The 115,343-nt window shown below is 34.0% G+C and carries 93 protein-coding genes (2 of these 93 cut by a window edge); 50 read left to right on the top strand and 43 right to left on the bottom strand.

What is annotated here, in order from left to right; all coding sequences use genetic code 11:
- From ASE40_RS02815 to ASE40_RS02800, 4 genes are all read left to right on the top strand, one after another.
- Positions 1–202: the 3' portion of a LytR/AlgR family response regulator transcription factor gene (locus ASE40_RS02815; protein WP_057115280.1), read on the top strand. 617 nt of this gene lie to the left of the window's left edge; only the last 202 of its 819 coding nucleotides appear in the window; its start codon lies off the left edge, out of view; it ends in the stop codon at positions 200–202.
- Positions 203–377: 175 nt separating this feature from the next.
- A complete protein-coding gene (locus ASE40_RS02810; protein WP_057115279.1) occupies positions 378–629 on the top strand; it encodes a hypothetical protein in 252 nt (83 codons plus the stop codon).
- 94 nt (positions 630–723) lie between these two features.
- On the top strand, positions 724–2,781 hold the full coding sequence (locus ASE40_RS02805; protein WP_057115278.1) for a tetratricopeptide repeat-containing sensor histidine kinase: 2,058 nt from the start codon (positions 724–726) through the stop codon (positions 2,779–2,781).
- Positions 2,771–3,469 carry a response regulator gene (locus ASE40_RS02800; RefSeq protein WP_057115277.1) on the top strand — a complete coding sequence of 233 codons (699 nt, stop codon included), beginning with the start codon at positions 2,771–2,773 and terminating at the stop codon, positions 3,467–3,469. The genes ASE40_RS02805 and ASE40_RS02800 overlap by 11 nt, the downstream gene beginning before the upstream one ends.
- Positions 3,470–3,561: 92 nt before the next feature.
- Here the strand turns inward: ASE40_RS02800 and thiL are convergent, their stop codons facing one another.
- Both thiL and ASE40_RS02790 read right to left on the bottom strand, forming a co-directional pair.
- Positions 3,562–4,608, bottom strand: a complete 1,047-nt coding sequence (gene thiL / locus ASE40_RS02795; protein ID WP_057115276.1) for a thiamine-phosphate kinase — start codon at positions 4,606–4,608, stop codon at positions 3,562–3,564.
- Positions 4,609–4,697: 89 nt separating this feature from the next.
- Positions 4,698–8,750, bottom strand: coding sequence for a T9SS type B sorting domain-containing protein (locus ASE40_RS02790; protein ID WP_082586733.1), 4,053 nt, complete (start codon positions 8,748–8,750; stop codon positions 4,698–4,700).
- A gap of 279 nt (positions 8,751–9,029) precedes the next feature.
- On the opposite strand from ASE40_RS02790, the gene ASE40_RS02785 reads away from it, so the two are divergent.
- Positions 9,030–9,509 carry a DinB family protein gene (locus ASE40_RS02785; RefSeq protein WP_057115274.1) on the top strand — a complete coding sequence of 160 codons (480 nt, stop codon included), beginning with the start codon at positions 9,030–9,032 and terminating at the stop codon, positions 9,507–9,509.
- Between the two features lie 48 nt (positions 9,510–9,557).
- Here ASE40_RS02785 and ASE40_RS02780 read toward each other — a convergent pair whose 3' ends face one another.
- The 5 genes from ASE40_RS02780 to ASE40_RS02760 all read right to left on the bottom strand — a co-directional run bounded on the left by ASE40_RS02780 (position 9,558) and on the right by ASE40_RS02760 (position 14,945).
- Entirely contained in the window at positions 9,558–10,517 is a 960-nt protein-coding gene (locus tag ASE40_RS02780; RefSeq protein ID WP_057115972.1) for a helix-turn-helix transcriptional regulator, read from the bottom strand.
- A 118-nt stretch (positions 10,518–10,635) separates the two neighbouring features.
- Positions 10,636–11,253 (bottom strand): outer membrane beta-barrel protein, encoded by a 618-nt coding sequence (locus ASE40_RS02775; RefSeq protein WP_057115273.1) that lies wholly within the window; start codon positions 11,251–11,253, stop codon positions 10,636–10,638.
- A gap of 262 nt (positions 11,254–11,515) precedes the next feature.
- Entirely contained in the window at positions 11,516–13,312 is a 1,797-nt protein-coding gene (gene lepA, locus ASE40_RS02770; protein WP_057115272.1) for a translation elongation factor 4, read from the bottom strand.
- A gap of 161 nt (positions 13,313–13,473) precedes the next feature.
- Complete coding sequence (locus ASE40_RS02765; protein WP_057115271.1) at positions 13,474–14,175, bottom strand: NUDIX hydrolase; 702 nt, start codon at positions 14,173–14,175, stop codon at positions 13,474–13,476.
- Positions 14,176–14,228: 53 nt separating this feature from the next.
- A complete protein-coding gene (locus tag ASE40_RS02760) occupies positions 14,229–14,945 on the bottom strand; it encodes an NUDIX hydrolase (RefSeq protein WP_057115270.1) in 717 nt (238 codons plus the stop codon).
- 577 nt (positions 14,946–15,522) lie between these two features.
- Between ASE40_RS02760 and ASE40_RS02755 the strand changes: the two genes are divergently transcribed.
- The 11 genes from ASE40_RS02755 to ASE40_RS02705 all read left to right on the top strand — a co-directional run bounded on the left by ASE40_RS02755 (position 15,523) and on the right by ASE40_RS02705 (position 38,843).
- Entirely contained in the window at positions 15,523–18,609 is a 3,087-nt protein-coding gene (locus ASE40_RS02755; RefSeq protein ID WP_057115269.1) for a SusC/RagA family TonB-linked outer membrane protein, read from the top strand.
- 12 nt (positions 18,610–18,621) lie between these two features.
- Positions 18,622–20,202 (top strand): RagB/SusD family nutrient uptake outer membrane protein, encoded by a 1,581-nt coding sequence (locus tag ASE40_RS02750; protein ID WP_057115268.1) that lies wholly within the window; start codon positions 18,622–18,624, stop codon positions 20,200–20,202.
- 17 nt (positions 20,203–20,219) lie between these two features.
- Entirely contained in the window at positions 20,220–21,074 is an 855-nt protein-coding gene (locus ASE40_RS02745; protein WP_057115971.1) for a hypothetical protein, read from the top strand.
- Positions 21,075–21,211: 137 nt separating this feature from the next.
- Positions 21,212–23,710, top strand: coding sequence for a glycoside hydrolase family 2 TIM barrel-domain containing protein (locus tag ASE40_RS02740; RefSeq protein ID WP_057115267.1), 2,499 nt, complete (start codon positions 21,212–21,214; stop codon positions 23,708–23,710).
- Positions 23,711–23,840: 130 nt separating this feature from the next.
- The gene (locus ASE40_RS02735) at positions 23,841–26,240 is read left to right on the top strand and encodes an alpha-xylosidase (protein WP_057115266.1); all 2,400 of its coding nucleotides are present in this window, start codon (positions 23,841–23,843) and stop codon (positions 26,238–26,240) included.
- A gap of 201 nt (positions 26,241–26,441) precedes the next feature.
- Positions 26,442–28,448 (top strand): glycoside hydrolase family 97 protein, encoded by a 2,007-nt coding sequence (locus ASE40_RS02730; protein WP_057115265.1) that lies wholly within the window; start codon positions 26,442–26,444, stop codon positions 28,446–28,448.
- Between the two features lie 141 nt (positions 28,449–28,589).
- Complete coding sequence (locus ASE40_RS02725; RefSeq protein ID WP_057115264.1) at positions 28,590–30,146, top strand: GH39 family glycosyl hydrolase; 1,557 nt, start codon at positions 28,590–28,592, stop codon at positions 30,144–30,146.
- A 91-nt stretch (positions 30,147–30,237) separates the two neighbouring features.
- A complete protein-coding gene (locus ASE40_RS02720; protein WP_057115263.1) occupies positions 30,238–32,475 on the top strand; it encodes a glycoside hydrolase family 3 C-terminal domain-containing protein in 2,238 nt (745 codons plus the stop codon).
- An 87-nt stretch (positions 32,476–32,562) separates the two neighbouring features.
- Positions 32,563–34,056: a cellulase family glycosylhydrolase gene (locus ASE40_RS02715; protein WP_198530099.1), complete on the top strand. Its 1,494-nt coding sequence runs from the start codon at positions 32,563–32,565 to the stop codon at positions 34,054–34,056.
- Between the two features lie 111 nt (positions 34,057–34,167).
- A complete protein-coding gene (locus ASE40_RS02710) occupies positions 34,168–36,114 on the top strand; it encodes a sialate O-acetylesterase (protein WP_057115262.1) in 1,947 nt (648 codons plus the stop codon).
- A gap of 332 nt (positions 36,115–36,446) precedes the next feature.
- Positions 36,447–38,843, top strand: coding sequence for a glycosyl hydrolase family 95 catalytic domain-containing protein (locus ASE40_RS02705; protein WP_057115261.1), 2,397 nt, complete (start codon positions 36,447–36,449; stop codon positions 38,841–38,843).
- A gap of 379 nt (positions 38,844–39,222) precedes the next feature.
- Here the strand turns inward: ASE40_RS02705 and ASE40_RS02700 are convergent, their stop codons facing one another.
- Complete coding sequence (locus ASE40_RS02700; RefSeq protein ID WP_057115260.1) at positions 39,223–39,774, bottom strand: CvpA family protein; 552 nt, start codon at positions 39,772–39,774, stop codon at positions 39,223–39,225.
- A 243-nt stretch (positions 39,775–40,017) separates the two neighbouring features.
- Between ASE40_RS02700 and ASE40_RS02695 the strand changes: the two genes are divergently transcribed.
- From ASE40_RS02695 to ASE40_RS02680, 4 genes are all read left to right on the top strand, one after another.
- Positions 40,018–40,374 (top strand): hypothetical protein, encoded by a 357-nt coding sequence (locus tag ASE40_RS02695; protein WP_057115259.1) that lies wholly within the window; start codon positions 40,018–40,020, stop codon positions 40,372–40,374.
- Between the two features lie 173 nt (positions 40,375–40,547).
- The gene (locus ASE40_RS02690) at positions 40,548–40,997 is read left to right on the top strand and encodes a hypothetical protein (protein WP_241774311.1); all 450 of its coding nucleotides are present in this window, start codon (positions 40,548–40,550) and stop codon (positions 40,995–40,997) included.
- Between the two features lie 83 nt (positions 40,998–41,080).
- Entirely contained in the window at positions 41,081–42,100 is a 1,020-nt protein-coding gene (locus ASE40_RS02685) for a phenylalanine--tRNA ligase subunit alpha (protein ID WP_057115257.1), read from the top strand.
- Positions 42,101–42,223: 123 nt separating this feature from the next.
- Positions 42,224–42,631, top strand: a complete 408-nt coding sequence (locus tag ASE40_RS02680) for a hypothetical protein (protein ID WP_057115256.1) — start codon at positions 42,224–42,226, stop codon at positions 42,629–42,631.
- Between the two features lie 152 nt (positions 42,632–42,783).
- Here ASE40_RS02680 and ASE40_RS02675 read toward each other — a convergent pair whose 3' ends face one another.
- The 3 genes from ASE40_RS02675 to ASE40_RS02665 form a co-directional block, all read right to left on the bottom strand.
- The gene (locus ASE40_RS02675; RefSeq protein ID WP_057115255.1) at positions 42,784–43,779 is read right to left on the bottom strand and encodes an NAD(P)H-dependent glycerol-3-phosphate dehydrogenase; all 996 of its coding nucleotides are present in this window, start codon (positions 43,777–43,779) and stop codon (positions 42,784–42,786) included.
- A 508-nt stretch (positions 43,780–44,287) separates the two neighbouring features.
- On the bottom strand, positions 44,288–45,445 hold the full coding sequence (locus ASE40_RS02670) for an iron-containing alcohol dehydrogenase (RefSeq protein WP_057115254.1): 1,158 nt from the start codon (positions 45,443–45,445) through the stop codon (positions 44,288–44,290).
- Positions 45,446–45,615: 170 nt separating this feature from the next.
- A complete protein-coding gene (locus ASE40_RS02665; RefSeq protein WP_057115253.1) occupies positions 45,616–46,377 on the bottom strand; it encodes a type 1 glutamine amidotransferase domain-containing protein in 762 nt (253 codons plus the stop codon).
- Between the two features lie 85 nt (positions 46,378–46,462).
- Here ASE40_RS02665 and ASE40_RS02660 point away from each other — a divergent pair, with 85 nt between their 5' ends.
- From ASE40_RS02660 to ASE40_RS02610, 11 genes are all read left to right on the top strand, one after another.
- Positions 46,463–47,368: a LysR family transcriptional regulator gene (locus ASE40_RS02660; protein ID WP_057115252.1), complete on the top strand. Its 906-nt coding sequence runs from the start codon at positions 46,463–46,465 to the stop codon at positions 47,366–47,368.
- A gap of 77 nt (positions 47,369–47,445) precedes the next feature.
- The gene (locus tag ASE40_RS02655) at positions 47,446–47,802 is read left to right on the top strand and encodes a PKD domain-containing protein (RefSeq protein ID WP_057115251.1); all 357 of its coding nucleotides are present in this window, start codon (positions 47,446–47,448) and stop codon (positions 47,800–47,802) included.
- 110 nt (positions 47,803–47,912) lie between these two features.
- Positions 47,913–48,605: an NUDIX hydrolase gene (locus tag ASE40_RS02650; protein ID WP_057115250.1), complete on the top strand. Its 693-nt coding sequence runs from the start codon at positions 47,913–47,915 to the stop codon at positions 48,603–48,605.
- A 74-nt stretch (positions 48,606–48,679) separates the two neighbouring features.
- Positions 48,680–49,513 (top strand): ribose-phosphate diphosphokinase, encoded by an 834-nt coding sequence (prs, locus tag ASE40_RS02645; RefSeq protein WP_057115249.1) that lies wholly within the window; start codon positions 48,680–48,682, stop codon positions 49,511–49,513.
- Between the two features lie 172 nt (positions 49,514–49,685).
- Complete coding sequence (locus ASE40_RS02640; RefSeq protein ID WP_057115248.1) at positions 49,686–50,018, top strand: hypothetical protein; 333 nt, start codon at positions 49,686–49,688, stop codon at positions 50,016–50,018.
- Positions 50,019–50,020: 2 nt separating this feature from the next.
- Positions 50,021–50,890 carry a hypothetical protein gene (locus ASE40_RS02635; protein WP_057115247.1) on the top strand — a complete coding sequence of 290 codons (870 nt, stop codon included), beginning with the start codon at positions 50,021–50,023 and terminating at the stop codon, positions 50,888–50,890.
- Positions 50,891–50,929: 39 nt separating this feature from the next.
- Complete coding sequence (locus ASE40_RS02630; protein WP_057115246.1) at positions 50,930–52,012, top strand: adenylosuccinate synthetase; 1,083 nt, start codon at positions 50,930–50,932, stop codon at positions 52,010–52,012.
- Between the two features lie 8 nt (positions 52,013–52,020).
- Complete coding sequence (locus ASE40_RS02625) at positions 52,021–52,548, top strand: NADAR family protein (protein ID WP_057115245.1); 528 nt, start codon at positions 52,021–52,023, stop codon at positions 52,546–52,548.
- Positions 52,549–52,555: 7 nt separating this feature from the next.
- Positions 52,556–53,074 carry an O-acetyl-ADP-ribose deacetylase gene (locus ASE40_RS02620; protein WP_057115969.1) on the top strand — a complete coding sequence of 173 codons (519 nt, stop codon included), beginning with the start codon at positions 52,556–52,558 and terminating at the stop codon, positions 53,072–53,074.
- On the top strand, positions 53,067–53,609 hold the full coding sequence (locus tag ASE40_RS02615; RefSeq protein ID WP_057115244.1) for an RNA 2'-phosphotransferase: 543 nt from the start codon (positions 53,067–53,069) through the stop codon (positions 53,607–53,609). Before ASE40_RS02620 ends, ASE40_RS02615 begins: the two co-directional genes overlap by 8 nt.
- 35 nt (positions 53,610–53,644) lie before the next feature.
- A complete protein-coding gene (locus ASE40_RS02610) occupies positions 53,645–55,114 on the top strand; it encodes a nicotinate phosphoribosyltransferase (protein WP_057115243.1) in 1,470 nt (489 codons plus the stop codon).
- Between the two features lie 291 nt (positions 55,115–55,405).
- Here ASE40_RS02610 and nadD read toward each other — a convergent pair whose 3' ends face one another.
- The 4 genes from nadD to ASE40_RS02590 all read right to left on the bottom strand — a co-directional run bounded on the left by nadD (position 55,406) and on the right by ASE40_RS02590 (position 58,065).
- Positions 55,406–55,987, bottom strand: a complete 582-nt coding sequence (nadD, locus tag ASE40_RS02605; RefSeq protein ID WP_057115242.1) for a nicotinate (nicotinamide) nucleotide adenylyltransferase — start codon at positions 55,985–55,987, stop codon at positions 55,406–55,408.
- 110 nt (positions 55,988–56,097) lie between these two features.
- Positions 56,098–56,670 carry a guanylate kinase gene (gene gmk, locus ASE40_RS02600; RefSeq protein WP_057115241.1) on the bottom strand — a complete coding sequence of 191 codons (573 nt, stop codon included), beginning with the start codon at positions 56,668–56,670 and terminating at the stop codon, positions 56,098–56,100.
- A 93-nt stretch (positions 56,671–56,763) separates the two neighbouring features.
- Positions 56,764–57,624, bottom strand: a complete 861-nt coding sequence (locus ASE40_RS02595; RefSeq protein WP_057115240.1) for a YicC/YloC family endoribonuclease — start codon at positions 57,622–57,624, stop codon at positions 56,764–56,766.
- Between the two features lie 93 nt (positions 57,625–57,717).
- The gene (locus ASE40_RS02590; protein ID WP_057115239.1) at positions 57,718–58,065 is read right to left on the bottom strand and encodes an arsenate reductase family protein; all 348 of its coding nucleotides are present in this window, start codon (positions 58,063–58,065) and stop codon (positions 57,718–57,720) included.
- Positions 58,066–58,144: 79 nt separating this feature from the next.
- Between ASE40_RS02590 and ASE40_RS02585 the strand changes: the two genes are divergently transcribed.
- A complete protein-coding gene (locus tag ASE40_RS02585) occupies positions 58,145–58,600 on the top strand; it encodes a DinB family protein (protein WP_057115238.1) in 456 nt (151 codons plus the stop codon).
- 31 nt (positions 58,601–58,631) lie between these two features.
- Here ASE40_RS02585 and ASE40_RS02580 read toward each other — a convergent pair whose 3' ends face one another.
- The 16 genes from ASE40_RS02580 to uvrC form a co-directional block, all read right to left on the bottom strand.
- Complete coding sequence (locus ASE40_RS02580; protein WP_057115237.1) at positions 58,632–59,123, bottom strand: septal ring lytic transglycosylase RlpA family protein; 492 nt, start codon at positions 59,121–59,123, stop codon at positions 58,632–58,634.
- A 90-nt stretch (positions 59,124–59,213) separates the two neighbouring features.
- Positions 59,214–59,636 carry a hypothetical protein gene (locus ASE40_RS02575; RefSeq protein WP_057115236.1) on the bottom strand — a complete coding sequence of 141 codons (423 nt, stop codon included), beginning with the start codon at positions 59,634–59,636 and terminating at the stop codon, positions 59,214–59,216.
- A gap of 103 nt (positions 59,637–59,739) precedes the next feature.
- The gene (locus tag ASE40_RS02570) at positions 59,740–62,397 is read right to left on the bottom strand and encodes a TonB-dependent receptor (protein WP_317039077.1); all 2,658 of its coding nucleotides are present in this window, start codon (positions 62,395–62,397) and stop codon (positions 59,740–59,742) included.
- Positions 62,398–62,729: 332 nt separating this feature from the next.
- Entirely contained in the window at positions 62,730–64,373 is a 1,644-nt protein-coding gene (pgi, locus tag ASE40_RS02565; RefSeq protein ID WP_057115234.1) for a glucose-6-phosphate isomerase, read from the bottom strand.
- A 112-nt stretch (positions 64,374–64,485) separates the two neighbouring features.
- A complete protein-coding gene (locus ASE40_RS02560) occupies positions 64,486–64,818 on the bottom strand; it encodes a hypothetical protein (protein ID WP_057115233.1) in 333 nt (110 codons plus the stop codon).
- A gap of 29 nt (positions 64,819–64,847) precedes the next feature.
- Complete coding sequence (locus ASE40_RS02555) at positions 64,848–65,468, bottom strand: hypothetical protein (protein ID WP_057115232.1); 621 nt, start codon at positions 65,466–65,468, stop codon at positions 64,848–64,850.
- 10 nt (positions 65,469–65,478) lie between these two features.
- Positions 65,479–66,087, bottom strand: coding sequence for a hypothetical protein (locus ASE40_RS02550; RefSeq protein WP_057115231.1), 609 nt, complete (start codon positions 66,085–66,087; stop codon positions 65,479–65,481).
- 13 nt (positions 66,088–66,100) lie between these two features.
- Positions 66,101–67,321 (bottom strand): peptidoglycan DD-metalloendopeptidase family protein, encoded by a 1,221-nt coding sequence (locus ASE40_RS02545; RefSeq protein ID WP_057115230.1) that lies wholly within the window; start codon positions 67,319–67,321, stop codon positions 66,101–66,103.
- Between the two features lie 24 nt (positions 67,322–67,345).
- Positions 67,346–68,287 (bottom strand): tryptophan 2,3-dioxygenase family protein, encoded by a 942-nt coding sequence (locus ASE40_RS02540; protein WP_057115229.1) that lies wholly within the window; start codon positions 68,285–68,287, stop codon positions 67,346–67,348.
- Positions 68,287–69,057, bottom strand: a complete 771-nt coding sequence (locus tag ASE40_RS02535) for a DUF3108 domain-containing protein (RefSeq protein ID WP_057115968.1) — start codon at positions 69,055–69,057, stop codon at positions 68,287–68,289. The genes ASE40_RS02540 and ASE40_RS02535 overlap by 1 nt, the downstream gene beginning before the upstream one ends.
- Before the next feature lie 298 nt (positions 69,058–69,355).
- Complete coding sequence (hppD, locus tag ASE40_RS02530; protein WP_057115967.1) at positions 69,356–70,516, bottom strand: 4-hydroxyphenylpyruvate dioxygenase; 1,161 nt, start codon at positions 70,514–70,516, stop codon at positions 69,356–69,358.
- A gap of 85 nt (positions 70,517–70,601) precedes the next feature.
- Positions 70,602–70,961, bottom strand: a complete 360-nt coding sequence (locus ASE40_RS02525; protein WP_057115228.1) for a four helix bundle protein — start codon at positions 70,959–70,961, stop codon at positions 70,602–70,604.
- A gap of 129 nt (positions 70,962–71,090) precedes the next feature.
- Positions 71,091–72,248 (bottom strand): homogentisate 1,2-dioxygenase, encoded by a 1,158-nt coding sequence (locus tag ASE40_RS02520; RefSeq protein ID WP_057115227.1) that lies wholly within the window; start codon positions 72,246–72,248, stop codon positions 71,091–71,093.
- A 313-nt stretch (positions 72,249–72,561) separates the two neighbouring features.
- Entirely contained in the window at positions 72,562–74,919 is a 2,358-nt protein-coding gene (locus ASE40_RS02515; RefSeq protein ID WP_082586732.1) for a patatin-like phospholipase family protein, read from the bottom strand.
- 60 nt (positions 74,920–74,979) lie between these two features.
- Positions 74,980–75,447 (bottom strand): XAC2610-related protein, encoded by a 468-nt coding sequence (locus ASE40_RS02510; protein WP_128414920.1) that lies wholly within the window; start codon positions 75,445–75,447, stop codon positions 74,980–74,982.
- Positions 75,448–75,525: 78 nt separating this feature from the next.
- The gene (gene uvrC / locus ASE40_RS02505) at positions 75,526–77,325 is read right to left on the bottom strand and encodes an excinuclease ABC subunit UvrC (protein ID WP_057115225.1); all 1,800 of its coding nucleotides are present in this window, start codon (positions 77,323–77,325) and stop codon (positions 75,526–75,528) included.
- A 135-nt stretch (positions 77,326–77,460) separates the two neighbouring features.
- Here uvrC and ASE40_RS02500 point away from each other — a divergent pair, with 135 nt between their 5' ends.
- From ASE40_RS02500 to ASE40_RS02490, 3 genes are all read left to right on the top strand, one after another.
- Positions 77,461–78,441 (top strand): succinylglutamate desuccinylase/aspartoacylase family protein, encoded by a 981-nt coding sequence (locus tag ASE40_RS02500; RefSeq protein WP_057115224.1) that lies wholly within the window; start codon positions 77,461–77,463, stop codon positions 78,439–78,441.
- Positions 78,428–78,997, top strand: coding sequence for a 5-formyltetrahydrofolate cyclo-ligase (locus ASE40_RS02495; protein WP_057115223.1), 570 nt, complete (start codon positions 78,428–78,430; stop codon positions 78,995–78,997). The genes ASE40_RS02500 and ASE40_RS02495 overlap by 14 nt, the downstream gene beginning before the upstream one ends.
- Positions 78,998–79,401: 404 nt before the next feature.
- On the top strand, positions 79,402–80,949 hold the full coding sequence (locus ASE40_RS02490; RefSeq protein WP_057115222.1) for a vWA domain-containing protein: 1,548 nt from the start codon (positions 79,402–79,404) through the stop codon (positions 80,947–80,949).
- An 82-nt stretch (positions 80,950–81,031) separates the two neighbouring features.
- Here the strand turns inward: ASE40_RS02490 and ASE40_RS02485 are convergent, their stop codons facing one another.
- From ASE40_RS02485 to ASE40_RS02450, 8 genes are all read right to left on the bottom strand, one after another.
- The gene (locus tag ASE40_RS02485; protein WP_057115221.1) at positions 81,032–81,778 is read right to left on the bottom strand and encodes a tetratricopeptide repeat protein; all 747 of its coding nucleotides are present in this window, start codon (positions 81,776–81,778) and stop codon (positions 81,032–81,034) included.
- Positions 81,779–81,835: 57 nt separating this feature from the next.
- Entirely contained in the window at positions 81,836–83,581 is a 1,746-nt protein-coding gene (locus ASE40_RS02480) for a BatD family protein (protein ID WP_057115220.1), read from the bottom strand.
- A 106-nt stretch (positions 83,582–83,687) separates the two neighbouring features.
- Positions 83,688–84,461 (bottom strand): tetratricopeptide repeat protein, encoded by a 774-nt coding sequence (locus tag ASE40_RS02475; RefSeq protein ID WP_057115219.1) that lies wholly within the window; start codon positions 84,459–84,461, stop codon positions 83,688–83,690.
- A 132-nt stretch (positions 84,462–84,593) separates the two neighbouring features.
- Positions 84,594–85,628 (bottom strand): vWA domain-containing protein, encoded by a 1,035-nt coding sequence (locus tag ASE40_RS02470; protein WP_057115965.1) that lies wholly within the window; start codon positions 85,626–85,628, stop codon positions 84,594–84,596.
- Between the two features lie 165 nt (positions 85,629–85,793).
- Positions 85,794–86,795 (bottom strand): vWA domain-containing protein, encoded by a 1,002-nt coding sequence (locus ASE40_RS02465; protein WP_057115218.1) that lies wholly within the window; start codon positions 86,793–86,795, stop codon positions 85,794–85,796.
- The gene (locus tag ASE40_RS02460) at positions 86,795–88,429 is read right to left on the bottom strand and encodes a hypothetical protein (RefSeq protein WP_057115964.1); all 1,635 of its coding nucleotides are present in this window, start codon (positions 88,427–88,429) and stop codon (positions 86,795–86,797) included. The genes ASE40_RS02465 and ASE40_RS02460 overlap by 1 nt, the downstream gene beginning before the upstream one ends.
- Positions 88,430–88,493: 64 nt before the next feature.
- On the bottom strand, positions 88,494–89,357 hold the full coding sequence (locus tag ASE40_RS02455) for a DUF58 domain-containing protein (protein WP_057115217.1): 864 nt from the start codon (positions 89,355–89,357) through the stop codon (positions 88,494–88,496).
- A gap of 80 nt (positions 89,358–89,437) precedes the next feature.
- Entirely contained in the window at positions 89,438–90,442 is a 1,005-nt protein-coding gene (locus ASE40_RS02450; RefSeq protein WP_017497457.1) for an AAA family ATPase, read from the bottom strand.
- Positions 90,443–90,655: 213 nt separating this feature from the next.
- Between ASE40_RS02450 and ASE40_RS02445 the strand changes: the two genes are divergently transcribed.
- The 3 genes from ASE40_RS02445 to ASE40_RS02435 all read left to right on the top strand — a co-directional run bounded on the left by ASE40_RS02445 (position 90,656) and on the right by ASE40_RS02435 (position 93,741).
- A complete protein-coding gene (locus ASE40_RS02445; RefSeq protein ID WP_057115216.1) occupies positions 90,656–91,531 on the top strand; it encodes an aldo/keto reductase family oxidoreductase in 876 nt (291 codons plus the stop codon).
- A gap of 202 nt (positions 91,532–91,733) precedes the next feature.
- Complete coding sequence (locus tag ASE40_RS02440) at positions 91,734–92,489, top strand: SDR family NAD(P)-dependent oxidoreductase (protein ID WP_057115215.1); 756 nt, start codon at positions 91,734–91,736, stop codon at positions 92,487–92,489.
- A gap of 106 nt (positions 92,490–92,595) precedes the next feature.
- On the top strand, positions 92,596–93,741 hold the full coding sequence (locus ASE40_RS02435) for an ATP-binding protein (RefSeq protein ID WP_057115214.1): 1,146 nt from the start codon (positions 92,596–92,598) through the stop codon (positions 93,739–93,741).
- A gap of 125 nt (positions 93,742–93,866) precedes the next feature.
- Here the strand turns inward: ASE40_RS02435 and ASE40_RS02430 are convergent, their stop codons facing one another.
- Entirely contained in the window at positions 93,867–94,610 is a 744-nt protein-coding gene (locus ASE40_RS02430) for a DUF3298 and DUF4163 domain-containing protein (RefSeq protein ID WP_057115213.1), read from the bottom strand.
- A 104-nt stretch (positions 94,611–94,714) separates the two neighbouring features.
- Between ASE40_RS02430 and ASE40_RS02425 the strand changes: the two genes are divergently transcribed.
- On the top strand, positions 94,715–95,857 hold the full coding sequence (locus ASE40_RS02425; RefSeq protein ID WP_057115212.1) for a cystathionine gamma-synthase: 1,143 nt from the start codon (positions 94,715–94,717) through the stop codon (positions 95,855–95,857).
- Between the two features lie 88 nt (positions 95,858–95,945).
- On the opposite strand, the gene ASE40_RS02420 is transcribed toward ASE40_RS02425, so the two are convergent.
- On the bottom strand, positions 95,946–96,740 hold the full coding sequence (locus tag ASE40_RS02420; RefSeq protein WP_057115211.1) for a THC0290_0291 family protein: 795 nt from the start codon (positions 96,738–96,740) through the stop codon (positions 95,946–95,948).
- 322 nt (positions 96,741–97,062) lie between these two features.
- Between ASE40_RS02420 and gdhA the strand changes: the two genes are divergently transcribed.
- The 5 genes from gdhA to ASE40_RS02395 all read left to right on the top strand — a co-directional run bounded on the left by gdhA (position 97,063) and on the right by ASE40_RS02395 (position 105,612).
- A complete protein-coding gene (gene gdhA / locus ASE40_RS02415) occupies positions 97,063–98,406 on the top strand; it encodes an NADP-specific glutamate dehydrogenase (RefSeq protein ID WP_057115210.1) in 1,344 nt (447 codons plus the stop codon).
- Positions 98,407–98,533: 127 nt separating this feature from the next.
- Entirely contained in the window at positions 98,534–100,816 is a 2,283-nt protein-coding gene (locus ASE40_RS02410) for a T9SS type A sorting domain-containing protein (protein ID WP_057115209.1), read from the top strand.
- Between the two features lie 162 nt (positions 100,817–100,978).
- Positions 100,979–101,692 carry a DNA repair protein RecO gene (gene recO / locus ASE40_RS02405; protein ID WP_057115208.1) on the top strand — a complete coding sequence of 238 codons (714 nt, stop codon included), beginning with the start codon at positions 100,979–100,981 and terminating at the stop codon, positions 101,690–101,692.
- A gap of 130 nt (positions 101,693–101,822) precedes the next feature.
- Positions 101,823–105,224: an isoleucine--tRNA ligase gene (gene ileS, locus ASE40_RS02400; RefSeq protein WP_057115207.1), complete on the top strand. Its 3,402-nt coding sequence runs from the start codon at positions 101,823–101,825 to the stop codon at positions 105,222–105,224.
- Between the two features lie 7 nt (positions 105,225–105,231).
- Complete coding sequence (locus tag ASE40_RS02395) at positions 105,232–105,612, top strand: TraR/DksA family transcriptional regulator (RefSeq protein ID WP_057115206.1); 381 nt, start codon at positions 105,232–105,234, stop codon at positions 105,610–105,612.
- A gap of 241 nt (positions 105,613–105,853) precedes the next feature.
- On the opposite strand, the gene ASE40_RS02390 is transcribed toward ASE40_RS02395, so the two are convergent.
- Together ASE40_RS02390 and ASE40_RS02385 are read right to left on the bottom strand one after the other, a co-directional pair.
- On the bottom strand, positions 105,854–106,234 hold the full coding sequence (locus tag ASE40_RS02390) for a hypothetical protein (RefSeq protein ID WP_057115205.1): 381 nt from the start codon (positions 106,232–106,234) through the stop codon (positions 105,854–105,856).
- A 33-nt stretch (positions 106,235–106,267) separates the two neighbouring features.
- Entirely contained in the window at positions 106,268–106,624 is a 357-nt protein-coding gene (locus ASE40_RS02385) for a roadblock/LC7 domain-containing protein (RefSeq protein ID WP_057115204.1), read from the bottom strand.
- Between the two features lie 180 nt (positions 106,625–106,804).
- Between ASE40_RS02385 and ASE40_RS02380 the strand changes: the two genes are divergently transcribed.
- From ASE40_RS02380 to ASE40_RS02355, 6 genes are all read left to right on the top strand, one after another.
- Positions 106,805–107,020 (top strand): hypothetical protein, encoded by a 216-nt coding sequence (locus ASE40_RS02380; RefSeq protein ID WP_057115203.1) that lies wholly within the window; start codon positions 106,805–106,807, stop codon positions 107,018–107,020.
- Between the two features lie 120 nt (positions 107,021–107,140).
- On the top strand, positions 107,141–107,737 hold the full coding sequence (locus tag ASE40_RS02375; RefSeq protein WP_057115202.1) for a lipoprotein signal peptidase: 597 nt from the start codon (positions 107,141–107,143) through the stop codon (positions 107,735–107,737).
- Positions 107,738–107,879: 142 nt separating this feature from the next.
- Positions 107,880–111,038 carry a UvrD-helicase domain-containing protein gene (locus ASE40_RS02370; RefSeq protein ID WP_057115201.1) on the top strand — a complete coding sequence of 1,053 codons (3,159 nt, stop codon included), beginning with the start codon at positions 107,880–107,882 and terminating at the stop codon, positions 111,036–111,038.
- Between the two features lie 82 nt (positions 111,039–111,120).
- A complete protein-coding gene (gene kbl, locus ASE40_RS02365) occupies positions 111,121–112,314 on the top strand; it encodes a glycine C-acetyltransferase (protein ID WP_057115200.1) in 1,194 nt (397 codons plus the stop codon).
- A gap of 113 nt (positions 112,315–112,427) precedes the next feature.
- Entirely contained in the window at positions 112,428–113,894 is a 1,467-nt protein-coding gene (locus ASE40_RS02360) for an OmpA family protein (protein ID WP_057115199.1), read from the top strand.
- Between the two features lie 63 nt (positions 113,895–113,957).
- On the top strand, positions 113,958–115,343 hold the 5' portion of the coding sequence (locus ASE40_RS02355; protein ID WP_057115198.1) for a PD-(D/E)XK nuclease family protein. Its footprint extends 1,377 nt past the window's final position; only the first 1,386 of its 2,763 coding nucleotides appear in the window; it begins with the start codon at positions 113,958–113,960; the stop codon falls past the right edge of the window.

Raw genomic sequence — 115,343 nt, 5'->3', positions numbered from 1 at the left:
TGAAAGTGTTTTAACGTATCCTTTTATTCGTATTCATAATAGTTATGTAATTAATAGAAATTACATTTCGAGAATTCATAGCGGAAACTCAATCTGTTACATAAAAAACTCTTCCAAAAAGATTCCTTTTTCTAAAACATACAAAGCAAATGTCGACTTGATAATTGCTGATTTTGCTGCAGGAAATTACTTAGAAATCTAAAAACCAGATGTTTACACAGATTTGCTATCCGTTGACTATCAATTGGGTATGATCTACCACAAACTCAATTTTTTATATAAATTTTTTTCGATTCTGGTGTTAGTTTTACACTCTGATTCACAGCAATTGTGATTCATTCTCCAAAAATTAGACAAACATTAAAAAACCTCAGGTCATGAAAAAAACAGCGTTGACAATCGGATTATTCTCTTTAGTAATGGCAATTGCTTCTTTTGCTAAACCAGAAACTCAAACTTATTTAGCAGTTAAAGATACTATTATTAATTTGCCTATTGATGGTGGTGCAGCAGGTGGAGTACTTAAAAAACCAGATCGTTTTGCTTTGAATACTGAATCATCTAAAACTAGAAATTTAAATTTTGCTAGTGTAAATCAATCTGTTGGAAATGATAAAAAAGTAGATTAAGCTACATTCAAAATAAATATTTAAAGCTGCCAGGATTGGCAGCTTTTTTTTGTGTCTAAAGTTTTAGTATTTTTGGTAAAACTCAAAAATACAATTGAAAGAAATAAGTAAAATAACATTGATAATACTCTTAGTTTTGTTGGGATGTACCAATAAAACAGGTTCAAATGATGATGCAATTTCTTCAATAGATAGTCTTCCTGTCTATCTTTCTCTGGCAAACGAGAATAATATTCCTCTTAAATTCAAACAAAATTATAATCTTAAGGCACTAAATATAATTTTAAGTCAGAAAGATGACTCACTTAATAAAGTAAATCTCTTCAAGGTTGCCAATCGTTATTATAATATGAGTGATTGGAAAGCGTATTTCAATACTACAAAGTTAATTCTTGAACGCTCAGAAAAATCAAAAGATTCAGTAAATATGGCTAAGGCCTATACGTACTTAGGAGATTATTATTTATCTCAATCTATTTCTGATAGTGCTTTTATGAATTATTATAAAGCGGAGAAAACTTATTTAAAAATAAACGATCAATTAAATTTGGCGAAAACATTTTTAAATAAAGCTAATTTACAATACAATGAAGGTGATTTTTTTGAAAGCGAAATAGCCGTTTTTAAGACTTTAAGTATTTTGAAAAAGCAGAAGAATGTAAATGAGCTTTTATATGAGAGTTACAATTTATTGGGAGTATTATACAATGAAAGGGAAGAATATAAAAAGGCTTTAGAGTTTCAGAATAGCGCATTAGAGATTCTCCAAGATAAAACTATACCAGCAGAACTTCAATATAAAGCGGCCTCATTAAATAACATTGGTTTCATATATATGAATATGGGCAATTATAAACAGGCTAAAAGCTTCTTCGAAGATGCATTGAAACAGAAAAATCTTTTTGAAGACAGAGCTAGTTTATATGCAATTTTGCTTGATAATCTAGGGTATACTAAATTCAAATTGAATGATTCGGAACAATTGCCAAACCTGTTTTATGAATCACTTAAAATTAGAGATAGTCTTGATTTAGTTTCTGGTGTAGTGTCCTGTAAAATTCATTTGTCTGAATATTTTGCTTTCCATAAAGACACTGCTAAAGCATTAGATTTATCCAAACAGGCTTTGATACTTTCCCGCACAACTACCAAGTTTGTCAATACACTAGAGGCTCTTAAACAAACTGCAGTCGTTGATCCTAAAAATGCATCCATTTATTCTAAAGAGTACATTCGACTTAACGATCAGATGTTGAAAGCAGAGCGTAAGATGGGAGAAAAATTCTCTCGTATCGAATACGAAACCAACGAGATAAAAGACCAAAACTCCAATCTTCAAGAAAAAAATAAAACCTTGGTTTATGTCTTTAGTATTTGTACATTGCTCGGATTGTTTTTTTACGTTTATAAAACACAGCAGGCTAAAAACCGTGAATTAATTTTTAAACAGCAGCAGCAGATTGCGAATGAAGACATTTATAATATGATGATCTCACAGCAAAATGAAATTGAGCTGACTAGAATTAAGGAAAAGAAAAAAGTTGCGCAGGAATTACATGATGGGGTTTTAGGCCGTATGTTTGGAATTAGAATTAGTTTGGACAGTTTGGATAAGGTTGATGAAGTTGAAGCGGCGTCTAAAAGAAAAAAGTATTTAGCAGAACTTAAAAATATTGAACAGGATATTCGAGAAATTTCTCATGATTTGAATAGGGAAAAATCAGAATTAATTAATAATTTTGTTGCTATCCTAAATAAACTATTTGAAGATCAGAGAAATACGTATAGCTCAAAATTGATAACTTCTTTTGATCCTAATATCAAATGGGAATTAATAAGCAATATTGTCAAAATCAATTTATACCGAATAATTCAAGAAGGACTTCAAAATTGTAATAAATATGCAAAGGCAGATATTATTAAAGTGGAGTTTGAAATTGAAAATGATAATTTGATTTTAACTATCGCAGATGATGGAGTCGGATTTAATACTAAAAAAACCAAAAATGGAATTGGTTTGCATAATATAGAATATAGAGCAACAGAATGTAAGGGGACAGTTACCATAAAATCTGCCAAATCGGAAGGAACCGTCCTTATTGTAAAAATCCCAATAGATCCAAATAATAACCTGCAATATAATGACATTTGATTTAACAGCTCCAGTTCCGGAATTGGTTCAAAAAAATATTCTAATAGTAGATGATCATCCATTTATTATTGAAGGATACAAAAATGCAATAACGCGTTACAAACCAAAACAATATGAATTTTTAATTTCACAAGCACATGATTGTCGATCAGCTTATGATATAATTGAAAGTAATGACACGCCTGCATTTGATATTGCTTTTTTAGATATCAGCATGCCGGCTTATGAAGAAAAAGAAATTTTTTCGGGCGAAGATCTGGCGAAACTGATTTTAAACAAAATGCCTTCTTGCAAGATTGTTCTGCTTACGATGTATACTGAACTTCTAAAAATTAAAACAATTATTAGAACAATTCAGCCCAATGGTCTAATAATTAAAAACGACCTTACTTTTGAAGAATTGCTTTTGGCATTTGATAAAGTAATGAAGAGCGAAAAATATTACAGTCAATCGGTCGTTAAAATGCTGAATCAATCGACTCATAATGCTATCGAAATTGATCAGTATGATAAACAGATATTAGTTCATTTATCAAAAGGAGCGAGTATTAATGAGATGCTTCAAAATATTCCAATCTCTTTAAATGCAATTGAAAAAAGAAAAAAACATCTGAAAGAACTGCTCAAAATTAGAAGCGGATCTGACGAAGATTTGATTAAAGAAGCTAGAAGCAAAGGGCTTTTCTAAAAAAATGAAATTCCAAAAATAAAAAATTCCAAATCCCATTATGTTGATCGGTAGTGGAATTTGGAATTTTTTATTTGGAATTTTTCAAAAATTTATTCGGTCAAAGCATCCCATCCGCGCGCTTTTAAAGGGATTTTGGTATTGGCACGAGTTACAAGATGTATTCCTTCATTTTCCTCCGTCATATGTCCGATAACAGAGAAATTCGGGTTTCCTTTTATTTTGTCAAAGTCATTAATATCAATTGTAAATAAAAGTTCATAATCTTCACCGCCATTTATAGCAACAGTTGTGCTGTCGATATTAAATTCTTCGCAGGTAGAAATAAACTGAGGATCTAGCGGCAGTTTATCTTCATATAAATTACATCCTACTTTTGATTGTTTACAAATATGAATAATCTCAGACGAAAGCCCATCCGAAATATCGATCATAGCAGTTGGTTTAATATCTAAAGCATGGAGCAGTGTTCGAACATCTTTTCGGGCTTCTGGTTTTAACTGACGCTCCACTAAATAAGTGTACGGATCTAAATCTGGCTGATTGTTTGGATTAACCTGGAAAACCTGTTTTTCACGTTCCAAAACCTGAAGTCCCATATAAGCGGCACCAAGATCTCCCGTTACAACCAGTAAATCGGTTTGTTTAGCTCCATTTCTGTAAACCAATTCGTTTTCATCAGCTTCGCCAATTGCAGTGATACTGATAATTAAACCTTTTTGAGATGAGGTTGTATCACCTCCAATAACATCCACTTTATATTCTTTTGCAGCATGTGTAATTCCAGCAAACAACTCTTCTAGAGCTTCAAGTGGAAAACGATTTGAAACCGCCACAGAAACTGTAATTTGAGTTGGTTTTGCATTCATGGCGCAAATGTCAGAAACATTTACCACAACAGATTTGTAACCTAAATGTTTTAAAGGCATGTAAGCCAAATCAAAGTGAACGCCTTCTATTAATAAATCGGTCGAAACTACAACTTTTTTGTCTTTAAAATCAAGAACAGCTGCATCGTCGCCTATACTCTTTAATGTTGATTCCTGAGTAACATCAAAATTTTTGGTTAAATGTTCAATTAAGCCAAATTCGCCCAATTGAGCTATACTAGTTCTTTGTTGATTTTTATCTTCAATCATTTTTTTAAGGTACAAAGGTTTTTAAGTTGCAAAGGTACAAAGTTGAGGGCTTAATAACTATAAACGAAGTTTTTTTCTCTTTCCAGTAATTATCGTTTCATGCTAAAATGAGCTTTGAATTCTTGAATCATACCATTTTGTGTATAAGTAACCCGAAACCAATAATCAGAAGAAGGAAGCGGACTGCCGTCAAAATTACCATCCCAGCCAGCACCAGACGGCTTAATCATTTTTAGTAATTTGCCATAACGGTCGTAAATCGTGATGACCGCCTCTGGCTGATAAGCGAGATCTGGGATATTCCAAGTGTCATTGTACCCATCGTTGTTTGGGGTAAAAAATTTAGGATATTTAAGCACTTTGGCAAATAAAATAAGGTTGTCACAATTGGCTTTTATGTCTCTTATTGTAATAGCGTGCTCTCCCGAGTCAACATTCTGAAATATATTGCTGGTTTGAAAATCACCATCGTCCAGCTGATATTCATAAGTTCCGAAACCGTTAGTGAGGTTTACAATGATATCAATATTATCTTCAAATTCATCTGACACGGTTACGGTTGCAATTGCCGGACTGGATTTTTCGACAATTACAGTAGCTGGATTATAACCGCAGTCGTTACCAACATCGGGTATGTTTTTAACGGGTACAACGGTATACGTTCCGTCCTGAATAGCGGTATAAGTTGGTCCTGTGCCTACTTTATTTCCGTTAAAATACCACCCTACAGTATAATCGGTTGAAGTGATTCCTGAATTCAATTGTGCTGAATGCTGTAATGTTCCCGTTTGATAATCAACACAAATGACTCCGTTCTGTACAGAGAAATTTTTTAACGGATAAATGGTAATATAAAAATCATCCTGAGCAAAACAGCTGGAATTTGTGGCAGAGGCTGCGTAGATATACATTTTTTGACTCGTACTTATTTTTTGTCCTGCCGCATATTGAGTTCCCCCAGTGTTGGGTTCGCTGTAATAATTTCCCAAAGTTAAAGGAGGCAAAGTATAACTTTCGCAAATGGCAACATCAGGAGTGCTGGCCAATACAGGAGTTTGGGAAATCGTAACTGAAAAATTTTTCTCACTAACGCAGGTCAGACGTGTACCGCTAACAGCATATACATAAACAGTCTGCGAGGTTGTTAAAATAGTTCCAACCGAAATAACAGCGCCTTTTCCTCCTGGCTGTGCATAATAGTTTCCCAATTGTAACGGAGGCAATGTATAACTGTCGCAAACATTTATATTGCTGAAACTGCCAACATCAATTCCGTTGTAATTAACTTTGAAAAACGTTTCATTACTGCAAGATGTAAAATTGGGCCATTCGTTATAAATATAAATGGTTTGTGTTGTGTTAATAGCCGTTCCTTCAGCAATCTGGGTTCCCAAACCATTTGGTCCTCCCGTGGCTGTATAATATTTTCCATTTTTTAGTTTCGGAAGTTTAAAATCGGTGCAGGTAACTACATCAGTAAAACTATCAACAAGAGGAAGAGGTCTGATTTCGATAGTAAAACTATGCTCATTTGTACATTCAGGCCCTACCGAAAAAACATAGATAGTTTGTGTTGAGGTAATAATATCGCCTGCTTTTAATGCGGTACCTCCACCATTGGTTTTTGTAAAATAGTTACCATTTGTCAATGGAGGCAAAACATATCTTGCACATTCGAGTCTGTTGGCAGGAGTATCTACTAATGGAAGCGGTTTTATAGTAATAACATATTTGAGATTTTCTGTACAGTTGGGCGAAGTTGTAGTAGCAGCATAATAATATACGGTTTGCGAACTGGTAATAACAGTTCCAGCTGGAATGTTTTTTCCCTGACCACCAGGATTTTCGTAATAACCGCCAATGGCAACGGGAGGCAGCGTAAAACTTCCGCATTGCGAAATAGGAACAAAAATTGGAGAATTGACAATATCGATTTTAAAAGAATGTTCATCGGTACATCTCCCGTCATTTGCAAAAACAAATATTGTTTGACTCGAAGTTATTTGGTCTCCCGCCTTTAGGGCTCTTCCTAAACCTCCTGATAATGTAAAGTAATTTCCGTTTGCCAAGACTGGTAATGTGTATGAATCGCAAGTTACTACATTGGCAGGTTTATCTATTGCGGGTAAAGGATAGACTGTAAAAGGTACCGCTATGTCGCGACACACCGCTCCATTAATTACCGCATAATAATAAATAGTCTGACTGCTTGTAAATACAGTGCCTTCTGGAATAGCATTTCCTTGTCCTTCTGGCTGAGTGAAAAAACCACCCGCAGGTAACTGTGGAACAACATATTGACCGCATGCTTCTTTTTTAAAACCAATTTCATAGATTAGGGTTACATTAAAGCTGGTCTCATTGGTACAGTTATTTGTCGTGGGACCTTGATAAATATAGTAACGGCCTCCTTTCGTAATAACATCTCCAGCATTTAATTTAGTTCCCGTTCCATTTGGAGCTGTATTATATGTACCGTTTGAAATTGGCGGCAATGTATAGCTGTTACAGGCAATAACATTCGGAATAGTATCTACTGGCGGCAGCGGGTTAATAAGTATACTGAAACTGACTGTTGTGTAACAAACCGAGTTCGCAATATTTTCAATTCGTACCCAGATAGTTGTCGAAGATTGAGTAGACGTAGTAAATGTTTTCGGTTCGGCAATATTATTTCTGGCATTGTTAGCGTCTATTTCGCTGTTATAATACCTAATTCTATATTCGGAAACATTTAATCCGTTTAGAATGATTGGTTCCTGAGTAGTTAAATCAACAGTTATATTTTTAGAAATATTATCGCAGACCTTTAAGTCGGGTGGTTTTACAACATTGATTGGAGCGGTTGTCAATAAATTAAATGAAATTATATTGTTGCAAAAAAAGGTTTTGTCATAAACAGGCACCACTTTTATGTATATGGTTTGGTTACCAGAACTTATAAAAGATTTTAATTGATTTTCTGGTATCATTGGTCCGTTCGCATTGGCAGAAGCTAAGGAATCAAAATAATAAATAGTGTGTTTAGCCGGATCAATACCTAATGAAGTTAGATTATTCTGGGTTAAATCATATTGATAAGAACCAGTTGCACTGTAACAGGCCGTTAAGTTTTGGGGAGTTTTAATAATTAACTCGTTAACTACAACTTCGTCTTTAACCACACAACCAGAAAGTGTTGCCGTAACTCCATACGTTCCTGCTTTATTGACTGTCAAAGAATTCGTGGTTTCATTAGGAATTACCGTTCCATTTAATGTCCATGTATAAGCAAAATTTTCTGCAAGATCGGATTTGATTGTAATTTTTTCACCTTGACAAAGTGTTCTGTCGGGGCCTAAATCCATTGTTGTCATAAAACTGCCGCCTTTTATAAAAACTGCCGAATCATAATTACTGTCGTTGTAATCGCCAATAGCAAGTTTTATGCGATAAGTTCTGTTTGGAATCACCGTTGAAGAAGCCGTTAAAACTTTCGTCTCACCTCTCATATTGATGGACGACTGAGATGGATTCGCAACATTATAACGATCAAATAAATTAGCATTGGCAGATAAACACGACGAATTATACTGCTGATCTCTAATGTTTTTAACTGAAACTGGAGTATTTGTTCCCGGCAGAACGGCAAGATTTGTTGAAATTCCCGTTGTTAAATCAGTCAGTATGAAAGCAAAAACGTCACTGAATCCGCATTGAAATTCACCATATTCATTGGACGCAAAAAGAAAATCAAAACTGAAATTACTTGACAGCGGTGTAAAATCAAATTGAAGAAAACTGACATCTGTTACAGGTACAACTTGTCCGTTATTATCGCTGATAATCTGTAGATCACTATCAGTAGCATTGTTCAGCTGGCTGCTTTCATTAGTACCGCTGTATGATCCTTCTGTATATTTGGCGATTCCGTTTCTTATAATGATTCCGCTTGAAATAGGAAAGTTTGGATTTGTGCTTGTGAATTTACCGATACCTTGATGTGACGAGAATTTAAAATTACTTTCGTTTGAACAGCCATTTTGCATTAATTCTGCTCGTACCAGTTCAGGTATGCCCAAAGTTGTAGTGTCGACTACGATTCCTTGTGATGAAGATAGGGTCGAATACAATAATAAAAGTAGAAGTAGAGCATATCTCATAATTCATATTCTATTTGTTCGGTTATTAAAGTTACGAAATTATTTCTTTATAAATTTTTGATTGTCAGTATTTTATGGTTATTTGTGAGTGATTGAACAAAAATGTGTGATAATTTTAATTTTTGTTAAATTCGAAAAAAATAAACAATTGATGAATCTCATTGTATGGTTAAAGAATGAATAATAGAATATTTTTAAAAATATTTTTTCCTGCTGACAAACTGTTGTCACCAACCCATTTTACTTTTGAAGTATTAAAAATATTTAAACTTTAAAACCATGAAAACACTAGAAGCACAAGTTATTACATCAGAAGATTTATTGAAACACTGGCAAGGACACCGCGCTCTTACACGTCGATTAATTGAACTTTTTCCTGAGAAAGATTTCTTTGAATTTTCAATTGGAGGTATGCGCCCTTTTGCCAAATTAGTGGATGAACTTTTGGCTATAGCAGTTCCAGGACTTAAAGGAATTGTAACGAAACAAACCGAAGCATTTTCGGAAGGATCAGAAAAATTGATTTTTAAAGCACAATATCTTCAAAAATGGGACGAAGCGACAGAAGAAATAAATAAATATTGGGAACAATTAGCAGTCGAAGATTTCAGCGAAACTTTTAATTTGTTTGGGCAGTATGAATTTCCAGTCATTCAGAATATTTTGTATTTCATTGATAATGAAGTGCACCACCGTGGACAAGCTTATGTATATTTAAGAGCTTTAAACATTGAACCGCCATTTTTCTGGGAAAGATAAATATTCAAATTAAAAAAACTCCTGATGATAATTCTTTCAGGAGTTTTTTTATAAAAGTCTTTTTTTGTTGATTTCCAAAAGTTCTAGAACTTTAGTTTTTAATATTTGGGGCTCCAGGATTTCTGCATAATCTCCAAACATAAGAAACCATCTTGGAAAACCATTTTCGATATCACGGCACATAAAATGCATTTCGATTTTATCACCTATTTCTTTTTCTGAAACAAAGCCATGATATTTTCTTTCATGGGTCAAATATCTTGCGATTTTTTTTTCAATTAAGATTCTCACTTTTGTCGTAGGACAAGTTTCCGTTTTAGTCAAATAAGTTTCCAATGCATCGTGTTCAATAGTAAAATCAAATTCGGTTTTTTTGATTTCCTGAATGCGATCGGTTCTAAACTGGCGATAATCTTTTCGCAAATGGCAATAACCTAGAAAATACCAATTATTATTATCATGAAAAACCCCAACGGGTTCTAGATTTCGCTGTGTTGTTTCCTCTTTATCAAAAGTTTTGTAGGTTAAAAGAATTTGTTTTTTCTCTGCAATTCCTTCAAAAAGAACAGCCAGTGTATTCGGAGAATTGTCATTAAACATTGGCTCCGCAGTCTGCATAACTACCCTTGATTCAATGTTGGACAGCCAGTCTTTGTCTGCACTTCTTAAAACCGACTTGAGTTTGTACATCGCCGATGCGTGATGTGTTCCCAAAGAAGGATCTGTAAATTTCTGCATTAGTTTTTCGGCAGCAATAAAACTGCTTATTTCTTCTCGCGTAAACATTACGGGCGGAAGTCTGTAACCTTCCATTAATGCATAGCCTACTCCTGCTTCACTATAAATAGGAACCCCAGAAGCTTCAAGCGTTCTAATATCCCTGTAAATAGTTCGTAAACTACAGTCAAAACGGTCTGCCAGTTCTTGTGCCTTTACAATCTTTTTTGACTGTAATTGAATAAGAATCGCAACAATTCGGTCAAATCGTTTTGGAGTTTCGTCGAGCATTTTTTCTTTTAAGTTCAAAAGTTCAGATGCTCAAAGTTACAAAGGTTTAGGGTTTAAAGAAATAAAAAAGCTGTCCCAAATTGAGACAGCTTTTTTATAAGTAAATAGCAGGAAAGAATTAAAATCTATATAAAAGACCAAATTGAGGTTGGTCAAAAATATTTTCAAATAAATTAATATTTAATTGGAAAGTATCAGATGAAGGACCATTTTCTGGAGAAACACTGTTGTAAGACAGCATATTTGCTAATACAAAAGTTACAGCAATATTTTTGGTTACAAAATAATTTAATCCCACAGTGATATCAGCAGTTAAACTGTTGTCAGTATCGCTTCCAACATTTGGTATATCTGTTTTGTTTCTTCCAAATCCTAAACCAGCTTCAGCATAAGTTTTTAAACGTTTTTTATCCAATTCCAAGAAATAGTAACGTGCAAAAGCTCCAACCCCAAATACATTAGTTTCTACTTGAGTCGTTTCTACTTTGTTGCTAGAATAGTTTAATTTTGCTCCTACAGCAAATTTATCATTTAATAAGTACCCAAATTTTGGACTAAAACCATAATAATCTGCATCACCGCCTGTGCTAATTTTGATAGAACCTTCTAAGAACATATCACCGCTTTGAAAGGTTACTCCCTTTGCTGAGTTCATTTCCGAATCAACTTCTTCTTGTTGTGCATTAGCAAATGAGAAAGTTAACATCGATAAAAGAATAAAAAATTTAGTTTTCATAATAATAATTTTAAGTTGTAAGATTAAAGTTATATTTTAAAATCTAGAATTTTTAAAATCTAAATCGAATGCATCAATAATGAATCAATAGAGTTAAAAAAGATGTAATTTTATAAGTATTTACTTGTTTAATTATGGCCTAAAATTTAAGTTTTCAGGTGTCAATCTGAGTGTTTACTGAGAATTAATTCTTAAAAAATAAAAAACCCGATAACAAAAGTTATCGGGTTAATCTATATTCTCTATTCTATTTTCTAAAAAACTAGTCGTTCAGTTTCAAAACAGCCATAAATGCTTCTTGCGGAATCTCAACGTTTCCTACCTGACGCATACGTTTTTTACCTTTTTTCTGTTTTTCCAGTAATTTACGCTTACGCGAAATATCTCCACCGTAACATTTTGCGGTAACGTCTTTACGAAGTGCTTTAATTGTTTCACGAGCAATAATTTTTGCTCCAATTGCAGCTTGAATCGGAATATCAAATTGTTGTCTCGGGATTAACTCACGTAGTTTCTCGGTCATTTTTTTACCGATATTGTAGGCATTGTCTTCGTGGATTAATGCAGAAAGTGCATCGACAGTTTGTGCATTTAATAGAACGTCCAGTTTAACTAATTTCGACGTACGCATCCCGATAGGAGAGTAATCGAAAGAAGCATACCCTTTAGAAACTGTTTTTAAACGATCGTAAAAATCGAATACAATTTCCGCCAAAGGCATGTCAAAATTTAATTCAACACGTTCTGTTGTTAGGTAAGTTTGATTCGTAATTAAACCACGTTTTTCAATACATAAACTCATTACGTTTCCTACGAAATCAGCTTTTGTAATAATAGTAGCTTTTATATAGGGTTCTTCAACTCTGTCCAGTTTTGAAGGTTCTGGTAAATCTGATGGGTTGTTTACAATTAAAGGAGTTTCTGGATCTTTTTTGGTGTAAGCCAAATACGAAACGTTAGGAACTGTTGTAATTACAGTCATATCAAACTCACGCTCTAAACGCTCTTGGATAATTTCCATGTGAAGCATTCCTAAGAATCCGCATCGGAAACCAAATCCTAAAGCTGCAGAACTTTCAGGCGTAAAAACAAGCGAAGCATCATTCAATTGCAATTTTTCCATAGAAGAACGCAAATCTTCATAATCTTCAGTATCAACAGGATAAATTCCAGCAAATACCATCGGTTTTACATCTTCAAAACCAGTAATCATATTAGTTGTAGGCAATTTGGCATCAGTCAGCGTGTCGCCAACCTTTACTTCTTTTGCTTCTTTAATTCCAGAAATCAAATAACCAACGTCGCCGGTAGAAATTACATTTTTAGGAACTTGATTTAATTTTAAAGTTCCAATTTCATCAGCAAAATATTCATTATCAGTTGCCATGAATTTAATTTTCTGACCTTTCCTGATTTCACCATTTACAACTCTAAAGATTACTTCGATACCACGAAACGGATTGTAAACCGAGTCAAAAATCAAAGCCTGTAAAGGTTCGTCTGGATTTCCTTTAGGTGCAGGAATTTTTTCGATAATAGCAGCAAGAATGTTCTCAACACCAAAACCAGTTTTTCCAGAAGCATGAATAATATCTTCTAATTTACAACCTAATAAATCGATAATATCATCACTAACTTCTTCTGGATTGGCACTTGGCAAATCGACTTTGTTTAAAACCGGAATAATTTCCAAGTCATTTTCAAGTGCTAAATATAAATTTGAAATCGTTTGTGCCTGAATACTTTGAGCAGCATCAACAATTAATAAAGCTCCTTCGCAGGCTGCGATAGATCTCGAAACTTCATACGAAAAATCTACGTGACCAGGAGTGTCAATTAAATTCAAGATGTATTCTTCCCCTTTATAAGTATATTCCATCTGAATGGCATGACTCTTAATGGTAATTCCACGCTCACGCTCCAGGTCCATGTTGTCAAGCAATTGTGCTTTTTCCTCACGAGCTGTAACGGTTTGTGTTGCGCTTAATAATCTGTCCGCCAATGTACTTTTACCGTGGTCAATGTGTGCAATAATGCAAAAGTTACGTATCTTCTTCATTTTTATATATCAGTTCTCTTAACGAGTTTAAGTATTTTTGGGTATAAATAACACTAAAGCAATAGCTTTAAAGCATGTTATTAAGGCGCAAAGATAGCGCAAAGTTTTGGATTCTGGAATGTTGATCTGCGATAGTTGATAGTTGTGAATTAAAAAGAAGCCTAAAATTCAAAATTGAATCCTTTTTCTGTTAATTTCTTGTACATTTCAGCATCAAATTTATAAAGTTTAGCTGCTCTGTGCGAAACGTCTTTTTGTTTTTCGTCGAGTTCTGTCAGCAGTTTCATGTGAAGAATTTTTCGTCTGAAATTCGATTTATCCAATTCAATTCCTAAAATTTCTTCGTACAAATGCATCAACTGCAATAACGTAAATTTTTCTGGAAGTAAATTGAAACCAATCGGAGCCTGACGAACGCGATTTCGCAGCTGCAGTAAGCTAAAATCTAGAATTTCGTTATGGTCAAAAATCAAATCTGGAATTTCATTTATTTTATACCATTTGGCTTCGATAACTCTTAAACTGGCTTTAATATTATAATCTTCTCGATTGACTAAAGTATAGTAACCAATGGTAACAACACGTCTTTCCAGAACACGTCTCGGGTTTGTAAAAGCTTTTAACTGCTCCAAATAAATATTTTCGAGACCCGTAAGTTCTTGTAGAATACGCTGGGCAGCATCATCTGCACTTTCGTCTATTTGAAGCCATCCGCCAAGAAGTCCCCATTTTCCTTTACTTTCACCTTGGGCATGCTGCACCAAGAGAACTTCGAGACTCTCTTTATTAAATCCGAAGAAAACACAGTCAATTGTGATTCCGTCTACGGCTGGTTTGTGATGATTAGTAGTTGTTTCTGTCAATTTTATTGTTGTGTTTCGAAGTGCAAAAAGTATTTTTATATCTCAATTGAAAATCAGAATTCAAAATTGAAACCTTTCTCCGTTAATTTCGTGTAAATTTCTGGATCAAACTTGTACAATTGAGCCGCTCGATGTGAAACGTCTTGTTGTTTTTCGTCTAAAGCTGCCAAAAGTTTCATGTGAAGAATTTTTCTCCTAAAATTCGGTTTGTCCATCTCGATTCCTAAAATTTCCTCATAGAGCTGCATTAACTGTAATAAAGTAAATTTTTCAGGTAATAAATTAAATCCAATTGGAGTCTGGCGAACTTTATTTCGAAGGTGTTTCAAGCTATACGCCAAAATCTCATTATGATCATAAATCAAATCTGGAATACTGTTTATTTTGTACCATTTAGCATCCGAAGCTGTAAAACCTGCTTTAATATTGTAATCTTCTCTTTTGACCAAAGCATAATAACCAATCGTAATTACTCGTCTCAGCGGAAAACGATCTGGATCGCCAAATGCTTTCAGCTGTTCCAAATAGATATTATCCAGCCCAGTAAGTTCGTTCAATAAACGGTGTGCAGCATCATCTGTGCTTTCTTTTTTATAAATCCATCCCCCAGGAAGACCCCATTTTCCCTTACTGATTCCTTCTCCATGCTGTACCAAAAGCACCTCGAGACTGCCTTTGTCAAAACCAAAAATGACACAGTCAATCGTGATCGCATTCATGGCACTTTGTTCGTTTTTTGGAACAGTTCTGTCATCTACATTTTCAACCATATTCGAGATAAATTTTGACAAATTAAATAAATAAAATGATTATTAGCCTTCTTAAAAGCTTTATATTTTTTTTAACGAAACAAGATTTTGATAATCAGTGAATTAAAAATGTGCTAAAAAATGTATTAAAATACTCTAATTCTTAAATGACTGATTGTCAATTTTATAAAACGTTGATTTTTCTATATTTTTTATTTCAATTTTATTTCTCTTTTTACAGCATTGATAAAAATGAAATCGTATTTATTAGAATAGAAAAAAAATAACCCTAATATTTTGTTAATATAGAAAATTTGTTTTACACTTGTAGTCAAATTTACCATAAGATAAATTCAAATTGACTATAAGTAAAAAAGGCAAAGCTACAACTTAACTTAAACTTACCACAAATGTTTTTTTAGAAATTGATTTTTAATCGATTTTGATGTTTAAAAATAGCTGCTTATAGTCTGCAAGTACTAAATGTTGGAGATGAGATTCAGGCCCTCATTTTAGGCATGACCTGCTTGGGAAGTTTTCCAGATTTCTCTTAGGGTAAAAATTACTAACTATAACTTAAACTTAATCAATTCTTACTATGAAAAGCAAAAATTGTATTACAACAAAGCTTCCATATTTTATGGCGGTGCTGCTTAGCGTATTTATGATGCAGTTTGGATTTGCACAAGAATCCAAAACTGTAAGTGGAACAATCACTTCTGCCGAAGACGGATTTGGAGTTCCCGGAGCAACTGTACAAGTACAGGGAACAAAATCGAGTACTGTTACCGATTTTGATGGAAAATATAAAGTAGAAGCTAAAACAGGAGATGTTTTAGTGATCACTTTCGTGGGATTTAAAACACAAAAAATTACTGTTGGCGCTCAGAAAGTTGTCAATTTAGTGCTGCAGCCAGAAACTGCAGAACTTAAAGAAATTGTAGTAATTGGTTATGGTACTCAAAAGAAGAAAGTGAATACAGCTGCAACTTCTTTGGTATCTGGAAAAGACATTCAGCAAGTGGCGAGTCTTGATGTTGTAAATGCTTTACAAGGTCAGGCTTCTGGAGTTTCTGTAACTTCTTCTTCTGGTCAGCCTGGTGCGAATATGGTGGTAAATATTCGTGGTGCAGGTACAGCAGGAAACAGTGATCCGCTTTATGTTGTTGATGGTGTTGTAGTAGATAACGGAATTGGATACTTAGATCCTTCTGTTATTGAAAGGGTTGACGTTTTAAAAGATGCTTCTGCGGCTTCTATCTATGGAGCAAGAGCAGCAAACGGAGTTATCTTGGTTACAACTAAAAAAGGAAAAGATGGTAAAATGAATGTGTCTTTCAGTTCTTACACAGGTTTTCAGCAGATTGCAAAAAAACTGGATTTGATGAATACACAAGAATATACAACAATTATGAACGAAGCTCGTGTAAATTCTGGATATGCTCCATTATACACGAAAGAGCAAATTGCTGCATTTCCTAATCATGACTGGCAGAAAGATTTGTTTAATGAAGGTGCAATGAAACAAAATCACTCCCTTTTGATTACTGGTGGTGACGAAAAATCTACAATTGCAACTGGTTTATCGTACTATGGACAAGAAGGTATGATTGGCGGAGCAAATAATCAATCTCAATACGATCGTGTAACTTTTACTGTAAACTCTACTTCAGAAGTTATTAAAGGATATTTGAAAATTGGTGAAAACTTCACTTTATCAAACATTAAATCAAGCGGTGTTGCAGATGATGGAATTTACAGCAACGCAATTAGAAGCTTCTTAAATGCTGCTCCAATTGATGCAGCGTATGATGCAAATGGAGATTTTGCAAGTTCAATTATCTCTGCAGATATTAGTAATCCAGTTGGATCTTTATACTATAACAACTTCAATCAAACAAAAACAAACCGTTATGTAGGTAATATTTTTGCTGAATTGAAATTTGCCAAAAACTTTACTTTCAGAACCAGTTATGGTGTTGATATGACAGATAGTAACTACCGTTCTTTCAGACCTGTTTATTCTCTTTCTTCAAATGATAATAATACAGTTTCTAGTGTTACTCAAAGCTCAACAAAATCGATGGGATGGATTTTTGAGAATACACTTCAATACAAATTCAACATTGCTTCTGCTCATAATTTTGATGTGTTAGTGGGTACTTCTGCTAAAAAGAACACTGCAGATTACATGGAAGGACAAGGAAGAAACTTAATTTTTGATGATTTCGAACATGCTTATTTGGATAATGCAAAAGATCCAACATCAAATGTGGTAAAAGGAAACCGTAGAGATTACGCTATTCAATCGTACTTCGGACGTTTATTGTACGATTATGATAATAAATATTTATTCTCAGCTACAGTGCGTCGTGACGGATCTTCAGAATTTGGTCCAGACAACAAATATGCTATTTTCCCATCGTTCTCTGCTGGTTGGAATTTAGACAAAGAAGCTTTCTTTAAAGAAAATAAAGTATTAAATACTTTCAAATTAAGAGCAAGCTGGGGACAAAATGGTAACGATCAATTTGCAAGAAGATTTGCTTATATGTCGGTTGTAAACTCAACAGATAAAACGTATCATTTTGGAACAGGTGACGAAACTTTATTAGTAGGTTCAAGCCCAGATCAGTTAGCAAATAGAAACTTAAAATGGGAAACTTCTGAGCAGTTGGATTTAGGTTTTGATGCTACTTTATTTACCAACTTTACTTTAACTTTCGATTACTATGATAAGAAAACGAAAGACTGGTTAGTTCTTGCTTCTATCCCGGCTTATGCTGGAGCTACCGCACCTTATATTAATGGTGGAGATGTGAGTAATAAAGGTTTTGAGATTGGATTGGCTTATCGTACACGTTTTGGAAAAGATTGGAATTTCGGAATCAATGCAAACCTTTCTCGTAACCAAAACGAAGTATTACGAATTGCAAACAACGAAGGAATCATTCACGGAGAATCAAATGTTTTATTCCAAGGTTTAGACGAAATGAACCGTGTTGAGGTGGGTAAACCAATGGGTTATTTCTACGGATTAAAAACAGCTGGAATTTTCCAAAATGCAGCAGAAGTTGCAGCTGGAGTTCAGCCAAATGCACAACCTGGAGATGTTCGTTTTGTAGATTTGAACACTGACGGAAAAATTGATGCAAATGATAAAACACAAATCGGAGATCCAAACCCAGATATTAACTACGGTGTTAATTTAGAATTATCATATAAAGCTTTTGATTTATCTATTAATACTTATGGTACTGCTGGAGGACAAAACGTTTTTGGAATTCACGATTATACTCGTGCCTACACAAACAACACTACAGATGTTTTAAACAGATGGACAAGCGAAGGAACTTCAAACACAGTTCCAAGAGTAACATACGGAACAGATGATAATGGTAACTATACTAAATTCTCTGATTTGTATATTCAGGATTCAGATTTCTTCAGAATTAAAAATGCTACAATTGGATGTGATTTGACAAAGTTAACAGACAAGTTGAAATTCTTCTCTAAATTCAGATTGTACGTTGCAGGAAATAACATTTACACATTCACGAAGTACAAAGGAATGGATCCAGAAATTGGTTTCGGAAACGTAAATCAATCTTGGGCTAAAGGAATTGATGTTGGATATTATCCGCAGCCAAGAACCTACATGATGGGTCTAAATGTTAACTTTTAAATTTTGAACACGATGAAAACATATATAAAATTATTTGCACTTTCAAGCTTACTAACCTTAGGCGCTTGTTCGGAAGATTTTTTGGAGAACGAACCATATACAGATAAAGTAACAGAGAATTTTTATAAAACTCCTTCTGATGCTTTTGAAGGTTTGGTAGCCGTTTATGATGTATTGCAAAGAGAAGCTTACGGTACTCAATTGATCGTAAGTGAGCAGGCATCTGACAACTGTTTTGGAGGATTTGGTATTGCAGATCCAACAGTAGATTTGCAGTGGGACCGCTTTCAATATACTACAGATAAAGATATGAATGCCCTGACTTGGACAAACTCTTATCTTGGAATTTACAGAGCAAACATTTTGTTAGAAAACCTAGACAAAGTAAACTGGGGATCTGATACAGCTTTGAAAACGCGTTACGAAGCTGAAGCACGTTTCTTAAGAGCACATTTTCATTTCCAAGCGGCAAAAATGTTTGGAGATATTATTCCGTTAGATCATACGGTAACGACAAGTGAATTTGAATTACCAAGACAAGCACCAGAAGTTACTTATGCTTTAATTGCAAACGATTTAAAATTTGCCGCAGATAACTTAGGACCAGAAAATTACTCTCAAGCAGGAAATGCAAATTACGGACGTATTACAAAATGGGCTGCAGAAGCTTATTTAGCTAGAACATTCTTGTTTTACACAGGAGCTTACAACAAAACAGATTTAGCAGGTGTAGTTACAAAAGCGCAGGCTGTAAATTACATTAACGATGCTGTAAATAATAGCGGACACGGTTTAGTAGCAGATTTTGCGAATCTTTGGTTAGCAGCTTCTTTTGAAAATTTTGCTGGAGAAGATAATACAGAAATGGTTTGGGCTGTTCGTTTCAATGGTTCAGGGAAAGGAAACTGGGATCTTCACGAAGGAAACCGTTTTCAGGTAAACATTGCACCGCGTGGAGGTTCAATAGGAAAATATGCAACAGGATGGGGAGGAGCAACAGTAAACCCAAAATTGGTTGAAGCTTATGAAGCAACAGATACTAGAAAAGCAGCTTCATTTATTGATTATGCAGGTGAGAATTTAAATTTTGATGCTCAAGCTAGAGAACAGCGTCAATACACTGGATATTCTTGGAAAAAATATTGTCCAATTACGAATGCAGCAGGAACAGCAGTTGTAGAAGCAAATGGAGGAAATTTCCAAATTGATAACTATCAGGATTATGCAATTATTCGTTTTGCAGATGTTTTACTAATGGCTGCCGAATTGAATTTAGGAACAAATACAGCATTGGCACAAGCAGATCTAGACAGAGTTCGTGATCGTGCTTTTAAAAGTACAACACATAGAATTCCTGCAACTCAAGCCAATATTATGCAAGAGCGCCGTTTAGAATTGGCATTGGAAGGTTTACGTTATTTTGATTTAATCAGACAAGGAATGCCTGCAATGAAAGCAGCTATTGACAACAATACTGGAGATTCTCAGTTTGCCGTAACATTTAGACCAGAAACGCTCGGATGGTTTCCTTTACCACAATCACAGATAGTACTTTCAAATGGTACTATTCAACAAAATCCAGGTTGGAATTAACTTTAAACAAATTGATTATGAAACGTATATTATATATAGTATTAACGGCTGTAACAATCAGTTCGTTTTTATTCTCTTGTGAGCCTGTTGAAGATCGCGAAAGTTTACCAGCAATCACAGTAACACCAGAAACACTTAAATATTCTATCACTCAGGATGCAGTAAACAAAAATGTTTTAATCCTTAAAAGTGAAGATCCAACTGTAATTCCATATTGGAAATTTGTAGATGCATCAGGAAATGAATTAGGGCATTCAAACAAAAGCGATGATCGTGTAACATTACCTTTCGCAGGAAAATACAATGTTTATTTTACAGCCTATACAAGAGGAGGTTCAGTAGACGCGCTTCCAACAGTAGTTGATGTTCCTGAAAACGATGATACTTATTTCAGCGATCCAAGATGGGAGATGCTGACCAATGGTGTTGCAGGAAAAACATGGGTATTAGATTTTGTTGATCCTGTTGGATGGGCTGGTTTAGATTATCCTTCAACATCTGGAGATAACTGGAGCTGGCTTCCAGATTATGCAAGCAATTCATGGGTTATGCCAAATAAAAATTGGGGTGAAATGTATTTTGATTTAAATGGAAATTACAATACAACTGTTACTCAAACCGCTATTGCAAATAACAATCAGACTACTAAGAAAAACACATACAAATTTGATATTGCAAACAATAGAATAATTTTTAATGGAGGAGTAGAAATGCTTTACGGTGGTGATTACTATCTAGATTGCAGCAATTGGTACAATGTAAAAGTGGTTGAGCTTACTGCAACCTCTTTACGACTTGCTGTTATAAGAGATAAAAGTAGAACCGGCGAAGGTGTTTGTTTAATTGTTTTCCATTACAAACCAAAATCATAAGTTAGTTAGTTTTGAAGTCTCAGTTTTAAACATGTTTCTAACGTGCTTTAAGACTGAGACTTAAATTATTTAAAGAAGAAATATTCGAAATCGATTTTTATTTCTATCTTCCAATTCCAAAAACACAAAAAGTAGCTATGCATATTAGAAAAAACATAAAAAGCATATGTTTGTTGGCAGTAGCAGCAGGAGTAATTTTACTCAATTCCTGCGCTAAAAAAGAGGATGTATTTATAAATAGAAAAGTTTCTTTTAATACAGATTGGAGTTTCCATCTAAACGATAGTATTATTGATAAAGATACCATTGGAAGTACCACTAAATGGAGAAAACTAGACCTTCCTCACGATTGGAGCATCGAAGGAAATTTTGATGAAAAAAGTCCGGCTGGTTATGGCGGAGGAGCATTAAACGGAGGTTTAGGCTGGTACAAAAAAACATTCAAAGTCGCTGCAGAAGACAGTACAAAAGTAACTTCTATCACTTTTGACGGCGTTTACAAAAACAGCGAAGTCTGGGTAAACGGCCATTATTTAGGAAAACGTCCAAACGGATATATTGGTTTTCAATATGAAATCTCCAAATATTTAAATTACGGAGATAAAAACAACGAAATTATTGTTAAGGTTGACAATTCAAAACAACCCAATTCAAGATGGTATTCAGGTTCTGGAATTTTTAGAAATGTCTGGATTGAAACCACAGATAAATTGCATGTTGCACAGTGGGGAACTTACGTGACAACGCCAAAAGTTACTGCTGACACAGCTTCGGTAAATATTGAAGCTACAATTCAGAATCAATATTCGACTTCAAAGAAAGCAACAGTAACAACAACTATTTTTTATGGTATCGGAAATGATCTTAGAAGAATAAAATCGACTAGTCAAAATATAACAATTGGTGCAAATACCAATCAAACAAGTAAACAACAAATACAAGTGCCCAATCCTGTTTTATGGTCTGTTGAAAAACCAGAATTGTATACAGCTGTTACGGAAATTTCGCTTGACGATAAAATCATTGATCAATACAAAACCAATTTCGGAATCAGGGATTTTAAATTCGATTTGAACAAAGGTTTTATTTTGAATGGAAAACAGGTTAAAATAAAAGGAGTTTGTTTACATCACGATTTAGGCCCGTTGGGATCTGCAATTAATACTCGCGCCATTGCACGTCAATTGGAAATCATGAAAGAAATGGGTGTAAACGGAATCAGAACTTCTCATAATCCACCCGCTCCGGAACTTTTAGACCTTTGCGACAAAATGGGTTTCATTGTCATGGATGAAGCTTTCGATATATGGAAACAAACTAAAACCAAATACGATTACGGAAATGATTGGGACAAATGGCACAAAAAAGATCTAATCGATCAATTACTGCGCGACCGAAATCATCCAAGTATTTTTGTTTGGAGTATCGGAAATGAAATCCCGGAACAATGGAACGAAAAAGGTGTGGAAATTGCCAAAGAATTAGCAGCAATCACACGTCAATACGATAAAACACGTCCGTTGACCGCTGCGATGAATCCGCCGGTAAACATGAATATTGATGCCGTGACTTTACAATTTGAGAAAAAAGATGTTTCGATTAATCCGCTTGCTGGATCAGGTGTTTTAGATTTAATTGGATACAATTATGCGCATCAAACGTACGAACATCACCAGAAAAACTTTCCAAATACACCTTTCATCGCAACCGAAACGACTTCAGGTTTGCAGACAAGAGGATATTACGATGCCGTTTCAGACACTATCAAAAAATGGCCGGTAAGATGGGATCTTAAATTTACAGAAGGAAATCCTGGAAATACCGTTTCGGCTTACGATCAGGTGCAGACGCCTTGGGGTTCAACGCACGAAGCAACTTGGAAAGTCATTAAAAAACACGATTTCCTTTCTGGAATGTACATTTGGACAGGTTTCGATTATATCGGAGAACCAACGCCGTACGAATGGCCGTCTATCAGTTCGTATTTCGGAATTGTAGATTTGGCTGGTTTCCCGAAAGATGTGTATTACATGTATCAAAGCGAATGGACAGACAAAACGGTTCTTCATATTTTTCCGCATTGGAACTGGAAAGCCGGACAGACCGTTGACGTTTGGGCATATTACAATAAAGCCGATGAAGTGGAACTTTTTGTAAACGGAAAATCGGTTGGAAAAAGAAGCAAAAAAGGAGACGATCTTCATGTAATGTGGAGAATTCCTTTTGAAGCAGGAACCTTAAAAGCAGTTTCTCGAAAAGACGGAAAAGTAGTTTTAGAAAAAGAAATTAAAACTGCTGGAAATCCATCTCAATTAAAATTGACTGCGGACAGAAGCACGATAAAAGCAGACAAAAATGATTTGTCGTTTATTACAGTTGATATTTTAGACAATAAAGGGACTTTAGCTCCAAATGCCAATAACGAAATCAATTTCTCTTTAAAAGGAAACGGAAAAATTGTTGGAGTTTGTAGCGGAGATCCAGTAAGCCACGAACCGTACAAAGGAACTAAACATACAGCTTTGGCTGGAAAATGTTTGGTAATTGTACAATCAGGAAATACATCTGGAAGATTGGAATTAACCGCAAAAGCAAACGGATTAAAGCAATCGACAATTGTAATTACAGCAGAATAATAAGTTACGTTCCTAACAGGTTTCTAAAACCTGTTAGGTATCAATAGATTTTTATCAAGATATAAAATAAAATACCTAACAGGTTTTAAAAAACCTGTTAGGATAAACTAACATCTAGAATTATTAACCAATGAAAAACTCAAAACTAACCGCATTATTTTCTGCCTTAATGTTTGGATTTATTGCGGTGCCGAAAGCATCAGCACAAATTCAAAATGCAGAAGTATTAAATGCACCAATTGATATCAGTAAAGATTTTCAGAATTATCTGAACACCTTTTATTTCGCAGATGAATTGGCATCTTTTGATCCTGCAACAGGAAAAGGAACTATAAAATATTTGAGATACAATTACAAAACGCGTCAGGCTTTCAACAACATGATGATGAAACCTGATGTAGAAAAAGCAAACGAATTCCCAACAACAGAATACGCAGAATCTCCAGTTTTGCCGTTTGAAATTCAGTTTGTTTCCGATAGAACAGTTAGAATCAAAACGACTTCTGGACCGCAGTTTCATCCGCAAAAAGAATCTTTAATGCTGGTTGACGGCGTTGCGCCAAATCACCCGGAATTATGGAAATATTCTAAAATTGAAGGCGGTCACAGTTATACAAGCAAACACGGAAGAGTTGAAATTTTGACCAAACCTTGGCACGTAAAAATCTACGATGAAAAAGGAAAAATGCTGACAAGCACGCTTCACGATACCGATTTTAAAAATACGTATACACCAACACTTCCGTTTTCTTATGTTCGTAGAAACAGCGATTACTCTAGAAGTATGGGCGCGGCGTTCAGTTTAGAACCAGACGAGAAAATATTTGGCTGTGGAGAATCTTTCACACAATTCAACAAACGCGGACAAAAAGTAGTTTTATGGACAGATGACGCCAACGGAATCCAAAATGAAACGATGTACAAACCGATTCCGTTTTACATGAGCAGCCGCGGTTACGGAGTTTTCATGCACCATTCTACACCAATTACAGTTGACTTTGGGAAATATTTTTCAAGTGCCAACGAAATGTACATTGGCGATGATGAAGCCGATTTATTTTTCTTCATCGGAGAACCAAAAGACGTTTTAGATCAATACACTAATTTGACTGGAAAAGCTGCCATGCCGCCACTTTGGTCTTTCGGTTTCTGGATGAGCCGTATCACGTATTTCTCAGAAAAAGAAGGACGCGAAGTTGCAAGAGATTTGCGTAAATACAAAATCCCAACCGATGTTATTCATTTCGATACAGGATGGTTTGATGTAGATTGGAGAAACAACTACGAGTTTGCAAAATCTCGTTTCCCAGATGCAACCAAAATGATGTCGGATTTAAAGAAAGACGGTTTCCAAGTTTGTTTATGGCAATTGCCGTATTTCACGCCAAAGAATACTTTGTTTCCAGAAATCATGGAGAAAAACTTAGCCGTAAGAGACAGAAAAGGAAATCTTCCTTATGAAGATGCTGTTTTAGATTTCTCAAATCCAGAAACGATTTCTTGGTATCAAGGCAAATTGAAAAAATTATTTGATGAAGGTGTTGCGGTTTTCAAAGTTGATTTTGGAGAAGCTGCGCCGCCAGACGGAATTTACCATTCTGGAAGAACTGGTTTTTACGAGCACAATTTATATCCGTTACGTTACAACAAAGCTGTTGCCGAAATTACTCAGAAAGAAAAAGGATATACTTTAATCTGGGCAAGAAGTACTTGGGCAGGATCGCAGCGTTATCCTTTGCATTGGGGAGGAGATTCTGAAACTTCAAACGGAGCCATGTCGGCAGAATTACGCGGCGGACTTTCATTAGGTCTTTCTGGTTTCAGTTTCTGGAGTCATGATGTTGGAGGATTTGCAACTAAATCTCCTGAGAATATTTACAGAAGATGGACACCATTCGGAATGTTTACGTCACACGTAAGAAGCCACGGAGAGCCTCCTCGCGAACCTTGGCTGTACAGCAAAGAATTCTTAGAAGGATTTAGAAAAGCAGATAATATGCGTTACGAATTAATGCCCTATATCTATGCTCAGGCTAAAGAAAGTTCTCAAAAAGGATTACCAATGATGCGTGCTTTATTTGTGGAATATCCAAACGATCCAGGAGCTTGGTTAGTTGACAATCAATATTTATTTGGTTCAAGTATTTTAGTTGCGCCGCTTTTTGAAGAGGTAGAAGAAAGAGACGTTTACCTTCCGGAAGGAACTTGGATCGATTATCAAACTAAAAAAGTATACCAATCGGGATGGCATAAAATTAAAGCTGGCGAAGTGCCAATTGTAGTTTTAATTAAAGACGGAACTGCGATTCCACACATCGGTTTAGCGCAGTCTACAAAAGATATGGATTGGAGCAAACTGACATTGAAAGTTTACGCAAGCGACAAAACAACTTCGGCAACAGCTAAAGTATTTTTACCAGAAGGCGATGCAGTACAAGAAATAAAAGTGACCAAAAACGGAAACAATTTTGAAGTAACTGGAAATCCATTAAACGGAAAAACCACTTTTAAAACCGAGTGGGCAAAATAAAAAAGTTAGCCACAAATTACACGAATTTCCACGAATTGTATTTGTGATAATTGGTGTAATTCGTGGCAAAAAAATAGCCACAGATTAAAGGATTAAAATAAAATCTGCAAAAATCTGCAGAATCTGCGTGAAAAAATCATAAAGAAAAATCCTTTTTAATCCTTTAAATCAGTGGCAAAAAAAATATAATACCAAAAAACAATGAAAAACTATCTAATTCTCCCAGCCGTGTTGTTTTCAGCAGTAATTGGCTACAGTCAGAAAAACAAAAACGCTTACGAACTGGCATCGCCAAACGGACAAAATAAAATCAAATTTGAGTTAGTAAAAAACGCTCCAAAATATGCCGTTTCACACGGAAAAACCGAAGTAATAACACCTTCTGATTTAGGGTTTTTACTAAAAGGAAATGAAGATTTAAGTTCAAATTTTGAAATTAAGGGAGTAAAAACTTCTTCGTTTGATGAAACTTGGGAACAAGTTTGGGGAGAAAAGAAAAACATCAGAAACAATTACAATCAGCTTGTAGTTGATTTACAGCAAAAAACTGGAAACAAGAGAAAATTGCAAATCCAGTTCCGTGCTTTCGACGATGGAGTGGCGTTTCGATATGTCTATCCAAAACAAAACGTAAAAGACAGTATTTTCATCATGGATGAAAAAACGACTTTTAACTTAAAAGAAGATGGAAAAGCATGGTGGATTCCGGCAAATAGAGAAAACCGCGACGAATATCTTTTCAAAGATGCGCCGGTAAGCACACTAGACACCGTTTTAACTCCATTAACAATAGAAAGTAAAAGCGGATTGGCTCTAAGTTTTCACGAAGCAAACTTGATAGATTTTGCAAGTATGACTTTGGTAAACAATAAAGGAACAGAATTAAAATCGGATTTGGTGCCATGGCCAGATGGTGTAAAAGTTCGTGTAAAAGATACTTTCACCTCTTCTTGGAGAACCATTCAAATTGGAGAAAATCCAGGTGAACTGATCACATCATATTTGGTTTTAAATTTGAATGAACCAAACAAATTAAAAAACACAAACAGTTATTTCAAACCTTATAAATATTTAGGAATCTGGTGGGGAATGCACATCGGAAAATACACGTTCTGGGAAAGCGATAAACAAGGTGCAACAACTAAAAACGCCGAAGCGTATATCGACTTTACAGCAAAAGAAGGTTTCCATCATTTATTGATCGAAGGATGGAATAAAGGATGGACACCAGGATGGTACGAAAACCGTATGCACATGTTCAGCTTTACAAAAAGTGCAGACAATTTTGATTTAGAAAAAGTAGTCGCTTACGGAAAAAGCAAAAACGTCGAATTAATCGGTTATCACGAAACAGGTTCAAACCTGATTAATTACTTGCAACAAGTAGATGAAGGTTTTGCCTTATACAAAAAACTAGGAATTCACACAGTAAAAATTGGTCACGTTGGTTCTAAATTGAACATGAAACAAATGCACTTCGGACAGTTTGGAGTGAATTATTTCAGATACATTTTAGAAAAAGCAGCACAGTACGATTTAGCAGTTTTATACCACGAATCAATTAAAGATACTGGAGAAAGAAGAACTTTCCCAAACATGGTTTCGCGAGAAGCAGCACGCGGACAAGAATATAACGCGTGGAGCGAAGGAAATCCGCCAAACCACTTAAGTATCATTCCATTTACAAGATTACTTTCTGGCCCAATGGATTTTACGCCTGGAATTTTCGATGTTGAGGTAAAACAAGGTTACCCAGGAAAAAGAATCCAAGGAACAGTGGGACAGCAGTTGGCATTGTATGTAGTGCTTTATTCTCCAATTCAAATGCTGGCAGATCTTCCAGAAAATTACGAAGGAAAACCAGCTTTACAATTCTTAAAAGATGTTCCAACAGATTGGGAAGACACTAAGATTGTAGAAGGAAAAATTGGTGAATACATTACAACAGCTAGAAAAGACAGAAACAGTGCCGACTGGTATTTAGGAACTTTGACAAATGAAAAACCAAGAAATGTAGAAGTTTCATTATCATTCTTAGATCCAAATGCAACTTACGAAGCACAGATTTATGTAGATGCTGAAGGAACAGATCAAACACACAATCCAGAAGCAGTGGCAATTTCGAAGAAAACAGTAAAAGCTTCAGATAAATTACAATTGAAATTAGGCGGTGCCGGAGGTGGTGCAGTAAGATTCAAAAAATTATAATCATTATGCTATCCTAACAGGTTTTCAAAACCTGTTAGGTATCAATGTCACATCACATAACTAAAAAGCTTTTTAGATTGGTTGAAATATACCTAACAGGTTTTAAAAACCTGTTAGGATAATAACAAAAACAGTTTCCAAATGAAAAAACTTTTAATAGCAGCAGTTTTAATTACTTCAGTCCATTTGATGGCACAAAACCGAACGATAAAAGTAGATTACAACAAATCGGCTGGAAAATTAAACACCATGTTTAAAGAATGCATTGGTGCCGGAAGAGCAAACGAAGGTTTGAGAGCCGACTGGCAGCAGCAATTGGCTTTGGTAAAAAAAGAATGCGATTTTAAATACATTCGTTTTCATGGTTTATTGTCTGATGATATGGCAGTTTACCGTGAAGATTCAAAAGGAAATCCAGAATACAATTACCAATACGTAGACGTTTTGTTCGATTATATTGTGAGTCTGAAAATGAAACCTTTTGTTGAATTAGGCTTTATGCCGAATGCATTGGCAAGCGGAAAAGAAACTATTTTTTGGTGGAAAGGAAATGTGACGCCTCCAAAAGATTATAAAAAATGGGAAGATTTAATCAAAAATTTAACTGCGCATTTTACAGAACGTTACGGAGTTGAAGAAGTAAAGACATGGTATTTTGAAGTTTGGAACGAACCAAATTTAACACCAGGTTTCTGGACAGGAACTCAGGCAGAATATTTTAAATTGTATGATTATGCTGCCCGCGGTGTAAAAGCAGTAAACAAAGATTACAAAGTGGGCGGACCAGCAACAGCAGGAGCAGGATGGGTTCCCGAAACAATCGATTTTTGTGCTAAAAACAATGTGCCTTTAGATTTTATCTCGACGCATACTTATGGTGTAAACCAAGGATATTTGGATGAATTCGGGACTTCTGGAACCGTTTTAAGTCCAGATGAAAACAGTATTAGCGGAGACGTTATTAATTCGCGTAAGCAGATTACGAATTCGGCGAAACCCAATTTAGAACTGCATTACACAGAGTGGAGTTCGTCTTATACGCCTGCAGATCCAATTCACGACAGTTATCATTCGGCAGCTTATATTCTGCAGAAATTAAAACAAGTCGGCAATGCTGCAAACTCCATGTCGTATTGGGTTTTTACAGATATTTTTGAAGAACCAGGGCCAAGATTTACGCCTTTTCATGGCGGCTTCGGATTGTTGAATACGCAGGGAATTAAAAAGCCAGCTTATTTTTCGTATCAGTTTTTGAACAAATTGGGAGAAACAGAACTTCAAAATTCGGATAAAGCTTCGTGGACTTCTAAAAATACAAAAGGCGATGTACAAATTTTACTTTGGGATTTTACCAATACACATCCGGGCGAGAAAGTTTGGAATCAAACCTATTACGTTCAGGATCTTCCATCAAAAGAAAAAGGAAAAGTAAAGGTAGAAATTGACGGAATGCAGAAAGGAAAATATACTTTAGAAATCTATAAAGTAGGTTACAAAGTAAATGACGTTTATGCCGATTATCTGGCTTTAAACAAACCAAGTCAGTTGACGCGTGAGCAGGTAAATAATATGAAAAAGAAAAATAACGGCGATCCAATTGCAACAGAAAAAATAACAATTGATGCAAAAGGAACGTTCAGCAGAGAATTCAAAATCAATGAAAACGACGTTGTTTTTCTAAATTTGATAAAACAATAGACAAAAAACCACAAACATATAATATTAACGGTATTTAAAGATCATGTGTGAGGTATCAGAAATCTTTAAATCTAAAAACATCTAACTATCTATGAAAAACAAAATGATATTCCTTTCGGCAGCTCTTGTTTTTGCATTGTTTACTTCATGTAAAAATGATGCACAAACGTTAGCTTCAAATACAGCAGAGACAGAAGAATACGTAGGAAAAGAAATAAGCACAGATCATGATGCGGAAATCGACAAACTGATTTCGCAGATGACATTAGAAGAAAAAATAGGAATGCTTCACGGGAACAGCATGTTTGCCAATGCAGGCGTAAAACGTTTAGGAATTCCAGAATTAAAAATGGCCGATGGTCCTCTAGGAGTTCGTGAAGAAATCTCACGCGACAATTGGGCTCCAGCGGGATGGACAAACGACTTTGCAACTTATTATCCTGCAGGAGGCGCTTTGGCAGCAACTTGGAACGCAGAAATGGCGCATACTTTTGGAACCAGTTTAGGAGAAGAATTACGTGCCAGAGACAAAGATATGTTACTTTCGCCAGCCATCAATATGGTGAGAACACCGCTTGGAGGAAGAACATACGAATACATGTCTGAAGATCCGTTTTTGAATAAAAAAATCGCCGTGCCTTTGATCGTTGGTTTACAAGAAAAAGACGTAATGGCTTGCGTAAAACATTATGCAGCAAACAATCAGGAAACGAATCGTGATTTTGTCGATGTACAAATTGACGAGCGTACACTTCGTGAAATTTACCTTCCAGCTTTTGAAGCTTCAGTAAAAGAAGCAAAAGCATACAGTATAATGGGCGCTTACAATAAATTTAGAGGCGAATATTTATGTGAAAATGATTATATGCTGAATAAAATCCTTCGTGATGAATGGGGATTTAAAGGAATCGTAGTTTCTGACTGGGCTGCGGTGCATTCGACAGCAAAAGCCTTAAAAAATGGTTTAGATATTGAAATGGGAACACCAAAACCATTCAACGAATTTTTCTTAGCCGATAAATTAATTGCAGCCGTTAAATCGGGAGAAGTTTCTGAAAAAGAAATTGATCTTCACGTAAAACGTATCTTAAGAACACTGTTTCAAGTAAAAGCAATGGGTGGCGGAACTCGTGCCAAAGGAAGCATTGCAACCGAAGCGCATTACCAAGATGCTTACAAAATTGCTGCAGAAGCAATCGTGTTGTTGAAAAACGATAATAATGCATTACCATTAAAACTAGACGGAGTGAAATCTATTGCCGTTATTGGAAACAATGCAACAAAGAAAAATGCTCTAGGCGGATTTGGTGCCGGAGTTAAAACAAAAAGAGAAGTTACGCCTTTAGAAGGTCTTAAAAACAGACTTCCTTCATCAGTTAAAATCAATTACGCAGAAGGATATTTAGAGCGTTATGATGAAAGAAACAAAGGCAATTTAGGAAATATTACAGCTAACGGTCCAGTAACCATCGATAAATTAGACGATGCAAAAGTACAAGAAGCAGTAGAAGCAGCTAAAAATTCTGATGTTGCGATCATTTTTGCGGGTTCAAACCGTGATTATGAGACAGAAGCATCAGATAGAAGAGATTTGCATTTGCCTTTCGGACAAGAAGAATTGATTAGAAAAGTAACTGCTGCTAATCCTAAAACTATTGTAGTGATGATTGCCGGAGCTCCTTTTGATATTAATGAAGTAAGCCAGAAATCTTCTGCTTTAGTTTGGAGCTGGTTCAATGGTTCTGAAGGCGGAAATGCTTTAGCAGATGTAATTTTAGGAAAAGTAAATCCGTCAGGAAAATTGCCTTGGACAATGCCTAAACAATTAAAAGATTCTCCTGCACATGCAACAAACAGTTTCCCTGGAGATAAGACTGTAAATTATGCTGAAGGAATCTTAATCGGATACCGTTGGTTTGATACTAAAAATGTGGCTCCTTTATATCCTTTTGGTTACGGATTATCATACACAACTTTTGCGCTTGATAATGCAAAAGCAAATAAAGAATCTTACGCTCAAAATGAGGTAATTGAAGTTACAGTTGAGGTTAAAAACACTGGAAAAGTAGACGGAAAAGAAGTAGTGCAACTATACACTTCAAAATCTGATTCTAAAATTACCCGTGCAGCACAAGAACTAAAAGGTTTCAAAAAAGCTTCTGTGAAAGCAGGAGGCTCTGAAAAAGTAACTATTAAAGTTCCAGTAAAAGAATTGGCTTATTACGATGTTGCCTCTAAAAAATGGACAGTTGAGCCAGGAAAATACACTATCAAAATTGGAACTTCTTCTAGAGATATTAAAAAAGAAATTCAAGTAACAGTAAAATAACCGCTGTTCTTTTTTGATAAAATCTAACTATAATTAACGCCAGCCCTTTTAAAGCTGGCGTTGATGTTAACCACCAAACCAAATAACATGAAAAATACAATTAAAGATTATCTGTTAAGCTTTGCCATGTGTTTTGCTTTTTTAGGAGTTTTAGCCTGTAGTTCTGAGAAAGAAGATACAAATCCTGTATCCATAAAGACAGTTGTTTCGAGCATTAATAAAATTGATTTTGAAAGTAAAGAAACTACAGTTGAGATTACTATTAATTCTAATGCAACAAATTGGACTTTAAGTAATCCCGCAAGTTGGATAAAATTAAGTCAAGCAGTTGGGACTTCAGGAAGCACGATTGTAAAAATTACGGCTTCAGAAAATGTAGATACAGCAGTACGAAAGACAGTATTGAAATTAACTTCTACAGAAGGGAATGCTTCAGAAATTTTGATTTCTCAGGCAGCAGGAAGTTTGTACCCAAGTTATAATACGAATCCAATTGCGGCAGATGCCTCTGGAATGGGAAGTTCAGCAGTTGAATTGGCAGCTAAGATTAAACTCGGATGGAATATCGGAAATACTTTGGAAGCAACTGGAGGTGAAACCGCTTGGGGAAATCCAAAAGTTACCAAAGAGCTGATTGATGCTGTAAAAGCAAAAGGTTTCAATGCCATCAGAATTCCGTGTTCTTGGAATCAGAATTTAGAAAATGCTTCAACAGCAAAAATTAAAACCGAATGGCTGAACAGAGTGAAAGAAGTAGTGCAATACTGCGTGGATAATGATATGTATGTTTTGGTTAATATTCACTGGGACGGCGGATGGCTGGAAAACAATATTACCGAAGCTAAAAAAGTAGAAAACAACGCCAAACAAAAAGCTTTTTGGGAACAAATTGCAACACATTTAAGAGGTTTCGATGAGCATTTGCTTTTTGCAAGCGCCAACGAACCATCGGTTGAAGATGCTGCTCAAATGGCAGTTTTAACTTCTTACCACCAAACTTTTATTGATGCAGTTCGTTCAACTGGAGGAAAAAATGCTTCTCGTGTTTTAGTCGTTCAAGGGCCGACAACAGATATCGAAAAAACAAACAAATTAATGACTACATTGCCAGTAGATAAAGTAACTGGCAGAATGATGGTCGAAGTGCATTATTATTCACCTTGGAACTTTGCTGGTTTAACCAAAGACGAAACTTGGGGTAAAATGTTTTATTATTGGGGAACTGGTTTTCACTCTACAACCGATACAGAACGAAATGCCACTTGGGGTGAGGAAGCAGATTTGGAGAAAAACTTCAAATTAATGAAAACGCAGTTTGTAGATAAAGGAATTCCAGTTTTATTAGGAGAATTTGGAGCAATCCGAAGAACAACTTTAACTGGAGACGCTCTGACTTTACATTTAAATTCAAGAGCTTATTATTTAAAAACAGTTGTAAAAACAGCAAAAGCAAACGGATTATTACCATTTTATTGGGATGAAGGAAGCATAGGAAACAACGGTTTCGGAATCTTCAATAGAAGCAATAATACTGTTTTTGATACCCAGGCTTTAAACGCCTTAATAGAAGGATTACAATAATAAATGTAGTTAACCACATAAGTGATATAAGTAAATTTAAACACAATATTAAATTAGAACTTAAAATAACTTATATCATTTATAGGGTTAAAAATATTCAAAATAGAAAAAATGAAAAAAAAATTAGTTTTTATTTTTCTGATATTTAGTGTTTTATCAAATGCTAATGTGAGAATGCCTTTAATATTCTCTGACGGAATGGTGCTTCAAAGAGATAAGCAAATCCCGATTTGGGGTTTTGCAGATCCAAATGAAAGTGTAGAAATTCACTTCAACAAACAAATTAAGAAAACACAAGCCGATAAAAACGGAAAATGGACAGTAAATTTAAGTCCAGAAAAAGCTGGTGGACCATTCGAATTGATTATCATCGGAAAAAATAAAATCACCATCAAAAATGTTTTGGTCGGCGAAGTTTGGATTTGCAGTGGTCAGTCGAATATGGAATTTCAGGTTTATAAAACCATGAATGCCGAAAAAGAAATTGCAGATTCTAATTATCCAATGATTCGTCATTTTGGTGTCGCCCAAGATTTAAGTGGTACTCCAAAAGACGATTTGAAACAAGGAAAATGGGAAGCAGCCAACAAAGAAACCGTTGGTAATTTTACAGCAGTGGGTTATTATTTCGCTAGAAAATTGTATGCAGAATTAAAAATCCCAATCGGAATCATCAATACTTCTTGGGGCGGAACAAACGTAGAAACTTGGACAAGCCGTGAAGCTTTTCAAAACAGCCCGGAATTTAAAGCGATGATTGCAGATGTTCCAGTAGTAGATATTGATTCGGTTTTTGAAATTTATAAGAAATCAGTTTTAGATAATCTCAAAAAGGTACAAGGTTTTGATGTTTCTATGGAAAATGAAAACCAATTCAAAGATCTAAATTTTCAGGATAAAAACTGGCCGGAAATAAAAGTGCCCTCACTTTGGGAAAATCAGAAGATTGGCAATATCGATGGAATCGTCTGGATGCGAAAAACAATTGTTTTAACAGCAGAACAAGCCAAAAAAGAAGCTGTTTTGCATTTAGCAAAAGTTGACGATGAAGACAAAACTTATGTAAACGGAGTTGAAGTTGGCACGAATAATCTTTGGGACAAACTACGAGTTTATAAAATTCCTGCAAATGTCTTGAAAGAAGGTACCAACGTAATAGCAGTTAGAATTACAGATTACAGCGGAGGTGGCGGCATCTACGGCGATCCAGCTGATTTAAAAATCGATTTTAAAGACACAAACCTTCCACTTGACGGGCTTTGGAAGTTTAATGTTGTGCAGGTAAAAATTGCAATTTCGCCAAACAGTTATCCTTCATTATTGTACAATGCAATGGTAAATCCGTTGGTTCCTTATGCGATGCAGGGCGTTTTGTGGTATCAGGGTGAAGCCAATGTTTGGAGAGCAGCAGAATACAAAAAGTCATTTCCGTTAATGATCAAAGATTGGAGAACGAAATTCAAACAAGGAGATTTTCCTTTTTACTTTGTTCAATTGTCAACTTTCGACGAATTTGGCGGCAACAGTCAAAAAGGAAGCCGCTGGGCAGAACTTCGCGAAGCACAATCTGAAACTTTAAAATTGAAAAATACCGGAATGGTGGTTACAACCGATATTGGTAACGCAAAAGACATTCACCCAACAAACAAACAAGATATCGGTTTGCGTTTGGCGGCAGTTGCGATGAACAATATTTACGGTAAAAAACAAGTTCACAGCGGACCAACTTATAAGTCTCAAGAAATAAAAGGAAATCAGATCATTTTGACTTTTGATAACATTGGCAGTGGGCTATCAACGCCAAATAACGATGAATTAAAAGGCTTTGAAATAGCGGGTGCAGACAAAGTTTTTCATTCCGCGAAAGCGATAATTAAAGACAACAAAATCATTGTTTCAAGCGATAAAGTTCAAAATCCTGTAGCAGTTCATTACGGCTGGGCAGATGATGATACGGCAATCAATCTTTTCAATAAAGAAAAATTCCCTGCATCACCTTTCCGAACCGATAATTGGGAAATGATTACGGCGAATGAAAAGTATTCGGTTAGTAAGTAGTTCTTAGTTCTTAGTTCTTAGTCCTTAGTGATTAGTTCTTGGTGATTAGTCCTTAGTAATTAGTCAGAAGTAAAGGTAATTTGGACGGTTTTCGAAACTTGTTTGAATGAAAAATAAATTAAAAATGTTCCGTTAGGAACAATTCATCGGTTGCAACGGATGAAATCCGTTGTAAAAAATTAACAATGCAATATTGTTCCGTAGGAACATCTGATTTCTATCCTAACAGGTTTCCAAAACCTGTTAGGTATGACATAGATTTTTATTAGTTTTAGATATTCAATAAATACCTAACAGGTTTTAAAAACCTGTTAGGATAAGATAATACAGATATGATAAAAAAAACATTTCTCATCTTACTTCTCACATCTTACTTTACAAACGTTTCTGCCCAATCTAAAAATGTTTTATGGTACAATCAGCCTGCAGAATTCTTTGAGGAAAGCTTAGTTTTAGGAAATGGAAAAATGGGAGCAACCGTTTTTGGAGGCGCCAATTCGGATAAAATTTATTTGAATGATATTACGCTTTGGTCAGGCGAGCCTGTAAATGCCAATATGAGTCCAGATGCGTATAAAAACATTCCAGCCATTCGTGAGGCTTTAAAAAACGAGAACTATAAACTGGCTGAAGAATTAAATAAAAAAGTTCAGGGAAAAAACTCCGAATCGTATGCGCCTTTAGGAACATTAGAAATCAATAATTCCGAAAAAGGCAAAGCAGTAAATTATCATCGGGAACTGGATCTTTCGAACGCGATTTCCAAAGTAAGTTACGAAATGGCCGGCATAAAATATACGCGTGAATATTTTGTTTCGGCTCCAGATCAAATTATGATCATCAAATTGACAGCCGACCAAAAAGGCGCTTTAAATTTTGATGTCAATTTAAAAAGTCTTTTAAAATCAAATGTTGAAGTGCGAAACAATATTTTGGTTTTAACAGGTTCTGCACCAATTCATGAAAATGCTGGATATACCGTTTTACCCAAATATTTAGACATAAAAGAAAGAGGAACAAGATTTACGACTTTAATCCAAATCAAAAAAACTGATGGAAAAGTTACAAGTTCGAGAGAATCTTTAAGTTTAAAAGATGCAACAGAAGCTACTATTTATGTCTCTGTTGCCACAAGTTTTAATGGTTTTGATAAAAATCCCGCAACAGAAGGTTTAGATGAGGTGTCAATTGCATTGCAAAATTTAAACAAAGCTTATGCAAAACCATTCGATAAAGTAAAAGAATCCCATATTGCCGATTATCAAAAATTCTTTAATCGTGTAAATTTAGATTTAGGAAAAACAACCGCTCCAGATTTACCAACAGACGAACGTTTATTGCGCTACGCTGACGGAAAAGAAGATAAAAATCTAGAAATTTTGTATTTCAATTTTGGACGTTATCTGCTAATTAGTTCATCAAGAACTTTGGGCGTTCCGGCCAATTTGCAAGGACTTTGGAATCCGCATTTAAGTCCGCCGTGGAGTAGTAATTATACCATGAATATCAATCTGGAAGAAAATTACTGGCTGGCAGAAAACACTAATCTCTCCGAAATGCATTCGTCACTTTTGAGTTTTATTAAAAATCTTTCGGTAACAGGAAAAGTTACGGCTAAGACTTTTTACGGAGTAAATAAAGGCTGGGCAGCGGCACATAATTCGGATATTTGGGCAATGACCAATCCAGTTGGGCAATTTGGAAAAGAAGATCCAATGTGGGCTTGCTGGCCAATTGCGGGCGCTTGGTTGAGCACACACATTTGGGAACATTACACTTTTACGCAAGATTTAGCCTATTTGAAAAAAGAAGGATATCCGTTAATGATAGGCGCAGCCGAATTTTGTTTGGGCTGGCTTGTAACAGATAAAAACGGAAATCTCATTACGTCGCCATCAACTTCACCAGAAAATCAATATAAACTGGCAGATGGTTTTGTTGGAGCTACTTTATACGGTGGAACAGCCGATTTGGCTATGATTCGTGAATGTTTTGATAAAACAATAAAAGCTTCAAAAGTACTGAATACAGATGCTGATTTTAGAGCAAAGTTAGAAACAGCGCTTTCAAAGCTTTATCCGTATCAAATTGGTAAAAAAGGAAATCTTCAAGAGTGGTATTTTGATTGGGATGATAATGATCCAAAACACCGCCATCAATCACAGCTATTCGGACTTTTCCCTGGTGATCATATCACGCCTTTAAAAACACCTGATTTGGCTGAAGCTTCAAGAAAGACTTTAGAAATAAAAGGCGATGAAACTACAGGCTGGTCAAAAGGCTGGAGAATTAATCTTTGGGCGAGGCTTTGGGACGGAAATCGTGCTTATAAAATGTATCGTGAATTACTTCGCTATGTAGATCCCGACGGAAAGAAAACAGAAAAACCAAGAAGAGGAGGAGGAACATACCCGAATTTATTCGACGCACATCCGCCATTTCAAATTGATGGTAATTTTGGAGGTGCAGCAGCGGTGGCAGAAATGTTAGTTCAGTCAGATGAAAACGAAATCCGATTGCTTCCTGCGTTACCAGATGCTTGGGACGAAGGTTCTGTAAGTGGTATCTGCGCAAGAGGAGGATTCGAAATTGAAATGACTTGGAATAATAAAAAACCGCAAAAAGTAATTATTTCTTCTAAAAATGGAGGAAAAACAACTGTGATTTTCGGTGATAAAAAACAAGAGATTGTTTTGAAAAAAGGAGAAAGCCTAGAAATCAAATTCTAAATAGTATTTTTAGAAAAGTTTCGGAGAAGCGAAATATTTATAGAAAAAATATTATCTAGATTGTAAAAAAGCTCCAGAGCACCGAAATATATGTCGCTCCGCTGGAGCTTTTTTACATTCACACGATTTAAATTTCTATAAATATTTTGCCTCTCTGAGGCTTTATAAAATAAAAGATATGTATAAAAACAAACTCGATAGGTTTGTAAACCTTTTAGGGTTATTTAAAAAAAGCTTCGGAGAAGCGAAATATTTGTAGCAAAATAAATAAGCGTAAATACTAAAGCTCCAGCGGAGCGATATATAATTTTGTTGTCGTTAATAAGAAACCCGACTGTCCCGAAGCCTCGGGATAAAACCTGTCGGGTTGATATACGAATTATTCTTTTTCAGATTCAGAAGTTTCTTTTTCTTCTGGTTTTTCAGAATGTTCCTTTTTAAAAGTCTCGTACCATTTTTCGATTGATGGATACACAAAAGCGGCAACTTTCTTTACTGGATTATAAAAAATGTAATTGTCTAAAGTTTCTTTTTTAGCGAAAGTATTATTGAAATTGATTTTTTCGAACAAAGCGATAAAAACACTTAAAATAAGAATGGTTTTTAAAATCCTGAAAAGACCTCCTCCTAATTTGTTCATCCATCCCAGCATGGCAAAATCGGCAATTCCGGTTAATATTTTAGCTAGAAAATAAACGCCAATTACAACCAGAATAAACGTTAAGATAAAAGCCGTAAGCTGAATATTTGTTGGATTCCAAGAAACATGTTTTGAAATCATTCCAGTCATTAAAGAAGAAAATTTAATGGCAAGATAAATTCCTAATAACAGCGAAATAAAAGAAGCAACTTCTACAAAAAGTCCATTTTTAATTCCTTTGTATAAACTAAAAGCCAGAAGTGCGGCAACAATAATATCAAAAAAACTCATGTTTTCTGTGTGTTTAATAAAGCCGCAAATATATGTTTTTTTAAGGTTCACAGGTGCAGAGAGACAAAGGTTCATGACTTTGATGGCAAATGTAATTTTATGTGTTTAATTTTTTTTAGGCACATTGAATTTGAACTATGTATCTTTGCAAATCAAATTTAGAATACAGATTGTAATTCTGCCCCTCTTCAGAATTGAATTTTTGAGCAATCTTATCTAAAATCAACAATCTAAAATCATACAATGTCTAGAGATACACAATTAAAAGAGCGATGGGAAAAGCTCGTTGAAATACTATCTAATCAGTTTTCGCAAGGCGAAGATTTAGATTTAGATGCCATTATTTACCTAATAGGAGTTCAGGAGCTCGGAAAATTGCACCGCGAATTCAAAAAAGATGAAAAACTCAACCTAATGCACATCGCCATCTGCAGATTGCTTGAGCCTTACGGATTTTATGAATTCGATTTTTTTGACGCTGAAGGCTGGCCGCATTACAAAGTAAAAGAAGAATTGCCGCCATTAAAAGCAGGAGAACAATCGGTTTTAATGAAAGAAGCAATTGTAAATTATTTTTTAGAAAGAAAACTTATTGAGTAGTCCCGACACTTCGGGATTAGTTTACAGTTGCAGTCTCAGTCTTCAGTGCTTGAGACTGTAAACTGTTACTGAAAACTAAGAATAAAATTAAAAAAATGTGCAGATACGCTATGACATCTTATAAACCTCATTATGCTTGTTTTAATTGTCGAAAAACATTTAAAAGAAGATTGATGAGTGATATTAAAAAAGGAGAAAAATCCGTTTTTGAAGCCAAATGTCCAGAGTGTGCAGAATTAATGGCGAGTATGGGACTAGATTTTGAATCGCCTAAAAAAGACGATGTCAAAAAATGGGAACATCTTAAAAGCTTATATTCAGTTGGAATTACATTTCATTCCTGTGGCTGCAGCGGCCCAGGTTATATTCCGAATTCAAAAGAAAAAATAATTGAATATTTTGAAGAGATTAAAAAAAGATATCTTGAAAATATGGATTTTTGGCGCACTAGAATCGAACCCACAACAAAACAAGAAAAAGAACGGGATTTAAATAAAAACGGGCATAAATTAAGCAGTATCTCTCCTAATTACAAAAAGGAAATAGTAACCAATCAAGAAGGTTTAGATTATTGGCATGTAAAGATTAAACAAGTTGAAGAAAAGTTAAATCTCATAAAATAATTTACGGAAAACCTAAAACTGCGACTGTGACTGCACACTTTAAACTAAAAACACTAAATTTGTATCTCAATTATTGAAGGAAAATGATAGATAAGATAAAACAACATATAGAGGAAGCCAAAGCCTTTAATGATAAAAATAAAGAATCTTTAGAACAATTCCGTATTAAATATTTAGGCAGTAAAGGTTTATTGAAAGAACTTTTTACTGAATTTAAAAATATTCCAAACGATCAGAAAAAGGATTTTGGACAGGTTATAAATACTTTAAAAGCGGTTGCCGAAGAAAAAGTAAGAGTTATTCAGGAAGAACTTGAAAGCAAAGAGGAATCAAAAGGTATTTTTGGTGATTTGACTCGTGCTGCAGAACCAGTAATTATTGGTTCACGCCACCCGATTTCTATCGTTAAAAATCAGATTATAGATATTTTTGCTAATATCGGATTCAATGTTTCTGAAGGACCAGAAATTGAAGACGACTGGCATAACTTTACGGCATTAAATTTACCAGAATACCATCCGGCGCGTGATATGCAGGATACATTTTTCATTCAGACTAATCCTGATGTGTTATTGCGTACGCATACATCATCTGTTCAGGTGCGTTATATGGAAAATCATAAACCGCCAATTCGTACGATTTCTCCAGGACGTGTTTTCCGTAACGAAGCAATTTCATCTCGTTCTCATTGTATTTTCCATCAAGTGGAAGGATTGTACATTGATAAAGATGTATCTTTTGCCGACTTGAAACAGACATTACTTTATTTCACAAAAGAAATGTTCGGAAAATCTAAGATTCGTCTTCGTCCGTCTTATTTCCCATTTACAGAACCTAGTGCTGAAATTGATATCTATTGGGGTTTAAAAACCGAAACCGATTACAGAATCACAAAAGGAACTGGATGGCTTGAAATTGGAGGCTGCGGAATGGTAGATCCAAACGTTTTGAAAAATTGTGATATCAATCCAGATGAATTCAACGGTTTTGCTTTTGGAATGGGAGTAGAGCGTATTGCAATGCTTTTATACCAAATTGGCGATATCCGTATGTTTTATGAAAACGATGTTCGTTTCTTAGAGCAGTTTAAATCAAATATATAATTTGCAATTTTAGATTTTAGAATGTAGATTTTAGATTATTCTGTTGTCTAATGTAGTGTCATAATATAATAAACCTTTGTTGAAGTTTAGGCTTTGACAAAGGTTTTAAAGCTTTTAATAAAAATGAAAAAAGATATAATAATTCCAGAAGTTGAAAACGTATTTCTTGCCGCAGTGCAGGAATGGAGCGACGATTTTATGGAAAAAGTATGGTACGCTTATTTAGTTAATGATAGTGACTTTAACTTAGACAGCGTTATGGTGGTTTCAAAAGCATTTGGAACTATCGATGGCGAAATGAAAAAAACTTCAATTCTGCGTCATGCTTTTGTTGAAGTTCCCGCTGTTTCTGTGGTGAAAATCGAAATGATAGAAAAAAGTCTTTTGGTTTTGAACAACGAATTTATGGTGACATTCTTCATTGGAAACACTTTATACGATAAGAAATTCATTTTCAAATCGAACTTAATCAACGAAAACAATACGGAAGAAGTGCCGATTCTTTTTGTTGAAGGTGTGATGGTGAAGTAGAGTGCTAAAGAAGCAAGAAGCAAGAGATAAGAGGATAGAATTTAAGAGAATAGAATAAAGAAGAAAGAGCCAAGACTGAAATTCAGTTTGGCTCTTTTTTATTTCAGTGTTTTTTCTCTTGCTTCTTTATTCTTGCTTCTATTTTCTAAAATTTAATCCAAAGATTCCGTTAATTTCTTGAAAACCGTTTTTGCATCTTTTCCTTCGTACAGAACAGCGTAAACAGCGTCGATAATTGGTGTTTTTGCTCCGTAGCCTTGATTTAGTTTATAAGCACTTTTTGTTGCGTAATAACCTTCGGCAACCATGCTCATTTCCATCATGGCACTTTTTACAGTATATCCTTTTCCAATCATATTTCCGAACATTCTGTTTCTAGAGAAAACAGAATAACCTGTAACTAATAAATCGCCTAAATAGGCAGAGTCATTAATGTTACGTTTCATTTTATGTACTTTACGGATGAATTTTTTCATTTCACGGATTCCGTTACTCATCATTACCGATTGGAAATTGTCTCCATATCCTAAACCGTGAGCGATTCCGGCAGCAATTGCGTAAATATTTTTTAGCATTGCCGCATATTCAGTACCAATAATATCATCTGAAATTTTGGCTTTAATATAATTTCCTGAAAGTGATTTTGCAACAATGCAAGCTTTTTCTGGATCTCCGCAGGCAATTGTTAAGTACGAAAGTCTTTCTAAAGCAACTTCTTCTGCGTGGCAAGGACCAGTGATAACTCCAATATTATAATAAGGAATATCATATTGGATATGGAAATGCTCACCTACAATTAAACTCGTTTCTGGAACAATTCCTTTAATAGCTGAAAAAATAATTTTATCTGCTAAAGAAACAGTCATATTTTTTAATTCCGCATCTAAAAAAGCAGATGGAATGGCAAAAATGATATAATCTGCGTATTCAATTGCTTCATTTATGTTATTGGTCAATTTAAGCTTATTGGTGTCAAATTCAACAGAACTTAAATAATTTGGATTGTGTTTGTATTTCTGAATATGTTCGATCGCAGAATCATTACGCATGTACCACGCAATTTCTGAAAGATTAACGCATAACATTTTTGCAATTGCCGTTGCCCAGCTTCCTCCTCCAATTACTGCAAATTTTAATTTTTCGCTCATTATTTTAATAATTTAAAACAAAAGTACTTAATAATGTGCTAATAAAGCAAAGACTGATTTAAGAAATTTATCAAATGATTCTTCTGTACATTTTGAGATAACATTAAAAGAGTTGAATTTCAGGATATATTTCGTCTCTTAAAATTAAAATTCCTCTAAAAATATTTTTTTAAAGTAAATTCTTTCAATTTAAATGTATGGTTAAAGAAAATAAAAAAGGTAAATAATCGAAAAGCCTGAATATAAAGGGAATTAGTATTGTGAATCTAATTTAAATGAAAAAATATTTTTAACCTACACAATAAAATATGAAAAGGCACGTTGTAAGTTTTTATAAATTAGAATTTTAATGAATTTAAAAAGAATTGAGTTAGTTAGTTTTGTTTTAGTATTTTAAAAAGGCGTTCCTAAACTTGTTAAGAACGCCTTTTTTAATGAAATTCCAATAAAAAAATCCAAATTCCAAAGTAGATTGGAATTTGGATTTTTTTTAAATTAGGATTTATCTTTAATAAGAAAGCTCTACAATCGATTTTACTTTATCTAAAGTTACCAATTGGTTTTCGCCTAAGCCTTTCCAGCCTCTTTCGTCAAAACGATTTACGATAAAATCTGCAGTATTGGAATAATCTTGTGTGTATTGAGAAAGTTTGGTATCCATTCCCATTGTATGGAAAAACTCAACTGTTTTGTTAATTGCTTCTTTTGCCACTTCTTCATCAGAACCAGAAAGATTAAAAATACGTCTTCCGTATTGGGCTAATTTTCCTTTTTTAGTTTCAAACATTACATTGTACAAACTTGGACCGATAATCGCCAATGTTCTCGCATGGTCAATTCCGTAAAGTGCTGTTAATTCGTGGCCAATCATGTGAGTTGCCCAATCGCTTGGAACACCTTTTTGAATCAACCCGTTTAAAGCCATTGTACAGCTCCACATAAAATTAGAAGCTAAAGTATAATCTGTTGGATTTTCGACAACTCCTGGCCCAACTTCAATTAAAGTCTGTAGAATTCCCTCTGCAATTCTGTCTTGTAGAAAACCTTCGTGTGGATAAGTTAAATATTGCTCCATTACGTGGGTATAAGCGTCTACAACTCCGTTCTGAATTTGTCTTTTTGGTAAAGATGCAATTACATTTGGATCGCAAATTGAGAATACTGGAAATAAAGCACTTCCTCCAGAAGCTAGTTTTTCTTGAGTGGCTTCAATCGTTACCACGTATCCAGAATTCATTTCGCTTCCTGTTGCTGGGAGAGTCAAAACAGTCCCAAAAGGCATAGCATTTTCTTTAATTAGAATACGTTTTTGCAGAATATCAATCGGGTTTCCTTCAAAATTAACTGCTGCTGAAATAAACTTTACACCGTCAATAACAGATCCTCCACCTACGGCCAAGATAAAGTCAATTTTTTCAGCTTTGATAACATCAACCGCTTTCATCAAAGTTTCAAAATGCGGATTTGGCTCTATGCCGCCAAATTCAACAATTTCAAAACCTTTTAAGTTAGCGATTACTTGATCGTAAATTCCGTTTTTAAAAATACTTCCGCCGCCGTATGCCAAAAGAATTTTAGCATCTTTTGGAACTAATGTCGAAAGTTTCGCAATTTGTCCTTTCCCGAAGATTAAATTCGTCGGATTATATAATTCAAAGTTGAGCATTTTTTTAAGGTTCTAAGTTGCTAAGGTTCTGAGGTTATAAGGTTTTCCTTTTTAGGCTTAGCAGCATGTTATTTAATTTTTTTAACATTCTGGTTTGCAAAGATTCTGAGCTGCTAAGCCCCAAAGTTTGTAAAACCTTAGCATCTTAGCACCTCAGAATCTCAGAACCTTTATTTCAATTCTTGTAATAATTTTCCAGCTACTAGTTTAGACGATGCAGGATTTTGACCTGTAATCAAAAGTCCGTCTGCAACTGCATAAGGCTGCCAGTTTTCACCTTTAGAAAATTTAGCACCATTTTGTGTTAAAGCATCCTCCAATAAAAACGGAACCACTTTTGTCAAACCAACCGCTTCTTCTTCTGTATTGGTAAAACCAGTTACTTTTTTACCTTTTACCAAGTATTCACCTTTTACTTTTACGTTTTTCAAAACCGCAGGAGCGTGACAAACAAAAGCTACTGGTTTATTATTCGTATAAAAAGCTTCGATTAAAGCGATAGAGTTTTTGTCTTCAACTAAATCCCAAAGCGGACCGTGTCCTCCAGGGTAGAAAACAGCATCGTAATCTTTTTGGTTAACGGTTGAAAGTTTTAAAGTATTTTTTAATTTTTCCTGTAAAGTTTTATCAGCGTCAAAACGTTTCGTGTCTTCAGTTGCTGATGCAGGATCTGCACTTTTCGGGTCAATTGGCGGCTGTCCTCCAAGCGGAGAAGCAATTGTAATTTCAACTCCTTGATCTAACAATTCATAGTAAGGCGCAGCAAATTCTTCTGACCAAAATCCTGTTTTTTCTCCTGTATTGCCCAGTTTATTGTTACTGGTTACAACAAATAATACTTTTTTCATACTTTTTTTATTTGATTTTTGCGCCACAGCAGAAATGCCTGTCGCTGTAAATGCAATTATTGCGAGTAAAGCTATTTTTTTCATAATATTAAATTTTAAACAAATTTACGGCTTAAGTGATATCAGTAAAAATAAAATAAACTATGTTTGTTATAAATAAATTTATGTCATGGTAAATCTAGAATGGTACAGAACATTTAAAGCAGTTTATAAAAACGGTAATTTTTCGGTAGCGGCAAAGGAGTTATTTATGAGCCAGCCTGCCGTAAGTCAGCAGATTTCGATGCTTGAAGCACATGTTGGTAATAAATTGTTTAATAGAAAATCAAAAGGCGTTGAACCAACCGAATACGCTAAGTTACTGAATAATTTGATTATAGATGCGCTAGATCGCCTCGAAAGTGTCGAAGCTGGTTTCAGGGCAAAAGCCGAAGATGCGAATAGACTGATTTCGGTTGGAATTTCAAAACATCTTTTTAATTGCGTTGGAGATCTTCTTATTTCAAAGTTTGATTTGATCGATTTTACTTTTGCAGAAAACGATGAACTTTTTGCCTTAGTAGATGCCAAAAAACTTGATTTTGCCATTACCACAAAAAGGTTTGATACATTTGATACGACTTATGAAATTGTCGGAAAAATTAAATTGATAATGGTTGCTCCGACAAATTTGGACATAACAGATTTCCGCCAGAAATTAAAAGCAGACAATTTTACCGAAATAGAACAATGGCTGAACGGGCAGAAATGGTACAGTCATGATGCTAGAATTCCGCATATAAAATTATTCTGGCTGCATGCTTTTAATAAAAAAAGACCATCAATGGTACCAAATTATATTATTCCATCAGAATCTGAAATGTTGAAGCTTCTTGCTAAAAATGATGGAGTAGCTGTAACATGGAATTGTAATGCTCGAAAATTAATAAAAGAAAATAAATTGCAATTGTTATGGAACAGTTTTCACGTTCCAGAGGAGTTTGTGTATTTATTAGCGCCCAAGAACAATAATTTGAAATCTTTTTTTGATATTATTGAGAAAGAACTGAAAATGTTCTTCGGCAATAGAATGTAGATTTTTTGTTTGCGATTCGAGGTATTCAATAAAATAATAACTTTGAGTTAATTAAACTCCTATAAATAAGATTGATTATGAGAAAAATAGCATCCATTTTAGTACTTGTTACAGTTTTGTTTATTAGTAATTCATGCAGTAAACATGACGATGAAGTAATTATTGATTGTCTAGCAGAATCTATTTACATTAAAATACATAATTCTACAGATACTAGTAACCCGAAATTAATGAATTATTCCGTTGAATATACTGGAACAGGAACGCTAAGTTCTGTAAAATGGAGCTTTGGAGATGGAACTGTTGGAACAGGAACTGCGGTTACGCATACTTATACTGCTGCTGGCGAATATACAGCAACGGCTGCGGTAACAATTAAAAAAGACGGTTCAGAATGTACTTCCAGTCCAAAACGAACGGTTACAATAAATTAGAATAAGAGATAAAAGATACTACTTATGAGCCAATTTTATAATTTAAGCTTTTGCATTAGATTATAAAATTGGCTCTCATTCGTTATATTTGTTCGATATGATTTTATAATATGAAAGAATTACAAAATATTAGAATTGCTGTAGATGCTATTGTTTTTGGTTACAAAAGCAATGGGTTGTATGTGCTTTTAATCCAGCAGCAATTTGGTTCTTCAGAAAAATACTGGGCTTTGCCAGGCGGTTTAGTTCAAGATAATGAATCTTTGAGTGATGCAGTTATTCGGGAATTGCATGAAGAAACAAATGTACAGCTAACTTTTATGGAGCAATTGTACACTTTTGGAGATGATATTAATCGAGATTCTAGAAATCGTGTTATTTCTGTTGCTTATTATGCATTGGTTGACGCTTCAAACTTAGAAATTAAAGCTAATACTGACGCCGAAAAAGTGCAATGGTTTAAAATTAATGCAATTCCGTCTTTAGCATTCGATCATAATTTAATCTTAGAAAAAGGAATTCAGAGACTAAAAGCAAAGCTGACTTACGAGCCAATTGGTTTCGATTTACTTCCTGAAGAATTCTTGTTTTCTGATCTCGAAAATCTGTATTGTACCATTTTAGAAAAAGAAATTGATCGACGAAATTTCAGAAAAAAAATACTCAGCTACGGTATTTTAGAACAAACAGAAAATTTTTCCCCCATAAAAACAGGTCGTCCTGCCAAACTTTTTAGGTTTAATAAGTTGAAATATAACGAATTAACTAAAGAAGGTTTTCACTTCGAAATAAAGTTTGCGTAATTTTTACACAAAATAAATTGTTTATTTAAAATTTAATTCTACATTTGCGTATAATTAACGCAAACTAAAAAACTATGATACTAAATCTCGACCCCAAATTCGCTCCTTTTCAAAATCAGGAAGAAATCAAATTTCAAAGTTTTACTTTCTCTGGAGGAGAACCACACATTAAAATCAATCCGGATTTCGACAGAAATCAGAAAATAACAATCACGCACCGATTAAATTCATTCAATGATTTAGGTTTATTGTGCATTACAGTTGATGCATTGCGAAGAATGGACGTAAAAATTATCGATCTCTTTATTCCGTATTTTCCAGCTGCGAGACAAGATCGTGTTATGATTCCGGGCGAACCTTTATCTGTAAAAGTATATGCTGATATTATAAATGCATTACAATTGAATAAAGTTTTTGTTTTTGATGCACATTCAGAGGTAACTCCAGCTTTGTTGAGTAATAGTACTGTAATTCCAAATTACACTTTTATCAAAGAAGTTTTGAATAGAATTGGCGAAAACGTAAAATTGATTTCTCCAGACGGTGGCGCACTTAAAAAAATCTACAAAGTCTCTGAATTTTTAGGAGGAGCTGAAGTTGTAGAATGCAGTAAAAGCCGCGACGTAAAAACTGGAAGATTATCTGGTTTCAAAGTATACGAAGATGATTTACAAGGAATAGATTGTTTAATTGTAGATGACATTTGCGACGGCGGCGGGACTTTTGTTGGTTTGGCTGAAGAATTAAAAAACAAAAATGCCGGCAAATTATACTTAGCCGTAAGCCACGGAATTTTTAATAAAGGTTTTGAAGTTTTAAACTGCTTCGATGCCATTTTTACAACCAATTCAGTAAAAGACTTTGAAGGCGAAAGCGTTCAAGTGATAAAGTTAGATCAACTAATTTGAGAAGTTTCAAGTTTCAGGTTTCAAGTTCTTGACGTAACCTGAAACCTGAAACCTGAAACAAAAAAACTAAAAAAATGCTATTAACCGTTTCAGATTTAATTTCAAAATTTCAAGTCCAGCATGCAACTTGAAACATGAAACAAAGAAAACCTGAAACAAAAACCACAAAACAATGAGCGATTTAAAACCAAGATTTATTGAATCTTTAAAAAGAAACAATGATCAGATAAGAGAAGACAGAGCCAAAACCATTGGTGAAGATTCTGAATTAATATACAGACGTCGAGTTGAAGATATTGAACTTAAAATAAAACGTTTAGAAAGAGAACAAGAAGGATTGATCGATATCAGTCCGCTGGATAAAAACAGTTTAACCTTTGCCGATTTTCAGCCAGAAGCTTTTGTGCAGAAAGATATGGAACTTTCGCTGACCATCAGAAATTTGAATATCCAGTTTGAAGTAACAAAAAAGAGATTTGAGTATTTATTTGGTAAAACATTTTAGTTATGGGAGGTACAAGATATGATTTCGGTGCTCGTGAAGACAGAGCAAAAAAAATAGGTTATGCCAGCAAATCAGCTAGTGAGATATTTACACAGAATGCGTTACGAATGGCTCATGAATCTATGAACCCAAACGGAGTGATTTTTAGAGAAGCAAGAGATTCTGATGTGCATCCAAATACAGTTCCAATTATTTTAGGATTGGATGTTACAGGAAGTATGGGACATATTCCGCACGAACTGATCAAAGAAGGACTTCCAAAATTAATGGGAGGAATTATTCAGGTAGGAGTTCCGGATCCGGCACTTTTATTTTTAGGAATTGGAGATCACGAATGCGACAGATATCCGCTTCAGGTTGGACAGTTTGAATCTGGAGATGAAGAACTCGATATGTGGCTTACGAGAACTTACATTGAAGGTGGAGGCGGAGGAAACGCTGGAGAAAGTTATCTTTTAGCGTGGTATTTTGCAGCATTTCACACCAAAACCGATGCTTTCGAAAAAAGAGGTCAAAAGGGATTGCTATTTACTGTTGGAGATGAACCAGGTTTGAAAACACTTCCAGCGTCAGCAATAAAAGAAATTATGGGTCAGGGACAACAGACTTATACACATCTTGAATTATTGGCAGAAGCCCAAAAAAGATACGATGTATACCATATAAGTGTACTGCATTCTGGACAAGCGATTAATGCCGATGTAGAATGGAAAGAATTATTAGGTCAAAACTGTTTATCTATCGAAGATCACAGAGAAATTCCAAACGTAATTAAAAAGATTATCTGCGACAAACACAAAAGTTCTGGTTTAGGAACCATACCAGTTTCTGATGCAAATGATACAGGTTTAGATAATATCGAAATGCTTTAAAAACTCTGCGTCTTTGCGAGATTAAAAAAATAAATAAAAATGAAAACAGCGCAAATAGTTATAGGTTTAGGATTTGGTGATGAAGGAAAAGGCATAACAACAGATTTTCTGGCAAAACAAAACCCTGAATCTATAGTTATTCGCTTTTCAGGAGGACAACAAGCCGCGCATACGGTTATGATTGATGATAAAAAACACGTTCATTCTAGTTTTGCCAGCGGAGCACTTCGCGGTCTTCCATCTTATTACAGCGAACACTGTACGATTCATCCGCTTTTTTTATACAACGAAAAAGAAGAATTAAAAGAAAAAAATGCTAATCTGGATTTGTACATTCATCCTTTAGCAAAAGTCACAACTCCTTTTGATGTTTGGCACAATCGTGGAAACGTAAGAAACATAGATCACGGAACCTGCGGAAAAGGCATTGGTTCAACCATGAAAAGAAATGAAGGACCGTACAAATTATTTGCGATTGATTTGATTGCGCCGCGAGAAATGCTTTTAGAAAAATTAAATCAAATTGCCTATTACTACGGTTTTTTAAATGAACCCGACATCGATCAGGAAGTTCAGGCATATCTCGAAGCAATTGATAAAATAAAATGGAATATTGTTGATTACAGTTTCCTTTCAAAATATAATAATTTAATTTTTGAAGGAAGCCAGGGAATTCTTCTCGACATGGATCATGGCGTTTTCCCGAATGTTACGTATGCTAATACGACTTCAAAAAATGCTATTGAAATCTGTAATAAACTAAATATTGATGAAGTAAACATTTTTTACGTAACCAGAAGTTATACCACAAGACACGGTCACGGCTGGATGCCTAATGAAGGAGAAATACAATTAAAAAACAACGAAGAAGAAACTTGTGTTTTCAACGAATATCAAAAACATCTCAGATTTGGGAACCTTGATTATAATTTGCTGAATTATGCTTTAAAATTAGATGCTGCTTATAGTCCAATGGCAAAAAGAAATTTGGTTGTAACCTGCATGGATCAGTTAGAAAAGGAACATGAATTTGAAAACCTGACAACAGATTTCGAAACCATTTACGGTTCATTTTCACCTGATTCAAAAGATTTTAAAGAGATCACTTCTTTGTTTCAATAATAGAAAAAATGAAATATGATATAGAAAATATAATTCCCGAAAGTAAGTTTTTATTTTTCTGGGGACATCAGCCGACTAAAGACGGGAAGATTACTAAAACCTGCTTCAGTCAGTGGTGGTTAAGTTCTTTTGAAGTTGAAAACGTAACCTACAAAACAGCCGAACATTGGATGATGGCAAAAAAAGCAGAATTATTTAATGATGATAAGGTTTTGATGAAAATCCTTATGGCCAAATCTCCTGCTGAAGCCAAAAAGCTTGGAAGAGAAGTAAAGAATTATAATGAAACTCTTTGGTTGGCGGCCAGATACGAAATTGTAAAAGAAGGAAATTACCATAAGTTTAGCCAAAATCCTGATTTGAAAACATTTTTACTAAACACAAAAAACAGAGTAATAGTTGAGGCCAGTCCGGTCGACGCAATTTGGGGAATTGGTATGGCAGGTGATGACAAAGATGTTTTAAATCCGGAGAAATGGAAAGGTTTAAATCTTTTAGGATTTGCTTTGATGGAAGTTAGAGACGAATTGAAATAAGATTATGATGAAAATAGAACTTCTAAAAGCAGACATAACAGAAATAAATGTTGATGCTATTGTAAATGCAGCAAATACATCTCTTTTTGGCGGAGGAGGAGTTGATGGAGCAATTCATAGAAAAGGTGGCAAAGTAATTTTGGAGGAATGTATTCAGATTCGCAATAGACAAGGCGGCTGTAAAACGGGTGAAGCTGTAATAACAAATGCGGGTAATTTACCTTCTAAGTTTGTTATTCATACAGTTGGTCCAGTTTGGAATGGCGATAAGGAGGAAAAATCAAAATTGTTAGCGGATTGTTATGAAAATAGTTTAAACCTAGCGGTTGAAAATGGAATAAAAATAATTGCTTTTCCTAATATTAGTACTGGAATTTATCATTTTCCGAAAGATAAAGCGGCAGAAATTGCAATAAAGACAGTAAAGGATTTCGATAAATCATCACAAATAGATAAAGTAATTTTTGTTTGTTTTGATGATGAAAATTATGAAATCTATAAAGAAATATTAGAAAATCATGAATGAAAAAGAAACAAAAAGCATCAGCAAATTTCTGAGTTTGGTACTTAGACATTCGCCAGAAACCATCGGATTAAAATTAGATGAAAACGGTTGGGCAGATGTCAACGAATTAATAGAAAAATGTACTAAAAAAGGAAACCGTCTCGACGCTGAACTTTTAGATTACGTAGTAGAAAATAACGATAAAAAGCGTTTTGCATTTAATGAAGACAAAACGAAAATCAGAGCAAGTCAGGGACATTCTATTTCAGTTGACTTGAATTTAACAGAAACAGAACCTTCAGAGTATTTATACCACGGAACGGTTGGGAAGTTTATAGAAAGTATTCAGAAAGAAGGTTTAAAGAAAATGAGCCGTCAGCATGTACACCTTTCAAAAGACAAAGAAACAGCTATAAAAGTAGGAAGCAGAAGAGGAGTGGCTCAAATTTTGAGCATAAGAAGCGGTCAAATGCACAGAGATGGATTTAAATTTTATTTATCTGAAAATAATGTTTGGCTTACTGATGAAGTTCCCACAAAATATATCGATTTTTGATGTCATTATAATTAATTAAATTAACTAAAAAATATATGAACCCACTATTATTAACAGATGGTTACAAAGTTGACCACAGAAGACAGTACCCAGATGGAACAACATTAGTATATTCTAACTGGACACCACGAAAATCCAGAATTGAAGGTCTTGATGAGGTTGTGTTTTTCGGATTGCAGTATTTCATCAAAAAATATATTATTCATGACTTTGAAGAGTATTTCTTCAAAAAATCAAAAGAAGAAGTAGTTCAAAAATACGCACGCAGAATCAATAATTATTTGGGCGAAAACCAAGTTGGTACAAAACATATTGAAGATTTACACGACCTAGGATATATTCCGATGGTGTTTAAAGCTTTGCCAGAAGGAGCAAGTGTTCCTTTGAGAGTGCCAATGTTTACGATGTACAATACAATTCCAGAGTTTTTCTGGTTGACCAATTATTTCGAAACATTACTTTCTGCAGTGGTTTGGCTTCCTTGTAATTCAGCGACAATTGCAAAAGAATACAGAAAGGTTCTAGATAAATATGCAGCAGAAACTTCTTCTGTGCCAGAATTTGTAGATTGGCAGGCACATGATTTCTCAATGCGAGGAATGGGCGGAATAGAAGCGGCAATAACATCAGCAGCTGGACATTTATTAAATTTCACAGGTTCTGATACGATTCCAGTAATCGATTTTCTCGAAGAATATTATAATGCCAATTCAGATTTAGAACTTGTAGCAGGTTCAGTTGCCGCAACAGAACATTCTGTAATGTGCATGGGAACTACAGAAGGCGAGTATGAAACATTTAAAAGATTAATTACAGAAGTATATCCAAAAGGAATCGTTTCTATCGTTTCTGATACTTGGGATTTATGGAAAGTTTTAACCGATTATCTTCCAAGATTAAAAGAAGAAATTGTTTCAAGAGAAGGTAAAGTCGTAATTCGTCCTGACAGCGGTGATCCAGTGGATATTATTTGCGGAAATCCGAATGGAAGAACAGAACAAGAGAAAAAAGGCGTTATCGAATTGCTTTGGGATGTTTTTGGAGGAACTACAAATGACAAAGGCTTTAAAGAATTAGTTCCGCAAATTGGAGCAATTTATGGTGATAGCATTACAGTGGCAAGAGCGACTCAAATCTGCGAAAGATTAAAAGCAAAAGGTTTTGCTTCTACCAATGTAGTTTTAGGAATCGGATCTTTTACTTACCAATATAATACCAGAGATACTTTCGGATTTGCCATGAAAGCAACTTACGGAGAAGTAAATGGTGAGGGAAGAGCCATCTTCAAAGATCCAATTACAGATGACGGAACTAAAAAATCTGCCAAAGGATTAATGAAAATTGATTTAATCGATGGCAAGTATCATCTAACAGATAATGTTTCTTGGGAAGAAGAAAAACAAGGTGAATTGAAAGAGGTTTTCAGAGATGGAAAACTTTTGGTAGATCAATCGCTAAGCGAGATTAGAAGCCGAGTTAAAAGTGAAGTTAATGTTGAAGCATAATAATAAGCAAAAGCCTGAACGTAAGTTCAGGTTTTTTTGTGTAATTAATTTTATCAAAAACAATATTTTATATTCCGTAGGAATATCTCGTCGGTAGAAAAAAATAGTATCATTTTGCGTTGTGTGCTATAGGGACACTTGTGTCTATGGAAATGCCACACCTCATTAATCAAACGTTCCTACGGAACGTATCATCGTAATCCAAATTTAATTCTACCGATGATACATTCCTACGGAATGATTTTTTAAAATAAAAAACCTCCAGTTAAAACTGAAGGCAATTCAAGTTGTTTATTTTTTATAAAAATTATTATGGTCAATATATTCCCAAACTTTCGGTGGTAATAACGGCTGAATATTTTTACCTTCTTTTATGCTGTTTCGAATAAAAGTCGAAGAAATCTCTACAATTGGCGCATCGATTACATGAATTTTTGGATGCGATTTTAGTTCCGTATTCTCAGGTTCATCTGAAATACGCGGATAAACATAAATATCATGGTTTTCGAGAATCACTTCATAGTTTTTCCACTTATGAAGCGTTTTCAAATTATCTTCGCCCATTATCAAAGAGAATTCATGATTGGGATATTTCTCTTGTAAATGAGCTAAAGTAATTACCGTATAATTCGGCTGAGGTAACTTGAACTCAATATCTGATGGTTTAATTTTCGGATAATCTTCTGTTGCGAGATAAACCATTTGCAAACGATGATGATCATCTAGAAGAGTCGCTTTCTTTTTTAACGGATTATGAGGTGTAACCACCATCCAAATCTGATCTAAATCTGCAAACTCAGCCATGTGATTGGCAATGATCAAATGACCAACATGAATTGGATTATACGTTCCGAAGTAAAGGCCTATTTTCATTTTATAGAGTTTCACAAAGATTCGCTAAGATAGCACAAAGATTCGCAAAGTTTAAAATAATACTTTTGCGAATCTCTGTGTTTTTCTTTGTGTATCTATGCGGAATAAAATTATTTATTTACAAAATCTTTTACCAATTGATACGCTTCTTCCTTCGCTGTATCTAAATCGTAGTTTTTGATAATAGTATCAAATTGAGGAGCTGTAGCTAATTCTACCGAAGCTTTTGCAATTCGCATATTGATTTTGTCTTCACTCTCAGTAGAACGTTCTTTTAGTCGGCGTTTAAGTTCGTCAACACTTGGAGGTTTTACAAAAACGGCTAAAGTCTGGTCTGGAAATTTATGTTTAATGCGAAGACCGCCTGCAACATCAATATCAAAAATTACATTTTTTCCCATTGCCCAAATTCTTTCGATTTCAGCTTTTAAAGTTCCGTAGAAATTATCACGGTATACTTCTTCCCATTCTAGGAACTCTTCGGCTTTGATGTGTTTTTTGAATTGTTCTAACGAAATAAAATAATAATCTTTTCCGTGTTCTTCTTCTCCGCGTGGGTCGCGTGAAGCCGCTGAGATCGAAAATTCTAAGTTTAAATCTTCTTTCCCTAGTAAATGTTTTACTATAGTTGTTTTTCCTGATCCAGACGGTGCTGAAAAAACAATTAATTTTCCTTTGTTCATTAGTTTATGCTTTAGGCTTTAAGCAATATGCTTTAAGCTTTAATGTTGTGCGGTATTCTGTGCCTATAGCTTATTGCTTAAAGCTTATAGCTTTTATAAAACGTTTAAAACCTGTTCTTTAATTTTTTCCAGCTCATCTTTCATCATCACAACCAATTTCTGCATTTGAGCATGATTTGATTTAGAACCCATTGTATTGATCTCGCGACCCATTTCTTGAGTGATAAAACCAAGTTTACGGCCGTTAGCTTCAGTCCCTTTTATAGTTTCTAAAAAATAATCTAAGTGATTGGTTAAGCGCACTTTTTCTTCTGTAATGTCTAATTTCTCCAGATAATAGATTAATTCCTGCTCAAAACGGTTTTCATCAACATTAACCTGTAATTCAGAAATTGCAGTTTGTAAACGATCTTTAATAGCTTGTACACGTTCTGGATCTAATGCCAAAGCATCGTTCATGTACTGACGAATATTTCCAATTCGTAAATTGAATTCTTTTTCCAGAGATTCTCCTTCGTCTTTACGGAAATTTAGAATATTTTGAAGTGCTTCATCAATAATTACCTGAATCTGCTCCCAGTCGTTTTCATCGATTTCTTCGCGTTCTGTTTTTAATGTGTCTGGCATACGAACAGCCATTTTCATTAATTCAGTTTCATCAGCATCAGGATTAACTTCTTTTAACTGTGCAATATAATTTTTTACGACAGGAACATTTACTTTAGTCGAAGTTTGTTCTGCAGTGCTTTCAATGTAAATCGCAAAATCAATTTTTCCCCTTTCCAATTTTGTTGAGATTTGTGTTCGTAAGCCTAATTCCATTTCACGGTAAAGCGATGGCATTCTTACATTTAAATCTAAACCTTTGCTATTTAAGGATTTTACTTCAACGGTAATTTTTTTTGTAGGCAATTGCAAAGAAGCTTTGCCAAACCCTGTCATAGATTGTATCATATAATTGAGTATAAAGGCGCAAAGATAAATAAAAGTTTGCTGGTTTGTGTTGTAAATTGTTAATCAGTTTCGTACATCAAACTTTTAAGATTCTTACGACAATGCTTTTATAACTTCTGCAATATTTTTTTGGCTGTTGCCAATGTAAATTTTGCCGTCAATTATAAAAACCGGACGACTTAAGAAAGTATAGTGTTCTAAAATATATTTTTTAAAATCAGCTTCAGACAAAGATTTGTTCTTTAAATCCATCGATTTATACAATTGCGCTTTTTTGCTGAATAAGGCCTCATAACTTCCAGAAAGTTTATACATTTCTTCAAGTTCAGCTTCAGTAATCGGATTCTGTCTGATATCTTGAAAAACCAAATTGTTTTCTGGTAAACTTTTAATGATTTTTCTGCACGTGTCGCAAGATGCCAAATAGTATATTTTGTTCATGACCTTTGAATTTTATTAGAATACAAAGAAAATTCATTTGAAACTTAAAATTGTCTAATTTTAGAAAAAAAATAATAATATGAGTTCCGTTTTTGAAACACAGAAAACTATAAGAGAAATTCTTTTAAAAATTTTAGAAAGCCATTCTTTAGAGCAATTAAACAAAATTCCGCAAAGTTTTAGTAATAATATAATCTGGAATGTGGCACATTGCGTAGCGGCACAACAGACATTAGTTTATAAACTATCAGGACTTCCAGCGATGGTTTCGGAAGATTTTATTTTAAAATATCGTAAAGGGACAAAACCGGAAGGAGACGTTTCTCAAGAGGAAGTTGATGAAATTAAATCAGTTCTTTTGAGCACATTTGAAAAAACAAAAAATGATTTTGAAAGTGGACTTTTTGTTGATTATAATGAATATACAACCAGCATGGGATTTACTCTTAGAAATGTTCAAGATGCATTAGATTTCAATAATTATCACGAAGGAATTCATACTGGAATTGTAATGAGTATTCGAAAATTTGTATAAATAAAAATCCCGCTTCAAAAGCGGGATTTTTTTATTCTACTATAGTTTCAATGGTAACCTTCATAGCGCCGGCACCCTTACTTTTTGTGATGTCCATAAAAGCCCTTTTGGACAAATCGATTTCACGTGTTTTTACAAAAGGACCGCGATCAGTAATTTTTACAATTACAAATTTTCCGTTTGCCTCATTTGTTACTTTTACTCTAGTTCCAAAAGGAAGTTTTTTGTGAGCGGCAGTATAACTGTTGTTGTTAAATCGGCTTCCGTTGGCAGTTCTTTTTCCATTAAAACGATCAGCGTAATAAGAGGCATGAGCATTTTTTTTGTATGGTCTTAATTTTAAACCTTTGTCTGTAAATACTGAATCTATAGGTAATGCAATAATATTTGGTTTTGCATTTTTTACGGTATCTTGAATGATTTTAGGTTCTGTTGTAGGTTTGGTTTGGCTTATAACATAACTAAAGCCGCTAATTAAAGTCAAAGCAATCGTGGCGAATAAAATGTTCTTTTTATTTCTCATGGGTTATTTTTTTTCAGACTTGGGGGAGTTTGTACAAATAATATGCCGAGATAAAAAAAGCCCTGGTTAAGGGCTTTTAATTGGTATTTTTTAGAACCAAAGGTTCCAAGGAATTCTACTTAAAATAAGTAATAATCCTAATCCGTAAAATATAGCAAAGGTTTTAAACTTAGCTTCGCTATTGATTAATTTTTTATGTTTAGACCATCCGATAGTGATTAGGATGATAGCGATAATATTAATTAGTGGGTGTTCTAATGATGTTAATCTAAGTTCTGCATTTGACATTTGGCCAAAAGCTGCTTTTCCAAGTGGAGAAACAAAATATAGTATTAAACCGATCAATAATTGAGTATGGGTTCCAATTAAAGCAAATAAAGCGATTTTACGGTCTTTACCTGTAAACTCTTTTTTTGATGTTACTCCGATGATTGCATTAACAAGTGCAACAAGTAAAAGAAGCAATGCTAAGTAAGCCCAGCCAGAGTGAAATTTTTGTAGAAAATTATACATAAACTGTGTTTTTTGTTTGAAACAAATATAACAAAAATGAGTAAAAAAAAACGGCATTAAACTTAAAAGTCTATGCCGTTTTAATTATTTAGGATGGTTCTTATTAGAAGTTGTAACGTAAGCTAAAGTTCCAAGTTCTTCCTAAACCAAAGAAACCAGTGTTTGCAACGTTGATTCCTTTGTAATTGTTTGAAGTAGCAGTTGTAGCAGTAGCTGTAGTTAATTCAGATAAATAAACTTCATCAAATACGTTATTTACATTAACTCTGAAACCGATTGAATCGTGTTTTCCTTTACCAATGAATAATTTGTATGAGATACCTGCGTCAACTAAATCATAGCTTGGTAACTCTAAGTTGTTTTTTACAGCACCAACGTTTGAGAATAATTTGTCATAATATCTCCAGTCAGCATCGATTGAAAGATTTTTAACAAATTCATATCTGAAACCTAAGCCATAAGTAACTTGAGCAGCATCCCCTACTTTTCCACCATCAACATCTTGTTTTGCTTGGTCCAAAGTAGATAAACTTTCATCTCTAGTTGTAGTAACTACCTCACCTTTATATTGCCAATCTCCAAGAGAAAAGAATCCAGTTAAACTAAGATCTTGTATTGGTTTTGCAGTAAAATCTAGCTCAAGACCAGTGTGAACTTGTTCTACGCCTTCGTTAGTTTTATAAATTAAGTCTCCCAATTGTAAAGAAGGGTATTTAATTACATCAGCTGCTACTGCAGTAGTAGATGTGGTTGTAACTCTATCTTTCCAAGATGTTCTATAAGCATTTAAACTTGCAGAGAATATTTTTGAAGAGAAAGTATATCCAGCCTCAAGACCAAATATTTTTTCGTTCTCTGTTAATGGGTTTACCGCATTTGTAAAGTTTAAATAGATATTATCGTGGTATGGTTGACGGTTATAATAACCTGCATTTGCATAGATACTGTGGTTTTCAGCAAATTTATAGCTAGTACCAGCTTTAACATTATATCCTACATTGTTAACTTTTTCAGACTTTTGATCTTGTGGTAAATAATCAAATCTGTCTTCTCTTTGGTGTGATTGATTAGAAAGTGATCCTTGGAAGAATGCAGAGAAATTGTTAGTAGAATATTCTAACTGGCTGAACACACCCCCGTAGGAAATTGTTTCTCCATAGTCATAATCAATTCTTTGATCTTCAGCAATTGTATTGAAAGTTGCTGGCCAAGGTAATGCTCTTCCAGTTTGAGTAACATAGTTACTTTTCATTGTGCCGCTTGGGTTGCTATTACCATCTTTAAGGTTTCTTGTATCAGTCCAGCTTGATAATCCCATGAAGTCAGAAACTTGTCTAAAGTGTGTTCCTTTGTATGTTCTTAAATCAAGACCAACATTTAAAGATAAATTGTCAGTAAGTTGGTTTTTTAAGTTAGATACTAATCCATACCAAGCGTGATTGTTAACACTTGATCTGATTACGTAAGCGCCATTTGTACTTCTACCATCAGCGTTTCCTCTACCATCAACGATAGCTTGGTTACTAGCAACAATACCGTCAAAATTAATCTGGCCTCCTGCTGGAGTTGCTGGTTTAGTACCGTAGCTTCCTGTTCCTCCACCACGTCCCCAAGATCCGTATAATACAGTTGATAGTTGTGTTTTATCGCTGATGTCATAATCCCAGTTTAAGTTAGCAACTGGTTTGTGGTAATAGTTAGTTCTCTCAGATTTGTATTCTCCTCCTTGAGTTCCCCAGTTATTATTGTACTTTCTTCCGTATTTTAAATAACTGTCAATAGATTTTGTGAAGTTCTGGTCGTGCCATTGTGGAGCACCAGTTAACAAAAAGTTGAAACTGTGTTTGTCATTAGCTTTGTAACCGACAGAAATGAAGTAAGTTTGACCTTCACCTTTTGTTCCGTCATTATAACCGTCACCTTGCCAGTGAGAAAGCATAACACTTGTTCCCCATCCTTTTGCATTTACACCTGTATTGTATGTAGCAGTAGTTTTGAAGTAATTGTCATTAGCAACACCTAATGATACAAATCCTCCTTCTTTTTTTTCAGTAGCTCTTGTAATGAAATTAACAGTACCTCCTACAGAAGAAATTGCTAATTTAGAAGATCCTAAACCTCTTTGAATTTGTATAGCATTTGCAATATCAGACATACCAGACCAATTAGACCAGTACATTTTACCGTCTTCCATTCCGTTAATTGGTTGTCCGTTTAACAAGAAAGCTGTGTTGTCTTGAGCAAATCCACGTACATTTACTCTTGAGTCACCATAACCTCCAGCTTGGCCTGCAACGTATACAGATGGTGTGTTAACCATCGTTTGTGTAACGTCAGCAGTACCGATTTTTGCTTGGATATCAGCTGCTTTAATTGTAGAAACGGCAATAGGAGTTTTTCTTTCTTTTGCTAAGTCAATGATTCCTTTACCCATTACTACGATCTCAGACAATTCGTTGGAACTTGAAGAAACTAAAGCAATAGTTCCTAAGTTTGTGGTTGCACCATTTGATACTGTGAATTTCACAGTTTGGTTGTCATAACCTAAGAAAGAGATGATAATCTCTCCTGTGCTTGATGGTGAATTAAGTGTAAATTTACCATCAAAATCTGTTGAAGTTGCTGTGTTAGATCCTTTGATCACCACATTTGCTCCTGGTAATCCACCTGTTCCATCGGTAATAGTACCAGTAACTTTTCCTTGAGAAAATACGGTTGAAACTATCATAAAAAATAGTCCGGTCAGTAACCAATTTTTCATTTTCTTCATTTTGTTATTGAGTTAATTGTTTTTGGCAAAATTATAACAATTAACTCAGATAATGTTATCGAAATGTTAAGAAAAGTAAGTTTTGTCTTTTGTGTTGCGCATTAAAATGAATTTTTCTCTTTTCTTTAAAAAAAAGTTTGTTTTATTGAATTTATACCAGCTTTTTTTGTTAAAAATATAATTTTTCAAGCTGTCTTGTAAGTGTAAACGTGCAAATTGACTGTTATTTTATGCTTTTTGTCGGTTTTTTACATCTAAAAAACGCCTTAATCTTGATTAAATTAAGGCGTTTCAATTTGTTATGAAATTTTTAAATAAAAAGTTTATTTGCTTTTCAAAAAGTGATTTAACAGAAATGAAGTTGAACTATCATGACTTTTTACATTCTTAGAATTGATTTCATCTAATATAGAATTAGCCAATTGTTTTCCTAATTCTACACCCCATTGATCAAAGCTGAAAATGTTCCAAATAATTCCTTGAGTAAAAATTTTATGCTCGTATAAAGCAATTAAAGATCCTAAACTTTTTGGTGTAAGCTTCTGGATTAAAATTGTGTTAGTCGGTTTATTTCCAGTGAAAACTTTAAATGGTAATAAGTAAGAAGCTTTTTCTGCAGAAAGTCCTTGTTTGTCAAATTCTGCTTGAACCTGCGCTTCTGTTTTTCCATTCATTAATGCTTCAGTCTGTGCGAAAAAATTAGACATCAATTTATCATGGTGATCTTCGTTTCCGTAAAGCGGTTTTACGAATCCGATAAAATCAGTTGGAATTCTTTTTGTTCCTTGGTGAATCAATTGGAAGAAAGCATGTTGCGAATTTGTTCCAGGTTCTCCCCAAATAATTGTTCCCGTTTGGTAGTTAACTGGTTTTCCGTCGCGGCCAACACTTTTACCGTTACTTTCCATAGTTGCCTGCTGCAAATAAGGAGCTAATTTTGATAAATATTGCGTGTACGGAATCAAAGCTTCGCTTTCTGCACCATAAAAATTATTGTACCAAACGCTTAATAAAGCTAAAATTACTGGAATATTTTCGTCAAATTCTGCCGATTTAAAATGCTCGTCCATTTCATTTGCTCCAACTAATAATTGGTTGTAATTATCAAAACCAATTGCCAAAGCGATGCTTAGACCAACCGCGCTCCAAAGAGAAAATCTTCCTCCAACCCAATCCCACATTGGGAAAACATTGTCTGGATTAATTCCGAATTCTGTTACTTTTTGAATATTAGTAGAAACTGCCGCAAAGTGCTTCGCGATATCTTCCTGCGTAGCCGATTTCAAAAACCATTCTTTGATAGTTTCTGAATTTGAAAGTGTTTCTTGAGTCGTAAAAGTTTTAGAAACAATTATAAATAAAGTGGTTTCAGGATTTAATTTTTTGATGACTTCATTAACATGATCACCGTCAACGTTTGAAACGAAATGAAGATTTAAATGATTTTTGTAAAATTGTAAAGCTTCAACCGCCATAACTGGGCCAAGGTCAGAACCGCCGATTCCGATATTTACAACATCAGTAAAAGCTTTTCCTGTATAACCTTTTCTTTGCCCAGAAATTACTTCTTCTGTAAAGTTTTTGATTTTATTTTTTACTTCGTAAACTTCTGGAATTACATTTTCTCCATCAACTTTAATAACTGCCGATTCTGGAGCACGCAAAGCTGTATGAAGAACTGCACGATTTTCTGTTTTATTAATTAATTCGCCTCCGAAATAATCAGCAATTGCATTCTTTAATCCGATTGAATTTGCCAATTTTAATAAAAGCGAAATAGTTTCCTGACTGATATTGTTTTTAGAATAATCTACTAAAAAGTCATTCCATTGCAGGTTGAATTTTTCAACGCGGGCACTATCTTGTTGAAACAATTCTTGTATAGTGGTTTCGTGAATTGCGTTATAGTGGTTTTGCAGATTTTTCCACGCTTCAGTCCCAGTTGGGTTTGTTGTGTTTAAAGCCATTTTTATCTATAATTGAGTTTGTTCTATGAAACACAAAAATACTGAAATAACTTTTAAAAGAATAAAGGTTCGAGATTATATAACAATTAGTTACGAAAACGTTTTTTGGATTTTAGTTTCGGACTTTTGAAGTTATGATGATGGCGCCATCATTTTCCTTTTCATTGTAAATTATGCGGCTGCTATTCTGGTTTAAAAAATCCAAATCAACAATCTCAGATTTTTTTAAAGGTAATAATATTGTGTCTTGTTCTTTATTGTATTTAAAAGGAATTCCATTTATAACAATCAATGGTGACTTTCCAATTAAATCTTTTTCAAAAGCAGTGTTGACTAATTCTTGAACAAAATATTTGCCTTCTTTACTATCATTTAATATGAAAACTTTTGGACTGGAACATTCAATTACTATTAATGATGAAAAAAGTAGAAAAATTTGTTTCATTATTTAGTGAGATTATGAAATGATAATTTTTACCAAAACTTCCACCAAGGTTTTTTATTAATCTCTATAACTTTCTTCGTAATATCAACATCAATTCTTTTCGGAGATTCTGTTTTAATTTTAGAATCATCAAAAAATAATTCGCCATTTTCGCTCATTCCAAGTGGAGATTTTGTTCTTTCTCTCCAGTTTTCAGTTTGTAGTTCCGGTATTAAGTCAGTATTGATTTTTTCGCGAAAGCGTTTTTGAGCTTTTTCTATAATTTCTTCTTCCAGATTTGAAGAGGAATTTTTAAAGAGTGAAATCGAATTGTCTGGAATGTTTAAAAGGAAAATTTGTGTTTTACCTTCAATTCTCTGAATATCCAAGACTTTAAAATAAGCAATAGAATCTAAAAGAAAATGACCGTTTTTTGCCGAATCAGGATTAAATTTTGACAAATCTTTGGGGTGAGAACTTGCAATTAAATATCTCAAATTTCCAAAAATACCACCGCCAATAGAACTCATATCGGTAAAGCCTTTTTCTTGGATGATTTGACCAATTTTATATTTTGAAATTAAATCTTCTGAAAGATTAGTATCTCTGTAAAATAATTTTAAACCAGAAAAAGTTTCATGATATATGGTTTTAAGACGCGAATTTTTCATGACCTATTCTTTACTTAAATTGTAATGTAACTAAAAAATAATGCGGAATTTTAAAATGTGCTCCAAGGTTTTCTGGTTTAATGTCCGACTGCACTACTTCGCAATAAGAACTAGAACCATCTTCGTGTTTTGTTGGAGTTATAATGGCGAAAATTGCTGTCTCTTGGTTTGGGTCAATATGTAATTCACTATTGCGGCCAAAAAAATCCTTTAACGCATATTGATCTGAATTGTCTTTTAGTTTGAAGTAAGATTTTTTGCTTCCAAATTTAGAACCTCTTATATATGTTTTTAATTTTCCGTCAGCCATCTTAAATAAAAATTTTAAAGATTCTTTGTCTGACTTTATCTTGAAATAATTATCTTCAAATCCATCAAAAAGTATCGATTTATTGATTAGTTTACCGTTTTTAAATTCTTGAAGAGAAATTTTATATTGTTTTTCTTTTATTTCTTTTCCTTCAAAATTTAGTTGTTCAAAATAAATGTTCTCAAAATCAATTAAATTTTGAATATCAGTATTTTCACTACCGTAATTACTGGTTACTTTAACGCTGTTTTGTCCAAAAGAAAAATTTGCTGCTAAAACAAGTAATAGCAATGAATATTTAATTTTCATAAAATAAGTTGAGTTACAAATTTCCAATACTATCCAGCTCTCTTTTCAAAGGCTCAATCTGTTTCATAAAACGAGTCCTATCGCTTCCAGTCAAAGATTCTCCAGTTGGAAGATTCAATCGAAGTGCATCTACTTGAACGCCATTTTTCCAGAAACGGTAACAAACATGAGGTCCAGAAGCTAAACCAGTACTTCCAACTAAACCAATTGTCTGTCCTTGAGTAACACGCTGTCCACGGCGAACCAAGATCTTAGACATGTGTAAATATTGAGTCGAGTAGGTGCCGTTGTGTTTTACTTTTACAAAGTTTCCGTTTCCTGCAGTATATCCAGTTGCTTCAACAACTCCTGAAGCAGTTGTCGAAATTGGTGTTCCAGTCGGAGCAGCGTAATCGGTTCCTTTGTGCGCTTTCCAAGTGTGCTGCACTGGGTGAAATCTATTCATCGTAAATCTAGAAGTGATTCGGCTGAATTTGATTGGAGTTTTTAAGAAGAAGTTTTTAAGTGTTTTTCCTTCGTCATCATAATATTCTACCTTTCCAGAAGTTGTGTCTCTTTCAAAAGGGAAAGCATAAATAATTTTACCTTTATATTCAAAAAATGCAGCTTCTAGTTCTTCAACTCCGTCGTAAGTTTTTCCATTGATAAAGCGTTCCGTAAAGATTAATCCGTAACGATCTCCTTTTTTAAGTTTAAAGAAGTCAATAGACCATGAAAATACTTTTGTGATTCTGCTGGCTAATGCCGTTTCTACACTTTCGTTTCCTAAAGTTTCAGATAATGAACTTTTTAAAACACCACCAATTATTTTTCTTTTTAAAGTAACTGGTTTTACTTTTTTATAAGCTTTAGCAATACTATCTCTTAAATCAATAACATAGTAGCTTAAAGCATCGGGCTGATAAATAAAAACTTCCAGATTATTAGTTTTGTTTTTGGCGCGAAGCAAAGTAAAAGGTTTGCCATAACGAATACTTCTAACATTGAAAGAATCTTTAACCTGTTCGACAATATCGTGTACTTTTTTGTCTCCAATATTTTGACTTTGAATGATTGAGCCGAAAGAATCTCCTTTTGAAATTGTATCATTTACAACATTGAAATCTGCGTAATTAAAACCGAATTCTATTTTTTTGGTTGTTGGTTTAGTAATTTTGGTTTCAACTTTTTCTTCTGCTTTTTTGCATGAAAAAATAGAAAACAAGACAATTAAAATTACGACTGCTTTTTTCAAACTTTTTGTTTTTTTGTGGTGAAATTATTCTGCGGTTTCATTTCCCCAATTGGACAATTCTTCTTCGGTCCACAATTTAGGAAAAAAGATGCGTCTTTGGTATTTTGGATGCATATATTTTTGCCAGTCGCTTCCGCCAGTCGCTTCGCCGTTACCTTTTCCACTTTCTAGTATATATTTTCTTGCAGTATTAAGATGCTGCATAACCCAAGTGATATTCACCGTTTTGTCGTAATGACGCATCGCTTGAATTAATTCTTCATTCTGCTGGTCTTCGGTTGGTAATTGTGTGAATTTCTGCCAGATATTTTTAGTCTTAAAAGTAGACATTTGTCTCAAAAACTGATCTTTATATTTGTTTTCGAATTCTTGAAGTAAATAAGATTTTGCACCAGTATGATAATCTTTTCCGGCAGCCTGCCAATACAAATGTTCGAAACTAGTTTCTAAATCTGTATTTTCGTCGAAGTTTGCTTTATACCTGCGATCTGTTAAATTGATTACATCCGTAGAAGCAAATTCAATCATTCTATATTGCGCGCTCTGAAAACCACTTGCTGGAGTAAGTGTATTTCTAAATTTCATATATTGATCTACTTCCATACCGTTTTCCATAATGCTGAAAGAGTTGGTAAGCATATCAAAATATCTAGTAATTCTTGATAATCTTTCGCTGAAAAAATCAACCTGAATATTTTCTTTTTCGGCAATTTGATCAATTTCCCACAAAATCATTTTAAAGATTAATTCATTTACCTGATGGTACATAATAAAAACCATTTCGTCAGGAAGAGTGGTGCGTTGTATTTGTAAATTCAACAATGCATCGGTTTGAATATAATCCCAATAAGTAATTGGTTTAGCCCAAAGCAATCCTTCCAATTGAACATCAGTTTTTTGATTTATGGCTTGAAATTTAAGATCAATTTCTTTTAAGATTGCTTCAGAATTATCTGTAGGGTTCATTATTTTTTTGCTTTAAGTGGATATTTTAATCCTTTATATTCATCAAGATCTGCTTTGAGCGATCCTACCGCAAGATCTGCTTTAATTCTTAATGGAACTTTGTTGTTGTCGTCTGATATCCAGAGTGTAACACTTTCTTTTTCTTTAAAAACGCGACCTGTTTGTACCAATGGTTTAAACATCATGGTAGAAACGGTTCCAAATTTAGTTGTAATATCCTGACGACCTACATATTTTAACTTAAATTTTGTGATTTCTTCGTCAAAAAACATGTCGATAGAAATAGATTCGCCAGATTTTAATTTGTCAATGTTTGGATGATTTCTCAAATAATAAAAAGAAGAAATTATATCTTGCACATTGTCTGTTACTATAATTGTCTTTTCTGTTTTGCGCTTATAGTCTTTAACCAAAACCCTGTCTTCATTTTGATTAAAAAAGCCTTCCTGATTTTTGGTATAACCGCCTTCGTCAATTTTTCGGACATAGCGGTAAGGTCTTCCTGTTTCTTTGTCAAAATAGCTTTCATATAAATCTTCAACTTTAAAGAAAAATTTTGACATACCTGTTGTGTAACCTTTACCAATAGCATGGTATACTTTTTTGTTGCTTATAGTGGCATCTTTAACTTCTAAAGTTGCATATCCCGCATTTACAATTCCGTAGTGAATTCTAAATTTGAAATATTCTCCAGTATCGAATGCGTCCTCTTTTTGAGTATCAAACGCCAGTGTTGTTAGTGCTAATATGATGAGGATGAATTTTTTCATAGTACAATTTTTACATTTCATTATAAAGATAAATAAATGCAAATTCTATTCCAAATGTACCAAAACAAAAAAACTCAGTCAAAGATGACTGAGTTTTTATGCTATTAACTAACCAAAAAACTATAAATTATGAAATTTATATCAATTCGGAAGGAAACCACCCCTTCCTGATTTGCGAGTGCAAAGATAGATAGAAAGTTCAAAAAACAAATAGCCAAAGTCAAGTTTAACATAACATTTGCAAAAAAAGCATCGTTTTTTAGAGAATTGTGCTGTTTTGTATATAAAATTTAACGTTTTATAACGTTCCTCTCAATTCTTGCTCTCTTTCGATTGACTCAAAAAGGGCTTTAAAGTTACCTGCACCAAAACCTTTTGCACCCATTCTTTGAATAATTTCGAAGAAAAGTGTAGGTCTGTCTTGAACTGGCTTCGTAAAAATCTGCAATAAATAACCATCTTCATCAGCATCTACCATAATGGCTAGTTTTTCAATTTCGTTGATATCTTCTTTCATCATATCCATATGAACACCTAACCTTTCAGGGATTGCTTGGTAGTAAGTATGCGGAGGAGCTGATAAAAATTCAACACCGCGTGCTCTCAATTGCGATACTGTTTTAATAATATCATCGGTAGCAATTGCGATATGCTGAATTCCAGGTCCGCCGTAGAAATCTAAATATTCTTCAATTTGCGATTTTTTCTTTCCTTCTGCCGGTTCGTTGATTGGGAATTTAATTCTTCCGTTTCCATTAGACATTACTTTGCTCATCAAAGCAGAATATTCTGTGGTAATTTGTTTGTCATCAAAAGATAAGAAATTTACAAATCCCATTACATCTTCGTAGAATTTTACCCACGTATTCATTTCGTTCCAACCCACATTTCCAACCATGTGATCAATATATTTTAATCCTGTTGGTTCTGGATTGTAATCAGATTTCCACTCTTTGTAACCTGGAAGGAAAACACCATTATAGTTTTTTCTTTCTACAAAAATATGAACCGTTTCTCCATAAGTATAAATTCCAGAACGAATCACTTGTCCAAACTCATCTTCTTCAACAGTTGGTTCCATAAAAGAACGCGCACCGCGTTTCATAGTTTCTTCGTAAGATTTTGTAGCATCTTCAACCCAAAGTGCAGCAACTTTTACACCGTCACCATGTTTTTTTAAATGATCGTTTATTGGAGAATCAGCTGTTAAAGGTGTAGTCAAAACAATTCTGATTTTATCCTGCTTCAAAACATAAGATGCTTTGTCTTTTACTCCAGTTTCTAATCCGGCATAAGCCAATGACTGATATCCGAAAGCAGTTTTGTAATAATGTGCAGACTGTTTTGCGTTCCCCACATAAAATTCTACATAATCTGTTCCTAATAATGGAAGGAAATCTTGTGCTCCTTCAAATATTTTTTCTAATCCGTATTCTACTGATTTAACTTGTTTCATAATTAGATAATTTGATAATGAGAAAATGGGATAATTTTTGAAATGCTTCAATTGGATCAATTTTCGAATTGACACATTTTCTAATTTTCTAATTTCTCTTAGATGTTGATATTATTTTATTTAAAATTTTTAAAATTTCAGAAAGATCATTTAATAAACGTTTACAATTAGGATACTCTTTATGGGCGTCGCATAGAAACAACCAATATTCAGTTTCGTCTGCTTCCTTAATAGCAATTTTTAGTTTATGAATAAAATCTGCTTTACTTTCTGCGTTCTGTGATTCTTTTGAATTTGCTCCAATTGATGTTCCGCTTTTTAATAGTTGATTGGCAATTACGAATTTCTTTTGTTCTTGAAGTTCATTTGTATAATCAATTATGTTTAATGCGAAATTGAATGTTTTAATTAAAAGAGCATTGTCTTTATACTTTTCGTTAAAAGTCATTTGTTTAATTTGATAATTAGAAAATGTGATAATTAGATAATTTATTTTGTAGGTTTAAAATTACAATTTTTAATTGTCTAATTTTCGAATTAAAATATTATCTAATTATCAAATTGGCACATTGACTAATTATTCACACCAAGATTTGTAATATTGACCATCATCCAATCCCATAGCTTCTTCCGTAACCATAAGCGGACGGAAAGTATCAACCATAACGGCTAATTCTTGGGTTTCTTTGTGGCCAATACTGCGTTCCATCGCGCCTGGCGCAGGACCGTGCGGAATTCCTTTTGGGTGTAAAGTGATATGACCCTGCTCAATATTATTACGGCTCATAAAATCGCCATCGACATAATATAGGACTTCGTCAGAATCTATATTGCTGTGATTGTATGGCGCCGGAATTGCTTTCGGATGATAATCATAAAGTCTTGGGCAGAATGAGCAAACGACAAAAGCAGCCGTTTCAAAAGTTTGGTGTACTGGAGGCGGTTGGTGAACACGCCCAGTTATAGGTTCGAAATTGTGAATGGAAAATCCGTATGGAAAATTATATCCGTCCCATCCGACAACATCAAAAGGATGTGTTGCATAAACCACTTCGTGGATCATGCCTTCTTTTTTGATTTTAATTAAAAAATCACCTTTTTCGTCGTGGGTTTCCAATTCATTTGGCAAAATAAAATCACGCTCGCAAAATGGAGAATGTTCTAAATGCTGACCCGATTGGTTTTTATATCGTTTTGGAGTATAAAATGGAGAATACGATTCTACATAAAATAGTCGGTTTTCTTCGGTTTCGAATTCAATTTGATAAATAATACCTCTCGGAATAATCAAATAATCGCCATATTCAAACGGAATGTTTCCTAACATGGTTCTTAATTTTCCTTTTCCTTTATGGATGAAAAGCATTTCATCGGCATCGGCATTTTTGTAGAAATAATTACGAAGCGATTCTTTCGGCGCAGCCAAACCAATAATGCAGTCTTTATTGACTAACATGGCTTTTCGGCTGTCTAAAAAGTCATTTTCTGGTTTTAATTCAAAACCTTTAAAAAGTAATGATTTTATGTTTTTTCCGATTGCAATTTTTGGTTCAACCGAATAAGAGTTTAAAATTTCTTTAACCTGCGTAGGTCTGTGTACGTGATACGACAGCGACGAATGTCCGTGAAAACCTTCGGTTCCAAACAATTGTTCGTAGTAAAAACCTCCGTTAGGTTTTTCAAATTGGGTGTGTCGCTTTTGTGGAAAGTTTCCGAGTTTGTGATATAATGGCATGGCTTTTCAATTAGATAATTTGTAAATTAGATAATTCGAAAATTGAATTGTGTGAACAGATAATCTAATCATCTCGTGAATGATTTAAATTATCTCAATTCTATAGCTTACTCAGGATTTCTCTTGATGAGGAATTGAAGATACTCTAATAAACCTGTCCATTTTGTTTTCATTATAACAAATGTCGTAATTTTTTCCGAGTAAAATTAAAAATTATATTAATTATAACTATAAGATATTTTAATTTTTTTGATATAATTTTTGCATAGCAAAAAAATACCGCGATTTTATTGAATTATTCTTTGATAAAAGGCTAAAATAAAAATCCAATACTAAACCAAGTAAAGCTTTTTGACATTTCTGGAGACCATGATTGTTTGATCTCAATTGGGCCAATTATAGTTTCCAATCCGTAACCCAAAGCATAACCTGTATATTTTGGCATTGAGATCCAGTCGACTGTGCTGAAAATGTCGTTTCCTAAATTGGCGAAATTGGCAGAAAAATTAATATGGTTTTTTCTAATGATTTCGTAATCCAGCGTAATTCCTGTCTTGATATAACTGTTTCCGGCAATACTTAAAAAGTCGTAACCGTAGAAATAATTAAAATTATTGATTTTACTGTAGCCGTAACCTCCTAAAATGTAATCAAAAAACGGAACGCTGCTGCTTCCAAAAGTAAAACCTGCATCGGCATCAATCTTAAAAGTTGCTTTCGGGAATAATGTGTTTACAAAAGACAACTCGGCTTTTGCCATCGAAAAAGGTTTGAATGTATTCGTATAATCTGACGATGCCAAGTATGTTTGTAAATCTGTAGAAAAATACAATCCAGAACTTGGATAATATTTGTCGTCAAAAGAGTCATATTTTAAGTATGCAAATGCACTGAAGTAATTGCTTTTGTCAATTATGTTGTCTTCATTTGAAAGTGTCGGCGAATTTATCTTAAGATATTTGTATTCTAAACCACCGCCCATTAAAAACTTCTGTACAAAAATCGTTTGAAAATATGCTTGGTTATTAATATCCATAAAATCAACATTGATTAAATTGACACCAGGATTATCATAAACTAGATTGCTTAGACTTGTTGTTACATTTCGATTAAATTGATTGAGCCTTGAACGGAAACCAAAGCTGATATTAAAACCATTTTCGACATAATAATTAAAATCATACCTAAAATTATCCCCAAGAATAATATCTACGGAAGTAACGTCATTTTTTAGAAATGTTTTTTTGTGCGTAAGGTTTAATAAAATACCACTTTTATAAAGTCCGTCATAATGAAGACCAAGTTTTAAATAAGTCTGCGTTGGATTTTCACGAAGAACTAAATCTAAATCATCTTTATCTCCGTCTGGCTGCAAACAATAAGAAATTGTACTGAAGTTCTGCGTTGCATTTAAATTGTTTATTCCCGTTTTTAAATCATTATATGTAATCGTACTTCCTGGTTTAAAACGAAGTTTACCACGAATATATTCTTTAGTATAATTGTCTAATTTATCAGTGTTTATTTTCTGAATTTGAATGGTGTCTGTCGCAACTTTTAGTTTTGGTTTTTTGTAAAAAGTAGTTTCATCAGACAAAGCTTTAATCTTTTCATAAACTGCAAAAGCTGCTTCTTCTCCTTTTCGAATAATTTCTTCTCCTTTGTCAAATGAAATTACGCCATAATCGCGAATGTCTGGTTTTATATAAACATCCGTATCTTTTATTTTGTTTTTCATTTTGTCGATAGACTGGAGATTGGTAATCTGAACCAAAATACGCGTAGCATTTTTTAGGTTTTTTCTCTTCATCAAATCGTCTTGAACATCAACACCAATAATAATATCTGCTCCAAGATTACGAACTTCTTGAATTGGGTAATTGTTTACAACACCGCCGTCGACCAATAAGTTTCCGTCGATTTCTACTGGAGTAAATAGGGAAGGGAAAGCAGCACTCGCCATCATGGCCTGAACTAGATTTCCTTTATTAAGTAAAACTTCTTCGCCTGTTTCAATATTGGTTCCGATACATAAAAAAGGTGTTGGCAGTTTATTGAAGTCACGAATATGACGAACATTTCTGGTCAAACTGCTGAGTAAATTGTAATTGTACATTCCTTTTGAAAGTGCTTCTGGAATGCCGACTCTGAAATTACTGAATGGTAAAACGATAGCATACAATTCGTCATTCTTTTTTCCGTAAAAGTTTTTAGACGAACGCGGAATATAATCATTTATTAATTCGTCGAAATTGGTCTTTTTGAAAATCGAATCAATTTGAGAAGCATTGTAACCAGAAGCGTAAAGGCCGCCTATTACAGATCCCATGCTGGTTCCGCCAATAAAATCAATTTTGATTCCAGCTTCTTCCAAGACTTTTAAAACTCCGATATGAGCAAAACCTTTCGCGCCGCCGCCACTTAAAACCAAACCAATTTTAGGTCTTTTTACACTGTCTTTTTTGATTTCTTGTGAAAATGATTTTTCTGGGAAAAGTAAAAAAAGTGTAAAAAGCACCGATGCCACGCCCCAGATGGAAATGGAAAACTGCGAGAGACAAAAGGTTATTTTTTCCTGCCAAAAAAGAGCGACCCAAGAAGCTCCTTTTTTGGGATTGGAAAAAAATCCTTTTGACCGAGTATTTGAAATGGACAGCTGGCTTAGGCGCATAAAAATTAACTAATTGGTTTTGTAAAAGTCGGCAATTTTTTTTGCTTTTAATAGATTATCTTAGTAGGATTCTGTTTTTGCAAGTATTAATTTTTTGTTTCGATCATATTTCCAAATATCCTTGTGGGTTCTCGCGCCGCCTCTGCAGCTTGAGCTTAGTGTTTGTTTAGTTTTATCGACTTTTACATCGCAAAACATATCACATTTCGGATTGAAATTGGTTGGAAATTGTAAAGTGTCAAAATTTTTAGTTTTCTGATTAAAAATAAAAATCTGGTAAATCGTATAAACTCCCATTCCGTCGTCGGTATGAAAAGCAGCAAAGTCTGTAAAACCATCAAAATTATAATCGTTTACTTCCAAATGAGTTGGTTTTCCCGTAATAGACGTTTCGATATTTGTAATGATCTGGATTTTTCCGGTTTGAAAATTTTTGACTTCTATTGTCTGTTCGATTTCTTCGTTATCCGTGGAACCAGAATTGGTTTTCAAACTTATCTTGAATTTGCTTTTGTCTTTTTGTACCAAAGAAATATCATTTTGACTATACAAAATAGAGCAAAATAAACTTAAACAGATATGTAAAAAGTATTTTTTCAAAGTGAATTAGTTTTCTTTTGGATGATAAAAATCTACAATTTTTTTAGCCCTCGATGCCCCAACAACGGCCGAAATTTCTTTTTCTGTTGCTAGTTTCAATCTTTTAACACTTTTAAAATGTTGTATTAACGCGAGCATAGTTTTTTCGCCAATTCCAGGAATGCTTTCTACAGAAGAATTAAGCGCAGCTTTACTTCGTTTATCTCGGTGAAAAGTAATACCAAAACGGTGCGCCTCATTTCGTAATTGCTGAATGACTTTTAAGGTTTCAGATTTTTTATCCAGATATAACGGAATTGAATCACCTGGATAAAAAAGTTCTTCCAAACGTTTTGCAATTCCGATAATGGCAATTTTACCACGTAGACCCAATTCATCAATACTTTTTAAAGCAGATGACAATTGTCCTTTTCCACCGTCAATAATGATCAATTGTGGTAAAGGCTGATTTTCATCTAATAATCTTTTGTAACGGCGGTATACAATTTCGGTCATCGAAGCAAAATCGTCAGGACCTTCAACGGTTTTTACATTAAAATGACGATAATCTTTTTTACTTGGTTTTCCATCTTTAAAAACCACGCAGGCAGCAACAGGATTTGTTCCTTGTATGTTCGAGTTATCAAAACATTCTATATGTCGAGGCTCAACAGGAAGACGTAAATCTTTCTGCATCTGTGCCATAATTCTATTTACGTGACGATCTGGATCAACAATTTGTAATTGTTTCAATTGTTCGATGCGGTAGAATTTGGCATTTCTTATTGATAAATCTAAAATCTGTTTTTTGTCTCCGAGCTGCGGAACGGTTGTTTTGATATTTTCGCCCAAATCCATTTCAAAAGGAACAATGATTTCTTTTGATAATAAATTAAAACGTTCACGAAGCTCTACAATGGCCAATTCTAATAGTTCTTCATCGCTTTCGTCGAGTTTTTTCTTGATTTCTAAAGTATGAGAACGAATGATGGAACCGTGAGAAATCTGCAGGAAGTTGACATAAGCTGCACTTTCGTCAGACACAATCGAGAAAACATCAACATTGGTAATTTTAGGATTTACAATCGTTGATCTAGATTGATAGTTTTCAAGAATTTCGATTTTTTCTTTGATTTTTTGCGCTTCTTCAAATTGTAAATTCTGCGCATAATTATTCATTAATTTCTTAAAATCCTTCAAGCTTTCTTTGAAATTTCCTTTTAGGATTTCGCGAATTGCGTTGACTTGTCTCTGGTATTCCTCTAAAGGTTCCAAACCTTCACACGGACCTTTGCAGTTTCCGATATGATATTCCAGACAAACCTTAAATTTTCCAGACTCAATATTCGATTTGCTCAAATCGTAATTGCAGGTTCTTAACGGATACAATTCTTTGATTAGATCCAAAATCGTATAAACCATCTTAAAATTGGTATAAGGACCGAAATATTCAGAGCCGTCTTTTACCATTCTTCGAGTTAAAAATATTCTCGAAAAAGGTTCTTTTTTAATACAAATCCAAGGATAACTTTTGTCATCGCGGAGCAAAACATTATATCGTGGCTGTAAAGTTTTAATTAAATTGTTTTCTAATAAAAGCGCATCAGTCTCTGTAGGAACAACAATATGTTTTATGGTCACAATTTTTCTAACCAGAACATTTGTTTTCCTTGTGTCGTGAATTTTATTGAAATATGAGGAAACCCTTTTTTTTAAATTTTTGGCTTTGCCAACATACAAGATTTTCCCGTCTTTATCATAATATTGATAAACACCTGGATTGTCTGGCAAGGTTAAAATTTGAAGATCTAAGGATGGTTTTTGCATTCTATATTGTTTCTGAAGATGTTCGAAAAGCTTTTCAAAAACCATTCCGATTTCTAAATGAAGCTTAACATTGATTTAGTTTCAAATTTACAAAATCAAAAGAATAATTTCTATATTTAGATTTTATAATTCTACATGAAAAATAGTACTCCATTGGTTATTTTTGGCGAATCGATTTTGCCGGGAGAACACAGAACGATAAACGTCGAAATTGCTCGATTACACACTACGACCAAACTGAACATCCCGGTTATTGTACGCCGTTCCAAGGTTGAAGGCCCAACGGTTTTGTTTTCTGCAGGAATTCACGGCGACGAAATAAATGGTGTCGAAATTGTCCGTCAGATCATCAGTAAAAAAATTAACAGACCTACTCGCGGAACAATAATCTGTATTCCGGTGATCAATATGTATGGTTTTGTGAATAAATCTCGCGAATTTCCAGACGGCCGTGACTTAAACCGCGTTTTTCCCGGAAGTAAAAAAGGTTCGCTTGCCAGTAGATTTGCGTATCATATTGTCGAAGAAATTCTGCCAATTCTAGATTATGCAGTCGATTTTCACGCAGGAGGAGCAAGTCGTTTCAATGCGCCTCAAATTAGAATCACCGAAAATAATCCCGAATTGAAAATTTTGGCAGACGTTTTTAATGCGCCTTTTACTTTATACTCTAAAAATATAAACGGTTCTTTTAGAAATACGTCTGAAAAAGCCAATGTCAAAATGCTTCTTTTTGAGGGCGGAAAATCATTGGATATCAATAACGAAATTGCCAATCAAGGTGTACTTGGAACCAAACGTTTATTGCATTATCTAAATATGCTCGATCCGAAACAAATAGTTGAGCCATCTCATGAGCCATCTATTTATATTAAACAATCGGTTTGGCTTCGGGCAAAATGTTCGGGGTTGCTGCACGATTTTAATTTGATCGGAAAATTTGTAACCAAAGGCACTATCTTAGCCATTATTACAGATCCGTTTGGTAAATTTGAGCAAAAAGTAAAAGCACCACATGATGGTTTTGTAATTAATGCCAACCATTCGCCAATTGTTTACGAGGGCGATGCTATTTATCATTTATCTAAAAGTAATCCTGAAAATGTCTACGACTAAAAAAGAACTTCGAATTGAATATAAAAATTTCCGTAAAGCGCTTTCTTTTGATGAAGTAGAAGAAAAAAGTCTGGCAATTGCCAACCAATTGATTCAAATGCCAATTTGGGATAAAATTTATTATCATGTTTTTCTTCCTATTGAAGAACATAAAGAAGTCAATACCGAATTTGTCCTGCATTTACTTTCTGGAAAAGACAAAGAAATCCTGATTTCTAAAAGTGATTTTGAAACTAGAAAGATGAATCATTTTCTTTTGACTGATAATACCAAAATTAAAAAGAACGAATACAATATTCCAGAACCTGTAGATGGAATAGAAGTGCCTTCTTCTAAAATAGAAGTTGTTTTTGTACCGCTTTTGGCTTTTGATATTTTTGGAAACCGAATTGGCTACGGAAAAGGTTTCTACGATAAATTTCTTGCCGAATGCAAACCCGAAACCATCAAAATCGGTCTTTCTTTTTTTGAAGCTGTAAATCAAATTTATGATGTCTTCGAATCTGATATTAAATTGGATTACTGCGTTACGCCTGAGAAAATATATCAGTTTTAATTTCATAGTCCAATATTCTGTAGAGACGCACCGCAGTGCGTCTACACACACAAAGTAATGCCACACATTACAAGATTAAAAAAGGATTAATCATTTCAAATCCATTAATCTGTGGCAAAAAAAAATATCTCCAGTGCATCTAATATAATCTTTGTCGATCTACTTGACTTAGACGCACTGCGCTGCATCTCTACAATTTACACGGAAAAGAAAAAAATATTTCACAGTAAATCCCTTTAAAAATCAAGGTTTTTAATTTTATTTCCACGTAAGAAAAACATTTGTAAATTTTTTGGCACGATTTTGCATACTCGAAAATTGCAAATAATTACTTCTAGTACATCCGGAATGCTAGTCCTTATTTGAAGCCTATAACCTTTTATTAATTTTTAAAAATTTACTTTATGAGAAATCTTAATTTCTTTATGATGGCATTCCTTGTACTTACTATTTTCAGCTGTAAGAAAGCATATGCACCAGACCAAAGTTACGAGACCGTTGATTCTGCTGCAGCTGTATCAGATGAAATTCCAGAGGAAATGTATATTGAACCGAACACAGAAAGCTACGCAGGATTAGAAGAAAATCCGTTTGAATCTCCGCTTAAAGAACCGCTATCTACTTTTTCTATAGATGTTGATAATGCATCATACACCAATATTCGACGTTTTATTAATGAAGGGCAGAAAGTCCCAAAAGATGCCGTGCGTGTTGAAGAAATGATTAATTTCTTCAAATATAAATATCCACAGCCAGATGGGCAGCATCCTTTTGCTATAAACACAGAATACAGCGACTGTCCGTGGAATACAAACAGCAGACTGCTAAAAATTGGTTTGCAGGGAAAGAACATTCCCATGGCAAATTTGCCCGCTACTAATCTCGTTTTTTTAGTAGATGTTTCTGGTTCTATGGATGAATCGAACAAACTGCCCTTGCTAAAAGAATCAATGAAAATTTTGGTAAAAGAGCTTCGCAGTATCGATAAAGTTTCTATTGTCGTTTATGCAGGTTCGGCTGGTGTTGTTTTAGAGCCAACTTCTGGTAACAATAAAGATGAAATTATGGATGCTTTTGATGACTTGCATGCAGGAGGAAGCACAGCAGGAGGCGAAGGAATTGAATTAGCTTACAAACTAGCACAGGAAAATTTCATAAAAGAGGGAAATAATAGAGTAGTGATAGCTACTGATGGTGACTTTAATGTTGGCGCTTCCAGTGATGATGATATGCTGAAATTAATTGAAGAAAAAAGAAACTCTGGTGTGTTTTTAACTGTTTTAGGTTTCGGAATGGGGAATTACAAAGATTCTAAAATGGAAATCTTAGCCGATAAAGGCAACGGAAATTACGCTTATATCGATAATATTCAAGAAGCGAATCGTTTTCTAGGAAAAGAATTTAAAGGTTCGATGTTTGCTATTGCGAAAGATGTAAAAATTCAAATTGAATTTAATCCTAAACACGTTCAAGCATATCGATTGATTGGTTATGAAAACCGAAAACTCAATGCAGAAGATTTTAAAAATGATAAAATTGATGCGGGCGAATTAGGAAGCGGACACTCCGTTACAGCTTTGTATGAAATTATTCCAGTTGGAGTAGAAAGTAATTACGTTCCATCTGATTTGAAATATACTAAAACACAAAAAGGAGATGGAAATTACAGTGATGAATTGGCAACCGTAAAATTCAGATATAAAAAACCTGATGGTGATAAAAGTATTGAAATAGTAAATGTAATAGCAGATAGGAAAACAGACCTTCAAAACAGTTCTCCTGATTTTAAATTTACAACCGCAGTTTCTTGGTTCGGATTAAAATTACGCGATTCAAAATATATTACCAGCAGTTCTGCTTCAGACATTAAAAAATTAGCAAAATCTGGTTTGTATAATGATGAAGATGGTTACAGAGCAGAATTTATAAGATTGGTTGATGCTGTAAACTAATTAGAAACTCCAAAAAACAAAAATTCCAAACTCCAGTTTAACATTGGAATTTGGAATTTTTTTATTTGAATATTTTTTAATTTTACTTTACTTCTTTAATAGTTGAAGAATCAATCCAGCCTTGAGTTCCGTCTGTTAATTCTACTTTTTTCCATCCTGCAACACTTTCTATTACATAAACTTTTGCTCCTTCGTGTAATAGAATAATACCATTTGCTGATTTTTGTGGTTCCTTTCGAACTTGGCTTAATTCAGAAAAAACAATGGCAACACGATCATTGTCAAAATGACTTTTTTCAGACATGCCAGCTGAAATACTTAAACCTAAAGCAATCAAAACAACAAACATTCCAACGAAATAAATTCTTTTTGCAAGTGTAGCATTCGAAAAATAATACCCAATAAAACTCAACAAAAATACAAAACCAAGCGCAACAGAAATTTTGGCCCAAGTATTATAGTCAAAAATAGAAGTAAAGTTTTGAATCAGTTTTGCAAAACCAACTTTAGGAACTTCTTTAATTTCATCGATTGTCAGCTTTTTGGCAAACTTTAAATTGTTTAAAGTCTCAGGATCGTTTGGTTTTAAAACCAAAGCTTTTTCATAATTATAAATAGAAGGTGCAACTTGATTTAGTTTATAGTAACAGTTTCCAAGATTAAAATACAATTCAGCCGAATGTAATTTATCCTCTTTAATGATGTTTTCATAAACCTGTGCAGCTTCTTTATATTGCCCCTTTTCGTATAAAGCATTTCCTGCTTCAAAGCGCCCCTGCGCAAAGAAAACCTGTGAGATTAATAAAAAGAGATATAGTATGTTTTTCATCTTATTTTGTTTAAACCTGACAAGTTTTTAAAACCTGTCAGGTTTATTTTATTACGTTTAAACAATCTGTTTTTCTAACTCAGAAATAATCAACACCGCCTTATCATAATCCTGCTGAATCGAAGCGCTTGATGCTGGTGCATAACGTGCAAATTCACAGTTTTCTGTCAAAGCGATAAAGTTTTGTACGGTTTCTGGATTTGCATTTCTAGACAACAACAATTCTCTAATATTGTCTTTACTCATTTCTGAGGTTTCAATATGCAGTTTGGCTTTCAAGAAATTATGCATTGCTTTTTCCAGTGCGATATAGAAAGGCTCTTTATTGTTAAGATGTTTCTTCGCCTGCGATAAATATTTCTTCGCTAGTTTATTGTTCATTCTAATTCTATTTCCAGTAACGTCACTGTCAATAGCTTCTTTTTTCTTCTTAGCTAAAATAATCAGCGGAATGATGATGAACGGAGCAAATAATAATCCTAAATATAAATCGGAACCATAAAAATCATTTTTAGCGATACCAACTAATATTGTTTTAGGTTTGATGTTTTTAAATTGTTCTGTTTTGACAGCTATATTTTTAGCAGTACTTCCAGTATTTGCTTCTGCAGGTGTTGGACCATCTAAAACATCCACCATAATCTCTTTTGAAGTGATGGTTTTATAAGTGCCCGAACTCAAATCAAAGTATGAAAACTGCATTGGCTTAATAGCATACTTTCCTTTGTACTGCGGAATGATGGTATATTTATCTGTGATTCTTCCAGACATTCCAGCTAATGATGTTGTTACTTTTTCATCATGAACAGGATCATACATTTCTAATGCATTTGGAACAACTGGTTTAGGAAGTGTAAATAACTTCATGTTTCCAGTTCCCTGTGCACTCACAATTAAGTCGAGACTTTCGCCATTTTTAAGTGTTGTTTTAGAAGGCGTAACTGTAAAGTTCAATCTTCCAACAGCACCAGTAAATCCTTCTGGTTTTGTGCTTTCAGGAAGCGGTCTTACATTTATTGTTTTAGCTCCTGCTGAAACTACTTTATTATCCTCCGTAATAATCATTTGTCCAAACATATCGCGTCGATTTGTTGGTAATTGCACGCCAATATCAAGTGAAAGAGGTTCAATTGTTAGTTTTCCAGCTTTTTGAGGATACAAAATCGCTTTTTTCAGGATTACATAATAACATCTCTGTCCTTGATAATTTCCTTCTTCAATAGACAATTGTTTTATGTCAATATTTTGATTCCAGAAATCATTGTATTTTGGTTTTGCCAGTTCTTTAAATCCAGTAACACCAATGTTGTTGAAATACAGTTTGTAAACAACTGTAATTGGTTCATTTAGATATGGATTTGTTTTTGAAATTTCAGCAACTAAATTCAACAATTCGTTTCCAGATCCTGGAGGTCTGTCGCTTGGATCTCTTTCCTGAGCTACAGCATTGGTAACCGTAACCTTAATCGGATTTGTTTTGTAGATCTGCCCGTTGTATTCTATTGCGGCTTGTTTGATCGTTACAGCGCCTTTTCTCTCAGGCTGTAAAATATAAGAGTAAATTTTCTGAAAAGAGCTTCGACCATTGATCCAAGATTGGCTAATCTGCTGGCTTGGTCCCGCAACAAGTTTAAAACCGTCAAAAGAAGGCTGTTCGAAATTATCTCCGTCAACATTCATAATGAAGTCTATACGAAGTCTTTCGTTCAGTCCAAGCGTATTTTTGCTGACTCTGGCTTCAAATTGTACTTGAGCCATAAGTCCTTGAAAAGCGAGTAGAAATAGAATTAAATATCTTTTCATTTAATTGTTTAATCGTTTTTTTATGTTAAATCGTTTAATCGTTATTTGTTTAATCCGTTTTACTTGATCAAATAAACAAATTAACGGTTAAACGATTAAACTTATTTTACCAGTCTTTTTCTGTTTTCTTAGGATTGCCTTTTACCTTCTGCGCGTTTACTTTATCCTGAATTTTCTTTTCTTCATTGTTAACGGCATCTAATAAATTTTGGACACGTTCTTTTGATATTCCTCCAGGCTGCGGTTTTGGCTGTCCTTGATTGTCAGACTTGTCGTCTTTCTTCGGATCGTTTTTACCGTCTTTTTTGTCTTTATCTTTGTCGCCTTTATCGTCTTTTTTATCCTTGTCTTTGTCCTTATTATCTTTATTCTTGTCCTTGTCTTTATCTTTGTTTTTATCCTTGTCTTTGTCCTTATCCTTATTCTTGTCTTTGTTTTTATCGTTTTTCGGCGGATTCTCTTTTAATTTTTGTTTCGCGTAAGCATAGTTATAACGTGTTTCATCATCTGTCGGATCATTACGTAAAGCTTGTTTGTATGCTTCAACTGCCTGCGTATAATCTTTCTCTTTCATGAAAACGTTTCCAAGATTATGATAAGCTTTGTGTTTTTCAGGTCTGGTTTTGGCATTTTTTATTGCTTTCGCGTAAGCAAACTTAGCCTCTGAAACTTGATTTTGTCTATAAATAGTATTTCCTAAATTATATGGCGCTGTTGATCTTTTAGGAAATTTTGATTCCGAAATTCTATAGTTTGCCTCAGCATCAACAAATTTATTCTGTTTATATTCTTCATTGGCAGCAGGCAATGATTTGTCTTTCTCTTGGGCAGAAACTGCCAAAGAAACCGTTAGTAAAATATAAAGAAGTAAATTTTTCATTCTTGTTTTTTATTTTTGTTTGCCACGAATCTCAGTAATTGACACTAATTAGTTTTGTTTTTTTGTGTTTGAATTTCACAAAATAACCAATTTGTTTTCGTGTAAATTCGAGCAATTTGTGGCTAACTTTTTTTATTTCTTTTCGTTAAATAAATCCAATTCTTTGATCCAGCTTGTTTTTCTTTCTAATAAGAAAATGTCTAGAAACAGTAATAAAAATGCAAATCCGATAAACCACTGAAACTGCGATTGAAATTCGGCCATTTGCGTTGCTTCAAATTCTGTTTTCTGAATGTTGTTCAAAGCATTTTTTACATATTCTAAAACTTCTTTAGTGCTTCCACCGTAAACATAACCACCTTTAGTTGCTTTTGCAATCGTTTTTAAACCTTCTTGATTTAATTTTGTGGTTACGGTTTGTCCGTTTTGATCTTTTTGGTAACCTCTTACAACACCATTTTCTTTTAAAGGAATTGTTCCTCCTCGTTCTGTTCCAACACCAATCGTAATGATTTTCATTCCTAATTTATTGGCTTCTTCTGCAGCAGCGGCAGCACCTTCAGAATGATCTTCTCCGTCAGAAATTAGAATTAATAATTTGCTGGTTTTACTTTTTTCATCAAAATAAGTTGAAGATAATCGGATTGCTTCATCTAACGATGTTCCTTGTGAGGAAACCATATCTGGACTCATACTTTGCAAGAACATTTTGGCAACACTGTAATCTGATGTTATCGGTAAAACAGGAAAGGCGCTCCCCGCGTATGCCACAATCCCAATTCTGTCACTTCCTAAGTTGTTAATGATCTGAGAGACTAATTGTTTACTCTTATCTAAACGGCTTGGTGCAATGTCTTCGGCAAGCATACTTTTAGAAACATCGACTGCAAAAACAATATCAATACCTTCTCGTTTAACAGTTTCCATTTTGGTTCCAATCTTTGGGTTAACCAAACCAATAATTAGGCAGGTAAGCGCCAAAAGAATCACAACTATTTTTAAAACAGGTTTAAAAACTGATTTCTCTGGACTCAATCTTTTTACCATTTCCAAATCACCAAATTCGCGTTGTTTTCTTCTTTTCCAATACATATTGAAAAGGAAAATACACACCACAATTGGGAGTAGTAATAAGAGATATAAATATTTTTTTTCGTCTAATTCCATAAATTTTCTTAAATTCCAATATTGAAAATCCAAATTCCAAACTTTGGAGTTATTAAATTTCAATCTTTCAAATTTTAACTTTTGCTTTTATTATTTAAGTATCCAATTTTAGATTCTCAATTTCAACTTGGAATTTGGAATTTTAAAATTTGGAATTTTTTGATTTTAAATAAAGCTTCTGTAAACTGTATTTCTTAAGCCAACTTCAAGCAATAATAAAAAGGCTGCAAATAAAACAAAACCTCTGTATTTTTCATCATAATCATAGAACTTCAATTCCTGAATTTCCGTTGTTTCCAGTTTGTTGATTGACTTATAGATCTCAGCTAATCTATCGTTGCTTGTTGCTCTAAAATAGGTTCCGTCTGTTTTGCGGGCAATATTTTTCATCAGTCTTTCGTCGATTTCAACTTTTTGCATTTTGAATAAGAAACCTCCGTTTGGTGCGTATGCGTATGGAGATTCAGCCATACCGTTTGTACCAAGACCAATTGTATATACTTTTATTCCGTATTGTTTGGCAATGTCGGCAGCAGTTTCCGGCTCGATAAATCCGGCATTATTTACACCATCGGTAAGTAAAATAATTACACGGCTTTTGGCTTTACTATCTTTTAAACGATTTACCGCAGTTGCTAATCCCATTCCAATTCCCGTTCCGTCTTGGAGAACTGTATCGTATTTAATACCTTTTATGGCTTCAAGAATAATTGCTTTATCGCTTGTAACAGGAGTTTTAGTATAAGCTTCAGAAGCATATAAAACCAATCCGATTCTGTCATTTGGTCTTTCTTCAACGAAATCGGCAGCAACTCTTTTCAAAGCTTCCATACGATTAGGCTTTAAATCTTTTGCCAGCATAGATCCAGAAACGTCAATTGCCATTACAATATCAATACCTTTTGTTGTTTTGGTTTGATTGCTGATATCTACAGTTCTTGGACGTGCCAATGCAATGATTAATGAGCTTAAAGCTAAAATTCTAAAAACATATAAGCACGGTCTTAATTTGACCAATAAAGATTCGCTGTTTTGAAAACCTGCGGTCGAGCTCATTTTTAAAGTAGCCAACTGCTGGTTGCGTTTCAATAAAAACCAAATTATAGCAATCGGAATTAAAAGGAACAACCAAAGAAATTCTGGATTTAAAAAAGTGATCTTACTCATTAGTTGCTTGCTCTTTGAAGTTCAACAGAATTTAATACTCGGGTTGTGATTTCATTAGCATACGTATCACCTTCTTCATGTAAAATCAGGATTTGCTGTAAACCTTGATCTTGCTTGAAAAGCAATAACTCATAATATGCTTTTGTACTCGTTTTAGTTTCTGGGTTCAGAATAGTCATTGTTCCGTAACCTTTTACTCCCTGAATACCTTCATTAGTTTGAAAATCTTCTTGTTTTACAATAATATTTTGTCCGCCTTGAGCTTCAATAATTTTTAATGAACCTTCAAGCGCTTTAGATAAATCTATATCTGTTGGCTGTTTAAATTTACTTGTAGAAACTGCAATATAGAAATTGTCAATCATACTGCCGTATACAAAAAGCTGCATTTCTTTAATTAATGCCATTGCTTCTTTTGGCAGTACTTTTTCTGTATCAACTCTTTTTAAAACTTTTGGAGTTTCAATAAGAACGGCTGGATTTCCATATGCACTTTTTACCCATTCGCCTTCTAATAATTCTTTAGAAGGATGACCAATTATATTGTCTTTTACATAATTGAAACCTTTAGTAACCACGAAATAAGTTGTCGTTGCCGTTAATAAAAACACAACGGCAGCAACGGCATAACCAATTCGTGCATTTCGTTTTTTACGAAGCTGTGCTTGAATTTGTTTTTGTCTTTGCGCTTCATTCAATAATTGATCTTCAACATCTTCTGGAACTTCTGTCGGGATTGCATTATCCAGCGTTAAAATTACTTTCTGAATTTTGTTTCTGTCTTCTGTAATTTCAAATTCTAATGGTTTAGATTTTGCAAATTTTACCAAATCGGCTTGACGTAAAACACGTTCTAAATTCTCAACCGTTTCCGGCGTAAGCGTCATTTTCTTTTGAGTTGAGGCTGTTCTAATTGCCTGAATCAATTCAGAAGTTGTACTTTCCATTGCTGGAATATGGATAGCTTCTTCGATATAATTTCTAGCGATATCTGTTAATTCGCTGTAGTATTCTTTAATTTCTCCTTTTTGAACAAGTTCTTTTTTCTCTAAGCTGTTTAATAAACTTGTCGCTTTTTCGATAGGGGTTTTATAAACTTCCTCTTCAATTTTTTTCAGCTGGCGTTTTTTAACGTACCAGTAAACAAAAGCCCCAATTCCGATAATTACTAAAAGAATCAAAACATAAATCCACCAATTTCCCATTCCTTCATCTACAGAAGAAATATCTTTAATATCATACATTTTCTGCTGTAAAGTATCCACTTTTACATTGGCTACTTCAACTTTGATAGAATCTGTAAAGAAAGGTTTTTTATCAATTAAAATTTTGATGCTTGGAATTGTATAACGACCAGAATCAAACTGCGTTAAACCATATTTTTTGATTAACTCGTAAGTGTCATCTTTCTTAACCGTATCAACTGGATAAGACTGAATTACTTCTAAAGCACCAATATTCTTAAGTTTCGGAAATTCAACTTTTGATTTTGAGTTTACAACAGTTTTAAGTGTCAGTTTAAACTCTGCACCAATTTTGTTTTTTGTGGTATCAATGCTTGTTTCTACTGGTTTCTGCTGGGCAAAAATCATAGTAGAAAAGAACAATAAAAATATATAAAGTTTAAATTTCATTTGATTAACGATTGTTGATTTTAGATTAACGATTTTTGATTTGTTAATCAAAATTGCCAGATTTTTATCGTGATTTGAAATAGCCTAATAGTTTAGTAACGTAATTTTCGTCTACTCTGGTATTTACAATTCCTGCTCCAGATTTACGGAATGTATCTTTAAAATAATTCAATTTGTCTTGATAATGTTTCTCATAATTTAGACGAACTGTTTTTGAACCTGTATCAACCAATTGTATTTTTCCAGTTTCAGCATCCAGCATTGGTACCATTCCTAAATTTGGAATTTTTTCTTCGCGGATATCGTATACTCGAACACCTGTAATGTCGTGTTTTTTGGAAGCAATTTTTAAAGTATGCTCATAAGAATCAGACATGAAATCTGAAATCATGAAAATAATGGCTTTCTTCTTTTGAGTTCCAGATAAAAACTTTAGAGCCTGTGCAATGTCTGTTTTATTGCTTTTTGGTTCAAATTCGATCAATTCGCGAATGATGCGAAGCACGTGCGAACGTCCTTTTTTTGGCGGAATATATAGTTCTACAGTATCAGAAAATAATATTAAACCAATTTTGTCATTATTCTGTGTAGCCGAAAAAGCCATCGTTGCCGCAATTTCGGTTACGATGTCTTTCTTGAATTGATTTTTAGAACCAAAAGATTCCGAACCCGAAATATCAACCATTAGAACCATGGTCAATTCGCGTTCTTCTTCAAATACTTTAACGTGAGCTTCGTTATAGCGTGCGGTCACATTCCAATCGATGTTACGAATATCATCTCCGTATTGGTATTGACGCACCTCGCTAAACGTCATTCCTCGTCCTTTAAATGAAGAGTGGTATTCTCCCGAAAAGATATGATTGCTCAGTCTTTTCGTTTTGATTTCTATTTTCCGTACTTTTTTTAAAAGCTCTTTTGTATCCATTTTATTTGTTTAAAGTTTAAAGTTTAAAAGTTTCAAGTTAGTCTTGCAACAACTTGAAACCTGAAACTTGAAACAAATTTTTAAGGTACCTCAATCTCGTTAACGATTTTGTTGATAATGTCTACAGAAGTAATGTTTTCTGCTTCTGCTTCGTAAGTAATTCCAACTCTGTGACGTAAAACATCGTGAACAACAGCACGAACGTCCTCTGGAATTACATATCCGCGGCGTTTGATAAAAGCGTAACATTTTGCAGCATTAGCCAAGTTGATACTTCCACGAGGAGAAGCTCCAAAACTAATAAGCGGTTTTAAGTCGGCTAATTTGTATTTTTCAGGGTAACGCGTTGCGAAAATAATATCTAGGATGTATTTTTCAATTTTTTCGTCCATGTAAACTTCACGAACTGCTTCTTGCGCACGTAGAATCTGTTCAACAGAAACTACAGGATTTACTTTTTCGTAAGATCCTTTTAAGTTTTGGCGAATTACAAAACGCTCTTCATCAATTTTTGGGTAGTCAATAACTGTTTTCAGCATGAAACGGTCAACTTGTGCTTCTGGAAGCTGGTATGTTCCTTCTTGTTCCACTGGGTTTTGTGTTGCAAGTACTAAAAACGGACGGTCTAATTTAAAAGTAGTGTCACCAATGGTAACTTGTTTTTCCTGCATTGCCTCTAATAAAGCTGATTGAACCTTTGCCGGCGCACGGTTAATCTCATCGGCAAGTACGAAATTAGCAAAAATAGGTCCCTTTTTAATAGAGAATTCATTTGCTTTAATATTGTAAATCATGGTTCCGATAACATCGGCAGGTAATAAATCCGGCGTAAACTGGATACGGCTGAAAGAACCTTGAACCGCTTGTGATAATGTATTTATGGCTAAAGTTTTTGCAAGACCTGGAACTCCTTCCAGTAAAATATGTCCTTGTCCAAGCAATCCGATTAATAAACGCTCGACCATATGTTTCTGGCCCACAATAACTTTGTTCATTTCCATTGTAAGAAGGTCTATAAAAGCACTTTCTCTTTCAATTTTTTCATTTATCGCTCTAATGTCTAAAGTCGTTGTATTTTCTTCCATATAAATATTTTTAAAAACCTTGATTTGTACGCCTGTTTTTTGAGAGTGCAAATTGAATATTTTTTAAGAAGTAAGATGTTAAAGAATGGTTAAAACTTCGACCAATGACCTAATTTTAAGGACTAATTGTGAATCTATTTTTATATTTTTAAGAACTTTGATGATTATGTTTTATTAAAGCATAATTATTACCAAAAATAACGCATAACTATTATGAGCAAAACGGTCTTATCGCCTATAATTTCGGGCACTATGAATTGGGGAGTTTGGGATAAAAACCTTACAACCAAAGAAATGGAAAACATGATACAAGTGAGTATCGAAAACAAAATTACGACTTTTGATCACGCGGATATTTACGGATCTTATACGACCGAAGCCGATTTTGGAAAAGCCTTTCACGCCAGTAAAATTGATCGTGAAAAATTACAATTAATTACCAAGTGCGGTATTCAAATGATTGCTGAAAAACGCCCTGAAAACAAAATCAAACATTACGATTATTCGAAAGACTATATTATTAAGTCGGTTGAAGGATCTTTGAAAAAACTGAAAACAGATTATGTAGATGTTTTTTTACTGCACAGACCAAGTCCGTTAATGCAGGCAGACGAAATCGCAGAAGCGGTTGAAAAATTAAAAGGTGAAGGAAAAATTATTGATTTTGGACTTTCGAATTTTACCAGTTCACAAACCGAATTAATTCGCCAGAAAACAGAAGTAAGTTATAATCAAGTACAATTTTCTGCAACGCATTATGACGCAATGTTAGATGGAAGTTTAGATTATATGCAGACACACGGAATTCGTCCGTTGTCATGGAATCCGCTTGGAACTGTTTTTAGAGAAGATACTAAACAAACCCGCCGTTTGAAAAAATTATTTTCAACGTTAGTAGAAAAATACCATTTAGGTTCTGATACGCTTTTATTGGCTTGGATTTTAAAACATCCTGCAAAAGTAATTCCTATTGCTGGAACGGTAAATATCGCTAGAATTCAATCTTTAATGAAAGCTGTTGAACTAGAAATGGATACAGAAGACTGGTTCGCCATCTGGACAGAAAGCATGGGCGACGATGTGCCTTAATTTTTAGTTTTTCAGTCGCAGTGACAGTATTCAGTATTATCTGAGTAGAAAAAAATAAACACATAGAAACATAGATTTATGATTGCTTTGGAAAAGAGAATTTTAGCGTTTCACTTACACATAGCTATATGAATTATGCAAATGAAATGCCTTTCAAAGTAAGTAAACTATGCCTCTATGTGTTAAAAACAAAATATTTAAAATGAAAAAAACAGTTTTAATTACTGGTGCTACAAGCGGAATTGGAAAGGCAACCGCTCAAATTCTAGCAAAAAACAATTATAAAGTTATTCTTTGCGGAAGACGTAAAGACCGTTTGGAAGAACTTCAAAAAGAACTTTCTGCTTTTACAGAAGTGCATTCTTTAGCATTTGATGTTCGTAACAAAGAGGAGGTTTTAGAAAAAATAGGTGCTTTGCCAAACGATTTTTCTACGATTGACGTTTTAATTAATAACGCTGGTAATGCCCACGGTTTAGATCCGATTCAAAATGGAGATTTAGACGATTGGGATGCTATGATTGACATTAATGTAAAAGGACTTTTGTATGTTTCAAAAGCGATAATTCCGCAAATGGTTGAAAGACAATCTGGACATATTATTAATATTGGTTCTACTGCTGCGAAAGAAGTTTACCCAAACGGAAACGTATATTGCGGTTCGAAACATGCCGTTGATGCTATAACTGCAGGAATGCGAATTGATTTAAATCCTTTCGGAATCAGAGTTGGAGGAATTCATCCGGGAATGGTTGCAACAGAATTCAGTGAAGTTCGTTTTAAAGGAGATGTCGAAAGAGCCGCAAACGTGTACAAAGGATTTGATCCGCTGCAGGCCGAAGATATTGCTGATATTATTCATTTTGTAGTTTCAAGGCCTTATCATGTTAATATCGCAGACTTGGTAGTTATGAGTACGGCGCAGGCATCTTCTACGATTGTGAAGAAAAATATTTAAATTAGATTGATAGACTTCTTAGAAAGTTAGATCTTTAGATTAATTTAGAAATCTGAAAACCAATATCTAAGAAGTCTAAAATCTAACTTTCTAAGGAGTCTAAATAATGATTAATAAACGCCTTTTGATAAAGAATTTGCTTGCTCACAATGATGAGAGCAGTTTTTATGATAAAAAAAGGCAGCTGAATCTTCATTCTCGAGAAGGAAAAGGCAAGTTTCTCAAACACATTTGTGCATTGTCAAACTCAAATCCCAATAATAATTCTTATATCGTTGTTGGAGTCGAAGATCAGGATAATGAAATTGTCGGCGATGATTTTTTTGATGACAGCCGAATTCAGAATCTTGTAAATGCTTTTTTAGAAAATCCGCCTAAAATTCAATACGAAAATGTCCCTTTTCCAAATCTTCCAAAAGATAAAGTGATTGGTCTGGTTACTATAAAACCAAAAAGTAAAGTTTCTTATTTTAAAAAAGGAATTCATACCATTCTTGCTAATAGTGTTTTTATAAGGCGAGGCAGTAATTCGATTTCGCTGGAAAGTGGGGAAGAGGTTGAAAAAAACTATCAGAATACAGAAACTGTAATCGGAATTGAAAATAGTTCTCGAAACAGCATTCAATATACTTTAGACGGTGTTATTGATTTTATGAATTTCAGGCATAAAGATATGTCGCCGAAATATCATGTTTTTAAAGAATTATTTGTGATTTGCTGGGCTGGTGTTCCCAAAAAATTACGGGATAAAACGTATTTGTCACGAGTTGATATCGAACTAATTAATGAGCAGATTAAACTTTTCTATTCTGCGCAGGATGTTGTCACCATTTTTTATGATGATGATAGTTTTACGATTACAGAATATGTGCCGCTTGGCTTAAATGATAAAACGAGTTATTATCCGCTGGAAGAACAAACTATTCATTTTTTTGACAATGGTTACTATAAAATAGACCGTCAAATGCTTTTTCAGCCGCCAGAATTCAACAGAAAAATGTTGTATCATATATACAATGCGAATATGGCTTTGTTGGCTAAACTTCAAAAAAATATCATATTGTCTGAACGTGAAATGAAGGATTTAGAAAACCTGCCTTCTACGTTTATGATTTGTCATTTAAATGGTTTTGAAGAAGCAAGACAAAAGCTCATAGATGCCAAATTGCTTTTAAAACCTTATAAAAATGTTTATTCTTCTTTTAAAGAAGCACTTCGTGTTTTACGTAAAATGAAGTATGATGTTCAATAAAGAGGTGCAGAGGTTCAGAGAAACAAAGTGACAAAGGTTTTTCTGTAGAGACGCACTGCAGTGCGTCTACATCCAGCATATCTACAAAAATTGTGTAGATGCTGAATTTATTTAATTTAAAATATTTAATGAAAATTCAAGTACTTATTGACTTCATCATAAGGGAACAAAATTTCTTTTGGACCATCTGCATATGAAGCGGCTTCATATGAGTTGTAATATAAGAGCAGACCTTCTGAAGTATAAAATATGTTTTGCGGCAGCTGAAATTTATCATTTTCAAACATTAAACCTGTTGCATTAATATTCGCTTCTGCTGGTATTTTGTATTTTGCCCGAAATGCTTTTTCGGCGAAGGCCTTAAAATCTTTTTCGTTTTTAAATAATTGATTGTTGAATATTGTTTTTCCAGTTTTCGCATTAAATAATAGGGAACGATAACCTTGATAACCATGTGCACCGCCGGTAAAGGTGTAATGATCAATTTTAAGATTTAAAATCGAATCAGATTGAAATTCAACATTGCCAATTATTTTCGCCTCCCATCCAAAAGTGTCATTTGGGAATTTTTGACGCATTTCTTCATACGAAGCAATAAAAGATTTAGACAATGATTTGTAGTCATTGACTTGTGTTGAATCTTCACCAAAAAAAACAATCTCCTTTATTACAGAGAAAACTTTCTTATTAATGCTGTCTGATATTACTTTAATATTTTTGGCAACTGGAACTTCTATTGTGATTTCCGGACAATCAGTTTTGCACGGAATATTAGATTTTTCTTCAAACCTTTCATTCTCAAATGAAAGCTCTTTTTTGCAACTTGTAAAAATCAAACACAAAAAGATTATAAATATGTAATTTTTCATATCAAAAAGTGTTAATTATATACAAAGGTAAGAAGTTGTGTCGCGATAAAATAAATTAAGCGGTAAATTTGTACAACAATTATAGATTTAAAACTTATAACTATATGAAATTTAATACAAAAGTTATACATGGAGGACAGCACCATGATCCATCTACAGGAGCAGTTATGCCGCCAGTATACCAAACGTCAACTTTTATTCAGACAAGTCCAGGGAAACCTTTGGCAGATTACGAATACAGCAGAGCATCAAACCCTACGCGTACAGCATTGGAAGAAGCTTTGGCAAGTATCGAAAACGGAACTCGCGGATTAGCATTTTCGTCTGGTCTTGCAGCAACAGACTGTGTTTTAAGATCTTTTAAAGCGGGTGACGAAATTATTGCAATGGATGATTTATACGGTGGAACTTATAGAATGTTCTCTCGAATTTATAAAGATTCAGGAATTAAATTTCATTTTGTTGATATGACTGATATTGAAAAATTCAAAAGTTTAATCAACGAAAACACAAAATTAATCTGGGTAGAAACGCCGACAAATCCATTGATGAAATTGGCCGATATTCAAGAAATTGCAAAAATTACTCAAGAAAAGAAAATTCTTCTTGCGGTGGACAATACTTTTGCAACGCCATATTTGCAAAAACCATTAGATTTAGGAGCAGATATTGTTATGCATTCAGCAACGAAATATTTAGGAGGACATTCTGATGTTATTGCGGGCGCATTAATTGTAAAAGACAAAGAACTTGGAGAACAACTGCATTTTCAGCAATTTGCAACTGGTGCGACACTTGGACCAATGGACAGTTTTTTAGTTTTAAGAGGAATCAAAACTTTGGCTTTAAGGGTGCAAAGACACTGCGAAAATGGCGAAAAAGTAGTTGAATATTTAAGTAATCACCCAAAAATAAAAACGGTTTATTATCCAGGTTTAAAAAGTCATCCGTTTCACGAAATTGCTAAAAAGCAAATGAAAGCTTTTGGCGGAATGGTTTCGTTTGATTTTAAATCAGGGAAAAAAGAAGATTCAATAGCGTTTTTAGAAAAGCTAAAAGTATTTACTTTGGCAGAATCGCTTGGTGGAGTTGAATCACTAGCCAATCATCCAGCTTTAATGACACACGCATCAATTCCTGCCGATAAAAGAGCAGAAGTTGGTATTACCGATGATTTAGTTCGACTAAGTGTTGGTATTGAAGATGCTGATGATTTAATTGCTGATTTAGAACAGGCTTTATCTTAGAGAGAAATTCCCAAATAAAAAAATCCCAAATTCCAATTGTAATATTTTGGAATTTGGGATTTTTTATATTTTGAGATTTAAAATTCTGTTAGAATTCTAAGTAATAAATATATCCAAAGTTAAACCAAACCTGCCAGTCATTTGATTTGTTTTCTTTGTAAATGTCTTTGTTTGGGTTTAATCCATCAATCCAATCTGAGTTATACATTTGAAAACGAGTTTCAAACATTAAATCACTCATTGTGGTTAATTTATAATGTACTCCAATTGCTGCTGTTGCAGATAATACTACTCCGCTCTCACTAGAAAAACCATGTGCACGACCATCAGATGGGGTCAGGTATTTTCCTGGAGTTACATTTGGAAGAGTTATGTCTCCTAAATGTGAACCGATTTTTGTAGAATAATAGCTTACTTGAAAACCTACACTACCATACGGGCTGAAACTACCAATTGTGTTTTCGAAGTCATGAATTTTCATAAAAGGAGAAAATTCTAATTGAGCTCCAAGACCTAAAGTAGTAGAACTTGCGTGCATGTTTTTAAGCTGCTGGGCAAATAGTCCGTCAGGCTTTCTTTCCACCCACTGGCCATAATGTTTCAAATTAGTTCTGCTGAAAGCAAGTTCAGAGCGCACTTTAAAATGTTCTGTAAAGAAACTTTCTCTGTTATTTGCAGCAGAAAAGTTGATAAAGTGCATAATTCCGATACCAAAACCTGAGTTTCCAACGTTGGTGTCGAAGTTGCTTCTTTCGCCAAAATCGGACTGTAAAGTAACAGGTCCTGCATAGACTCCTATCTCTTGGGCTAGGTTTGATTGCGCTGATGCCGCGGTTGATATACCAAAGAAGGCAAATAATGTGATAAATAGGTGTTTAGACATTTCGTAGGGGCTTACAAATCTCGGCAAATATATAAAAAACCTAATCGATTCAAAATATTAAATCGGTCTATTGAAAAATAACTAGCAAAATACTTAATTTACTAACTTTTAAAAGGCGATTTGCATGTAAACACCTACATGTAAAATGAGTTTTTTTGTAATGCTTGAAAAAAACACAAATCGATTCAAAAAAGTGAAAAATATAACTTCGAATCAGAATTTGATATATCTTTGTGTGTTAAAACGAAAACGTTTTCTTAAACTGAGATTTAGGTTGGAAAACTGAAAATTAAATCAAATTATCTGAAAATTTATTTCAAATATGGAACAAAAAATAAATGAATTTATGGCTCTAGTTGAGTCAAAAAATCCAAATGAGCCAGAATTTCTTCAAGCAGTTAGAGAATTTGCAGAAACAGTAATTCCCTTCATATCTGAGCGCAAAAAATATGATGGTAAAAATATACTTCTAAGAATTGCAGAACCAGAACGTTCTATAATTTTTAGAGTTCCTTGGGTAGATGACAAAGGCGAGATCATTGTAAACAGAGGTTTTAGAATTCAAATGAACTCTGCAATCGGACCTTATAAAGGTGGAATTAGATTTCATCACTCTGTAAATTTATCAGTTTTGAAATTCTTGGCTTTCGAACAAGTATTCAAAAACAGTCTTACTACACTTCCGATGGGAGGTGGAAAAGGTGGTTCTGATTTTGATCCAGAAGGAAAATCTGATGCAGAAATTATGCGTTTCTGTCAATCATTTATGACAGAATTATGCCGTCATATTGGTCCAGATCTTGATGTTCCTGCTGGAGATATTGGTGTTGGAGCAAGAGAAATTGGATATTTATTTGGACAATATAAAAGAATCAGAAATGAATTTACAGGAGTTTTAACTGGAAAAGGTTTAGCTTACGGAGGTTCATTAATTAGACCAGAAGCTACAGGATACGGAGTAGTTTATTTTACAGATCAAATGTTACGCACAATTGGCCACGAAGTAAAAGGTAAAAGAGTAGCAATTTCTGGATTCGGAAATGTGGCTTGGGGAGTTGCCTTAAAAGTTAACGAACTTGGAGGAAAAGTTCTTACGATTTCTGGTCCTGATGGATATATTTATGATGAAGAAGGAATCTCTGGCGAAAAAATTGACCATATGCTTGAAATGAGAGCGACTGGAGACAATAGAGCAGAGAGATATTTGGAGAAATATCCAAATGCTGTATTCCATAAAGGAAAAAGCCCTTGGGAAGTAAAAGTAGATATCGCAATTCCATGTGCTACACAAAATGAGTTAAATGGAGATGATGCTCAAAAATTAATCGATAATGGTGTTTTATGTGTTACTGAAGCTGCAAATATGCCTTCTACATTAGATGCTATTAAACTTTTCTTAGATAATAAAGTATTATTTGCTCCAGGAAAAGCGGCAAATGCTGGTGGTGTTGCTGCTTCTGGATTAGAAATGACTCAAAATTCTATCCGTTTAAACTGGACTAGTGAAGAGGTTGATTTACGTTTGAAAGATATCATGGTTGGAATTCACAACCAATGTAAAAAATACGGTGCAGAAGAAGACGGATATGTAAACTATGTAAAAGGAGCGAACATTGCCGGATTTGTTAAAGTTGCCGATGCTATGCTTGCACAAGGTGTAGTTTAAAAATTTAATTGCAATGTTAAAATGCCTTCGATTATCTTTTAGAAGATATTCGGAGGCATTTTTTATTCCACCAAAAATTAAATAATCTCGTTTGTAGTATATTTGTCTATCCGAATACATTATAATGATGAAGAAAATAGCTTTCTGCGTTTTATTTTTAGTACTAATACAATTTTGTCAGGCGCAGAATAAATCGTCTTGGCTGGGATATTTTTCTTTTAATGAAATAAAAGATGTTGCAGAATCTTCAACAACTGTTTTTGCAGCTTCAGAAAATGCATTGTTTTCAAAAAACACCACAACAAATGTTTTAAAAACCATAACTACAGTTGACGGATTATCGGGACAGACTATTGCTGCAGTTTATTATAGTGAAACATTCAAGAAAACAATAGTCGGTTATGAAAATGGTTTGATGATTTTAATTAACGAAACCGACGGAAGTATATTAAAAATTGTAGATATAATTAATAAGCAGCTGCCGGCAAATTTGAAAAAAATCAATCATTTTATGGAACATAATGGTTTGGTTTATGTTTCGTGCGATTTCGGAATTGTTCAGTTTAATTTAAATACTTCTCAGTTTGGTGATACCTATTTTATTGGTGATAACGGAGCCGAAATTAGTGTCAAACAAACCACTTTTTTTAATGGATTTATTTTTGCCGCAACTTCCAGCGGTATCAGAAGAGCCGATAGTACAAATGCAAATCTTATAGATTACAATCAATGGACAGTTGTGAATACAGGAAATTGGTCTGGTGTAGAAGCTCTGGATACAGAACTTATTGCTGTAAACGATTCTGGATATATTCATCGATTTAATTCCAATACTTTTATAGGTTTCTCCCAGTTGCCTCAAGCTGCAGTTGATGTGAGGGCAAAAAATCATAATTTGTTTGTTACAACTGCAAATACAGTGTATGTGTATAATAATCAAATGGTTTTAAATCGACAGATTACAAATTCCCAAGTTTTAGATAATACCTTAAATTTTAGCTGTGCGACAGCAGTTGGAGATCAGATTTTCATTGGAACAAAAGAAAAAGGATTGTTTGTTTCTGCACTCAGTAATACAGCAAGTTTTGAAAACAATACACCAGCAGGGCCAGTAAAAAATAATATTTTTTCAATAGATGTAAGTCCAAATACTTTGTGGGCTGTATATGGAGATTATGACACATCATATGATCCGTATCCTTTAGATAGTTACGGAATTAGCCGATACAATGTTTCAGGGTGGCTGAATATCCCATATTCTGAAGTTTATGATGCGAAATCAATTACGAGAGTTATAATAAATCCAAATAATGAAAAGCAAGTTTATGCTAGTTCCTTCTTTTCTGGATTACTAAAGATTGAAAACGAAGTGCCGAATTTTTTATATAATGAAAAAAACAGCGGCTTAGAATCAATTACAAATGCTGGCGCAGATTATATAGATGTTCGTATAAATGCAAATGCTTTTGATAAATCTGGAAATCTTTGGATTACGAACAGCCGAATCAAAAATGGACTGAAGGTTTTAAAAACAAATGGTCAATGGGGAAGCTACCCAATGACTTCAATTTTTGGTAATGCCGAAAATATTAGTTATTCAAGCATAGCTGTGGATCGAAATAATGTAAAATGGATCGGAACTAATAGAGATGGTGTTGTAGGTTTTAATGAAACTACAAATACATTTAAAAAAATGACTTTCGGCACCGACGTCGGCAATCTGCCAATTGCAGACGTTAGAAGTATAGCACTTGATACAAAAAATCAGCTTTGGATAGGAACTACAAAAGGTTTACGAGTTTTATCGAATGTTGGGAACTTTCAGTCGGAAAGTCAGTTAAAAGCAAATCCGATAATTATTGAAGAAGATGATTTAGCGCAAGAATTACTTTATGAGCAATTTATTACTTCTATAGCAGTTGATGGAGCCAATAATAAATGGATAGGAACAGCAGATTCGGGAGTTTTTATGGTTTCTCCAAATGGTCAGGAAACCAAATATCATTTTACGATAAATAATTCTCCCTTGCCGAGTAATTATGTAAACGACATTAAAATAAATAGCAAAACGGGTGAAGTCTTTATTGCGACCAATAAAGGAATGGTTTCGTTTAATGGAATAGCAACAGGAGCAAACGATAATTTGAATAATGTTTATGTTTATCCAAATCCAGTTCGTCCTGCTTACTCAGGAACAGTGAAAGTTGCTGGTTTAATTGATAAAGCCAATGTCAAAATCACAGATATCGAAGGAAACCTGGTTTTTGAAATAACATCTTCTGGGGGAACAATAGAGTGGGATACAACCGCTTTTGGTAAATATAAAGTAGCTTCTGGCGTTTATATGGTTTTTATATCAGCACAAGACGGCAGCGAAACTAAGGTTAAGAAAGTTATGATTATACGTTAGTCTGAAAGTGAAAAGTGAAAAGTGAAAAGTGAAAAGTGAAAAGTGAAAAGTGAAAAGTCAAAAGTGAAAAGTAAAAAGTGAAAAGTGAAAAGTGAAAAGTAAAAAATCTAAGAAGTCTAATATCTAAGAAGTCTAATATCTAAGAAGTCAAAAAATCTAAAATTGCTCGTCAAAACCAAAGCCATAGTAATTTCGTCTTTAAAATTTCAGGAAAAAAGCTTGATAGTGAAATGCTTTACACTTTCCAGCGGACTGAAATCTTATTTTGTGCGCGATGCTTTTTCAAGCAGAAAAGCAAGTCAGAAGATTGCTTACTTTCATCCGTTTTCTATCTTAGAAATTGAGGCTGTTCATAAGAATAAAGGAACTTTAGAAAATTTCAAAGAAATAAAAAGTGCAGTTCCTTTTCAGAGCATTCACACAGATATTGTGAAAAGTACAATGGTAATGTTTCTTTCAGAAATGCTTCATTATTCTATTCAGGAAGAAGAAAAAAACGAACCTCTTTTTGTTTTTTTAGAAACGGCGCTGACATGGCTGGATCATCATGATGAAATTTCTAACTTTCATTTAATAATGCTTTTAGAAATTACAAAATACCTTGGTTTTTATCCTGAACTTTCAGAAGTTGATCTGCCATTTTTTGAAATGAATGAAGGTGTTTTTACGCTTTTCCAAAAAGGAAATGTGCTATCTGAACACGAAACCAATTTGTTTAAAAAACTACTCGATTTAAAATTCGATAATGATCTCAAGATCTTTCATGTTGCAGAGAGACAAATACTGTTGAAAATTTTAATTGACTATTATAGTCTGCATTTAGAAGGATTCAAAAAACCTAAATCTTTAGAGATTTTAAAAGAAGTTTTCTCTTAAATCAATAAAAAGGCTGTTTTTTGTTGCGGAATCTACTCGAAATTTCTTTAAACCAGTCTTTTTTCCGTTATCTTTTATCTATTTTCCTCAAAATTCCTTACTTTCGCACCTCGTTTAAGAAAAGGATAAAATGAGTACAAAATTTACTGAATACAAAGGACTTGACTTGCCAGCTGCAGCGTCAGAAGTTCTTGATTTTTGGAAGAAAGAAAATATATTTGAAAAGAGTGTTACAACTCGCGAAGGTGCTGAGCCTTTCGTATTTTTTGAAGGTCCACCTTCAGCAAACGGATTACCAGGAATTCACCACGTAATGGCGCGTGCGATTAAAGATATTTTTTGCAGATATAAAACTCAAAAAGGTTTTCAGGTAAAAAGAAAAGCCGGCTGGGATACTCACGGTTTACCTGTAGAATTGGGTACCGAAAAAGAACTTGGAATTACAAAAGAAGATATTGGTAAAACGATTTCTATCGAAGAATATAACGAAGCGTGTAAAAAAACCGTTATGCGTTATACTGACGTGTGGAATGACTTGACCGAAAAAATGGGTTATTGGGTTGATATGGAAGATCCATATGTAACTTATAAGCCAAAATACATGGAATCTGTTTGGTGGCTTTTGAAACAAATCTACGATAAAGGTTTGTTGTACAAAGGATACACAATTCAGCCGTATTCTCCAAAAGCGGGAACAGGATTATCTTCTCACGAAGTAAATCAGCCTGGAGCTTATAGAGATGTTACCGATACTACGATTGTTGCACAATTCAAAACTTTACCAGAAACACTGCCAAGCTTTTTACAAGGTTTTGGAGATATTCACATTTTAGCGTGGACAACAACTCCTTGGACATTGCCGTCAAACACAGCTTTAACCGTTGGACCAAAAATTGATTATGTTTTAGTAAAAACTTTCAATCAATATACTTTTGAGCCAATTAATGTGGTTTTGGCTAAAAACTTAGTTGGAAAACAATTCGGTAAAGGATTTTTCTTAAGTGAAGACGATGCTGATTTTGACAACGTTAAAAACGGAGACAAAAAACTTCCATACAAAATCTTGACCGAAGCAAAAGGGGCAGATTTAGTAGAAATCCGTTACGAGCAACTATTGCCTTATGTATTGCCATATCAAAATGCTGAAAATGCATTTAGAGTAATCGCTGGAGACTTCGTAACAACAGAAGACGGAACAGGAATTGTACACACAGCGCCAACTTTTGGTGCAGATGATGCCAAAGTAGCAAAAGAAGCAAAGCCAGAAGTACCGCCAATGTTGGTTTTGGATGAAGAAGGAAATGCAGTTCCGTTAGTAGATTTACAAGGAAAATTCACTTCTCATTTAGGAGATTTAGCTGGTAAATACGTTAAAAACGAATATTACGATGCTGGACAAGCTCCGGAGAAATCTGTAGATGTTGAAATTGCTATTCGATTAAAAGAAGAAAATAAAGCCTTTAAGGTTGAAAAATACGTACATAGTTATCCACACAGCTGGAGAACTGATGAGCCGTTATTATATTATCCGCTAGATTCTTGGTTCATTAAAGTAACCGATGTAAAAGATAGAATGTTCGACCTGAACGAAACTATCAACTGGAAACCTAAGTCTACCGGTGAGGGGCGTTTTGGAAATTGGTTGAAAAATGCCAACGACTGGAATTTATCTCGTTCTAGATATTGGGGAATTCCGTTGCCAATCTGGAGAACAGAAGATAAAAAAGAAGAAATTATTATCGGCTCTGTTGAAGAATTGTACAATGCGATTGAGAAATCTATCGAAGCTGGTTTTCAAAAAGAAAACCCATTTAAAGGTTTCGAAGTTGGAAACATGTCTGAATCAAATTATGATTTAATCGATTTGCATAAAAATGTAGTCGATCAAATTACTTTGGTTTCGGCTTCTGGCCAGCCAATGAAACGCGAAAGCGATTTAATTGACGTTTGGTTCGATTCTGGAGCAATGCCTTATGCACAATGGCATTATCCTTTTGAGAACAAAGACAAAATCGACGAGAACAAAGATTTCCCAGCGAATTTTATCGCTGAAGGAGTAGATCAGACTCGTGGATGGTTTTATACGTTACATGCTATCGGAACTTTGGTTTTTGATAAAGTAGCTTATAAAAATGTCGTTTCAAACGGTTTGGTTTTAGATAAAAACGGAATAAAAATGTCTAAGAGTAAAGGAAATACTATAGACCCGTTTAAAACCATTGAAGAATACGGTCCTGATGCCACACGCTGGTACATGATCATGAATGCCAATCCTTGGGATAACTTAAAGTTTGACCTTGAAGGAATTGCTGAGGTTCGTCGTAAATTCTTTGGAACATTATACAACACCTATTCATTCTTTTCGTTATATGCAAATATCGATGGATTTAAATACGCTGAAGCGGAAATTCCGTTAAACGAAAGACCAGAAATCGATCAATGGATTATTTCTGAACTTCATACTTTAATCAAATTTGTTGATGAATGTTATGAAGATTATGAGCCGACAAAAGCTACAAGAGCAATTTCTGACTTCGTTCAGGAAAACTTAAGTAACTGGTACGTTCGTTTATGCCGTCGTCGTTTCTGGAAAGGTGAATATGCTAAAGATAAAATTGCAGCTTACCAAACGCTTTATACTTGCTTGTTAACAATCAGCAAATTAAGCGCTCCAGTCGCTCCTTTTTTCATGGATAAATTGTACAGAGATTTAACAGCTTCGACGGGAACCGAGGATTTTGCTAGTGTTCACTTGGCTGAATTCCCAAAATTTGTCGAAAACTTTGTTAATAAAACGTTGGAAAGTAAAATGCAGAAGGCGCAAACCATCTCATCTTTGGTTTTATCACTTCGTAAAAAAGAGATGATCAAAGTACGCCAGCCTCTGCAAAAGGTAATGATTCCAGTACTTGACGAGAATCAGAGAGTTGAAATTGAAGCAATTTCTGACTTAGTAAAAGCTGAGGTAAACGTGAAAGAAATTGAACTTTTAGACGATGCTTCTGGTATTTTAGTAAAGCAGATTAAACCTAATTTTAAGGCACTTGGGCCACGTTTTGGAAAGGATATGGGCTTGATTTCTAAGGAAATACAAGGTTTTTCTGCAGATCAGATCAATCAGTTAGATAAGCAGGGAACGCTGGATATTGTTATTTCTGGAAATAATGTAACTTTATCATTAGAAGACGTCGAAATAACATCGCAGGATATTGAAGGATGGCTGGTTGCTAATTCAAACGGAATTACAGTTGCGCTTGACATAACAATATCTGAAGAATTAAAAAATGAAGGTATTGCAAGAGAATTAGTAAATAGAATTCAGAATATCCGTAAAGATTCTGGATTTGAGGTTACTGATAAGATTAAAGTACAAATGAAAAGAGATGGTAATTTAGAAGAAGCCGTTTCAAAAAATGAAGACTATATTAAGTCTGAAACATTAACAGACGACTTAGTTTTTGTAGACGCATTAGAAAACGGCACAGAAATTGAGTTTGATGATATTAAAACAATGATATTAATTTCAAAATAGTTATAAAATGATAGATGAAATTACAAGATACTCTGATGCAGATTTAGCAGAGTTCAAAGAGATAATCCAAGCAAAAATACAAAAAGCGCAAGCAGATCTTGATTTAATTAAGAGTGCTTATATGAACGACTTAAATAACGGTACAGACGATACTTCTCCAACTTTCAAAGCTTTTGAGGAAGGAAGTGAAACTATGTCTAAAGAAGCAAACTCTCAGTTGGCTATTAGACAAGAAAAGTTTATCCGTGATTTAAAAAACGCGCTTTTCCGTGTAGAAAACAAAACTTACGGTATTTGCAAAGTAACAGGTAAATTGATTAGCAAAGAAAGGCTTAAAATAGTTCCTCATGCAACAATGAGTATCGAAGCTAAAAACTTGCAAAGATAAAATTCACTGAAATAAAAAAATAAGCGCTCCTTTTAGGGGCGTTTTTTTGTTTAATCTTTTTAAAATCAATCTAAGTAAGTACTAGTTTGTGATTTGAAAGAAATGTATTATTTTTAAGATGTCTGCTTTAAAAAGGGAGGGTTTGAATTTTGTAAGAATAAAATAGGCAGACGTTTTGGGGCTGTGAAAAAGAAAATTAGAACTATCTCGATTAGAGATAGTTCTAAAATAGAGTAATAATTTATGCTAGATTTTTTTCAACTTCAGCCTTGTGTTTTCTTAAAATAGCTCTAGTCATACCTAGATTTGCTTTTGAAGCATCTGCAGCAAGGTAGATCATAAATTTTTTGTTTGGAGAAATATCGATAATATGAATTTGATTTGATAAAGTGATCAAAATATCTTCGATGTCTTGGTTTAAGTTTAAGGCTTTTACAGCGCTTAATTTAGCTTTTACAACTTCTAAGTTATAAGCAGCAGCAAGTTCTGGGTCAAAACTTGGGTCGATTGTTAAGTTTCCAAAACTTAATCCAGATTCAATTTCTGTTACAGCGACAGCGATAAAGCCGTTTACGTTGGTTTTCATTTCATTTAAAAACACGTTTAAAAAATCATTACTCATAATTTAGTGGGTTTGTTTGTTAATAGATTTATGTTATTTCAATAGGGAATTTTTACTTAATTCAGCAGATACTTCTTCTGTTGAGCGCATCAACAATGCAAGGTTGCTTCCTTCTTTAGAAAAAGCAACAATAAAATTCGAGCCGCTTATTTTGTTTCCGACGATAACGCCTTCTGAGCTTTTTAGATATAATTGTTTTAAAGAACCTTTTTCTAAATCAATTAAAAATTTTTCGCTCATTGATAAAATTGCGGCACTCATCGCTGCAATACTGTCTCCGTAGTCTAAATTTAAGGAAGTGATTAATTTTCCCTTTCCGTTTAAAATTAATGCTGCGGTTGATTTTGTGCTGACAAGAAAGTCATTTAGAATAGTGGTGATTTCATTCATGATTTGTAGGATTTTGGGAGGAATGTTAAATTCAGTTCATTTTGGTATTTGTTTTTTAAATTAATAGCTAATTTTCCTAAACAACTGTTAATTTTATTTAACAAATATAAATTAATTTATGTATCATTGTAATACCAAATCATTAATAATTTAAATTATTTACTGTAAAAAACTTACATTATGGCTAAAGTGTTGAAATTCAAAGATGTAAATTCTGATGTAGAGCGCAGAATGAAAGATTTTGAAAAACTGCGTATCAAGTTTAAAGCAGATGTAAAAAAAGGGGAAGCTAAAAAGCTTGCTGCCGGAAAAGAGAGCAAAGGGATATTCAAATCTATTTCTGATTTTTTCTCCGACAGTCCAAAAACTCCAGCGAAAGCTCCTGTAAAAAAGTAAACTTTATTAGGTTTAGATTAGCAGATAAACTTTGTTTAGTTTCTTAGAAAAGAATTAACGCTCCATTAGGAGCGTTTTTTTTGATTTAATTGTTATTTTTGCCCATCAAAAATTCATAAAATGTCATTACGAAAAGCGTATTTCCTTATATTTTTAGTTTTAATCGTTGATCAGCTTTCTAAAATCTATGTCAAAACAAATTTCATTCTTGGAGAAGAAGTAGTTATTTTTGATTGGTTTAGAATTCATTTTATTGAAAATGAAGGTATGGCTTGGGGAACAAAAATACCTGGAGAATACGGAAAATTAATTTTAACTGTTTTCAGGATTTTTGCAGTTTTCGGAATTGGCTGGTGGCTTTCTGATGCCATAAAAAAACGTCATTCGACTTATTTGATAGTTGCTATTGCATTAATCTTTGCAGGTGCGGCAGGAAATATTATCGATTCTGTTTTTTACGGAGTTATTTTTGATGACAGCACTCATAATTTAGCAACCATTTTTTCTCCAGCTCCATACGGAACTTGGTTTCATGGTTTAGTAGTAGATATGTTTTATTTCCCTATTTGGGAAGGAAATCTACCAACTTGGCTTCCAATTTTCGGTGGTAAACATTTTGCTTTTTTTAATGCTATTTTTAATGTTGCCGATATGGCAATTTCTACAGGAGTAGGTATACTTTTGGTTTTTAATAAAAGAGCTTTTCCAAAACACTAATTATTTTTAAAAATACAATATAAAAAATTCCAAATTCCAATTTTTGAAGTGCTAATTGCAAACAAATATTGGAATTTGGAATTTTTCATTATTGGGATTTAATATTTAATTATGCTATTTTTACAATACTAAAACCAAACTTATGCAAAGTCCGTCTTTCTCCATTTATGATGCTTCTGCGGGATCAGGAAAGACGTATACATTGGTTAAAGAATATCTCAAAATTATTCTTTCCTCTCCAAAACACGATGCATATCGAAATATTCTAGCGATAACATTCACCAATAAAGCGGTTCATGAAATGAAAAGCCGTATTGTTGGAAGTTTGTCTGAGTTTGCAAAAGACGATCCGTCTCCAAAGGCAGCTGATTTAATGGAAGATCTTTCGCGTGATACGGGACTTTCAATTATTAAAATCAAAACCAAATCGCAGCAAATCATAAAGCACTTAATTCATAATTATGCAGCTTTTGATATTTCTACAATTGATAAATTTACGCATAAAGTTATCCGTGCCTTTGCGCATGACTTAAATCTTCCTATGACTTTTGAAGTGACGCTGGATACAGAAAACTTATTGGTAGAAGCTGTTGATGCAATTATAGCCCAAGCTGGTGAAGATGAAACGTTGACCAAATTACTCATCGATTTTACAATGGAAAAAACCGATGATGATAAAAGCTGGGATGTATCGCGTGAAATTTTGGATACAGGGAGATTGGTTTTAAATGAAAATAACCGAAATGAGATTCTGCATTTTCAAGACAAAACAATCGAAGAGTTTGTTGAGATTAAACAAAAAATGCAGACGCTTTGCAAAGAATTAGAATCTAAGAATGCAGAACTAGCTTCTAAAGCAATTGAATTAATTGATAAAAACGGAATTGATCCAAAATCATTTTCTCGAGGAACTTTTCCAAATCACTTAGAAAGTATTCGAGACGGAAAATTCAATCCGAAAAATAAAACTTTTCATGAGTTTGATGATATTGCGATTAATAAGACTGCAAAAGACAGAGCGTTAATAGAAAATATTATTCCAGAGTTGCTTCAAATTTTGAAGGAGGTATATAAAAACTTTGAGAAAAGGGATTTTTACAAAGCCTTTTTAAAAAATATCACACCGCTTTCGCTTCTTAACACTGTAAGTAATGAATTGGCTAAAATTCAATCTGAGCAAAATATCTTGTCTATTTCAGAATTCAATGCCATTATTCACCGCGAAATTCAGAATCAGCCTGCGCCATTTATTTACGAACGTTTAGGAGAACGCTATCGTCATTTTTTTATTGATGAATTTCAAGATACTTCTGAAATGCAATGGCAGAATTTAATTCCGTTAATTGATAATTCGCTTTCTGGTTTAGACGATTTAGGAAATAAAGGAACATTGATGATTGTTGGCGATCCTAAACAGTCGATTTATCGCTGGCGCGGCGGTAAAGCAGAGCAGTTTATTGAATTGAGTAAAGATGTAAATCCGTTCAATAACCCAGATAAGGCAATTAAGCATTTAAATACCAATTATCGAAGCTACAGCGAAGTTATAGAGTTCAATAATGCATTTTTTAAATTGATCTCGGCTGAATTTTCAAACGAAGATTATAAAGATTTATACGAAAATCATAGTTTTCAGAATATAAATTCAAAAAACGGAGGTTACGTCAATATTTCATTTCTACCGGTCGTTGATAAAAATGATTTTGCTGATGATGAAGAAGCTGTAGAGAAATCTGATTTGTATGTCTTAGCGACTTTAAATACCATTCAAGAAGTGGTAAAACAAGGTTTTGAATATAAAGATATTGTAATTCTGACCCGAAAAAGAGATCAGGGAATTGCAGTTGCTAATTATTTAACCGAACAAGGAATTCCGCTTTTGTCTTCAGAAACCTTGATGATTCAAAATGCGGCAGAAGTTCGCTTGATAGTTCATTTACTTCGATATTTGAATAACAGTGCAAATTTAGAATCAAAAGCTAATTTTCTTCATTTCTTGGCTTCAACTAAAGATTTGGCAATGCCAGTTCATGATTTTATAGCTAAAGGGATGAGTTATAGATTTGAGAAAGAATTTGAAGAATGGCTTTTAACTTTTGATGTTTCTTTTTCTTTTGAAGATGTGCGAAAAAAATCTCTTTACGAGGCGGTTGAAATTATCATTTCTAAATTTATTCTTCCTTCAGAAGGAAATGCTTATGTTCAGTTTTTTCTGGATATTGTTTTAGAGCGTGATATTCGAAATCAATCAGGAGTGGCAGATTTTTTAGTTTTCTGGGATAAGAATGCAGAGAAATTTAGTATTCCATCGCCGGAAGGAAATAATGCTGTTCGTATTATGACAATCCATAAATCGAAAGGTTTAGAATTTCCAGTTGTAATTATGCCTTTTGCCGATGAAGATTATAATCGTAAACCAAAAGATAAATTATGGCTCGACACTGAAGAAACGAATTTAGGGGTTCCGAAAGCGCTGGTGGATAATAGCAGTGTTGTGGAGAGTTTTGGTGAAAGTGCTTCTGCAGTTTTCAACTTGAAAAAGCAAGAAGAATTATTGGACAATATCAATGTTTTGTACGTTGCGTTAACTCGTGCTGAAGAACAATTGTATGTGATTTCTCAATCGCTGAAAGCAAAAAATGACGGTGAATATCCAAATAATATGGCTTCATTCTTTATTAAGTATTTAATTAATGAAGGGATTTATGATGAAGAGAAACTGAATTATGAATTTGGGAATAAATTAAGACTTTCAAAAAACACAAAAACGGTTGATTTAGTAAAATCAATTCCAGTCGTAAAAGAAGTTTTAAATCCTAAAAATATTAAAATTGCCCAGCGTGAAGCTTTAATGTGGGGAACACATCAACAAGAAGCGATTTCGTATGGAAATATTGTACATGAGATTTTGGCTTTTGTTAAAGATAAATCAGACATTGATCTGGCGGTAACAAAATCACTCGAAAATGGGTTAATTACTTTTGATCAAGTCGAGCAAGTATTGAAGACTTTAAGAGAAATTGTAAATCATCCTGAATTATCCATTTGTTTTAATGGAAATGATACTGTTTTGAATGAGCAGACCATTGTTCAAAAAGAAGGAAGAATTTTAAAACCAGATCGTATTGTATTTTTAGAGAATAAAGAAGCTTATCTTTTGGATTATAAAACGGGCGCAGTTAATGCGAAATATCAAAATCAAATTCAAGAATATCAGGATGCAATTGAAGATTTAGGATACAAAGTGTTAAAAAAGGCATTGGTATATATCGGTTCGGAAATTGAAGTGGTAAATTTGTGAAAAAATTAATCAGATGTTAAAGAAATAACGAAGCTTTAATTTTGTTAAGTTGTTAATTTTTAACGTTTTAAATATATAAAAAATGTACGGTAAAATTAAAGAGCATCTGCAAAGCGAGCTGCAGACAATCGAAGAAAATGGAATTTTTAAAAAGGAGAGAATTATTACATCTCCTCAAGGTGCTGAAATTAAAATTTCAACAGGAGAAACAGTTTTAAATTTTTGTGCCAATAACTATTTGGGACTTTCGTCTCATCCAGAAGTTGTGCAGGCAGCCAAAGATGCGATGGATACTCATGGTTTCGGAATGTCATCTGTTCGTTTTATCTGTGGGACGCAAGATATTCACAAGACATTAGAAAAAAAGATTGCTGATTTTTATGGTACAGAAGATACTATTTTATATGCAGCTGCATTCGATGCAAATGGAGGTGTTTTCGAACCTTTACTTGGTGAAAATGATGCAATTATTTCTGACAGCTTGAATCACGCTTCTATTATTGATGGTGTTCGTCTTTGTAAAGCAGCGCGTTACCGTTATGAAAATAACAATATGGAAGATTTAGAGCAACAGCTAATTAAAGCTAACGAAGCTGGAGCTCGTTTTAAACTTATTGTGACAGATGGTGTGTTCTCTATGGACGGCTTAGTTGCGCCTTTAGATAAAATTTGCGATTTAGCAGATAAATATGATGCGATGGTTATGGTTGATGAATGCCATGCAGCCGGATTTATTGGTGCTACAGGAAAAGGGACGCTTGAAGCAAAAGGAGTGATGGGTAGAGTTGATATTATCACAGGAACACTTGGAAAAGCCTTAGGTGGTGCAATGGGCGGATATACAACGGCTAAGAAAGAAATAATTGAATTACTGCGCCAAAGATCGAGACCTTATTTGTTTTCAAATTCTCTAGCGCCGGCAATTGTTGGAGCTTCAATAAAAGTTTTTGAATTATTAGAAAAAGATACGACGCTTCGCGATAAACTAGAATGGAATACTAACTATTTTAAAGAAGGTATGAAAAAAGCGGGTTTTGATATTATCGATGGAGATTCTGCTATTGTTCCAGTAATGTTATACGATGCAAAATTGTCACAAACGATGGCAAATGAACTTTTAAAGCAAGGAATTTATGTTATTGGTTTTTTCTTTCCTGTTGTTCCTAAAGAAAAGGCTAGAATACGCGTACAGCTGTCTGCAGCGCATGAAAAAGAACACTTGGATAAGGCTATAAATGCGTTCACAGTTGTCGGTAAAATGTTAAAAGTTATATAATTACCACTTTGGTCAAATTTTTGTAGGTTTTTTTTAACATTTCATTTTGTATTTAAAAAATTTGGTGTTACTTTTGCTTGTAATTAACTAAATTGTAATTAAAAAAATTAAGTATGAAACATCTTAACAAACTTTTAGTTGCTGTATTGATGGCGATGGGTTTAAGTTCTCACGCACAAGACAGTAACAATCCATGGGCGATCTCTTTCGGGGTTAATGCTGTGGATACAAGGACTAGTTCTGGAGCTGGTAGTGGATTTTTTGATCAACACTTCTCTCAGCCATTCGCAGTAAAAGACAACTGGAATATTCTTCCTTCTCTATCTTACATTGGTGTAAATAGATATGTAGGTAGTGGTTTCTCAGTTGGTTTACAAGGATCTGTAAACAAAATTGATAAATTTGTTGTTTTTAATGACCCAACTTTAAGTAATACTGATTCAAGAGGAAATGCTGTTGTGAATCCTGGAGACTTAATGTACTACGGAATTGATGCTACTATCAAATACAGCTTCCAAGAATTAATCAAATCTAAAGTGATTGATCCTTCGTTATCTGTTGGTGGAGGTTATACTTTCTTCGGAGATAGCAGCTATGGAACTGTTAACCCAGGTGCTGGTTTAACTTTTTGGTTTACAGATGCTATTGGTCTTGAGCTTGCTACAAGATACAAATGGGCTGTTAGTGGCGATAGAGTTGATGCTTCTGGAACTCCAGATGCTCCATCTCACTTCCAACACACTGCAGGTTTAGTTTTCAAATTCGGAGGTAAAGATACTGACGGAGACGGAATCTATGACAAAGACGATGCTTGTCCAGATGTTGCTGGTTTAAAACAATTCAACGGATGTCCTGATACTGACGGAGACGGAATCGTTGATGCTTCTGACGCTTGTCCAGATGTATTTGGTTTAGCTGCATTAAACGGATGTCCTGATACTGACGGAGACGGAATTGCTGATAAAGATGATGCTTGTCCAGATGTTGCTGGTTTAGCTGCTTTAAAAGGTTGTCCTGATACTGACGGAGACGGAATCGCTGATAAAGATGACAAATGTCCTACAGTTGCTGGTCCTAAAGAAAACGGTGGTTGCCCATTCTTAGACGCTGATAAAGATGGTGTTGCTGATAAAGATGATGACTGTCCAACAGTTTATGGTCCTGCTAGTAACAGAGGATGTCCAGAAGTAACTTCTGAGGCGTTAGAAGATCTTAAAGTTCAAGCTAGAGCAATCTACTTCAACTCAGGAAAAGCTACTTTCAAAACTGGTGACAAAGAAACTCCAGCTAGATTAGATGCTATTAAAGAAATCCTTAAAAACTATCCAAACGCGAAATTCTCTATTGAAGGACACACAGATAGTACAGGTTCTGCAAAAATCAACCAAAAATTATCTGAAGACAGAGCTGCTGCTGTATTAAACGCTTTAATCCAAAGAGGTGTTAATCCAGAGAACTTAGAGTCTAAAGGATTTGGTTCTAGCCAACCAGTTGCAAGTAACAAAACTGCTGCAGGTAAAGCTCAAAACAGAAGAACAGAAATTAGACACATTGGTTCTAAATACCAAGGTAAAATCTAATTTACTTTCTAAATAAAAAGGAAAAGCCATTCTTAATTGAATGGCTTTTTTTATTTTTATACTATGATAAATACTTCTTTTCTTCAAAAAATAGCTGGTGTTGTAATTCAAGATTACGCACTGAAACTTTCAGAAATAACTATAATTCTTCCAAATAAAAGAGCTAAAGTTTTTTTGATTGATGCTCTTAAAAAAGAAACTGATAAAACTATAATTGCACCTGAAATTACAAGTATTGAAGATTTTGTACAAGATGTCGCTTCAATTCGCTCTATTGATTCAATTGAACTTTTATTTGAATTTTATGAGGTTTATTTATCGGTTACAGAGAAAAAGAATCAGCAGTCATTTGAATTGTTTGCAAATTGGGGGAAAACGCTCCTTCAAGACTTTAATGAAATTGATCGATATCTTTTAGATCCTTCACATGTTTTGTCTTATTTAAAAGATATTGAAGACATAAAAAAATGGGGATTAGAAGTGGATCAAAAAACAAAACTTTTAGAAAATTACATTGATTTCTGGAAGCTTCTTCCTTTGTATTATGATTCGCTTTATAATCATTTGTTGTTTAAATCTATTGGGTACCAGGGACTAGTTTATAGAGAAGCGGTCAATAATTTGAATCATTTTTCAAATACTATCGGTAATCGAATTTTTATTTTCGCAGGATTTAATGCTCTAAATGCTGCTGAAGAAAAAATTGTACAGCATTTATTAGCTTTAGGTCAGGCTAAAATTTATTGGGATGCCGATCAAACTTTTCTCAATGATCCATATCATGATGCGGGACTTTTTTTAAGACGTTTTAAAGAAAGTTGGAAACATTACAAATCAAATATCTTTGAATGGATTGTGGATGATTTTTCGCAATCAAAAAATATCCAGATTATTGGAACTCCTAAAACTATAGGGCAGGCAAAATTAACAGGAAGTATAATTGAAGATTTAATAAACAATGATCCTGCGGCGTCTTTAGACAAAGTAGCCGTTGTGCTAGGTGAGGAAAATTTATTGATTCCAGTTTTATATTCACTACCTTCTTCTGTTGGATTTTTAAACATTACCATGGGATATTCGGGTAAAAATAATCCATCTCAAATTTTAGTTGCCAAGTTGTTTAAAATGCATACTAATGCGCTTTCGCGTAAGGGAGGCAGTTATGTTTTTTATTATAAAGATGTATTGGATGTTTTAACACATCCATTAGTAGAGCCTTATGCAAATGCTCAAATGTTGGTAAAAATTATCAAAGAGAATAATTATACTTTTATTACGCATCATAAAATTTTAGAGCTTCATCCAAGTCCTTCTCATTTTTTTAATTTGTTGTTTGAAAAATGGGAAAATGGTTCTGTTGCAGTTTTAAAGAATATTTCGGCATTGCTAATTGTTATAAAGGAACATTTCAGTAATGATAATGAACAGGAGAAAATTGCAAAAGCATTT

This window comes from Flavobacterium sp. Root935, from assembly GCF_001429295.1.
In the GTDB taxonomy this organism is placed as follows: Bacteria; Bacteroidota; Bacteroidia; order Flavobacteriales; family Flavobacteriaceae; genus Flavobacterium.
This window is presented reverse-complemented; position numbering and strand designations above follow the sequence as displayed.

Coding starts and splice junctions, on each gene's coding strand:
- ASE40_RS02610 (WP_057115243.1), top strand. CDS start 53,645: ATGAACCCACTATTATTAACAGATGGTTACAAAGTTGACCACAGAAGA.
- ASE40_RS02500 (WP_057115224.1), top strand. CDS start 77,461: ATGAAAAATAGTACTCCATTGGTTATTTTTGGCGAATCGATTTTGCCG.
- ASE40_RS02635 (WP_057115247.1), top strand. CDS start 50,021: ATGGGAGGTACAAGATATGATTTCGGTGCTCGTGAAGACAGAGCAAAA.
- ASE40_RS02425 (WP_057115212.1), top strand. CDS start 94,715: ATGAAATTTAATACAAAAGTTATACATGGAGGACAGCACCATGATCCA.
- ASE40_RS02810 (WP_057115279.1), top strand. CDS start 378: ATGAAAAAAACAGCGTTGACAATCGGATTATTCTCTTTAGTAATGGCA.
- ASE40_RS02360 (WP_057115199.1), top strand. CDS start 112,428: ATGAAACATCTTAACAAACTTTTAGTTGCTGTATTGATGGCGATGGGT.
- ASE40_RS02665 (WP_057115253.1), bottom strand. CDS start 46,377: ATGAAAAAAATAGCTTTACTCGCAATAATTGCATTTACAGCGACAGGC.
- kbl (WP_057115200.1), top strand. CDS start 111,121: ATGTACGGTAAAATTAAAGAGCATCTGCAAAGCGAGCTGCAGACAATC.
- ASE40_RS02480 (WP_057115220.1), bottom strand. CDS start 83,581: ATGAAAAGATATTTAATTCTATTTCTACTCGCTTTTCAAGGACTTATG.
- ASE40_RS02525 (WP_057115228.1), bottom strand. CDS start 70,961: ATGACTTTTAACGAAAAGTATAAAGACAATGCTCTTTTAATTAAAACA.
- ASE40_RS02695 (WP_057115259.1), top strand. CDS start 40,018: ATGTCTAGAGATACACAATTAAAAGAGCGATGGGAAAAGCTCGTTGAA.
- ASE40_RS02595 (WP_057115240.1), bottom strand. CDS start 57,624: ATGATACAATCTATGACAGGGTTTGGCAAAGCTTCTTTGCAATTGCCT.
- ASE40_RS02650 (WP_057115250.1), top strand. CDS start 47,913: ATGAAAGAATTACAAAATATTAGAATTGCTGTAGATGCTATTGTTTTT.
- ASE40_RS02735 (WP_057115266.1), top strand. CDS start 23,841: ATGAAAAACTCAAAACTAACCGCATTATTTTCTGCCTTAATGTTTGGA.
- ASE40_RS02750 (WP_057115268.1), top strand. CDS start 18,622: ATGAAAACATATATAAAATTATTTGCACTTTCAAGCTTACTAACCTTA.
- nadD (WP_057115242.1), bottom strand. CDS start 55,987: ATGAAAATAGGCCTTTACTTCGGAACGTATAATCCAATTCATGTTGGT.
- ASE40_RS02580 (WP_057115237.1), bottom strand. CDS start 59,123: ATGAGAAATAAAAAGAACATTTTATTCGCCACGATTGCTTTGACTTTA.
- ASE40_RS02660 (WP_057115252.1), top strand. CDS start 46,463: ATGGTAAATCTAGAATGGTACAGAACATTTAAAGCAGTTTATAAAAAC.
- ASE40_RS02440 (WP_057115215.1), top strand. CDS start 91,734: ATGAAAAAAACAGTTTTAATTACTGGTGCTACAAGCGGAATTGGAAAG.
- ASE40_RS02760 (WP_057115270.1), bottom strand. CDS start 14,945: ATGGTTGAAAATGTAGATGACAGAACTGTTCCAAAAAACGAACAAAGT.
- ASE40_RS02630 (WP_057115246.1), top strand. CDS start 50,930: ATGAAAACAGCGCAAATAGTTATAGGTTTAGGATTTGGTGATGAAGGA.
- gdhA (WP_057115210.1), top strand. CDS start 97,063: ATGGAACAAAAAATAAATGAATTTATGGCTCTAGTTGAGTCAAAAAAT.
- ASE40_RS02445 (WP_057115216.1), top strand. CDS start 90,656: ATGAGCAAAACGGTCTTATCGCCTATAATTTCGGGCACTATGAATTGG.
- ASE40_RS02370 (WP_057115201.1), top strand. CDS start 107,880: ATGCAAAGTCCGTCTTTCTCCATTTATGATGCTTCTGCGGGATCAGGA.
- ASE40_RS02730 (WP_057115265.1), top strand. CDS start 26,442: ATGAAAAACTATCTAATTCTCCCAGCCGTGTTGTTTTCAGCAGTAATT.
- ASE40_RS02535 (WP_057115968.1), bottom strand. CDS start 69,057: ATGAAAAAATTCATCCTCATCATATTAGCACTAACAACACTGGCGTTT.
- ASE40_RS02560 (WP_057115233.1), bottom strand. CDS start 64,818: ATGAAACAAATTTTTCTACTTTTTTCATCATTAATAGTAATTGAATGT.
- ASE40_RS02670 (WP_057115254.1), bottom strand. CDS start 45,445: ATGCTCAACTTTGAATTATATAATCCGACGAATTTAATCTTCGGGAAA.
- prs (WP_057115249.1), top strand. CDS start 48,680: ATGATACTAAATCTCGACCCCAAATTCGCTCCTTTTCAAAATCAGGAA.
- uvrC (WP_057115225.1), bottom strand. CDS start 77,325: ATGCAAAAACCATCCTTAGATCTTCAAATTTTAACCTTGCCAGACAAT.
- ASE40_RS02485 (WP_057115221.1), bottom strand. CDS start 81,778: ATGAAAAACATACTATATCTCTTTTTATTAATCTCACAGGTTTTCTTT.
- ASE40_RS02625 (WP_057115245.1), top strand. CDS start 52,021: ATGAAATATGATATAGAAAATATAATTCCCGAAAGTAAGTTTTTATTT.
- ASE40_RS02390 (WP_057115205.1), bottom strand. CDS start 106,234: ATGAGTAATGATTTTTTAAACGTGTTTTTAAATGAAATGAAAACCAAC.
- ASE40_RS02680 (WP_057115256.1), top strand. CDS start 42,224: ATGAAAAAAGATATAATAATTCCAGAAGTTGAAAACGTATTTCTTGCC.
- gmk (WP_057115241.1), bottom strand. CDS start 56,670: ATGAACAAAGGAAAATTAATTGTTTTTTCAGCACCGTCTGGATCAGGA.
- ASE40_RS02410 (WP_057115209.1), top strand. CDS start 98,534: ATGAAGAAAATAGCTTTCTGCGTTTTATTTTTAGTACTAATACAATTT.
- ASE40_RS02755 (WP_057115269.1), top strand. CDS start 15,523: ATGAAAAGCAAAAATTGTATTACAACAAAGCTTCCATATTTTATGGCG.
- ASE40_RS02715 (WP_198530099.1), top strand. CDS start 32,563: ATGAAAAATACAATTAAAGATTATCTGTTAAGCTTTGCCATGTGTTTT.
- ASE40_RS02725 (WP_057115264.1), top strand. CDS start 28,590: ATGAAAAAACTTTTAATAGCAGCAGTTTTAATTACTTCAGTCCATTTG.
- ASE40_RS02775 (WP_057115273.1), bottom strand. CDS start 11,253: ATGAAAACTAAATTTTTTATTCTTTTATCGATGTTAACTTTCTCATTT.
- ASE40_RS02685 (WP_057115257.1), top strand. CDS start 41,081: ATGATAGATAAGATAAAACAACATATAGAGGAAGCCAAAGCCTTTAAT.
- ASE40_RS02705 (WP_057115261.1), top strand. CDS start 36,447: ATGATAAAAAAAACATTTCTCATCTTACTTCTCACATCTTACTTTACA.
- ASE40_RS02380 (WP_057115203.1), top strand. CDS start 106,805: ATGGCTAAAGTGTTGAAATTCAAAGATGTAAATTCTGATGTAGAGCGC.
- ASE40_RS02585 (WP_057115238.1), top strand. CDS start 58,145: ATGAGTTCCGTTTTTGAAACACAGAAAACTATAAGAGAAATTCTTTTA.
- ASE40_RS02800 (WP_057115277.1), top strand. CDS start 2,771: ATGACATTTGATTTAACAGCTCCAGTTCCGGAATTGGTTCAAAAAAAT.
- ileS (WP_057115207.1), top strand. CDS start 101,823: ATGAGTACAAAATTTACTGAATACAAAGGACTTGACTTGCCAGCTGCA.
- ASE40_RS02450 (WP_017497457.1), bottom strand. CDS start 90,442: ATGGAAGAAAATACAACGACTTTAGACATTAGAGCGATAAATGAAAAA.
- ASE40_RS02655 (WP_057115251.1), top strand. CDS start 47,446: ATGAGAAAAATAGCATCCATTTTAGTACTTGTTACAGTTTTGTTTATT.
- ASE40_RS02395 (WP_057115206.1), top strand. CDS start 105,232: ATGATAGATGAAATTACAAGATACTCTGATGCAGATTTAGCAGAGTTC.
- ASE40_RS02700 (WP_057115260.1), bottom strand. CDS start 39,774: ATGAGTTTTTTTGATATTATTGTTGCCGCACTTCTGGCTTTTAGTTTA.
- ASE40_RS02780 (WP_057115972.1), bottom strand. CDS start 10,517: ATGCTCGACGAAACTCCAAAACGATTTGACCGAATTGTTGCGATTCTT.
- ASE40_RS02710 (WP_057115262.1), top strand. CDS start 34,168: ATGAAAAAAAAATTAGTTTTTATTTTTCTGATATTTAGTGTTTTATCA.
- ASE40_RS02720 (WP_057115263.1), top strand. CDS start 30,238: ATGAAAAACAAAATGATATTCCTTTCGGCAGCTCTTGTTTTTGCATTG.
- ASE40_RS02455 (WP_057115217.1), bottom strand. CDS start 89,357: ATGGATACAAAAGAGCTTTTAAAAAAAGTACGGAAAATAGAAATCAAA.
- ASE40_RS02490 (WP_057115222.1), top strand. CDS start 79,402: ATGAGAAATCTTAATTTCTTTATGATGGCATTCCTTGTACTTACTATT.
- ASE40_RS02615 (WP_057115244.1), top strand. CDS start 53,067: ATGAATGAAAAAGAAACAAAAAGCATCAGCAAATTTCTGAGTTTGGTA.
- pgi (WP_057115234.1), bottom strand. CDS start 64,373: ATGGCTTTAAACACAACAAACCCAACTGGGACTGAAGCGTGGAAAAAT.
- ASE40_RS02420 (WP_057115211.1), bottom strand. CDS start 96,740: ATGTCTAAACACCTATTTATCACATTATTTGCCTTCTTTGGTATATCA.
- ASE40_RS02575 (WP_057115236.1), bottom strand. CDS start 59,636: ATGTATAATTTTCTACAAAAATTTCACTCTGGCTGGGCTTACTTAGCA.
- ASE40_RS02540 (WP_057115229.1), bottom strand. CDS start 68,287: ATGAACCCTACAGATAATTCTGAAGCAATCTTAAAAGAAATTGATCTT.
- ASE40_RS02570 (WP_317039077.1), bottom strand. CDS start 62,397: ATGAAAAATTGGTTACTGACCGGACTATTTTTTATGATAGTTTCAACC.
- ASE40_RS02385 (WP_057115204.1), bottom strand. CDS start 106,624: ATGAATGAAATCACCACTATTCTAAATGACTTTCTTGTCAGCACAAAA.
- ASE40_RS02745 (WP_057115971.1), top strand. CDS start 20,220: ATGAAACGTATATTATATATAGTATTAACGGCTGTAACAATCAGTTCG.
- ASE40_RS02375 (WP_057115202.1), top strand. CDS start 107,141: ATGTCATTACGAAAAGCGTATTTCCTTATATTTTTAGTTTTAATCGTT.
- ASE40_RS02620 (WP_057115969.1), top strand. CDS start 52,556: ATGAAAATAGAACTTCTAAAAGCAGACATAACAGAAATAAATGTTGAT.
- ASE40_RS02675 (WP_057115255.1), bottom strand. CDS start 43,779: ATGAGCGAAAAATTAAAATTTGCAGTAATTGGAGGAGGAAGCTGGGCA.
- ASE40_RS02790 (WP_082586733.1), bottom strand. CDS start 8,750: ATGAGATATGCTCTACTTCTACTTTTATTATTGTATTCGACCCTATCT.
- ASE40_RS02430 (WP_057115213.1), bottom strand. CDS start 94,610: ATGAAAAATTACATATTTATAATCTTTTTGTGTTTGATTTTTACAAGT.
- ASE40_RS02550 (WP_057115231.1), bottom strand. CDS start 66,087: ATGAAAATTAAATATTCATTGCTATTACTTGTTTTAGCAGCAAATTTT.
- ASE40_RS02590 (WP_057115239.1), bottom strand. CDS start 58,065: ATGAACAAAATATACTATTTGGCATCTTGCGACACGTGCAGAAAAATC.
- ASE40_RS02435 (WP_057115214.1), top strand. CDS start 92,596: ATGATTAATAAACGCCTTTTGATAAAGAATTTGCTTGCTCACAATGAT.
- ASE40_RS02470 (WP_057115965.1), bottom strand. CDS start 85,628: ATGGAATTAGACGAAAAAAAATATTTATATCTCTTATTACTACTCCCA.
- ASE40_RS02515 (WP_082586732.1), bottom strand. CDS start 74,919: ATGCGCCTAAGCCAGCTGTCCATTTCAAATACTCGGTCAAAAGGATTT.
- ASE40_RS02475 (WP_057115219.1), bottom strand. CDS start 84,461: ATGAAAAATTTACTTCTTTATATTTTACTAACGGTTTCTTTGGCAGTT.
- ASE40_RS02460 (WP_057115964.1), bottom strand. CDS start 88,429: ATGAAATTTAAACTTTATATATTTTTATTGTTCTTTTCTACTATGATT.
- ASE40_RS02740 (WP_057115267.1), top strand. CDS start 21,212: ATGCATATTAGAAAAAACATAAAAAGCATATGTTTGTTGGCAGTAGCA.
- ASE40_RS02555 (WP_057115232.1), bottom strand. CDS start 65,468: ATGAAAAATTCGCGTCTTAAAACCATATATCATGAAACTTTTTCTGGT.
- ASE40_RS02465 (WP_057115218.1), bottom strand. CDS start 86,795: ATGAGTAAGATCACTTTTTTAAATCCAGAATTTCTTTGGTTGTTCCTT.
- lepA (WP_057115272.1), bottom strand. CDS start 13,312: ATGAAGAAGATACGTAACTTTTGCATTATTGCACACATTGACCACGGT.
- ASE40_RS02690 (WP_241774311.1), top strand. CDS start 40,548: ATGAGTGATATTAAAAAAGGAGAAAAATCCGTTTTTGAAGCCAAATGT.
- ASE40_RS02785 (WP_057115274.1), top strand. CDS start 9,030: ATGAAAACACTAGAAGCACAAGTTATTACATCAGAAGATTTATTGAAA.
- ASE40_RS02520 (WP_057115227.1), bottom strand. CDS start 72,248: ATGCCATTATATCACAAACTCGGAAACTTTCCACAAAAGCGACACACC.
- ASE40_RS02495 (WP_057115223.1), top strand. CDS start 78,428: ATGTCTACGACTAAAAAAGAACTTCGAATTGAATATAAAAATTTCCGT.
- thiL (WP_057115276.1), bottom strand. CDS start 4,608: ATGATTGAAGATAAAAATCAACAAAGAACTAGTATAGCTCAATTGGGC.
- ASE40_RS02640 (WP_057115248.1), top strand. CDS start 49,686: ATGAGCGATTTAAAACCAAGATTTATTGAATCTTTAAAAAGAAACAAT.